The sequence below is a fragment of the Nesterenkonia sp. LB17 genome (assembly GCF_022565915.1).
Lineage (GTDB): Bacteria > Actinomycetota > Actinomycetes > Actinomycetales > Micrococcaceae > Nesterenkonia.
The window spans coordinates 57113-171110 of the sequence record NZ_JAJOYX010000001.1 but is presented as its reverse complement, the minus strand read 5'-3'; the positions used below and the strand labels follow the sequence as shown (position 1 = coordinate 171110).

General features: G+C 68.2%; 102 protein-coding genes, 2 pseudogenes and 3 riboswitches (2 of these 107 cut by a window edge). Of the genes and pseudogenes, 38 read left to right on the top strand and 66 right to left on the bottom strand.

The window, feature by feature from the left end; all coding sequences use genetic code 11:
- Window positions 1-686: the 5' portion of a histidinol-phosphate transaminase gene (gene hisC, locus LTH96_RS00765; RefSeq protein ID WP_241463710.1), read on the bottom strand. Its footprint begins 421 nt before the window's first position; the window shows 686 of its 1107 coding nt (coding positions 1-686); it begins with the start codon at window positions 684-686; the stop codon falls past the left edge of the window.
- A gap of 1 nt (window position 687) precedes the next feature.
- Between hisC and LTH96_RS00760 the strand changes: the two genes are divergently transcribed.
- Window positions 688-1077, top strand: a complete 390-nt coding sequence (locus LTH96_RS00760; protein ID WP_241463709.1) for a phage holin family protein — start codon at window positions 688-690, stop codon at window positions 1075-1077.
- On the opposite strand, the gene LTH96_RS00755 is transcribed toward LTH96_RS00760, so the two are convergent.
- Together LTH96_RS00755 and LTH96_RS00750 are read right to left on the bottom strand one after the other, a co-directional pair.
- A complete protein-coding gene (locus tag LTH96_RS00755; protein WP_241463708.1) occupies window positions 1033-2532 on the bottom strand; it encodes a hypothetical protein in 1500 nt (499 codons plus the stop codon). The genes LTH96_RS00760 and LTH96_RS00755 overlap by 45 nt on opposite strands.
- A gap of 6 nt (window positions 2533-2538) precedes the next feature.
- Complete coding sequence (locus tag LTH96_RS00750) at window positions 2539-3003, bottom strand: hypothetical protein (RefSeq protein WP_241463707.1); 465 nt, start codon at window positions 3001-3003, stop codon at window positions 2539-2541.
- Window positions 3004-3195: 192 nt separating this feature from the next.
- Between LTH96_RS00750 and purB the strand changes: the two genes are divergently transcribed.
- A complete protein-coding gene (gene purB, locus LTH96_RS00745; RefSeq protein ID WP_241463706.1) occupies window positions 3196-4650 on the top strand; it encodes an adenylosuccinate lyase in 1455 nt (484 codons plus the stop codon).
- A 146-nt stretch (window positions 4651-4796) separates the two neighbouring features.
- Window positions 4797-5207: a VOC family protein gene (locus LTH96_RS00740; RefSeq protein ID WP_241463705.1), complete on the top strand. Its 411-nt coding sequence runs from the start codon at window positions 4797-4799 to the stop codon at window positions 5205-5207.
- A 36-nt stretch (window positions 5208-5243) separates the two neighbouring features.
- On the opposite strand, the gene LTH96_RS00735 is transcribed toward LTH96_RS00740, so the two are convergent.
- The 6 genes from LTH96_RS00735 to idi are packed head-to-tail and all read right to left on the bottom strand — an operon-like array spanning window position 5244 to window position 9890.
- Window positions 5244-6110, bottom strand: a complete 867-nt coding sequence (locus LTH96_RS00735) for a prenyltransferase (protein WP_241463704.1) — start codon at window positions 6108-6110, stop codon at window positions 5244-5246.
- Window positions 6107-6457: a lycopene cyclase domain-containing protein gene (locus tag LTH96_RS00730; RefSeq protein ID WP_241463703.1), complete on the bottom strand. Its 351-nt coding sequence runs from the start codon at window positions 6455-6457 to the stop codon at window positions 6107-6109. Before LTH96_RS00730 ends, LTH96_RS00735 begins: the two co-directional genes overlap by 4 nt.
- Window positions 6458-6814 (bottom strand): lycopene cyclase domain-containing protein, encoded by a 357-nt coding sequence (locus LTH96_RS00725; RefSeq protein ID WP_241463702.1) that lies wholly within the window; start codon window positions 6812-6814, stop codon window positions 6458-6460.
- Window positions 6815-6820: 6 nt separating this feature from the next.
- Window positions 6821-8446, bottom strand: a complete 1626-nt coding sequence (gene crtI, locus LTH96_RS00720; protein ID WP_241463701.1) for a phytoene desaturase family protein — start codon at window positions 8444-8446, stop codon at window positions 6821-6823.
- Window positions 8446-9321 carry a squalene/phytoene synthase family protein gene (locus tag LTH96_RS00715; RefSeq protein ID WP_241463700.1) on the bottom strand — a complete coding sequence of 292 codons (876 nt, stop codon included), beginning with the start codon at window positions 9319-9321 and terminating at the stop codon, window positions 8446-8448. The genes crtI and LTH96_RS00715 overlap by 1 nt, the downstream gene beginning before the upstream one ends.
- Window positions 9318-9890 carry an isopentenyl-diphosphate Delta-isomerase gene (idi, locus tag LTH96_RS00710; RefSeq protein WP_241463699.1) on the bottom strand — a complete coding sequence of 191 codons (573 nt, stop codon included), beginning with the start codon at window positions 9888-9890 and terminating at the stop codon, window positions 9318-9320. The genes LTH96_RS00715 and idi overlap by 4 nt, the downstream gene beginning before the upstream one ends.
- Window positions 9891-10097: 207 nt before the next feature.
- Between idi and LTH96_RS00705 the strand changes: the two genes are divergently transcribed.
- The 5 genes from LTH96_RS00705 to LTH96_RS00685 all read left to right on the top strand — a co-directional run bounded on the left by LTH96_RS00705 (window position 10098) and on the right by LTH96_RS00685 (window position 15802).
- Window positions 10098-11573 carry an SDR family oxidoreductase gene (locus LTH96_RS00705; RefSeq protein ID WP_241463698.1) on the top strand — a complete coding sequence of 492 codons (1476 nt, stop codon included), beginning with the start codon at window positions 10098-10100 and terminating at the stop codon, window positions 11571-11573.
- Window positions 11574-11718: 145 nt separating this feature from the next.
- Entirely contained in the window at window positions 11719-12453 is a 735-nt protein-coding gene (locus LTH96_RS00700; RefSeq protein WP_370642674.1) for a fasciclin domain-containing protein, read from the top strand.
- Window positions 12454-12681: 228 nt separating this feature from the next.
- Complete coding sequence (locus tag LTH96_RS00695; RefSeq protein WP_241463696.1) at window positions 12682-13239, top strand: sigma-70 family RNA polymerase sigma factor; 558 nt, start codon at window positions 12682-12684, stop codon at window positions 13237-13239.
- Window positions 13236-14054, top strand: a complete 819-nt coding sequence (locus tag LTH96_RS00690; protein WP_241463695.1) for an anti-sigma factor — start codon at window positions 13236-13238, stop codon at window positions 14052-14054. The genes LTH96_RS00695 and LTH96_RS00690 overlap by 4 nt, the downstream gene beginning before the upstream one ends.
- A 62-nt stretch (window positions 14055-14116) precedes the next feature.
- A complete protein-coding gene (locus LTH96_RS00685; RefSeq protein WP_241463694.1) occupies window positions 14117-15802 on the top strand; it encodes a molybdopterin-dependent oxidoreductase in 1686 nt (561 codons plus the stop codon).
- Between the two features lie 6 nt (window positions 15803-15808).
- Here the strand turns inward: LTH96_RS00685 and LTH96_RS00680 are convergent, their stop codons facing one another.
- The 7 genes from LTH96_RS00680 to rlmN form a co-directional block, all read right to left on the bottom strand.
- A complete protein-coding gene (locus LTH96_RS00680; RefSeq protein WP_241463693.1) occupies window positions 15809-17005 on the bottom strand; it encodes a pyridoxal phosphate-dependent aminotransferase in 1197 nt (398 codons plus the stop codon).
- A complete protein-coding gene (locus tag LTH96_RS00675; RefSeq protein ID WP_241463692.1) occupies window positions 17002-18108 on the bottom strand; it encodes an ABC transporter ATP-binding protein in 1107 nt (368 codons plus the stop codon). Before LTH96_RS00675 ends, LTH96_RS00680 begins: the two co-directional genes overlap by 4 nt.
- Complete coding sequence (modB, locus tag LTH96_RS00670) at window positions 18093-18767, bottom strand: molybdate ABC transporter permease subunit (RefSeq protein ID WP_241463691.1); 675 nt, start codon at window positions 18765-18767, stop codon at window positions 18093-18095. Before modB ends, LTH96_RS00675 begins: the two co-directional genes overlap by 16 nt.
- Window positions 18768-18772: 5 nt before the next feature.
- A complete protein-coding gene (gene modA / locus LTH96_RS00665) occupies window positions 18773-19618 on the bottom strand; it encodes a molybdate ABC transporter substrate-binding protein (RefSeq protein ID WP_241463690.1) in 846 nt (281 codons plus the stop codon).
- Window positions 19608-20012, bottom strand: a complete 405-nt coding sequence (locus tag LTH96_RS00660; RefSeq protein WP_241463689.1) for a molybdopterin-binding protein — start codon at window positions 20010-20012, stop codon at window positions 19608-19610. Before LTH96_RS00660 ends, modA begins: the two co-directional genes overlap by 11 nt.
- A gap of 79 nt (window positions 20013-20091) precedes the next feature.
- A complete protein-coding gene (locus LTH96_RS00655; protein ID WP_241463688.1) occupies window positions 20092-22446 on the bottom strand; it encodes an excinuclease ABC subunit UvrA in 2355 nt (784 codons plus the stop codon).
- 20 nt (window positions 22447-22466) lie between these two features.
- Window positions 22467-23891, bottom strand: a complete 1425-nt coding sequence (rlmN, locus tag LTH96_RS00650) for a 23S rRNA (adenine(2503)-C(2))-methyltransferase RlmN (RefSeq protein WP_370644350.1) — start codon at window positions 23889-23891, stop codon at window positions 22467-22469.
- A 35-nt stretch (window positions 23892-23926) separates the two neighbouring features.
- Here rlmN and LTH96_RS00645 point away from each other — a divergent pair, with 35 nt between their 5' ends.
- Window positions 23927-24106 (top strand): hypothetical protein, encoded by a 180-nt coding sequence (locus LTH96_RS00645; protein ID WP_241463687.1) that lies wholly within the window; start codon window positions 23927-23929, stop codon window positions 24104-24106.
- 24 nt (window positions 24107-24130) lie between these two features.
- Here the strand turns inward: LTH96_RS00645 and LTH96_RS00640 are convergent, their stop codons facing one another.
- The 3 genes from LTH96_RS00640 to LTH96_RS00630 are packed head-to-tail and all read right to left on the bottom strand — an operon-like array spanning window position 24131 to window position 30376.
- A complete protein-coding gene (locus LTH96_RS00640) occupies window positions 24131-25702 on the bottom strand; it encodes an amidohydrolase (RefSeq protein WP_241463686.1) in 1572 nt (523 codons plus the stop codon).
- Window positions 25699-26709 (bottom strand): FMN-binding negative transcriptional regulator, encoded by a 1011-nt coding sequence (locus LTH96_RS00635; protein ID WP_241463685.1) that lies wholly within the window; start codon window positions 26707-26709, stop codon window positions 25699-25701. The genes LTH96_RS00640 and LTH96_RS00635 overlap by 4 nt, the downstream gene beginning before the upstream one ends.
- A gap of 37 nt (window positions 26710-26746) precedes the next feature.
- Complete coding sequence (locus LTH96_RS00630; protein ID WP_241463684.1) at window positions 26747-30376, bottom strand: bifunctional proline dehydrogenase/L-glutamate gamma-semialdehyde dehydrogenase; 3630 nt, start codon at window positions 30374-30376, stop codon at window positions 26747-26749.
- A gap of 149 nt (window positions 30377-30525) precedes the next feature.
- Between LTH96_RS00630 and LTH96_RS00625 the strand changes: the two genes are divergently transcribed.
- Window positions 30526-31953 (top strand): GntR family transcriptional regulator, encoded by a 1428-nt coding sequence (locus LTH96_RS00625; RefSeq protein WP_241463683.1) that lies wholly within the window; start codon window positions 30526-30528, stop codon window positions 31951-31953.
- Window positions 31954-32313: 360 nt separating this feature from the next.
- Here LTH96_RS00625 and LTH96_RS00620 read toward each other — a convergent pair whose 3' ends face one another.
- From LTH96_RS00620 to LTH96_RS00595, 6 genes are all read right to left on the bottom strand, one after another.
- Window positions 32314-33801: an HNH endonuclease signature motif containing protein gene (locus tag LTH96_RS00620; protein ID WP_241463682.1), complete on the bottom strand. Its 1488-nt coding sequence runs from the start codon at window positions 33799-33801 to the stop codon at window positions 32314-32316.
- Between the two features lie 98 nt (window positions 33802-33899).
- Window positions 33900-34211 (bottom strand): hypothetical protein, encoded by a 312-nt coding sequence (locus LTH96_RS00615; RefSeq protein ID WP_241463681.1) that lies wholly within the window; start codon window positions 34209-34211, stop codon window positions 33900-33902.
- Window positions 34212-34324: 113 nt separating this feature from the next.
- Window positions 34325-34861 carry a DUF1648 domain-containing protein gene (locus LTH96_RS00610; RefSeq protein WP_241463680.1) on the bottom strand — a complete coding sequence of 179 codons (537 nt, stop codon included), beginning with the start codon at window positions 34859-34861 and terminating at the stop codon, window positions 34325-34327.
- Window positions 34858-35727: a PhzF family phenazine biosynthesis protein gene (locus LTH96_RS00605; RefSeq protein ID WP_241463679.1), complete on the bottom strand. Its 870-nt coding sequence runs from the start codon at window positions 35725-35727 to the stop codon at window positions 34858-34860. Before LTH96_RS00605 ends, LTH96_RS00610 begins: the two co-directional genes overlap by 4 nt.
- A gap of 57 nt (window positions 35728-35784) precedes the next feature.
- The gene (locus LTH96_RS00600; protein ID WP_370644349.1) at window positions 35785-38109 is read right to left on the bottom strand and encodes a heavy metal translocating P-type ATPase; all 2325 of its coding nucleotides are present in this window, start codon (window positions 38107-38109) and stop codon (window positions 35785-35787) included.
- Window positions 38110-38114: 5 nt separating this feature from the next.
- Window positions 38115-38336, bottom strand: a complete 222-nt coding sequence (locus tag LTH96_RS00595) for a heavy-metal-associated domain-containing protein (RefSeq protein WP_241463678.1) — start codon at window positions 38334-38336, stop codon at window positions 38115-38117.
- A gap of 117 nt (window positions 38337-38453) precedes the next feature.
- On the opposite strand from LTH96_RS00595, the gene LTH96_RS00590 reads away from it, so the two are divergent.
- Together LTH96_RS00590 and LTH96_RS00585 are read left to right on the top strand one after the other, a co-directional pair.
- A complete protein-coding gene (locus LTH96_RS00590) occupies window positions 38454-38810 on the top strand; it encodes a metal-sensitive transcriptional regulator (RefSeq protein ID WP_370642679.1) in 357 nt (118 codons plus the stop codon).
- An 8-nt stretch (window positions 38811-38818) separates the two neighbouring features.
- The gene (locus tag LTH96_RS00585; RefSeq protein WP_241463677.1) at window positions 38819-39781 is read left to right on the top strand and encodes a DMT family transporter; all 963 of its coding nucleotides are present in this window, start codon (window positions 38819-38821) and stop codon (window positions 39779-39781) included.
- 4 nt (window positions 39782-39785) lie between these two features.
- Here the strand turns inward: LTH96_RS00585 and LTH96_RS00580 are convergent, their stop codons facing one another.
- A complete protein-coding gene (locus LTH96_RS00580) occupies window positions 39786-41333 on the bottom strand; it encodes a hypothetical protein (RefSeq protein WP_241463676.1) in 1548 nt (515 codons plus the stop codon).
- 167 nt (window positions 41334-41500) lie between these two features.
- On the opposite strand from LTH96_RS00580, the gene LTH96_RS00575 reads away from it, so the two are divergent.
- The 3 genes from LTH96_RS00575 to LTH96_RS00565 all read left to right on the top strand — a co-directional run bounded on the left by LTH96_RS00575 (window position 41501) and on the right by LTH96_RS00565 (window position 43810).
- Window positions 41501-42292 carry a methyltransferase domain-containing protein gene (locus LTH96_RS00575; protein ID WP_241463675.1) on the top strand — a complete coding sequence of 264 codons (792 nt, stop codon included), beginning with the start codon at window positions 41501-41503 and terminating at the stop codon, window positions 42290-42292.
- Window positions 42293-42323: 31 nt separating this feature from the next.
- Complete coding sequence (locus LTH96_RS13125; RefSeq protein WP_241463674.1) at window positions 42324-43361, top strand: CPBP family intramembrane glutamic endopeptidase; 1038 nt, start codon at window positions 42324-42326, stop codon at window positions 43359-43361.
- Window positions 43362-43480: 119 nt separating this feature from the next.
- The gene (locus LTH96_RS00565; RefSeq protein ID WP_241463673.1) at window positions 43481-43810 is read left to right on the top strand and encodes a winged helix-turn-helix domain-containing protein; all 330 of its coding nucleotides are present in this window, start codon (window positions 43481-43483) and stop codon (window positions 43808-43810) included.
- Here LTH96_RS00565 and LTH96_RS12875 read toward each other — a convergent pair.
- The 8 genes from LTH96_RS12875 to LTH96_RS00530 all read right to left on the bottom strand — a co-directional run bounded on the left by LTH96_RS12875 (window position 43792) and on the right by LTH96_RS00530 (window position 52798).
- Complete coding sequence (locus tag LTH96_RS12875; RefSeq protein WP_255727906.1) at window positions 43792-43923, bottom strand: hypothetical protein; 132 nt, start codon at window positions 43921-43923, stop codon at window positions 43792-43794. The genes LTH96_RS00565 and LTH96_RS12875 overlap by 19 nt on opposite strands.
- A gap of 120 nt (window positions 43924-44043) precedes the next feature.
- The gene (trmB, locus tag LTH96_RS00560; RefSeq protein WP_241463672.1) at window positions 44044-44988 is read right to left on the bottom strand and encodes a tRNA (guanosine(46)-N7)-methyltransferase TrmB; all 945 of its coding nucleotides are present in this window, start codon (window positions 44986-44988) and stop codon (window positions 44044-44046) included.
- A 2-nt stretch (window positions 44989-44990) separates the two neighbouring features.
- A complete protein-coding gene (locus tag LTH96_RS00555) occupies window positions 44991-46931 on the bottom strand; it encodes a penicillin-binding transpeptidase domain-containing protein (RefSeq protein ID WP_241463671.1) in 1941 nt (646 codons plus the stop codon).
- Window positions 46932-47002: 71 nt separating this feature from the next.
- Window positions 47003-47467: a heat shock protein transcriptional repressor HspR gene (locus tag LTH96_RS00550; protein ID WP_304653909.1), complete on the bottom strand. Its 465-nt coding sequence runs from the start codon at window positions 47465-47467 to the stop codon at window positions 47003-47005.
- Window positions 47468-47481: 14 nt separating this feature from the next.
- Window positions 47482-48477 carry a DnaJ C-terminal domain-containing protein gene (locus tag LTH96_RS00545; protein ID WP_241463670.1) on the bottom strand — a complete coding sequence of 332 codons (996 nt, stop codon included), beginning with the start codon at window positions 48475-48477 and terminating at the stop codon, window positions 47482-47484.
- A gap of 31 nt (window positions 48478-48508) precedes the next feature.
- Window positions 48509-49270, bottom strand: coding sequence for a nucleotide exchange factor GrpE (locus LTH96_RS00540; RefSeq protein WP_241463669.1), 762 nt, complete (start codon window positions 49268-49270; stop codon window positions 48509-48511).
- 13 nt (window positions 49271-49283) lie between these two features.
- Complete coding sequence (gene dnaK / locus LTH96_RS00535) at window positions 49284-51140, bottom strand: molecular chaperone DnaK (protein ID WP_241463668.1); 1857 nt, start codon at window positions 51138-51140, stop codon at window positions 49284-49286.
- A 179-nt stretch (window positions 51141-51319) separates the two neighbouring features.
- Window positions 51320-52798, bottom strand: coding sequence for an NAD-dependent succinate-semialdehyde dehydrogenase (locus tag LTH96_RS00530; RefSeq protein ID WP_241463667.1), 1479 nt, complete (start codon window positions 52796-52798; stop codon window positions 51320-51322).
- A gap of 238 nt (window positions 52799-53036) precedes the next feature.
- Here LTH96_RS00530 and LTH96_RS00525 point away from each other — a divergent pair, with 238 nt between their 5' ends.
- Complete coding sequence (locus tag LTH96_RS00525) at window positions 53037-54332, top strand: aspartate aminotransferase family protein (RefSeq protein WP_241463666.1); 1296 nt, start codon at window positions 53037-53039, stop codon at window positions 54330-54332.
- Window positions 54333-54362: 30 nt separating this feature from the next.
- On the opposite strand, the gene LTH96_RS00520 is transcribed toward LTH96_RS00525, so the two are convergent.
- Window positions 54363-55154 carry an SGNH/GDSL hydrolase family protein gene (locus tag LTH96_RS00520; RefSeq protein ID WP_241463665.1) on the bottom strand — a complete coding sequence of 264 codons (792 nt, stop codon included), beginning with the start codon at window positions 55152-55154 and terminating at the stop codon, window positions 54363-54365.
- 129 nt (window positions 55155-55283) lie between these two features.
- The gene (locus LTH96_RS00515; protein ID WP_241463664.1) at window positions 55284-56432 is read right to left on the bottom strand and encodes a glutathione S-transferase family protein; all 1149 of its coding nucleotides are present in this window, start codon (window positions 56430-56432) and stop codon (window positions 55284-55286) included.
- A gap of 38 nt (window positions 56433-56470) precedes the next feature.
- Between LTH96_RS00515 and LTH96_RS00510 the strand changes: the two genes are divergently transcribed.
- Window positions 56471-57280 carry an MBL fold metallo-hydrolase gene (locus tag LTH96_RS00510; protein WP_241463663.1) on the top strand — a complete coding sequence of 270 codons (810 nt, stop codon included), beginning with the start codon at window positions 56471-56473 and terminating at the stop codon, window positions 57278-57280.
- Between the two features lie 3 nt (window positions 57281-57283).
- Here the strand turns inward: LTH96_RS00510 and LTH96_RS00505 are convergent, their stop codons facing one another.
- Entirely contained in the window at window positions 57284-57691 is a 408-nt protein-coding gene (locus LTH96_RS00505; protein ID WP_241463662.1) for a hypothetical protein, read from the bottom strand.
- A 94-nt stretch (window positions 57692-57785) separates the two neighbouring features.
- Here LTH96_RS00505 and LTH96_RS00500 point away from each other — a divergent pair, with 94 nt between their 5' ends.
- Window positions 57786-58769, top strand: coding sequence for an SDR family oxidoreductase (locus LTH96_RS00500; RefSeq protein WP_241463661.1), 984 nt, complete (start codon window positions 57786-57788; stop codon window positions 58767-58769).
- A 76-nt stretch (window positions 58770-58845) separates the two neighbouring features.
- On the opposite strand, the gene LTH96_RS00495 is transcribed toward LTH96_RS00500, so the two are convergent.
- Entirely contained in the window at window positions 58846-60456 is a 1611-nt protein-coding gene (locus tag LTH96_RS00495) for a mechanosensitive ion channel domain-containing protein (RefSeq protein ID WP_241463660.1), read from the bottom strand.
- A gap of 188 nt (window positions 60457-60644) precedes the next feature.
- Here LTH96_RS00495 and hisD point away from each other — a divergent pair, with 188 nt between their 5' ends.
- The gene (gene hisD / locus LTH96_RS00490) at window positions 60645-61952 is read left to right on the top strand and encodes a histidinol dehydrogenase (RefSeq protein WP_241463659.1); all 1308 of its coding nucleotides are present in this window, start codon (window positions 60645-60647) and stop codon (window positions 61950-61952) included.
- Window positions 61953-62147: 195 nt separating this feature from the next.
- On the opposite strand, the gene LTH96_RS00485 is transcribed toward hisD, so the two are convergent.
- The 3 genes and pseudogenes from LTH96_RS00485 to LTH96_RS13115 all read right to left on the bottom strand — a co-directional run.
- Complete coding sequence (locus tag LTH96_RS00485) at window positions 62148-63521, bottom strand: SH3 domain-containing protein (protein WP_241463658.1); 1374 nt, start codon at window positions 63519-63521, stop codon at window positions 62148-62150.
- Between the two features lie 177 nt (window positions 63522-63698).
- Window positions 63699-64016, bottom strand: a pseudogene (locus tag LTH96_RS13120) (SH3 domain-containing protein); the annotation flags it as partial.
- A gap of 235 nt (window positions 64017-64251) precedes the next feature.
- Window positions 64252-65076: pseudogene (locus LTH96_RS13115) on the bottom strand (peptidoglycan DD-metalloendopeptidase family protein); the annotation flags it as partial.
- A gap of 1033 nt (window positions 65077-66109) precedes the next feature.
- Between LTH96_RS13115 and LTH96_RS00475 the strand changes: the two are divergent.
- The 3 genes from LTH96_RS00475 (at window position 66110) to LTH96_RS00465 (ending at window position 67619) form a co-directional block, all read left to right on the top strand.
- Window positions 66110-66589: a hypothetical protein gene (locus tag LTH96_RS00475; RefSeq protein WP_241463656.1), complete on the top strand. Its 480-nt coding sequence runs from the start codon at window positions 66110-66112 to the stop codon at window positions 66587-66589.
- Between the two features lie 207 nt (window positions 66590-66796).
- Window positions 66797-67192 carry an RNA-binding S4 domain-containing protein gene (locus LTH96_RS00470; RefSeq protein WP_241463655.1) on the top strand — a complete coding sequence of 132 codons (396 nt, stop codon included), beginning with the start codon at window positions 66797-66799 and terminating at the stop codon, window positions 67190-67192.
- Window positions 67193-67247: 55 nt separating this feature from the next.
- Window positions 67248-67619: a non-heme iron oxygenase ferredoxin subunit gene (locus LTH96_RS00465; RefSeq protein ID WP_241463654.1), complete on the top strand. Its 372-nt coding sequence runs from the start codon at window positions 67248-67250 to the stop codon at window positions 67617-67619.
- Window positions 67620-67990: 371 nt separating this feature from the next.
- On the opposite strand, the gene LTH96_RS00460 is transcribed toward LTH96_RS00465, so the two are convergent.
- From LTH96_RS00460 to LTH96_RS00450, 3 genes are read right to left on the bottom strand one after another with little or no spacing between them, the layout of a single operon-like run.
- Window positions 67991-68767 carry a hypothetical protein gene (locus LTH96_RS00460; protein ID WP_241463653.1) on the bottom strand — a complete coding sequence of 259 codons (777 nt, stop codon included), beginning with the start codon at window positions 68765-68767 and terminating at the stop codon, window positions 67991-67993.
- On the bottom strand, window positions 68764-69681 hold the full coding sequence (locus LTH96_RS00455; RefSeq protein WP_241463652.1) for an ATP-binding cassette domain-containing protein: 918 nt from the start codon (window positions 69679-69681) through the stop codon (window positions 68764-68766). The genes LTH96_RS00460 and LTH96_RS00455 overlap by 4 nt, the downstream gene beginning before the upstream one ends.
- A 34-nt stretch (window positions 69682-69715) precedes the next feature.
- Window positions 69716-70066: a GntR family transcriptional regulator gene (locus tag LTH96_RS00450; RefSeq protein ID WP_241463651.1), complete on the bottom strand. Its 351-nt coding sequence runs from the start codon at window positions 70064-70066 to the stop codon at window positions 69716-69718.
- A gap of 182 nt (window positions 70067-70248) precedes the next feature.
- Here LTH96_RS00450 and LTH96_RS00445 point away from each other — a divergent pair, with 182 nt between their 5' ends.
- Window positions 70249-71064, top strand: coding sequence for an HAD-IIA family hydrolase (locus tag LTH96_RS00445; protein ID WP_241463650.1), 816 nt, complete (start codon window positions 70249-70251; stop codon window positions 71062-71064).
- A gap of 66 nt (window positions 71065-71130) precedes the next feature.
- On the opposite strand, the gene LTH96_RS00440 is transcribed toward LTH96_RS00445, so the two are convergent.
- Window positions 71131-73818 (bottom strand): MMPL family transporter, encoded by a 2688-nt coding sequence (locus LTH96_RS00440; protein WP_241463649.1) that lies wholly within the window; start codon window positions 73816-73818, stop codon window positions 71131-71133.
- A gap of 72 nt (window positions 73819-73890) precedes the next feature.
- Window positions 73891-74535, bottom strand: coding sequence for a TetR/AcrR family transcriptional regulator (locus LTH96_RS00435; protein ID WP_241463648.1), 645 nt, complete (start codon window positions 74533-74535; stop codon window positions 73891-73893).
- Window positions 74536-74623: 88 nt separating this feature from the next.
- Here LTH96_RS00435 and LTH96_RS00430 point away from each other — a divergent pair, with 88 nt between their 5' ends.
- Window positions 74624-76231, top strand: coding sequence for an anthranilate synthase component I family protein (locus LTH96_RS00430; RefSeq protein WP_241463647.1), 1608 nt, complete (start codon window positions 74624-74626; stop codon window positions 76229-76231).
- A gap of 399 nt (window positions 76232-76630) precedes the next feature.
- On the opposite strand, the gene LTH96_RS00425 is transcribed toward LTH96_RS00430, so the two are convergent.
- The 3 genes from LTH96_RS00425 to cls form a co-directional block, all read right to left on the bottom strand.
- Window positions 76631-76963, bottom strand: coding sequence for a hypothetical protein (locus tag LTH96_RS00425; RefSeq protein WP_241463646.1), 333 nt, complete (start codon window positions 76961-76963; stop codon window positions 76631-76633).
- A gap of 337 nt (window positions 76964-77300) precedes the next feature.
- Window positions 77301-78005, bottom strand: coding sequence for a hypothetical protein (locus LTH96_RS00420; RefSeq protein ID WP_241463645.1), 705 nt, complete (start codon window positions 78003-78005; stop codon window positions 77301-77303).
- Between the two features lie 250 nt (window positions 78006-78255).
- The gene (gene cls, locus LTH96_RS00415) at window positions 78256-79746 is read right to left on the bottom strand and encodes a cardiolipin synthase (RefSeq protein WP_241463644.1); all 1491 of its coding nucleotides are present in this window, start codon (window positions 79744-79746) and stop codon (window positions 78256-78258) included.
- Window positions 79747-79835: 89 nt separating this feature from the next.
- Between cls and LTH96_RS00410 the strand changes: the two genes are divergently transcribed.
- Entirely contained in the window at window positions 79836-80792 is a 957-nt protein-coding gene (locus tag LTH96_RS00410; protein WP_241463643.1) for an aminodeoxychorismate lyase, read from the top strand.
- A gap of 45 nt (window positions 80793-80837) precedes the next feature.
- Here the strand turns inward: LTH96_RS00410 and LTH96_RS00405 are convergent, their stop codons facing one another.
- Complete coding sequence (locus LTH96_RS00405; protein WP_241463642.1) at window positions 80838-81668, bottom strand: carbon-nitrogen hydrolase family protein; 831 nt, start codon at window positions 81666-81668, stop codon at window positions 80838-80840.
- Window positions 81669-81671: 3 nt separating this feature from the next.
- Window positions 81672-81941 (bottom strand): DUF4235 domain-containing protein, encoded by a 270-nt coding sequence (locus tag LTH96_RS00400; RefSeq protein WP_241463641.1) that lies wholly within the window; start codon window positions 81939-81941, stop codon window positions 81672-81674.
- Window positions 81942-81998: 57 nt separating this feature from the next.
- Window positions 81999-82145: riboswitch (TPP riboswitch) on the top strand.
- A gap of 71 nt (window positions 82146-82216) precedes the next feature.
- Between LTH96_RS00400 and LTH96_RS00395 the strand changes: the two genes are divergently transcribed.
- Both LTH96_RS00395 and LTH96_RS00390 read left to right on the top strand, forming a co-directional pair.
- On the top strand, window positions 82217-82882 hold the full coding sequence (locus LTH96_RS00395) for an ECF transporter S component (RefSeq protein ID WP_241463640.1): 666 nt from the start codon (window positions 82217-82219) through the stop codon (window positions 82880-82882).
- Window positions 82875-85364, top strand: a complete 2490-nt coding sequence (locus LTH96_RS00390) for an ATP-binding cassette domain-containing protein (protein WP_241463639.1) — start codon at window positions 82875-82877, stop codon at window positions 85362-85364. Before LTH96_RS00395 ends, LTH96_RS00390 begins: the two co-directional genes overlap by 8 nt.
- A gap of 12 nt (window positions 85365-85376) precedes the next feature.
- Here the strand turns inward: LTH96_RS00390 and mnhG are convergent, their stop codons facing one another.
- Genes mnhG through LTH96_RS00360 form a run of 6 tightly spaced genes read right to left on the bottom strand, consistent with a single transcriptional unit; the run spans window position 85377 to window position 92537 of the window.
- A complete protein-coding gene (gene mnhG, locus LTH96_RS00385) occupies window positions 85377-85763 on the bottom strand; it encodes a monovalent cation/H(+) antiporter subunit G (protein ID WP_241463638.1) in 387 nt (128 codons plus the stop codon).
- On the bottom strand, window positions 85756-86349 hold the full coding sequence (locus tag LTH96_RS00380) for a monovalent cation/H+ antiporter complex subunit F (RefSeq protein WP_241463637.1): 594 nt from the start codon (window positions 86347-86349) through the stop codon (window positions 85756-85758). The genes mnhG and LTH96_RS00380 overlap by 8 nt, the downstream gene beginning before the upstream one ends.
- Entirely contained in the window at window positions 86349-87071 is a 723-nt protein-coding gene (locus tag LTH96_RS00375) for a Na+/H+ antiporter subunit E (RefSeq protein WP_241463636.1), read from the bottom strand. Before LTH96_RS00375 ends, LTH96_RS00380 begins: the two co-directional genes overlap by 1 nt.
- Complete coding sequence (locus LTH96_RS00370) at window positions 87071-88801, bottom strand: Na+/H+ antiporter subunit D (protein ID WP_241463635.1); 1731 nt, start codon at window positions 88799-88801, stop codon at window positions 87071-87073. Before LTH96_RS00370 ends, LTH96_RS00375 begins: the two co-directional genes overlap by 1 nt.
- The gene (locus LTH96_RS00365; protein WP_370644347.1) at window positions 88801-89469 is read right to left on the bottom strand and encodes a Na(+)/H(+) antiporter subunit C; all 669 of its coding nucleotides are present in this window, start codon (window positions 89467-89469) and stop codon (window positions 88801-88803) included. The genes LTH96_RS00370 and LTH96_RS00365 overlap by 1 nt, the downstream gene beginning before the upstream one ends.
- On the bottom strand, window positions 89466-92537 hold the full coding sequence (locus tag LTH96_RS00360) for a Na+/H+ antiporter subunit A (protein ID WP_370644376.1): 3072 nt from the start codon (window positions 92535-92537) through the stop codon (window positions 89466-89468). The genes LTH96_RS00365 and LTH96_RS00360 overlap by 4 nt, the downstream gene beginning before the upstream one ends.
- A 116-nt stretch (window positions 92538-92653) precedes the next feature.
- Here LTH96_RS00360 and LTH96_RS00355 point away from each other — a divergent pair, with 116 nt between their 5' ends.
- Window positions 92654-94027, top strand: a complete 1374-nt coding sequence (locus LTH96_RS00355; RefSeq protein WP_241463633.1) for an MFS transporter — start codon at window positions 92654-92656, stop codon at window positions 94025-94027.
- A 45-nt stretch (window positions 94028-94072) separates the two neighbouring features.
- Here the strand turns inward: LTH96_RS00355 and dcd are convergent, their stop codons facing one another.
- A complete protein-coding gene (gene dcd, locus LTH96_RS00350; protein ID WP_241463632.1) occupies window positions 94073-94651 on the bottom strand; it encodes a dCTP deaminase in 579 nt (192 codons plus the stop codon).
- A 90-nt stretch (window positions 94652-94741) separates the two neighbouring features.
- Between dcd and LTH96_RS00345 the strand changes: the two genes are divergently transcribed.
- The 7 genes from LTH96_RS00345 to LTH96_RS00315 all read left to right on the top strand — a co-directional run bounded on the left by LTH96_RS00345 (window position 94742) and on the right by LTH96_RS00315 (window position 102284).
- Window positions 94742-95209, top strand: coding sequence for an SseB family protein (locus LTH96_RS00345; RefSeq protein ID WP_241463631.1), 468 nt, complete (start codon window positions 94742-94744; stop codon window positions 95207-95209).
- 90 nt (window positions 95210-95299) lie between these two features.
- Entirely contained in the window at window positions 95300-96262 is a 963-nt protein-coding gene (locus tag LTH96_RS00340) for an AEC family transporter (RefSeq protein ID WP_241463630.1), read from the top strand.
- Window positions 96263-96366: 104 nt separating this feature from the next.
- Window positions 96367-97440, top strand: coding sequence for a hypothetical protein (locus LTH96_RS00335; RefSeq protein WP_241463629.1), 1074 nt, complete (start codon window positions 96367-96369; stop codon window positions 97438-97440).
- Window positions 97441-97463: 23 nt separating this feature from the next.
- Window positions 97464-100031 (top strand): HAD-IC family P-type ATPase, encoded by a 2568-nt coding sequence (locus LTH96_RS00330; protein ID WP_241463628.1) that lies wholly within the window; start codon window positions 97464-97466, stop codon window positions 100029-100031.
- A 46-nt stretch (window positions 100032-100077) separates the two neighbouring features.
- Entirely contained in the window at window positions 100078-100500 is a 423-nt protein-coding gene (panD, locus tag LTH96_RS00325) for an aspartate 1-decarboxylase (protein ID WP_241463627.1), read from the top strand.
- Between the two features lie 200 nt (window positions 100501-100700).
- Window positions 100701-101231, top strand: a complete 531-nt coding sequence (locus LTH96_RS00320; protein WP_241463626.1) for a hypothetical protein — start codon at window positions 100701-100703, stop codon at window positions 101229-101231.
- A gap of 87 nt (window positions 101232-101318) precedes the next feature.
- A complete protein-coding gene (locus tag LTH96_RS00315) occupies window positions 101319-102284 on the top strand; it encodes a hypothetical protein (RefSeq protein WP_241463625.1) in 966 nt (321 codons plus the stop codon).
- Here LTH96_RS00315 and LTH96_RS00310 read toward each other — a convergent pair.
- The 6 genes from LTH96_RS00310 to LTH96_RS00285 all read right to left on the bottom strand — a co-directional run bounded on the left by LTH96_RS00310 (window position 102218) and on the right by LTH96_RS00285 (window position 108408).
- Window positions 102218-103633 carry an LLM class flavin-dependent oxidoreductase gene (locus tag LTH96_RS00310; RefSeq protein ID WP_241463624.1) on the bottom strand — a complete coding sequence of 472 codons (1416 nt, stop codon included), beginning with the start codon at window positions 103631-103633 and terminating at the stop codon, window positions 102218-102220. The genes LTH96_RS00315 and LTH96_RS00310 overlap by 67 nt on opposite strands.
- Window positions 103630-104850, bottom strand: a complete 1221-nt coding sequence (locus LTH96_RS00305) for an acyl-CoA dehydrogenase family protein (protein WP_241463623.1) — start codon at window positions 104848-104850, stop codon at window positions 103630-103632. The genes LTH96_RS00310 and LTH96_RS00305 overlap by 4 nt, the downstream gene beginning before the upstream one ends.
- Complete coding sequence (locus tag LTH96_RS00300) at window positions 104847-105749, bottom strand: MetQ/NlpA family ABC transporter substrate-binding protein (protein ID WP_241463622.1); 903 nt, start codon at window positions 105747-105749, stop codon at window positions 104847-104849. Before LTH96_RS00300 ends, LTH96_RS00305 begins: the two co-directional genes overlap by 4 nt.
- Complete coding sequence (locus tag LTH96_RS00295) at window positions 105746-106618, bottom strand: MetQ/NlpA family ABC transporter substrate-binding protein (protein ID WP_241463621.1); 873 nt, start codon at window positions 106616-106618, stop codon at window positions 105746-105748. Before LTH96_RS00295 ends, LTH96_RS00300 begins: the two co-directional genes overlap by 4 nt.
- Window positions 106619-106825: 207 nt before the next feature.
- Entirely contained in the window at window positions 106826-107494 is a 669-nt protein-coding gene (locus LTH96_RS00290; RefSeq protein WP_241463620.1) for a methionine ABC transporter permease, read from the bottom strand.
- Window positions 107494-108408 carry a methionine ABC transporter ATP-binding protein gene (locus LTH96_RS00285; RefSeq protein ID WP_241463619.1) on the bottom strand — a complete coding sequence of 305 codons (915 nt, stop codon included), beginning with the start codon at window positions 108406-108408 and terminating at the stop codon, window positions 107494-107496. The genes LTH96_RS00290 and LTH96_RS00285 overlap by 1 nt, the downstream gene beginning before the upstream one ends.
- A gap of 7 nt (window positions 108409-108415) precedes the next feature.
- Window positions 108416-108515: riboswitch (SAM riboswitch) on the bottom strand.
- A 121-nt stretch (window positions 108516-108636) separates the two neighbouring features.
- A riboswitch (SAM riboswitch) is annotated at window positions 108637-108749 on the top strand.
- A gap of 9 nt (window positions 108750-108758) precedes the next feature.
- Here LTH96_RS00285 and LTH96_RS00280 point away from each other — a divergent pair.
- From LTH96_RS00280 to LTH96_RS00270, 3 genes are all read left to right on the top strand, one after another.
- Window positions 108759-109646, top strand: coding sequence for an ABC transporter ATP-binding protein (locus LTH96_RS00280; RefSeq protein WP_241463618.1), 888 nt, complete (start codon window positions 108759-108761; stop codon window positions 109644-109646).
- 223 nt (window positions 109647-109869) lie between these two features.
- A complete protein-coding gene (locus LTH96_RS00275) occupies window positions 109870-110949 on the top strand; it encodes an aliphatic sulfonate ABC transporter substrate-binding protein (protein WP_241463617.1) in 1080 nt (359 codons plus the stop codon).
- Complete coding sequence (locus LTH96_RS00270) at window positions 110946-111782, top strand: ABC transporter permease (protein ID WP_241463616.1); 837 nt, start codon at window positions 110946-110948, stop codon at window positions 111780-111782. The genes LTH96_RS00275 and LTH96_RS00270 overlap by 4 nt, the downstream gene beginning before the upstream one ends.
- Before the next feature lie 124 nt (window positions 111783-111906).
- Here the strand turns inward: LTH96_RS00270 and LTH96_RS00265 are convergent, their stop codons facing one another.
- On the bottom strand, window positions 111907-113310 hold the full coding sequence (locus LTH96_RS00265) for an LLM class flavin-dependent oxidoreductase (RefSeq protein ID WP_241463615.1): 1404 nt from the start codon (window positions 113308-113310) through the stop codon (window positions 111907-111909).
- A 128-nt stretch (window positions 113311-113438) separates the two neighbouring features.
- Window positions 113439-113998 carry the 3' portion of an acyl-CoA dehydrogenase family protein gene (locus tag LTH96_RS00260; RefSeq protein ID WP_241463614.1) on the bottom strand. It continues 730 nt past the right edge of the window, so only the last 560 of its 1290 coding nucleotides appear in the window; its start codon lies beyond the right edge, outside the window; the stop codon is at window positions 113439-113441.

Below are 113998 nucleotides of genomic sequence, written 5' to 3'. Positions count from 1 at the left end.
GTCCGCAGCACCACCACATTGGGGTGGCTGCGGTACAGGGCGAGCGCGTCCACCGGGTCCTCGGTGCGGACGAACTCCTGGTAGGCCTCGTCGATCACGACGACGACGTCGCTGGGCACCTTGGCCAGGAAGGCTTCGACCTCGCTGTGCCGCAGGGCGGGGCCGGTGGGATTGTTCGGGGTGCACAGCAGGAGCACCTTGGTCTGCTCGGTGATCGCGGCGAGCATCGCCTCGAGGTCGTGGCGACCGTCTGCTGCCACTGGAACGGTGACGTCCTTGGCGCCGGCGGTGCGCACCACGATCGGGTAGGCCTCGAAGGAGCGCCACGCGTAGATGACCTCATCCTGGCTGCCGTCGCTGTTGGAGCCGGCGAAGGCGTTGATGATCTGGGTCAGCGCACCCAGGCTGCCGGTGCCGGCGACGATGTCTTCCACCGGGACGTCCAGGAGCTTCGCGAGCCCGGCGCGCAGGCTCTCGGCATTGGGGTGCGGGTAGCGGTGCAGCGTGTCCACTGCGGCCATCGCGTGAGCCACCGCGGGGACCGGCCCCAGCGGGTTCTCGTTGGAGGAGAGCTTGTACGGCGTGAGTCCTTCGGCCGCCCGTGGCGGCTTGCCTGCGGCATAGGCAGGCAGAAGGCTGACGCTTTCCCTTGGGGTGATCGACCCGGCGCGTGAGAACATAGTCATCGTGAGAATCCTACTGGCAATTATTTTGAATGCCCTGGCCCTCGCCGCGGCGGCCTTCCTCATTCCCGGAATCTACGTGGACGGCGCCGAACAGGGCACCGGGGCGACCATCCTCGCGTTCCTCTTCGTGGGAGCCGTCTTCGGTCTGGTCAACGTGGTCATCAAGCCGATCATCTCGCTGCTGTCGCTGCCGATCACCTGCCTGACGCTGGGGCTCTTCGCCGTGGTCATCAATGCGGGAATGCTGGTGCTCACCGCCTGGCTGACCTCCTGGACCCCGGTGCACTTCGTGGTGGAGGACTTCTTCTGGAGCGCGGTGTTCGGCTCCATCGTGGTGGCCCTGGTCTCAGCGCTGCTCAACCGCTTCATCCTGCGCCCGCTCGAGGCCTGAGCCGGAGGGAAGCTCCTCCATGCGTCCCGCCAGCTCCGCGATGGCCTCCTCGAGCTTCTCCACTCCCTCAGAGTCCCATTCGGTGGAATAGACCGTGGCCTCGTGGGCTCCGCGCAGCGATTCGTCGAGCTCCGCGAGCTGGGCACGCTGCCCCTCATCCAGATGATCCGTCGCCTGACCCTCGAGGATCCGGATGGCGTCGATGTTGTGCGCGTAGCCGTGGCTGGCGCCGAAGACTCCCCCGGGCTCGGCCTTCGGAGCCTGATGCTCGTAGGTGATCTCCACCCGATCCGCCGAGAGCTCGCTCGGCCCGCCGAGCAGCCGCGGGACCGGGTCATTGGCGTCCTGGAAACTGGTGGTCCTGACTCCTGGGAGCGCCGGACCCTCACGGCCGGGAGCGGCCACGGTGGCGACCTGGGAGATCCGGTACTTGCGTCCCAGCGTGCCGCCGGCAGCGATGTTCAGTGCATGCAGCCCACCCAGGGAGTACCCGGTGATGATCAGCTCGTCCCCGGGCCGGGCCCCGGAGTCCTGCAGCGCCTGATCGATGACCCCCTGCAGGTGCGCCGACTCGTTGGTCCCCGCGTCCAGGAGACTGTTGAGCCCGCGCCCCGCACTCAGATCCAGCTGGCCCTGCGCCAGACCGTCCAGGTCCATGTCTTCCAGCCCCGCGGGGAGTTCCAGCCCTGGGATATGGATGACATGCCGGGTGCTCGCACCCGGCTGGGGCCGTGAGGAGATGCTGAAGTCTCCGAGCGTCGCGACCTCGGACTGGCCCTGGAGGTGATCGCTGAGCAGGTCCACCTCGGTCGCGGCGAGCGGACGGGTCTTCCGCTTCAGCGTCTGGGTGCTCTCGCGGGAGATCCGACGGGCCTTCTCCAGCAGCGACTGGGCCACCAGTCCGGACGCCTCCTTGGAAGACCGCAGCACCGGGTGCTTCCTGGCCAGCAGGTTCAGCACCAGCTGGGACCCCTGGCCAAGGCTCACCACGGCGGTGCGACCCCAGGCGTCGGCGAGCGCCTTGTCCCCCTGTGGGTCCATCAGGTGTGGGTGGATCTGCGGATACTGTGCAAGATGCCTCGCGGTGCCCATCGAGCGCGCCAGCAGCGCCTCGGTGTCCCGATAGCGATCGTGCGCGCTGCGCACGGCGCGCGCGGTCTCCCCCATGGCCCAGGCCCCCACCGAGGTCTCGGCCAGGCTGATTCCCAGCTGCGCCCCCAGCATCGGGATCCGCCAATGCAGCGCGAGCCCGGCCACCGAGCCGATGATCTCGGCCGTGATGCCGCCCAGTGCGCGGCGCTGCTCTTCAGCGACGGCGTCGGCGCGGGTCAGCCCCTGGGCCGCGATCTGCAGACTCTCCAGCACCAGATTCAGCTCGGTGGGCCCCCCGTGGGCCTGCACGGAATACCTCCGCGGGGCGGGTTCGCCGTAGTGATCCTCGGCGATGACGAACACCGCAGCTCACCCCTGCGCAGCCGCCAGGCGGGCCAGCGGAAGGCCGCCGTGGGACTCCACGAACCGAAGGAAACCTTCGGCGCTCTCCGAGGCGCCCCGGGCGCCGTGCACCAGCGCCTGGGTCGCGAGCTCGGTGCCGGCCGCCGGGACGGCAGCGAGTGCGGCATCCACGGCCGCGGCCAGCAGCCGCGCCCGCTGGGCCTGCTCGCGCAGATCTGTCGCGATGATCCTGGCGCTCGCGGACATCTCGAAGAGCCGGGACTGCCGTCTCCGGCATTCTCCGACATGGTGGAAGGTCACGGCGGTGAAGGCCTGACCGGCTGGAGAGTGCCAGTGGATCCCGTCTCGCCCGGCGATGATCGCCTGCACACACTCCTCGGAGCGTTCGGCCACGGCGTCCAGCCGCATCGCCGCCTGCTCATAGTGCTCCGCCGCCTCGTCGAACTGCTGGGCGGCCCGGGAGAAGACCATGCTTGCTCACATCCTTGTTCTGCATGGGCTGGCAGAGGAGTGCCGGCGCCGGCCCTGCTGAGACCCTGTTGACACTTCCCAATCTAGGCACCCGCACCCGCGGGTGATCCTCCGTCACGGGACCCGTGGAGCACCCTGCCGCGCGGCGTCGTCGTCGCCGGTGCTGGGGAAAACTCATGAAAGAATCAGGCCATGGCCCACTCCACTGATGTCACCGCTGCGCCCACCGTCTCTCCGACCCGCGTCCGGCTCGCTGATGCGCAGCCGCAGATCGCCCTGGGCGCCCTGGACGGCCGGTATCGCAGCGCGGTGGCGCCGCTGGTGGATCACCTCTCCGAGGCGGCGCTGAACCGGCACCGGATCCATGTGGAGGTCGAATGGTTCATCCACCTCTGCTCCGAACAGGTGCTCTCCGGGCTCCCCACCCTCACGGCGGAGCAGGTCAACGGGCTGCGCGGCATCGTCACCGAGTTCGGACCTGAGCAGCTCTCCGAGCTCGGCGCCATCGAGGCGCAGACCCACCACGATGTGAAGGCCGTGGAGTACTTCATCGCCCGTCGGCTCGAGGGGCTGGGGCTCAGCGAGCTCACCCCGCTGGTGCACTTCGCCTGCACCAGCGAGGACATCAACAACCTCTCCTACGCTCTGGGGATCCGCGACGCCGTGGCCGAGGTCTGGCTCCCTGCCGCCCGCACGACCCTGGACGGGCTGGCTGAGCTGGCTCAGGACGCCGCCGAGGTGCCGATGCTCTCGCGCACCCACGGACAGCCGGCCACCCCGACCACGCTGGGCAAGGAGATCGCGGTCTTCGTTCATCGGCTGCGTCGCCAGCTGCGCCGGATCGAGTCCCAGGAGTTCCTGGGCAAGATCAACGGCGCCACCGGCACCTACGCCGCGCACCTCGCCGCCGCCCCCGAGGCCGACTGGCCCGCTCTGGCGCAGCGGTTCGTGGAGAAGCTGGGCCTCACCTTCAACCCGCTGACCACCCAGATCGAGTCCCACGACTATCAGGCCGAGCTCTACGCGGACATGGCCCGGTTCAACCGGATCCTGCACGGGCTCTGCGTGGATGTGTGGAGCTACATCTCCATCGGGTTCTTCCGGCAGATCCCGGTCGCCGGCGCCACCGGCTCCTCCACCATGCCGCACAAGGTCAACCCGATCCGCTTCGAGAACGCCGAGGCCAACCTGGAGATCTCCAACGCGCTGCTCGACGCGCTGGGCTCCACGCTGGTGGAGTCCCGCTGGCAGCGCGATCTCACCGACTCCTCCGGCCAGCGCAACATCGGCACCGCGATGGGCCATTCGGTGCTGGCACTGAGCAATATGAGCAAGGGACTCAAGCAGCTCGACGTCGCCGCGGAGGTGATCGCGGCAGATCTCGACGCGAACTGGGAGGTCCTCGGCGAGGCCATCCAGACCGTGATGCGCGCCGAGGCCATCGCCGGCGTAGCCGACATGCAGAACCCGTACGAGCGGCTCAAGGAGCTCACCCGCGGTCGTCGGGTGGACGCCGAGAAGCTCAAGGAGTTCGTCACCGGACTCGGCCTGAGCAAGGACGCCGAAGCCCGGCTCGCCCAGCTGACCCCCGGCGCCTACACCGGCCTGGCCGCCCAGCTGGCGGTGGAGTTCGCGCCCCGCGGCTGAACACGCTGCGGCTGAGCACGCTGCGCCGAGCCCCCGCGGGGTCTCGGCGCGGGGGCTCGGCGCGGGGGGCCTGCAGGTCTTCCCCTGTGCTCGCTGTCAGGTGAGAATGACGACGTTCACCTGACTCTGATCACGGAAGGTTCGCCATGACCATCGGCCTGACCCCCTACCTGCAGTTCTCCGGGACTGCCCGCCACGCGCTGGAGTTCTACCACTCGGTCTTCGGCGGAGACCTGGAGATGATGACCTACGCCCAGGGCATGGGCACCGAGGATGAGTCCAAGGACCTGATCATGCACGGGTCGCTGTTCATCGAGCGCGGGGTCCACCTGATGGCCGCCGATGCGCCTCCGGGCATGCCCAGCGTGCTGGGCACGGTGTCGCTGAGCAACAGCGCCCCTGACGACGCCGAGCACACGACGCTCGAGAAGTGGTGGGAGAAGCTCTCCGAGGGCGCGGAGATCAACGAACCGATGGCGAAGTCCCCCTGGGGCGACACCTTCGGGATGCTCACCGACAGGTTCGGGGTCCCCTGGATGGTCAATGCGTCGCGCTGAGCAGCCGCACCACGCGCAGCCTCACCACGAGCAGCCTCACCAGAACCAGATCAGCATCATCGTCGCCAGGAATCCGCAGCCGTAGTTCAGCCAGATGAACTTCCGCCAGGCGGAGTTCACCGCGGCGGAGGTCTCATCGGGGACGTTGAACCAGGGCAGCGAGATCGCCATGTAGGGGATCACGAGCAGCGCGGCCAGCGGGGTGGGCCATTGCCCGAGGAGAAGCAGCACCCCGGCGCCGGCCCAGAGCAGCACCGCCATCCGCACGGTGGACCGCGCGCCGATCGCGGTGGCCACCGAGGAGATGCCGGCTTCGCGGTCGGGCACCACGTCCTGGACGGCGCCGAACGCGTGGGCTGCCATGCCCCAGAGGAAGAACGCGCCCAGGATGATCAGCTCAGTGGGCCCCGGGGTGAAGCCGACCCGGTCATGGGCGAGCGCGAATCCGACCACGGCGGGGCTGGCGAAGTGGGTGCTGGAGGTCAGCGAGTCCAGGAACGGCCGCTCCTTGAACCGCAGCCCCTTGACCGAGTAGGCGGCGACGGCGAAGAGGCTCACCAGCATCGCCGCCCAGGTCAGGGGCCCACCGCCGAGCATCAGCAGCAGCGCCGGCGGCACGGTGCTCAACGCAGAGATCCACAGCACGGTCGGGTGCAGCTCCGGGTCCAGCAGCGCGCCCTCGATGCCGCCCTTGCGTGGATTGCGCAGATCCGATTCATAGTCGAAGACGTCGTTGATTCCATACATCGCCACGTTGTAGGGGATCAGGAAGAACAGCGCGCCGAGCACCAGCACCCAGTCGATCTCCCGCGCCGCGAAGAGATAGGCGGCGGCGAAGGGGAACGCGGTGTTGATCCAGCTGAAGGGGCGCGAGGACAGCAGCAGCTGACGGATCAGGCTCATCCGCGCGACTCGTTCGTGCCGCGTCCCGGGTCGGCTTCAACGCTGCCCCCGGCGCGCGTCGGCTTCCGCTGGCGCAGCAGGTGCCAGGCGGCAGGGAGCAGAAGCACCGCGGCCAGCGAATAGCTGAAGTCCTCCAGCGGCGCCAGTCCCAGGTAGAGGCCCATCAGATGTTCGTGGCCGTAGCGTACGATGTCCAGTCCGATGATCACATTGTCGAAGACCGCGGTCAGGCCCAGCAGCAGCGCGGTGGTCAGCGCCGCTGCACCCCAATGGATGGTGCGGCGCAGCAGCACCGCGGCGAGCACCGCCGGGACCATGAAGGCCAGACTCAGCCAGAGATACGCCATCTAGGAACCCCCTCCGCTGCGCGCACGGAGTCGGCTCTGCTCGGCCCGGTGGCCGAGGAACCTGGCCGCACCGGTGTAGATGATCATGGTGCACAGACTCAGGAACATCAGGAACACCGGCTCCTCCAGCGGCATCTCAGGCCCGAGCACGACCCCGGTGAGATAGCGGCTCTGACCCATCAGGAAGATCCCCAGCCCGATGCCGGCGAAGTCCCAGAGCAGGAAGAAGACGACGCCGAGAAGGGTCACCACCGCGGCCACGCGCGGGTCCGCGAAGAAGAAGAGCCGGAAGCGCCGATCGATGAGCAGCATGCAGAAGGTGGCCAGCAGCAGCCCGGCCAGGTACAGGAAGGACACGCGTGATCAGCCTGCCGCACCTGCACGCGCAGGACGCAGCGAATCGGGACTCAGCGGTCCGGCGCTGTAGTCGCGGCGCAGGTGCTTGAGCACCAGCTCCGCGCTGATCAGACACATCGGCACGCCGATTCCCGGCGCCACGGTGCCCCCGGCGTAGTAGAGCCCGCTCACCTTGGGCGAGACGTTCTGCGGGCGGAACATCGCGGACTGCCGCAGCGTGTGCGCCTGGCCCAGCACCGAGCCGCGCCAGGAGTTGTAGTCCGCCGCGAAGTCCGCGGGGCCGACGGTCTCACGCAGCACGATCCGGTCCTCGAAGTCCTCGATCCCGGCCCAGCCGCCGATCTGCTCGATGGCCGCCTGCGCGATCTGCTCCACGGCCGGGTCCCCGGCGCCGTCGCGGCCGCCTGCGCCCAGGGAGACGTCAGCCGGGACCGGGATCAGCACGAAGAGGTTCTCGTGATCCTCCGGCGCCAGTCCCGGTTCGCTCGCGCTGGCCCGGCAGACGTAGGAGGAGGCTGGCGTCGGGATGGAGGGGCTCGCTCCGAAGATGGACTCGAAGTTCGCGGTCCAGTCCCGGGTGAAGAACAGCGAATGGTGGGCGAGCTCTGGGAGCTTCCCGCGCACCCCGAGCATCACCAGCACCGCACCGGGGCCGGAAGTGACCTTGTCCCACCAGGCCTCGGGGTAGCTGCGGTCCTGGGCAGAGAGCAGGGCGGTCTCGGTGTGGTGCAGATCCGCCGCGGAGACCACGTGATCGGCGCGCTCGGTGTGCACCGTGCCCTGCTCGTCGCGCCAGCGGACGCCGGTGGCGGTGCGGCGCGGGCCGGTCCGGAACCTGGAACCAGGTGCGGATTCGGTGAGGATCTCGAGGACCTCTGCGCCGGTGGTGATCTCGGCCCCAGCTCCTTCTGCGAGGCGCCGGAAGCTCGCGATGACCTCCCAGAATCCGCCGAGCGGGTACCGCACGCCGTCGTCGAGGTCCAGGGCGCTCATCAGGTGGTACATGGCGGGCGCGTCCTGCGGCCGGGTGCCCAGGAATACCGCCGGGTAGCCGAGGATCTGGCGCAGCACCGGATGCTTGAACCGACGCTGCACGAAGCGCTCCAACGAGGTCAGCAGCAGCCGCGCGAGCTCCGGGGCGCACTTGAGCACCTCGGGGACTGCCAGGTTGTCCAGCCGCTTGAAGGGGTTGTAGAGGAAGCGCCGCTCGGCGATCTCGGTGGTGCGCTTGGCCGACGCGATGTACTTGTCCAGCGCCGGCCCGCTGCCTGGTTCGAGCTCCTCGAAGAGCGCCCGGACCCGCTCCGCACCCTTGGGCAGGTCCACCGGAGCCGACGGCGGCCGGCCGGGTTCGGGCTCGGAGTAGACCCGGTAGGCGGGGTCCAGGTCCACCAGCGTGAGCTGCTCCGCCGACGTCGTGCCCATCAGGTTGTAGAAGTGCTCGAAGACCGAGGGCATCAGGTACCAGGAGGGGCCGGTGTCGAACTGGAAGCCGTCCTCGGCCAGCATCCCGGCCCGACCGCCGGTGCGGGTGCCCTTCTCCAGGACCAGGACGTCATGGCCTTCACGGGCCAGCAGCGCGGCGCTGGCGAGTCCGGCGACTCCGGCGCCGATCACAATGGTGCGAGGCATCAGTGGGTCTCCAGTCGTGTGGTCAGGGCGGACCGGGCGGCCAGCCCTGCTTTGCAGGCATTCGAGACCCGGACCCTTGAATGGTAGAGCTCCTCCACCGGTGTCACCGCGATCTTCTCGAGCAGCGCCTCGAACAGTGCACAGGCGCTGCGCACCGCGGTGCGCGCATCGCGCGGGAGCAGCGGCATCGCGGCCCGGGCCTCGGCGAGCTGGCCTCGGATCGTGTCCACCCACGCCTGGCGCTGGGCCTCGGTGAGACCCGCGCCGCCGTCCAGGTAGTCGCGCCCGAGCTCCGCAGTGTCTTCGGCGAGGTCGCGCAGAAAGTTGATGTTCTGGAACGCCGCCCCCAGCGCACGCGCCCCGTTGATGAGGATCTCGCGCTCGGCGGGCGTGCGCTGGACTTCGCGCAGGAACACCTGCAGACACATCAGCCCGATCACCTCGGCGGAGCCGTAGACATAGCTCGCGTGCTCGGCGGCGCCATAGGAGGCCGGTTCCAGATCCGCGCGCATCGAGTCGAAGAAGGGATCGATCAGGTCCAGCCCGATCTGCGCCTCGATGGCGGTGCGGGCGAAGGCGTGCACCACCAGATCGGTGCTGTACCCGCGGGCCAGAGCGCGTCGGGTCTCCTCGGCATAGTGCTCCAACGCCTCGGCCTTCTGCGCCGAATCCAGTCCGGCCGCGCTGGCGGCACCGTCGACCACCTCATCGGCGACCCGGACCAGGGCGTAGATGCTGCGCACGTGGCTGCGGTGACGCGGACCCAGAAGCCGGGTGGCCAGCCCGAATGAGGTGGAGTAGGAGGAGATCACCCGGTCCGCGGCGGCACGCGCGGTGGAGGTGAAGTGTTCTGCCGGATCAGCGGGGGCGCTCACGCGGTGGCACCTCGGCCGGGCTGCTTGAACGAGGCAAGATGTTCCAGGGCGGCGAGCTGCTCGACCATCCAGGGGCTGAACGCGAAGGGCGCATCGGCCACGGCGCGCTTCACGGCGTCCAGCTCGCAGAACTGCCACTCACTGACCTCGTCATCCACCGGCGCCAGCTCCGAGGTCAGCACCGCGGTGAAGACCGGGCAGATCTCGTTCTCGACGACGCCGCTGGCGTCCACCGCGCGATACCTGAACTCCGGCAGCGCGGCACGGATCTCGGTCAGCTCCGCACCGAGCTCCTCGTGGGCCCGCCGGCGCACGGCGTCGGTGAGCTCCTCCTCCAGGCCGGGGTGTCCGCAGAAGCTGTTGGTCCACACACCGGGCCAGGTGGTCTTGGACAGCGCCCGACGGGTGAGCAGCAGCTGGCCCGCGGCGTCGAAGAGATAGCAGGAGAACCCGAGATGCAACGGGGTGTCAGCGGTGTGCACCGTGGCCTTGGGGGCGGAGCCCACGGGCGCTCCGGCCTCCGAAAGGAGAACAACGTGTTCCTCTGTCGAGGACGAGCCTGAAGTCATGGATCGAGCATAACTACAGAAGCCGCCCGCGTGCGGGACACGTCACAGTCGCCGCGCGGATAAGACGTGACCATGACCAGAAGCTGACTCGGTATGACTTACTCAGAGTCCGCGCAGATGACGGTGTTAGATTGACCGCAACGTGCCGCGGCACGGCCTTGCACGCTGTTGAAGCCGCGGAGATCTTCGAGCGAGGACGTGGGCCAGATGGCAACAGCAGCGGTGACCGGAGCGACTGGATATATCGGAGGGCGGCTGGTGCCCCAGCTGCTCCGCGCAGGACACAAGGTGCGGGTGCTCACGCGCCGGGCAGAGGCGCTGCGCGATGTCCCCTGGCGTGACGAGGTCACCGTCGTAGAAGGGGACCTCACCGACCCCGAGGCCGCCCGAGACCTCTGCGAGGGTGCTGACACCGCCTACTACCTGGTCCATTCGATGACCTCTGACCGCAGCTTCGAAGAGCTCGACGAGCGGTGCGCCGAGGTCCTGGGGACCGCGGCGAAGGAAGCGGGCGTCGACCATATCGTCTACCTCGCCGGCCTCCACCCCGACACCAGCGCAGGTGAGCTCAGCGCGCACCTGCGCTCCCGAGTCCACGTGGGCGAGGTGCTGGAGTCCAGCGGCGTCCCCACGCTGACCCTGCAGGCCGGACTGGTGATCGGCTCCGGCTCCGCCAGCTTCGAGATGATCCGCCACCTCACCGACGTGCTGCCGGTCATGCCCGCCCCGAAATGGGTGCTGAACCAGATCCAGCCCATCGCGGTGCGCGATGCGCTGCACTACCTGACCCGCGCCATGGACATCGAGCTGAGCTCCAGCGTCCGCGCCGACATCGGCGGGCCCGATGTGCACACCTACGCGCAGCTGATGAAGATCTACGCCCGCACCGCCGGGCTCAACGAGCCCCACGTGATCGCGCTGCCGGTGCTCACCCCCTGGCTCGCCGCCCAGTGGGTCAATCTGGTCACCCCGATTCCGCGCACCCTGGCGATCCCGCTGGTGGAATCGCTCCAGCACGACTGCGTGGTCAAGGACCAGATCATCAATGACATCATCGAACCCCCCGAAGGGGGACTCACCGACTACGAGACCTCGGTGCGGCTCGCCCTGGACAAGATCTCCGCCGACCGGGTGGAGACCACCTGGGCCGCCGCCCATCCGCTGGACGTGCCCTCGGAGTCACTGCCCTCGGACCCGGAATGGACCGGACGCTCGGTGCTGGTCGATGAGCGCGAGCGGCTCTCCACCGCCTCCCCCGAAGCGGTCTTCGCCGTCATCGAAGGCATCGGCGGGGAGACCGGCTACTTCTCGCTCTCCCGCGCCTGGGCGCTGCGCGGACTGGCCGACAAGCTGGTCGGCGGCGTCGGGATGGGACGGGGACGGCGCAGCCGCGGCGAGCTCGCGCTGGGCGACACCCTGGACTGGTGGCGGGTCGAGGAGCTTCAGCGCGGTCGGCTGCTGCGCCTTCGTGCCGAGATGAAGGTGCCCGGCCAGGCGTGGCTGGAATTCACGGTGGAGCCGGAGGGGACCGGCTCCCGCTACCGGCAGCGCGCGATCTTCTTCCCCCGCGGCCTCGCCGGACGCGCCTACTGGCTCGGGGTCACCCCGTTCCACGCCATCATCTTCAAGAAGATGGCGGCCCGGATCCTCGCCGATGCCGAGCAGGCGAGCGCCAACGACTGACCCGGTCCGGGTGGGGCTGGAAATGTTTTTCAGATTTTCACCATCCGATCCTGCTCTGGTTCCGAACTCTGCGTACATGGCCTGGTCGACACCACGATCAGTGGCTGTGAATCAGACCAACGTGCGACCAACAGGAGATTCAGTCATGAAGACCGAGATGCGCAAAACCACTTCCCTGCTCGGAATCGGCATGGTGGCCCTGCTGGGCCTCAGCGCCTGCGGCGACAACGCCGAGGAGCCGGCGGCAGAGACCGACCAGGAGATGACCGAGGAGACCGAGGGCACCGAGACCGAGGCCACCGACGAAGAGACCGAGTCCATGGACGAGGAAGAGTCGATGGATGACGAAGAGTCCATGGACGAATCAGATCCCGCGGCGAACCTGGTCGGCGCCTCCTGTGAGGCCTACGCCGAGGAAGTCCCCGAGGGTGACGGCTCCGTCGGCGGCATGGCACAGGATCCAGTGGCCACCGCAGCCTCGAACAACCCGATGCTGACCACGCTGACCGCGGCAGTCTCCGGCGAGCTGAACCCCGATGTCGACCTGGTCGACACGCTCAACGGTGACGAGTTCACCGTGATCGCCCCCACCGATGACGCCTTCGGCGAGATCCCCGAGGAAGACCTCAACGCAGTGGTCGAGGACGCTGACATGCTGACCGAGGTGCTGACCTACCACGTCATCCCCGGCCAGATGTCTCCCGATGAGATCGCCGGTGAGCACGAGACCGTCAACGGCGCGACCGTGACCATCGAGGGCGAGGGCGACGACCTCACCTTCGACGACGCCGGCCTCGTCTGTGGCGGCGTGATGACCTCCAACGCCACCGTCTACATGGTCGACGCCGTCCTGATGCCGGCAGCAGCCGAGGAGGAGTGATCCTCGGCGGGAACGGTCACCGCTGACCCTTCCGCGCAGTTGAAGAACGACCAAGGCGGCGCTCGGCACCCACCCATCTGTTGGGGTGCGGGGCGCCGCCTTCGTCGGTTCCCGTCGCATATCGGCAGGAGTCGGTCGGTGCAGGAATCACCCCTCGGGGTGTGGCATCCTGTTGGAATGCACGAGACGGGAAGTACCGGGTCAGCCGCGGGGCGCGCGCAGCTTCCCGTGCGTGCTCCCGCAGACCCGTGCGGCACCCTGCTGCTGAAGATCCAGCAGGGCGATGAGCTGGCCTTCGAGCAGCTCTACCGCGAACAGAGCTCGATCCTGCTGGCCACCGCGCTGCGGGTGCTGCGGAACAGATCACTGGCGGAGGAGGTTCTCCAAGAGATCTTCACCGAGGTCTGGGTCAACTGCCACAGCTACCGCGTCCAGGCTGGAAGCGGACGCGCCTGGCTGACCACCATGTGTCGGCGCCGAGCGATCGACCGGGTCAGAGCGGTGCAGGCCCAGCAGAACAGAGACTTCACCCAGGGGGTGAAGGAGGCTCATGCACATGAGCCCGACGTCCAGGACTCAGTCCTCACTCAGGTGGAGGCGGCCCGCGCGCAGACAGCGCTGCAGACGCTTCCCGAAGAGCAGGCCACCGCCATCGCGATGGCCTACTACCAGGAACTTTCCCATTCCGAGATCGCACAGCGACTCGATGTCCCCCTCGGGACAGTGAAATCTAGAATACGAGACGGCATGCGAAGACTCAGGGCTCAGCTAGGAGGTGCCGGATGAACGCCGATCGCGAATACCTGGCAGCCGGCCTTGCCCTCGGGACCCTGGCCGACGCCGAGATGATCGAGGCCCTCGACCTCGAAGCCGCTGATCCCGACTTCGCCGAAGAGGTCCAGTCCTTCTGCGAGACGCTGGGGCTGCTGGCCGGGTCCGACGATGCCGTCGCCCCCAGCGCCGAGACCGAGGCGGCGATCCTCAGCATCCCCCGGCTGCACCAGCAGGCTGCGCCGGAGCGGACTGCACCTGAGCACGCTGCGGAACCTGTTGCACCCACCGCGGCTGGGGCCTCGGCCCCCGTCACCAGCCCAGGCGCAGGCGCAGGCCCAGGCCCAGAAAAGACTCGACGTCCGACCACCATGCTCTTCGCCCTCGCGGCCTCCACGCTGCTGCTGCTCTCCGCGGTGCTTGCCGGCGCGCTGATCAACCAGCAGCACGACACCACCCAGATCCAGGAGTCGCTGACCGTCGCCGAGGCTGAGCGCGAGCGCACCCAGCGGCTGCTCAGCGCCTCGGACCTGGCATTCACCGAGGCCGAGGCGACCGGCGGCGGGCGCGTCACGCTGGCCTACTCGGTCTCCGAGCAGATGCTGCATCTGACCCCGCACGACATGCCCGAGCTCCCCGCGGATCAGACCATGCAGCTATGGCTGATCGACGAGGAGGGCCCGCACAGCGCCGGCCTGATGACCGGCACCAGCACCGAGCTGCTGACCGACCTCGCGATGGATGAGGACATGATCTTCGGAGTCACCGTGGAGCCCGCGGGCGGCTCTGAAGAGCCGACCAGCGATCCGGTGGTGCTCGCGGACCTCTGACCCAGGTCCTGCAGAGATCACCGTCCACCCATCCAACCGCGGCTCGGCTCCGAACTGAAGATATGACTGAGACAGTGCACGAGACCCCCGGAACCGCCGGCCGCGGATCCTCCCGGCCGGCGAGACGACGGCGCCGTCTGATCCCCCATCTGATCGCCGGCGTCCTCGCAGCCGCGATCTTCCTCGGCGTGGCAGATCTGGTCTCCCAGCTCTTCGGACCCGCCTCCTCGCCGCTGGTCTCGCTGGGCTCCACGATCATCACGCTCTCCCCCAGCTGGCTGCAGGACTTTGCGATCTCCTACTTCGGCAGCAACAACAAGTTGGTGCTCTACCTGAGCATGGGCGTCGTCGGGATGATCCTGGCGGCCTTGATCGGGGCCCTGGCCCGACGCAGTCTGCGCCTGGCCGTGGGCCTGTTCTCCGCCGTCGCGGTGCTCCTGCTGATCGTGGTGCTGCTGCGCCCGGAGAGCTCCCCGCTCGATGCGCTGCCCACGCTGGTCGGCGCCGGACTCGGGATCCTCAGCCTGCTGCTGCTCAGCGGCGCCGCCACCGGGCTCACCCGGGCCGCCGAGGCTGCTCAGGCGGATCGGGCCGGATCGGCTCCGCTCGACCGGCCGGCAGATCCCCGGGGCGCCGCTGCCACCCGCCCCAGCACCGAGGACGAGCGCGCCCATTCACGGCGTCGCTTCCTGGGCCTGGCCGCCGCCGGCACCGCCATCGCCGCGGGCTCGATCACCTTCGGACGCTCCGTCAACGCGCTCGGTCGCGAGGCCGGGTCGGCGGCGGCGCGGCTGGTCCTCCCCTCCCCCGCGGTGCGCGCTGCCGCTATCCCCGCCGGCGCCAGCGTCGGCGTGGACGGGGTGCCGGCGTTCATCACCCCGAACAACGACTTCTACCGGATCGACACCGCGCTGGTGGTGCCGGAGCTCGCCCCGCAGGACTGGACGCTGCGGATCCATGGCCTGGTCGAGGAGGAGGTCACCATCGACATGGACGAGCTGCTCGACCTGCCGCTGCAGGAGCACCACATCACGCTGGCCTGCGTCTCGAACCCGGTCGGCGGAGATCTGCTCGGCAACGCCACCTGGCTGGGCTACCCGATCCGCGAGCTGCTCGCCCGGGCCCGCCCGCTGAGCGAGGCTGACATGGTGCTCTCCCGCTCGATCGACGGCTGGACGGCGTCGACCCCGCTGGAGGTGCTCACCGACGAGGACCGCGCCTGCCTGCTCGCGGTGGGCATGAACGGCGAGCCGCTGCCGGCACAGCACGGCTACCCGGCTCGAATGGTCGTCCCGGGCCTCTACGGCTATGTCTCGGCGACCAAGTGGGTCACCGAGCTGGAGGTCACCCGCTTCGACGCCGAGACCGCCTACTGGACCGACCGCGGCTGGGACGCCGAGGGACCGATACTGGTCGCCTCACGCATCGATGTGCCTCGGCCGCTGGCCCGGGTGGCCAGCGGGGAGGAGCTCGTCGTCGCCGGCAGCGCCTGGGCCCAGCATGAGGGCATCGAAGCCGTCGAGGTCCGCCTGGACGACGGCGACTGGGAGGCCGTGGAGCTGGGCGACGAGGTCAGCATCGACACCTGGCGGCAGTGGCGACATGCCTTCGCCGACGTCGACTCCGGCCGGCACTCGGTGACCGTGCGCGCGATCAACGCCGCCGGGGAGACCCAGACAGATGAGCGGCGCGACCCGATCCCGAACGCCGCGACCGGGCAGCACCGGATCGAGTTCAGCGTGGAGTGATCCTGGTCAGACTGATCCGGTCTGCTCCGCCTGCTCCTCCTGGAACGCCAGTATCCGGCGCAGCCCCTCTGCCACAGCCTGCTCCCCGGGGGCCAGGCTGAGCCGGACCCAGTGATGCCCTGCCACCGGATCGAAGTCGGTGCCCGGCACTACGGCGACGCCGGCGCCTTCCAGCAGCGCCGCGCAGTAGGTCGGGGAGTCCCCGAACCGCTCGAGCTGCTCACCCAGATGGGCGTAGACGTAGAAGGCGCCGTCTGCCGGCGCGACCTCACCCCAGCCGAGCTGCGGAATGAGTCCCAGCACCCGCTCGCGTGCCGCTGCGTAGCCGCTGACCTGGGATGCGGCGAAGTCCAGCGATTCGGGGGTGAAGGCCTGCACGGCTGCGAGCTGGGTGGCGTGCGGCGGACACAGCGCCACGTTTCCGGCGAGTCTGGAGACCGGGTCCACCAGATGTTCGGGCAGCACCATCCAACCGAGCCTCCAGCCGGGCATCCCCCAGTACTTGGAGAACGAGGAGATCACCACGGCCTCCTCCCCCATCTCGGTGGCGCTCACGGTCTCGGCGCCGTAGCTGATGCCGTGGTAGATCTCGTCGCTGATGAGCTGGACCCCATGGTCGGCGCACCAGTCGGAGAGCTCGCTCAGCTGCTCACGTTCGATCATGGTGCCCGTCGGGTTCGCCGGGGACGCGAGGATCAGACCGGCCAGGCTGTTGCCGGCGTCGAGCTGTTCCTTGAGCTGGGCGACGGTCGGCTGGAAGCGCTCCTGCGGCCCGCAGTCCAGATCCACCACTTTGATGCCGAGCGCGCTGAGGATGTTGCGGTAGGCGGGATACCCCGGCCGGGCCAGCGCGACCCGGTCACCCGGGTCGAAGGCCGCCAGGAAGCTCAGCATGAAGGCCCCCGAGGAGCCGGTGGTGATCGCGATCCGCGCCGGCGGCACGGTGACCCCGTACCAGCGGGCATAGTGATCTGCGATCGCCGCGCGCAGCGGGGCGATCCCCATCGCGGCGGTGTAGTTCAGCACGGTGTTGCCGGCGTGGATCTCCGCGGCCGCCTGGTTGACCGCCGGCGGGGCGCCGGAGCCGGGCTCCCCCGCAGTCAGCGAGACGACATCCCGACCGGCGGCGCGCATCGCATCGATCCGGGCCAGGATGCTCATCACCTCGAATCCGGGCACCTGTGATCTCTGCGAGGGCATCATCGCTCCAGCCTATCGACTCGCTCCGTGTGAACAGTTCGGATCGTGTGGCAATGCTCGATCGGCACCTCGACGCTCACCCGCGCACCCGGCCGCATCGCGCTGCGTGAGCCAGATCCCAGCGCATAGGCGGTGATCACCGGGTCGGTCTGCAGACGGATCTGGTGCAGGGATCCGCGCTCCCTGATCTCGGCCACCTGCGCGGTGAAGCGGTTCGGGGCCTTCGCCGATGCGGGTGCCTCCGCGGTGAGGGAGATGTTCTCCGCGCGAACGCATACCGCCGCAGACTGCCCCACCTCGAGCCCCTCCGGGTTGCGGGTGACCAGCACCAGCTCTCCCGCCCGGACTTCGATGTTCTCGCCGCTGCGTCGGGTGATCTCCCCGCGAATGATGTTCTCCACACCCACTGCCCGAGCGGCTGAGGTCGTGCTCGGACGGTTGAAGACCTCCTCGACGGAGCCGATCTGTTGGACCCCGCCGTCGGCGAGGCTGAGCACTCGATCCGCCAGCGCCCAGGCCTCGGAGCGGTCATGGGTGACCAGCAGCGCAGGGGTGCCGGTGGCGAGGAGGATCTCGCGCAGCTCTCCGCGCAGCTGGTCGCGGGTGGGGGCGTCCAGCGCGCTGAAAGGCTCATCGAGGAGCAGCAGCTTCGGAGCGGACGCCAGCGCGCGGGCCAGAGCCACGCGCTGCGCCTCCCCGCCGGAGAGGCTCGTGGTGTCCCGGTCGAGGAGATGACCGGCTCGCGCGTTCTGCAGAGCCGTTCGGACCCGCTCCTCGCGCAGCGATCGTGGCATCTTCGGGATCCCATAGGCGACGTTCGCGGCGACGGAGAGGTGCGGGAACAGCGCATGGTCCTGGAACAGGTAGCCGATCCCGCGTCGTCGGACGGGAACTGCGCGTCGTTCCCCCTGCCAGACCTCTCCCCCCAGGGCGACCCGTGAGCCGGCTCCGGGGTGGGCGAGTCCGGCGATGCAGCGCAGGAGCGTCGTCTTGCCGGCCCCGGAAGGTCCGAACACCCCGGTGATCGGTGCGCACGCGTCCAGCGGGAGGGTCAGGTCCACATCGAGGACCTGGTGACGTATCCGCACGTTCAGATCCTCGGCCATATGGTCCTCCCCCTGCTGTTGAGCCCATAGGTCAGCCCGAGGACGACGACGGAGAACAGCAGCAGCCACAGGCTCGTGGTGGCCGCGGTGTCGTAGTCGAAGGCCTGGACGCTGTCATAGATGGAGATCGCGATGGTCCGGGTCTCACCGGGGATGTTGCCGCCGACCATGAGCACCACGCCGAACTCGCCGATGGTGTGTGCGAACGTGAGCACCGCGGCGGTCGTGATCCCGGTGCGTGAGAGCGGCAGGACCACGCGCAGGATCGTCGAGGACCAGGAGCGCCCCAGGACGGTGGAGGCCTCGAGCAGCCGTCGATCCACGCCCACGAAGGCGGCCACCATCGGCTGCACGGCGAAGGGCAGGCTGTAGATCACCGAGGCGATGAGCAGCCCGTTGAAGGAGAACGCCAGCGGAGATCCGGTCAGCTCCACCCACCACCGCCCGATCGGCGACCGGTTCCCCAGCGCGACCAGCACGTAGAAGCCCAGGACCGTGGGGGGCAGCACCAGCGGCAGCGCCACCACCGCTTCGATGACCGCGGTCCAACGCTGCCTCGAATACGCCAGCCACGCCGCCAGCGGCACCGCCAGGACGAGCAGGATCAGCGTCGTCAGCGTGGCGAGACGGATGCTCAGCTCAACAGCTGCCCAGTCCATCCTGCTCAGTCCTCGCCCGAGGGCGGGTAGAACCCATAGTCGGCAAGGATCGCCTGACCCTCCTCGGAACCGATGAAGGCCACGAAGTCTTCATCCTGCACAGTCGCATCATCGAGCAGCATCCCGCCCTGGCGCAGCGTGGGGAACGAGTCCAGCGGCACCTCGACATGGCTGCCCGCGCCGGTCATCGGTGGCGAGAGCGCCAATGACAGGGCGACGATGCCGGCATCGGCGTTGCCGCTCAGCACGAATTCCGCCGCCTGAGCGATGTTCTCCCCGAGCACGAGCTTGCTCTGCAGCTCCTCGGTGGCACCTGCTGTCTGAATCGCGGCCTGGGCGGCCTCGCCGTAGGGGGCGTGCTCCGGATTCGCGATGGCCACGGTGCGCACCTCCTCAGCGACGAGCCCGTCGATTCCAGCCTCGACATCCGCGGGGGAATCCTGCGGCGCCCAGACGACCAGGCGGCCCACGGCGTAGTCGAAGACTGAGTCCGGGTCGCCGAATCCGTCCTCGGCGAGATCCTGCGCCAGCTCGATGTCTGCAGAGAGGTAGACGTCGAACGGAGCTCCGTTGCGGATCTGCGCCGCAAAGTTCCCGGAGGAGCCATAGGTCACTGCCACCTCGACCTCTGGATGATCGACAGCGAACTCATCGATCACCTCGTCGAGGGCGTACTTGAGATCGGCTGCGGCCGCGACCTGCACCCGCACGTCGGCAGCGCCCTGATCGGTCTCCGGCCCTGAGCTGCCTGACCCGGGCGTCGCGCAGCCCGTGACCGCGAGCATCAGGCCCACCCCTGCGCCGACGCGCAGGCGACGCGGCCTTCTGCCGCTCGGGCTTCTACCGCTCATCGATGATCTCCCCCAGTTCGACCACCGCGTTGGTGGCCTTGACCACGACGGTGGCGGGAACGCCTGGGGCCAGGCGCATCTCCTCGGCGGCATCGCGGGTCATCAGGGAGGTCAGCCTGAATGCGCCTGCGGCGACCTCGACCTGTGCCATCACCCCGTCGGTCTTCACCTCGGTGACGATGCCCTCGAGCCGGTTCCTCGCGGACACGCGCGACCCGTCAGAGCCGGGCTCGGAACGAGACCGCGCGTAGGCCGCCACGGACTCGCCGCTGACGGCGGTCCGTCCGGCTGCGTCAGGTGCTCCACTCAGGGTCCCTGCGCTGATCAGCCGGCGCACGGTGTCGGAGCTGACTCCCAGAAGGCGGGCGACCTGTGAAACTCGCAGCTGCGTCATGGTGACGAGTATATGGGTGTATCAGCGGCCAGATCGGACAGTCCTCACAGCAGCTGCAAAATCCTAACCTGACTCGGGCTCACCCGGTCACGTAACGCCCCAGGTGTTCAGCGGTGAGCGTCTCAGCCTCATGGATCAGCTGCGCCGGGGTGCCGGTGAAGACCACCCGCCCGCCGTCGGTGCCGGCGCCGGGACCCAGATCGATGATCCAGTCGGCATGGGCCATCACCGCCTGGTGGTGTTCGATCACCACCACAGAGGTGCCGGAGTCCACGAGCCGATCGAGCAGGCCCAGCAGGTTCTCCACATCGGCCAGGTGCAGCCCGGTGGTGGGCTCGTCCAGGACGTAGACCCCGCCGGGGTCGGACATCTTCGTGGCCAGCTTGATCCGCTGCCGCTCGCCTCCGGAGAGGGTGTTCAGCGGCTGCCCCAGCCGCAGGTAGCCGAGTCCGACGTCGGAGAGTCGGGTGAGGATCTTGGTGGCGGCGGGCAGCCGGGCTGCTCCGCCGGAGAAGAACTCTTGCGCCTGATCCACCGAGAGGTTGAGCACCTGGCTGATGTTCAGGTCGCCCAGCGTGTAGGCAAGCACCTCGCGGCGGAAGCGGCGGCCCTCGCAGTCCTCGCACGGACTCGCCACGGTCTCCATCACGCCCAGCTCGGTATAGATGACCCCCGCGCCGCCGCAGGTGGGGCAGGCTCCTTCGGAGTTCGCACTGAACAGTGCGGGCTTGACCCCGTTGGCCTTGGCGAAGGCCTTGCGGATGGGCTCCAGGAGCCCCGTGTAGGTGGCGGGGTTCGAGCGGCTGGAGCCCTTGATCCCGGCCTGGTCGATGAAGGCCACCCCCTCGCGTCCGGCGAGGCTGCCTTCGATCAGCGTGGACTTCCCCGATCCGGCCACCCCGGTGATCACGGTGAGCACTCCGGTGGGGATGTCCACGTCGACGTCGCGCAGGTTGTTGGTCCGCGCACCCCGGATCTCCAGCGCTCCGCTGGAATCACGGACCTGGTCCTTGACCTGCGCCCGGTAGCCGAGGTGCCGGCCGGTCAGCGTCGCGCTGCCGCGCAGCGCCGCAACGGTGCCCTCGAAGCAGAGCTCACCGCCGGCCTCCCCTGCCCGAGGGCCCAGGTCCACCACATGATCGGCGATCTCGATGGTCTCGGGCTTGTGCTCGACCACCAACACGGTGTTGCCCTTGTCGCGCAGCCGCAGCAGCATCGTGTTCATCCGGGCGATGTCATGCGGGTGCAGCCCGATGGTGGGCTCGTCGAAGACATAGGTGATGTCGGTCAGCGCCGAGCCGAGGTGGCGGATCATCTTCACCCGCTGCGCCTCGCCGCCGGAGAGCGTGCCGGCGGGGCGATCCAGGCTCAGGTAGCCCAGCCCGATGTCGATGAAGTGTTCCACGGTCTCCAGCAGCGAGGCGCGCAGCGGCGCGACGGCGGGCGCCTCCAGTGCGCGCAGCCACTCGGCGAGGTCGCTGAGCTGCATCGCGCAGACCTCGGCGATGTTGCGGCCCCTGACCGTCACCGAGCGGGTGAGCGCGCTCAACCTGGTCCCGTCACATTCGGGGCAGGTGACGAAGGTGACCGCGCGGTCCACGAAGGCCCGGATATGGGGCTGCATCGCGTCGCGGTCCTTGGCGAGCATGGACTTGCGCACCTGCGGCACCAGGCCCTGGTAGGTCATGTTGATCCCGCCGATGCTGACCTTCTCGGGCTCGCGGTGCAGCAGGTCGTGACGTTCCTGCTCGGTGTAGTCCCGCACCGGCTTGTCCGGATCGAAGAAGCCGGACTCGGAGTAGTACCGCACCGACCATCCGCCGGCCTTGTACCCGGGCACGGTGATGGCGCCCTCGTTCAGCGACCTGGTGTCATCGATGAGCTGGGCGACGTCGATGTCGTTGATCTGGCCGCGGCCGTCACAGCGCGGGCACATGCCGCCGGTGACGCTGAATTCGCGGCGCTCCTTGGTGGTCTCTCCGCCGCGTTCGAAGCTGACCGCGCCGGCCCCGCTGATGCTTGCCACGTTGAAGGAGAAGGCCTGCGGGGAGCCGATGTGCGGCTCCCCGATTCGGCTGAAGAGGATCCGCAGCAGTGTGTTGACATCGGTCACGGTGCCCACCGTGGAGCGGATGTTCGCGCCGAGGCGCTCCTGGTTGACCACGATCGCCGCGGTCAGGCCCTGCAGGTCCTCGACATCTGGCCGGTTCAGGCTGGGCATGAACCCCTGCAGGAAGGCGCTGTAGGTCTCGTTGATCATCCGTTGAGACTCCGCGGCGATGGTCCCGAAGACCAGTGAGGACTTCCCCGAGCCGGAGACCCCGGTGAAGACCGTGAGCGCCCGCTTCGGGATCTGCAGACTGAAGCCCTTGAGGTTGTTCTCCCGCGCACCGATCACCTCGATGACGTCGTGGCGGCGTGCGGACTCGTTCATGGGCAGACAGTCCTTAGGTGTCAGTCCTCAGCGGCGGCGAGCTGGCCGCAGGCGCCGTCGATCTCCTTGCCGCGGGTGTCGCGCAGCGTGGTGGGCACCCCGAGTGACTCGAGCCGGTTCACGAAGGCTCGCATCACGTCGGGCTCCGAGGAGGTCCAGATCGATCCCGGGGTGGGGTTCAGCGGGATCGGGTTCACGTGCACCCAGCCGCGGCCGCGGGCGTTGAGCTTCTCGGCCAGCAGCTCGGCGCGCCACTGGTGATCGTTCATGTCCTTGATCAGTGCGTACTCGATGGACACCCGCCGGCCGGTGGTCTTGTAGTAGTGGTACGCCGCGTCGATGGCCTCATCGGCCTTCCAGCGCGAGTTCACCGGGATGAGCTCGTCGCGCAGCTCGTCGTCGGGGGCGTGCAGGCTCAGCGCGAAGGTGATCGGCAGGTTCTCATCGGCGAGCTTGCGGATCGCCGGGACCAGTCCCACGGTGGAGATGGTGATCCCGCGGGCGCTCATCCCGAGGCCCTCCGGCGCGGGATCCACCATCCGGCGCACGGCGTTCATCACCCGCTTGTAGTTCGCCAGCGGCTCGCCCATCCCCATGAAGACGATGTTGGAGACCCGCTGCGGGCCCACGCCTGGGGACGACGACGCGCCCTTGCCCGCGGCTGCCGATTCCTCGGACTCCGCGAAGTCGGTCTCCTCGCCCAGGGCCGCATGGTCGGCTTCGTCGGCGATCTCGGCGGCGTTCGGCGCGTCGAGCTCTCCGGCGGCGATGGCCCGGTTGGCCTGGACGATCTGGTCCACGATCTCAGCCGAAGACATGTTGCGGGTCAGTCCGTTCTGGCCGGTGGCGCAGAAGGGGCAGTTCATCCCACAGCCGCACTGCGAGGAGATGCACAGCGTGATCCGGCTGCGGTAGCGCATCAGCACCGACTCGATCATGGCGCCGTCGAAGAGCCGCCAGAGGAACTTGATCGTGGCGCCGTCGTCGGTCTTGAGCCGGCGGACCTCGGTGAGCAGCGGGGGCAGGAACTCCTCGACCAGCTGTTCGCGGGTCTCGGCGGGCAGATCGGTCATCTGCTCCGGGTCCGAGGTGTAGTGCCGGAAGTAGTGCACCGAGAGCTGCTTGGCGCGGAAGCCGGAGATGCCCAGCTCCTTGGCCCGGGCGATCCGCTCGTCCAGGGTCATGTCCGCCAGGTGCTTGGGCGGCTGCTTGACCTTGGGCTGCGCGAACTGGAGCTTCGGTCGACCCTCGGCGTCCATAGGCTGCTTCCAGCCCTCTGCCTTGGGCCGGATCTGCGGACGCGTGGCATCTGCGGGCGGAGCCGATGTGGAGCTTCTCGGCGGACCGCCGGCTGCGGTTTTCGGCGCCCCGGAGGCACTGCGGGCCGGCCCCTGCTTGGGCGCGGAGCTGGACGGTTCGGGGCGCGAGTTCTTCGAAGATGACATCGCACTGATTGTCCCATGGGCGGCGTGGAACCGGTATGCCCGGTGCTGACACTGCCCTCAGGCGGGCGGAGCTCAGCTGGCGCGACCAGGTTTCCAGCAGCCATGAAGGAGCCCTGCTTGCGCCTGAGTCCGATCTCCCGGTCGGGATGATCACCATCGTGCTCTACGGCGGCTGCCTGGCGGCGCTGCTGGCGCACCAGGCCCGGAGAGACTGACGCGCTTCGCTCACTCCGAGCCGCTCAGCTGATCCCGTCGTAGGTCAGCCGACCGCCGAGCAGCGTCGCGGAGACGCCCATCTCACGCAGACCGACGGCTTGAGGATCAGCGAGAGGATCGGTCTCCACGAGCACCAGATCCGCCGCGTCTCCCTCGCTGACCTGGTGACTTCCCTTTGCGGTGCCCCCGCGGGTGGCTGCCGCGAGCGCGGTGGCCGGGTCCAGGCGCTGCTCCGGATGCCACGCGTCCCGGCCGTCGCGGCTTCGACTCACCGCCGCGGCGATGGCCACCCACGGGTCCAGCGGGGCGACCGGCGCATCGGAGCCCAGCCGCAGCGGCACCCCGGCGCGGGTGAGCGCGTCCAGCGGGAAGGCCCGATCGGTGCGCCCGGCCCAATATGCATCGGCCACGTCACGGTCATCCATCGCATGTTCGGGCTGCACGCTGGCGGTGAGTCCGAGCCGGGCGAAGCGCGGGATGTCCTCCCAGCGCAGCAGCTGGGCATGTTCGATCACTCCCGGCATGGCCAGCGCCTCGAACGCGTCGAGCACGGCGCTGTTCGCCCGGTCCCCGATCGCGTGGATCGCCGCGGCGATCCCCCCGTCGCGGGCCTGACGCATCACATCCTGCAGCTCATCCATCGGCACCGTCTGCATCCCGCAGCTGTGCGGATGCATCAGGTCCACCTCCGGATAGGGGTCCCAGCACCAGGCGGTGCGGGTGTTCAGCGAACCGTCGGAGATCACCTTCAGCGGCCCCATGGTCACCAGTCCGCGCTCATCGAGCGCATCGCCGGTGGAGATCCCCGCCAGCAGCGCCGACTGCAGCCGGTCGGGCCAGACGGACACCTCCACGCGCAACGAATCCACTCCGGCCGCGGTGCGCAGCGGCCACTGGGAGATGTTGTCGGCATTCTCGAACTCGACGATCCCCACCACCCCACGCTTCGCCGCCGCCTGAGCGGTCTGCCGGTAGATCTCGGGGGTCAGCGCGGCGGGGTCCTGGAGCTGGTCCATCACGGCGAAGGAGTCCGCCTCGCGCAGCAGCCCGCTGGCGTCCGTGGAGACTCCCAGTCGAGTCTGCAGCGCGGTGTTGAGCCACATGCAGTGCAAATCGCCGCTGATCAGGCCCACCGGCACCGAACCGGTCGCCTCGTCCAGGCTGCTCAGCGAGGGAAGGTCGGGCCAGAGCCCATCCCGGAACCCGTACCCGACGACGCCAGAGCCCGCCTGTTCCGAACCTTCCACCGCGAGCGCCGGGTCGGAGCTGAGCGCCCCGCGCACCAGCTGCAGCACCTCTGCCGCGCTGGTGGTCGCGGCGAGGTCGAGGCGCCGCCGCGCGATCACCCACTGGGTGAAGTGCACGTGGTGGTCCCACAGCCCAGGGATCAGGAAGCGGCCGTCGGCGTCCAGGGAGTCGGCGCCTGCAGCTCCTCCCCGCCGGGCCCCCGGCCCGGCGGGGGCCAGGGATGCCACCCGCCCATCCACCAGGTGCACATCGTGCAGGACCGGGCCCGAGGTCAGCGCGCCATCCCCACCGGGGAGCCGGACGTTGCGCAGGATCAGCGAGTCAGAACGCCGTGACGTTGGATTCATCGGGCATCTCCCTTCACAGCGGTCTCCCGCAGTGCCGCCTCATTCAGTGCCGCCTCATTCACCCGGGACATCCGATCTGCCAGCGCCGGGTCCGCATAGGGGCCGGTGCCGCGCAGCTCATCGATGATGTTGCGCACTGATTCCATGGACTTGTCCTGGCTCATCTTCTCCTTGGCCTCGATGCGGGTGACGCGCAGCCGGAACCCGACGGTCCCGCGCACGATCCGCTGGGCGTATTCGCTGTTCTCCTCCGTGGCGTCGAGCAGGTGCGGGTCCGGGAGCGGGCGCTCGAAGTGCTCCACGAGGCGGTGCAGCACGGAGAGGTTCTCGGTCTCGGAGAGGACCTCGGGCACGCCATAGAGGTGCGCCGCGGCGAAGTTCCAGGTGGGCACATTCGGGCGGCTGCCGTACCAGCTCGGTGAGATGTAGCCGTGCGGCCCTTGGATGATCGCGAGCAGCTCGCTCGGCTCGGTCCCGCCAGCACCACCCAGCCCGAGCTTGGCCTCATCGGGCCGACCGACATGGCTGAGCAGGACGAGCCCGCCGTCGTCGTCGGCCTGGGCCTCGAGGATCACCGGGTAGTGCGAGGCGACGAGGCCCGCCGGGGTGTGTGCCACGAAGGTGCACCAGGGGTGCGCAGTGATCAGGTCCTTGATGGCCTCGAGGTCCTCGAGGGCGTAATCCGGGTTGTGACGCATCCCCCCAGGATAGGGAGCTGCCTCGGCCGCACCAAGTGGAAGGACTCCCTTCACGCACACCAGCGCGCTCACCGCCCTGGAGCCGATGACCAGCGCGGAGACCCTTGACAGGACGGCAGGGCCGCCCGCGGTGCAGGGCTGGACGTGTTCACTGAGCCCGAGCCGCCGACGCTGCGCGCCAGCCGGGCGTTCCTGCCGCTGCTCGGTCAGGCCGCGCAGTCTCAGCGCACGCAGTCTCAGCGCGCGCAGTCTCAGGCCGTGCAGACCGAGGATCCGGACTGCCGCCGAAGAACTGTCGGCGGCGTACACCTTGCGAATCCGCCTCGGCGAGTGACCTGGTCAAGCCTCAGACCACCGGCCGCTTGAGCTCCTGCGCCAATCGGTGGAAGTCCCGCGCGGGGTTTCCGAAGCGGTGCAGGGTCATCGAGACCGCCTGCTCCTTGAGCCAATAGCGCAGCTCCACCCGGCCGGAGGCGGTGACCTCATCGGCGATCAGCGCCACCTCAGGGCGCTCCGCGAGCCGCGTGCGCAGCTCGGAGTCCACGGCGCCGAGCACACGCACCCGCACCCCGACTCCGCGGTCATGCACACCGGCGGCAAGCGCCGTGGAGAACTGACCCGTGGTCTCCTGGGTCACCGTCAGCTTCAGCGTCCTGCGCCCCAGCTCCAGCGCCTTCGCAGTCGCGGGCGGCAGCTTGGGGTACGCCGAGATGCTCACCTCTGCCCCGGCGCGCTGGGCTGCGACCAGCGCGCGCAGCAGCTGAACCGCGGTGGCGTCCACGCCCACGCGCAGCAGCACGTCCTCACCGAGGTACCGGAAGATGTTCGCCTCGCTCTCCAGCCCGGTGCGGTCAGCGGGCTGACCGAACTCGGCCTCCCACCAGCGCTGATCATCGGCGGCGGCCGCTGCGAGCCAGGAGCGATCAGCCCCGGAGACGATCCCGGAGCTGACGGCTGAGTCCATGAGCCTCCCCACACTCTCCTCGACCACAGCCCTGGCGGAGCCTCCGGCAGGAGCCGCGGCACCCACCATGTCATCTTCCCAGCGACCGAAGAGCATGACATAGTTGGGGCCGCCGGCCTTGGAGCCCAGCCCCACCGAGGACTGCTTCCAGCCGCCGAACGACTGGCGCTGGACGATCGCTCCGGTGATGCCCCGGTTGACATAGGCGTTGCCGACTTGAACCCTGTCCAGCCAGGTGCTCACCTCCGCGGGCTCCAGCGAGTGGATGCCACCGGTGAGCCCGAAGTCGACCTGGTTCTGCGCGGCGATGGCCTCGTCCAGGTCAGTGGCCTCCATCAGCCCCAGCACCGGTCCGAACACCTCGGTGAGGTGGAAGAAGGATCCGGGCTTCACGCCGTCCTTGATTCCCGGGGACCACAGCAGGCCGGTGTCATCGAGCTGCCTGGGCTCCAGGAGCCAGGACTCACCGGGCTCAAGGGTCGTGAGCGCGCGGCGCAGCTTCTCGCTGGGCTCCTCGGTCAGCGGGCCGACGGTGGCGGCAAGGCTGCTCGGCCAGTCCACGACCATCGATGAGGCGGCGTCCACCAGCTGGCGGCGGAACCGCTCCGAGTCATAGACGCTGCCCACCAGGATGCCCAGCGAGGCGGCGGAGCACTTCTGCCCGGCGTGGCCGAAGGCCGAGGTGACCAGGTCCGCCACTGCCAGGTCGCGGTCCGCCGAGGGGGTGACGATCAAGGCGTTCTTGCCGGAGGTCTCGGCATTGATCGCCAGCGCGGGCTTCCAGGAGCGGAACATCGCGGCGGTCTCGGAGGCGCCGGTGAGGATCACCCGGTCGATTCCGTCGTGGGAGACCAGGCGCTTGCCGTCCGCGCCCTCGAAGGGATAGACCCCGTGCAGCACCTCGCGCGGAACGCCCGCATCCCAGAGCGCATCCAGGATCGCCATCGAACAGTGCGGAGTGTGGTTCGAGGGCTTGTGGATCACCGCGGCACCGGCGGCCAGCGCGGCGAAGGTGCCGCCTGCCGGGATGGCGAGCGGAAAGTTCCACGGCGGGGTGATCAGCACCAGGCGGTCCGGGATGAACCGGGCATGCTCGACCTGCTCGATCTCCAGGGCACTGTGCGCGTAGTAGCGGGCGAAGTCGATCGCCTCGGAGATCTCCGGATCCGTCTGGGCCACGGATTTGCCCACTTCAGCCGCGGCGATCGAGACCAGATGTCCACGACGCGCAGCCAGGATGTCTGCGGCCCGGTAGAGGATGCGGGCCCGTTCGACGGCGGGGCGCGCCGCCCACGGCTCGGCCGCCGCGCGCGCCTGGGCCACCAGCTCGTCGATGCGCTCGCCGCTGATCTTCTCCGGCAGCGACTGACCCTCCAGCCAGCCTGGCTGTGACGCGCGGGCAACGGCGTCCGCGGCCCAGCGCTGGTTCGCCGGCAGCGCGGGATCGGTATCGGGCTCGTTCACGAAGGGCGGGAGGGCGGCGGCGTCGTCGCTCTTCAGCTCGCCCGCGCTCGACAGCGCTTCAGCACCCTGCCGCTCTTCGAGACTGCGATCCTGGGTGTGCTGCGGGCCGGGCGCGGTGTGGCCGTGCTTGCTGAGGATCTCTTCCAGCAGCGCCAACGAGTCACGGAAGCGCTGGGCCTCGCGCTCGAAGACCTCGCTGCCGCGGCCGGAGCCGTCCACCTCCAGCTCGAAGATGCCTGACATGAAGTTCTCGCTGGCAGCGTTCTCCTCGAGCCGGCGGACCAGGTAGGAGATGGCCACGTCGAACTCGGCGGGGCGCACTGCCGGGACGTAGAGCAGCAGCTGGCCGACGTCGGCGCTGACCGCCTCGGCCTGCTCGGTGGCCATGCCCTGGAGCATCTCGAATTCCATCTGCCCGGTGACACCGCGCTCGGCGCCGAGCAGGTGGGCGAAAGCGATGTCGAAGAGGTTGTGTCCGGCCACTCCGATCCGCACCCCTGCCATGTTCTCCTCGGTCAGCAGCCAGTGCAGGACGAGCTTGTAGTTCGCGTCCGTGGCCTCCTTGGACTCACAGGTGACCTGGGGCCAGCCGGCGATTTCGCCGTGGACCTTCTCCACAGCCAGGTTCGCGCCCTTGACCAGGCGGATCTTGATCCCTGCTCCGCCTGCCGCGACCCGGGCGTTGGCAAACTGAGCAAGCTCCTGGGTCGCGCCGAGCGCATCCGGGAGGTAGGCCTGCAGCACGATGCCACCCTCGTAGTGCTTCAGCTCGGGGCGCGAGAGCAGGGTCTTGAACACCGCGATGGTCAGGTTGAGGTCGCGGTACTCCTCCATGTCCAGGTTGATGAACTTGGATCCCGCGGGGGCCTTGGCCGCCTCCTGGTACATCGGGATGAGCCGGGCGACCACATAGTCCACGGTCTGCTCGAAGCCCCACATGGAGATCTGCGAGGCGATGGAGGAGACCTTGATGGAGACGTAGTCGACGTCATCGCGGCGCAACAGGTCGACGGTGTCCTGCAGGTGCTTGTCCGCCTCAGCCTCTCCGAGCACCGCCTCGCCGAGGAGGTTGATGTTCAGCCGATGCCCGTCCTGCTTGATCGAAGCCACGGCCTTGCCGAAGGGCTTGTCTCGGGCATCGACGACCATGTGACCGACCATGGATCGCATCCGCGCGCGGGCCGCGGGGACGACGACGTCGGGCAGCGTCTTGGCCAGCGCGCTGCCGGCGCGGATCTGCGCCCGGTCCAGCGAGGAGAGCGTGTCTGGGGCGAGTCCGCCCAGCTCAGCGAGCGCGGAGGCGGCGGCCCTGGTGTCCTCGGTGCGGATGACCCGGTCCACGAATCCCACCGTGAAGTCCAGGCCGTTGGGGTGGGAGAGCACAGCGGAGAGTCGCTGGGCGGACTTGTCCGCGGCGGCGTGGTTCTTGCTCTGCTTGCTGGGCTTGCTGGAACCCGTCTCACCGGGGCCGCGCTGCAGCCAGCGGGTGACCTTGGAGACTGCGGCCTCGGAAAGGTCGGTGAGCTCGGCGGTGTTCTGAGTGGACATCGGGGCCTCATTTCACGCAAGGATGCGGGTTCAGCTGTCGGAGTGCTCGGTCTACTGACTTCCAGTGTGTGTCGTCACACACTCGGGAAGCACCCCATGACGGGTTTTCTCCGTATCTTTTGAGTCATAAATGGTGGAGACTGGCAAGCATGCAGACCACCGGTCGGGGCCGCCCGCGGATCCAGGACACGGCTGATGACATCGTGGCCAGCGTGCTCGCGACGGCCGGGGCGAGGGTGAGCACACCGGACTTCTCCACCCGGCGCATCGCCGAGCTCACCGGACTGAGCCAGACGCTGGTCAGCCGCGCCTGCCGGAGGATCCGGCGGGCCCGCGCAGGCGGGGCCGGTGGGGGCACCGATGGCGACTGCGGGGACGAACGGCTCGGCGGGGCTCCGGATCCGGCGGTCGGCGACCTGGTCGTGACGGAGCTGCAGGTGAGGTTCCCGCGAATCATCTTGCGCTTCGCCCCTCAGGCGAGAACCGCCATCCGGCAGCAGACCGTCGCGGAACGTCGGTCCACTGCCCTGATGGCCTCATTGCACGCTTCGGAGGCCGCGCGCTGGCGGGTCCGGGATGCCGGCGCGGCTCACCCCGCAGAGGTCGCCGTTCACGACCCAGACCAGCTGAGCGCCTGCTGGGACGCCAATGCCCCCGATTGGGATCAGTTCCTCGACCGCACAGCTGCACTGCTCAGCCTCTGTGCGCCGACCGCCGACGCGATTCCCGGTGACCTGCTGGATCTCCTGGCCCGACGTGCCGGACGAGGACTGCACGGCACAGAGTGGCAGCGAGGGGCCCAGCAAAACGAATTTTCTTCTGACTCAGATTCCGAATTGGGCGCCGAAGATGCCGCGCTGCCCACCGACCCGGAGCGGTCGCCGCGGAACCGCTGGTTCTCCCAGGTGGAGCTCTCGGTGACTGAACAGATCGCCATCGCACTGCGCCGGGAGATCACCAATTCGGGCTTCCTCGCGGGCGACCGCCTCTCTCCTGACGTGCTCGGCAGTCAACTCGGACTCGGCCGCAGCGCCGTCCGCGCGGCGATGAGCCGACTGGTCGATGATGGGCTGTTGGACTTCCATCAGGGAAGCTTCAGGGTTCCCGCAGTGACCGGGGCGGACGTCGTCGACCTGTACGCAGCCCGACTGCACCTCGGGATGGTCCTGCTCAGGGCCTGCGCGGTGCAGCCCCGGCACCGGATGCTGCCGGTCCGACTGGCGCTGGGGGCGGTGGAGGCGGCGGCGATTCAGGGCACCCGGTTCGATGTCGGTCTGACGGATCTGCAATTTCAGCAGGAGCTGGCGGAGGCGTCCGGGTTGAGCCAGTCCGCGCGGGGGTTCCACGCACTGACCCTGCGGGTGCGGATGTTCATCGCCGTGCTGCGCCTGGACTACAGCCCCGCGGTGGAGCGCATCGTCAGCGATGACCGGCGCATCCTGACCGCGGTGCTGGCCGGAGACGCCGAAGCTGCAGTGCGGGCCTGGCGGTTGAAGCTCGACAATGCCGTACGGCACATGTCTGCGCTGGCTCCGGAGTCCTTCGACGCTGAGCTGTGGTCACGGCTGAGCCGGTAGCCGCTCAGCCGGCGAGTCGGTGCACCGGCGCCTTGGGGATCATCAGCGGCGCCGGCCCCTGGGTCCTCGATCACGCGCAAGTCGACACCGAAGACGCGGTGCCTTCGGCGGCGATGCGGCCGTCCTACATCGCGACGATATGCGAGGCGCAGCGCCGCACCTGGTTGATGTTTTCCAGCACCTGCCGCTCCTCCTACCCGGAGGTCAGGCCGGAGGCGGAATGTCGGTATTCGTCGGTCATGGGATCCTTCGTGGCGACGGACCCCACACCGGGGCATCGGACAGGGCCGCAGACCGGAAACCTGGGCAGGATCTTCGCGCTGGCAACACTCCCCCAGGGGTGCTGTCATCAGGGCCGGCCTACGGGCTCGCCGGGGGTGGACGGTCGGCGGGAACGTCCAGGAAACCTGCGGTCTTGAGCCGATGATGTTTGCGACACAGCGCCCACAGGTTGGCCGCCGTGGTCTGGCCGTGGGGCCATGGGATCTGATGATCGATGTCGCAGTGCTCAGCTGCAACCATGCATCCCGGCGCTTGGCAGGTGCCATCGCGGAACTCGATGGCCCGACGAAGGAGCTTGGGCACGAATCGGCTCTCATAGACCCGGATCAGGGGCTCGAACGCCGCCACGTGTGGAGCGGACGCGACATCCGGTGGAGCGGGCGCGGCGTCGGATGGAGCGGACCGGACGGCTGGGACCGGCGCCGGCACCGGGGTCCAGGTGATCTGATGTTCTTCGCTGAGGATGATCCGCCGGATCATCTCTGCCGGATAGGCGTGCCGCCGATTTCGGCTCAGCGCGGGCTGCCCAGCACCCCGAGGCGTGCCCGTGGCCCAGCCCGAACCCGACAGCAAGGTCTCGGGCTCGATCAGAATTCCGACGTGGGCGTTGATGGGTGTGCCGGACTCACTCTGACCGGCGAGCAGCCAGTGCGAGACGAGATCTGCCTCCCGCTGGGCCTGGGTCCTGGGATCCCCCGCTTCTCGGTTCGTCGGAGCTGCGGCGCGCTCTGAGGAACCGTCACCGGCCACCCCGACAGGGTCCTCGGCGGGTCCCAGCTTCGGTGCCTCCCACCCGGCGTCCGACCCAGCATCAGGTCCGCCACCCGGGAGGCCGAGCCAGTCGAATCCACCCGGAGCGCCAGCAGCGCTGGTCATACCCCCGGCGCCGACCCTCCCCACCACCGGCCGTTCGACACAGGGATCGTAGGGGACGTCCTGCCTCGGGCTCCGGGCAACATCCACCAACCGGTTCTTGATGGCCTCAGCGGTGAGAGTGGGCAGCATCGCGTGAAGGATGCTGACTCCATCCTCCAGATGCTCCAGCCATACCCGGCGTTCGGCATGGCTGCGGCGACACCGCTGCACATGCTGGTCAGGCTCCATTCGAGCCACAAAACGGTTCAACCAGGCGTTCAGCCGCGCCGGCCGATGGGTCAGTGCATAGGTCGCGGCCTCGGCGTCGAGGCGTTCCCGGTGCAACGGAGCGACGAGGCGTTCAGCCGCTGAGATCACACGGACCAGAGAACGGACGGGAACATCTCCGGCACGCACCGCGCCCCACACTCGCGGCAGGTGGTGCCGGGCGAAACAGGCCTGTTGGTACTGGGTGTACACGTGCCCCTCGCTGGCCCCCAGGGCCTCTGCCGCATTCATGATGGCCGCCGATTCGGCGGTCGCATGACCGCGAGCGCTGCGCATGAGCTCGGGCTCGATCACCGCGGTGTCACGCAGGAAGGACTCCACGTAGTCCACAAGCAGGCGCAGCTGCTCCGCCTGACCTCGATTCAGCTGCCGCTGGGACTCCCGCAGCGGCTCTGCATTCGGATCAGTGAGTGCAACCTGCATGATTCGAATATATCTTCTAATAGGGTGAGATTCAATAGTTCAGTTCATGCCAGTTTGGTTTTGTTTGAAGGGATGTCGAGGGGTCAGCGAGACCCGTCTCAGGGACGCACCATCGGGATGTCCGTGATGGCGGAAGCGCCAGGATCCCGCTTCTCAGTTCCGTCGCAGCGGAACCCATTGCGGCGGTAGAACGCCATGGCACGAGGGTTCTGCTTGGCCACCCAGAGACTGACCGGCCCTGCCATCGCGAAGCCGATGATCTCGCCGTCGGACTCTGCGACCCGGATGCTCCACTCGGCCCGCTGCTCGGAGAGGATCCGTGCCCACATCTCGCGGCGCTGACGAGAATGCCCTTCGGTGAAGAACTCGGCGGGGAGCAGGTCCGTGTAAGTCTCTTGCCAGGTGGTCACGTGCGCCGCCGCGATGTGATTCGCATCCTCGCGCCGCGGCCGCCGGATCAGCGCGGCCGCCGGATCAGCGCAGCCGCCGGATCAGCGCGGTCGAGGACCCTGGCGCCGTCGACTCAGTCATCAGCCCAGCCCTCCGGAGCTCGGTAGCGCCGGCTCCTGAACATCATCAGGGTGACCCCCACGAGCACCGCGGCGTAGACCAGGATCGCCACGGTCAGCGTGGGATCACCCGAACCGTCGGCCGCGCGCACCAGCCCGGCGGTGATCCAGGCGAGCAGCAGGTAGGTGGCGCCGAAGATCAGCTCGAGATCCGAACTCATCCGCCGGTTCAGCTCCGGCCGGCGCTCCGGCGTGGTCCAGTACGCTTCGGCGCTGGTCGAGGGCAGCGAAAGCAGCTCGGGGCTCACGCGGCTGATCAGCACTCGGCAGCCGAGGACCACCGCGAACACCACCGCCCCTGTGACTGCCGCGGCGCTGAGAACCCAGGTCTTGGACGCCCAGCGTGTAGGTGTCCCATCGAAGCCGAGATGCGCGGGCAGCGGATCTGGTCCGTCGAGCGCGATCCAGGCGAGCACCCCCGTATAGACCAGCAGGCCGACGATCAGCGCGAGCCTGCCCGGAATGAGCGTCGCGCCGCGAGCCTGGATCACACCGATGGGCCGAGCTCCCCCACCTCGATGGTTCCGCTGACCGCGACATCGGTCCGGCCGCCGACCCAGAGCGACTCGCCCTCGCCCTCGATGTGCACCCGGCCGCGACGCTGCAGCACCGTGCCCTGGCTGGCCACGTAGGGCGGAGACATCTTGCCCGAGTACTCCAGCCACTGCGCCACCGAGGCGTTCAGGCTTCCGGTGACCGGATCCTCGCGCAGCGCGCCGGTGTCGTCTGGGAAGAAGGCGCGCAGCTCGAGAGCGGTGTCCGCACCCTCGGGCTGCCGGGCGACCACACCGAGGAAGCGGTACTCCGGATCGGTGATCCTGCCCAGATCCGGGGTCACGCCCAGCACGGTCTCGGCGTTGTCCAGCAGCAGTGCGACCCACCCGGGACCGTTGTCCACCCAGGCCGCGTCCAGCACCTGATCAGGGGTGATGCCGAGCGCGTCGGTGAGCATCTCGCGGGCCGCCTTCGGGATCGGCCCCGACCGCACCAGGCCGGGTGCGCCGAAGGAGAGCGTGTGATCGCCGATCTGCACCGGAACCAGACCCACACCGCATTCCTGGACGACGACGCCGGCTGATCGCGGCTCGTGCCCGAGGTCCAGCCAGGCGCGCGCCGAGCCCAGCGTGGGGTGCCCGGCAAAGGGCAGCTCCTTGTCCAGGGCGAAGATCCGCACCCGGTAGTCCGCCTCCGGCGTGGTCGGCGGCAGCAGGAAGGTGCACTCGGAGAGATTGGTCCAGCGCGAGATGGTGCGCATCTGCTCGTCGCTGAGGCCCTCGGCCTCGGCGATCACCGCGACGGGATTGCCCATGAATGGTCCGTCGCCGAAGACGTCGACCTGGCGAAATGGCTTCAACATGGGCTCATCTTAGACAGGGTTCCGCGGCGCGGCACCCTGACGCCACGGAGATTCTGCTCAGACGCCCTTGAACCCGCGCAGCCGCAGGCTGTTGCCCACCACCGAGAGCGAGGAGAACACCATCGCGGCGCCGGCGAGCATCGGGTTGAGCAGGCCCAGCGCGGCCAGCGGAATGGCGGCGACGTTGTAGCCGAAGGCCCAGAACAGGTTGGACTTGATCACTCGAAGTGTCCGGCGCGAGAGCGCCAGAGCATCGACGACCGAGCGCAGGTCTCCGCGCATGACAGTGATCCCCGCGGCGTTGATCGCCACATCGGTGCCCGTGCCCATGGCGATGCCCAGATCCGCCTGGGCCAGCGCGGCCGCGTCGTTGACGCCGTCGCCGACCATGGCCACTGTCCGTCCCTGCTCCTGGAGCCGGATGATCGCGGCCACCTTGTCCTGCGGCAGCGCCTCGGCGATGACCTCATCGATGCCGACCTCGGCGGCCACCCGGTCTGCGGCGCCGGCGTTGTCACCGGTGAGCAGCACCGTAGAGAGTCCCATGGCAGAGAAGCGGGCCACGGCCTCGGCGGAGGTGTCCTTGACCGCATCCGAGACGATCAGAACCCCGGCGAAGCTGCCGTCGACTGCGACCAGGACCGGGGTCGATCCCTGCGACTCGGCCTGGGCGAGCAGCCCGGCGACCTCGGCCGGAAGCTCGATCCCCTGCTGGCGCAGCAGCTCGCGGCGGCCCACCGTCACCGTGCGCCCGGAGACCGTCCCGGAGACGCCGTACCCCTGGTGGTTCGTGAAATCGCTCGCCTCAGACAGCTTCCCGGAGGTCGAGCCGAGGGTCTCGCGCGCCGCATTGGTCACGGCGCGGGCGATCGGGTGCTCGGAGGCTGACTCCAGCGCGCCGGCGAGACGGAGCAGCTCGGCGTCGTCGTCAGCGGAATCCGGAGCGCTCCAGGCGCGTGCCGAGTGCATCGCGGCGAGCTTCATCGCCCCCGTGGTCACCGTGCCGGTCTTGTCCAGCACCACTGTGTCGATGCCGCGCGAGGCCTCGAGGACCTCGGGGCCGCGGATGAGGATCCCCAGCTGCGCGCCGCGGCCGGTGCCCACCAGCAGTGCGGTGGGTGTGGCCAGCCCGAGCGCGCAGGGGCAGGCGATGATCAGCACGGCCACGGCGGCGGTGAACGCGAACTCCGCAGAGGGGCCGAGGAACAGCCAGATCAGCAGGGTGACCAGCGCGATGACCAGCACGATGGGCACGAAGATCCCGGAGATCCGGTCTGCCAGCCGCTGGACCTGGGCCTTGCCCGACTGCGCCTCCTCAACCAGATGGGCCATCTGGGCCAGCTGGGTGTCGGAACCGACCCTCGAGGCACGGACGATCAGTCGTCCGGAGGAGTTCATCGTGGCCCCGGTGACGCTGTCACCCTGGGTGACCTCCACCGGCACCGATTCTCCGGTGAGCATCGACATGTCCACCGCGGACGCGCCGGTGACCACGGTGCCGTCGGTGGCGATCTTCTCCCCCGGGCGCACGATGAACTCGTCCCCGACGGCGAGTTCGCGCACCGGGATGAGCACCTCGGAGCCGTCGCGCAGCACCGAGACCTCCTTGGCTCCCATGTTGAGCAGCGAGCGCAGCGCCTGCCCGGCGCTGGACTTGGAGCGCTTCTCGAAGTACCTGCCCAGCAGCAGGAAGACGGTCACCGCAGCGGCGACCTCGTAGTAGATGCTGGCAGCGCCCATGTGGTGGGCGGCGTCGGAGAGCCAGGGCGGCTCGGCGAAGAACACGAACTCGTGCCGCAGCCGCGGGTCACCGGCAGCGCCGAAGATCATGGCGTAGAGCGACCAGAGCAGCGCCGCGAGCGTGCCCAGTGAGATGAGCGTGTCCATGGTGGCGGCGCCGGCGCGCGCATTCAGCGCCGCGGCGCGGTGGAAGGGCCACCCGGCCCAGAGCACCACCGGCAGGGTCAGTGCCAGCGAGACCCAGTTCCACCAGGGGAACTGCAGCGCCGGGATCATGGCGAGCAGCACCACGGGCACGGTGAGCACGGCGGAGATCAGCAGACGACGACGCAGCCCGACCAGCTCCCGTGCGGCCGGGCTCGCAGCGGAGGGCTCCTCGGTGAGCGGCGCCGGCTCCTGGGCGCTGTATCCGGTCTTCTCCACCGCCGCGATGAGCTCCGCGACGGTGGAGTCGCGGTCGACGGAGCTGCGGTCGGCGGCGTCGCGGTCTGCGAAATCCGCAATCTGGACAGCAGCCTTCTCGGTGGCGTAGTTTACGGTGGCCGTGACACCGTCGAGCTTGTTGAGCTTTCGTTCGACGCGCTGCGCGCAGGCGGCGCAGGTCATCCCGCCGATCTCGAGCTCGATGCGCCCGGTGCTCACCGAGCTCACAGCTGGCGCACGGCGTCGTAGCCGGCCTCGTCCACGGCGGCGAGGACGGTCTCGTCGGTGAGGACTGCGTCGTCGGTGACAGCTATCTCCAGGCGCCCCGTGTCCGCGCTGACCTCCAGGCCGGAGACGCCGGGGAGCTGCTCGACCTCTGCCCGGATGGCGCTCTCGCAATGTCCACAGGACATTCCAGTGACGCTGTAGCGGCGGGTGTCGGTCATGATGGGCTCCTCGGCAGACGAATGGTGGGGCAAGAACATTCTCAAATATACCCCCTCAGGGTATATTTGTGGAACACAGCTCATATAGTGGTGGCCTCGGCCACCTGAGGAGGATCCATGGACAGCGCAGCGCTCGACGACCCTGGCAACATCCCTGCCAATGCCCCTGCCGACACTGCGACCCAGGAGCAGCATCATGGCTATATGACGCAGAAGGACCGCTACCTGGGGCGACTGCGCCGGATCGAGGGGCAGGCCCGCGGGATCCACCGGATGGTGGAGCAGGACACCTACTGCATCGACATCCTCACCCAGATCAGCGCCACCACGGCGGCGCTGGAGAACGTGGCGATGGCGCTGCTGGAAGACCACCTCCGGCACTGCGTGGCCGACGCGGTCGCCGTCGGCGGGGATGAGGCCGAGGAGAAGATCCAGGAAGCCACGGCAGCCATCCGCCGCCTCGTGAAGTCCTGACCACTCATATGATGACTCCCGCACGCGGCGTAGCCCTGATGGTGGTGGGCACCCTCGCCATGGCCGCCTCTGCGGCGATGATCTCCGCGATCGACGGCGAGCCGCTGAGCGTCGCAGCCTGGCGCTGCCTGCTCGCGGTGCCGATGCTGCTGCCGCTGGCGGCCTGGGAGCTGCTGCGCCGCAGGGGAAGGGCCAAGCTCTCGCGCCGCACACTGGTCGGAGCGCTGATCGCCGGGGTCGCGCTGGGCGTGGACTACAGCTTCTACAACACCTCGATCAACATGATCGGGCCCGGCATCGCAACCGTGCTGATCAATGTGCAGGTCGTGATCCTGCCGCTGATCGCGTGGGCCATGGAGGGCGTGCGGCCGATGCGCCAGCTGGCGCTGATCATCCCGCTGATGCTCGCCGGGGTGGCGCTGACCGCCGGCGCACTGGATCTGGGGAACGTCCAGCTCGCGGGGGTGCTGGCCGGACTCGCGGCAGGCACCGGGTATGCGCTGTACCTGGCGATCATCCGGCGCACCGCGCCCAAAGAGTCTCGGCGCCACAAGTCCGCACCCTTCACGATCCTCAGCCTGGTCTGCCTCTCGGCAGGGGTCACCACCGCGCTGGCCGCCACCGGACTTGGTCGCCTGGAGGTGCCGGAGGGGCTGGGCGGATGGGGGGCGATGCTTGCGCTGGCCTTCGTGGGCCAGGTGCTCACCTACCTTTGCTTCAACGTCGCCATGACCGCGATCTCCGAGACCGCGTCCAGCACGCTGATGCTGCTCTCCGCGGTCTTCGCGGTGGCACTGGCCGCGGTGCTCTTCGCCGACATCCCCAGCGCCTGGCAGCTGATGGGCTGCGCGATGATCATCGGCGGAGCCTGGTGGACCGCAGCGGCGGCACGAAGAAGGGCCGGAGGCGTGGTGCCCCCGACCCTTCCTGTGGACTCAGCCGTGGAGAGCGGACTGAGTTCGCGACACTGAGGGATCAGTGATCATGATCGTCGTGCTCGTCATCGGCGGGCTGGTCTTCAGCGTGATCATGATCGGCGTGCTCGTCATCGGCATCCTCGCCTTCGGCGGGCTCACCATCGTCGTGCTCGTCGTCGGTGTGGCCATGCCCCTCGTGGGCCTCGTCCTCCCCGTGTTCACCCTCATGTTCCGCCGCCCCCTCGGCCGGCCGACCGTCGACCGCGGCGATCTCGTTCGGGGTGAAGTCCAGCTCGGCTGAGTTGATGATCTCCATCGAGCCGAGATCCACCATGTGCAGCGCCTGCGCGTCGGGCTCGGTGATGTAGGCGATGTCGCCCACCACGCGGATGGCCGGGCTCGGCTCCTGCCACTCCTCCGGCTCGGTCCACTCCTCCATGATCTCCAGATGGTCGGTGTGCTCCCCGGTCTCTGCATCGATCACGTGCAGCTGGCCGTCCTCGGCGAGGACGAGGGCTTCGCCCTCAGGTCCGCGGGCGAGGGATCGGAAGTTATAGGCGGCGTCGAGGTCGACCAGGGAGATCTCCTCATCTGCGGCGTCCACGAGTGCGACCTGGGTCATCGGCTCTTCGCCGTCCTCATCCGTGTTGTAGTCCCCTAGGAAGATCGAGGAGTCCTCGGCCGGGAAGAGGTTGCCGATGCGCGCATACTCTTCAGCGGCGGCGATCTTGGAGAACTCGGCGCCGTCGAAGACCATCATGCCGTCCTCGCAGCCCACCGCGATCATGCCCTCGGGGCCTGCCGCCTCGCCGTGCAGCCCGGGGCACTCCTCGCTGCGCGCGACCTCCTCGCCGTCGGCGTCCAGCACGCGCGCACCGTTGCTGCCATCTTCATCGCCCAGGGTCTCGAAGCGACCTCCGTCGGCGAAGACCGCGGCCACGCCGTGGTGCGCCTCCTGCGTCTCGGCCACCTCGGTCTCCAGCTCCGAGTCAGCCCCGAGGTCGAGGTCGGAGAGCTCAGCGAGCTCATAGCTGTGGATCTCGCCGCTGCCGTCGAAGAACAGCGTGCCGACACCGTCGTGGGAGACCACGTGCCCAGGAGCGGGACCATCCACGGTCACATCGCTGAGGTGCGGATCGGTGGTGAAGTAGTCATTGTGATCCCCATGCGGCTCGCCCCAGGTGCCGCCGTCGATCAGCCGGAAGGTCTCACCCTCGCTGAGGAAGAAGTGCCGACCATCGCCGGCAGGGTTGACTCGGAGAAAGCCTTCGGCCTGGTGCTCGCTGAGCACCTCCAGACTCGCGCCGTCGAGCACCGAGACCCCGCCGTCGTGGGTGATCGCCAGGCGTGGGCTGGGGCCGCCGGCGGCAAGGGTCTCCCGGTCGGAGGGCTCGACGACGGCAGCTTCAGCAGCCGCCTCGTCCTCGCCGTCGGAGGTGTCGTCGGCGGTGTCGTCGGCGACATCGGAGGCCGCGGTCGGCTCAGCGGATGCGGCGGTCTCCCCCTCAGCGGCTTCGCCATCCCCGGACGCACCGTCGGCGCAGGAGACCAGTGCCAGGGCGGAGATCATGAAGACGGAGGGCAGAGTGAGGTGTCTGGTGATCATGCGAATCATTCTTGTTTAGAGCCAGCTTAATTGCAACTCGTTCGCATTACCGTCCGCCGGGGTCACGCCGCCTCCCGGCTACACCACCCTCCGCGGCCAACGCGATCCGGTGTCGGATTGTGTCGACTCCCGCGCGGCGCGCCAGCACCCCGATTTAGACTCGGACCATGCCCAGTACCCAGTGGAACCCGGGTGCGTATCTGACCTACGCCTCCGAACGAACCCAGCCCTTCATCGACCTGCTCCAGCGTGTGCGAGCCCCCCAGGCAGACCGAATCGTGGACCTCGGATGCGGGCCCGGCAACGGGATGCCGGTGCTGCGCGGGATGTGGCCCAAGGCATGGATCACCGGAATCGACTCCTCGGAGGAGATGCTTCAGCGAGCCGGCGAGGCGACCGATGACGATCGGATCTCCTATACCCGCGCGGACATCAGGGATCTGGACCTTGAACGACAAGCGGATCTGATCGTCTCCAATGCCGCGCTGCAGTGGATCCCCGAGCACCGCGAGCTGCTGCCCTCCATCATGGACAATGTGGCCGCCGGCGGCGCGCTGGCGGTCCAGGTTCCGGGCAACTTCAACGCCCCGAGCCACCAGCTGCTCGCCCAGTTCGCCGCGAAGAGCCCCTATGCCGCGCACATCGACCCGGAGTCGCTGCTCAAGCCCACCTCGGAGCTGAGTGAGTACATGCTCGACGTCTCCCTGCCCGGATGGGAGGTCGAGGCCTGGGAGACCCGGTACCACCACGTGCTGCAGGGTGAGGACCCGGTGTTCGACTGGATCTCTGCGGCGGCGGCGCGTCCGGTGCTCGAGGCTCTCCCCGCAGATGTGCGCGAGGAGTTCATCACGGAGTACAAGGCCGCGCTGCGCGAGGCCTACCCGGCGACCAGGATCGGCACGATCCTGCCGTTCCGGCGGCTGTTCTTCATCGCCCGGCGCAGCACCGGGCGCGGCTGAGCATTCCAGGCTGAGCCGGTAGGGTTCTCGCGTGACTGTTCCTGCCTCCGCCCTGACCACGACGCCGCGCACTCCCCTCGTCATCCTGAGCACCTTCGTGCTGGTGGCGCTGACGCTCGGCTGGCTGATCGCCCTGCCCATGGTGCTGATGAGCCCGGAGGAGCGCAACAGCGCACCGCTCGGTGTGTACTACAACCTCTTCATGCTCACCCCGGCGCTGGCCGCGGTGACCGCCTATGTGCTGGAGCGCCGTCAGCCGCTCGGCGTGCTCTACGGCCATCATGGGGATGTGGCCCCCGGGGAGAATGCGGTCTCTGTGGAGACTGCGCAGCCCGCCCGGGTGTTAAGACCACAGAGCGTGACCGACGCGCTGGGAATCACCCCGCTGCGCCCGGTGCGCCGGCTCCTGAGCTGGTCCGTGCTGGGACTGCTGCTCTTCTTCGCCTTCAGCTTCGCGGCGCTGCCGCTGGGCGGCGCGCTCGGGGTCTACCCCTTCGACCCCTCGATGCCGATCTTCGTGCAGGACCTGAGCTCGCGGCTCGGCCAGGACGCCACCGAGTTCATCGCCACCGGCATGCTGGTGGAGGTCGGGGTGATCTTCTCCGCCGCGGTGCTGGGCGTGTTCCTCCACGCCGGGATCGAGATGGGCTGGCGCGGCTACCTCTTCCCCCGGCTGCAGCTGCGCTGGGGCCCTCGCGCCGCCGTCGTGCTCACCGGGGTGATCTCCGGGCTCTGGTACGCCCCGCTGCTGGCGGCTGGGTTCTTCTATGACCAGACCCCGGTGTTCCAGGCGCTGGCGCTGATGCTCGGCTACGCGATCATCATCGGCGGGGTGCTCGCCTGGCTGCGGATGCAGTCCGGCTCGATCTGGCCCGCCGCGTTCGCGCAGTCGATGATCTCGGCCGCGGCGATCCTGCACTTCTGGTTCGCCAGCGCAGGCGAGATGGTGGACCTGCGTCAGGCCACGCTGCAGGGGCTCTCCGGCTGGATCCTGCCGGGGCTGCTGCTGCTGGGGCTGCTGATCTTCGCCCGCCGCGCCTTTCCGCAGAATTCACAGGAGCGTCGCTGAGGAGTCCCGGACACATCAGCGTCACACCGCCGACAACGCGGAGAAACGCCCTCCCTCTAGCCTGGGGTCCAGGCAGCCCAGCAGCTGCCTGGACGCAGGCCTCACGGGGAGGAGCGGCGATGATGGTTCCGGCCGAGCAGCCGGTGGCGGGAGGCTCTGCGCTGCGTCTGCACACCCGATCCGGGGAGATGAAGGTCAGCGGCGACACTCTGCACCTGCCGCATCCGGACGCGGCTCCGGTCCAGCTAGCACCGGGTCCGCTGGCACTGCTCCGCGCGCTGATGAAGGCCCAAGGTGCCGTGCTCTCCAGGGAACACCTGCTGGCGGTGCTGCCGCACTGCGGCTCAGAGCACGCCCTTGAGATGTGGGTCTCGCGGCTGCGCCAATCACTGCCTGACCCGTCGATGGTCAAGACCGTGGTCAAGCGCGGCTACCGGCTGGTGGTCTGACCCACGAGAGCGTCTCCGCCGGTCTCCGGATCACAGCCGCCGCCCCACCCACCGGTGGCGAAGTCGCAGCGCTGCACGCCGTCGAGCACCACGCTGCTCACCGTGCTGCTCACCGCGGGGGCGGCATGTTTCTCCCGCAGCGCGTGCGTGACTCCTCCTGGGTCCAGGCAGGGTGGCAGGCAGAACGCCGTGGTGTGACTGGGCGCGAGCGTCTTCGGTGTTCCGGGCTGGCGCTATGGCTCCCGGATGAAGGTCAGGTCAAAGATCCTGCGGCCGACGGCCAGCGCTTTGGTCTCGAAGTCGGTCTGGACGCGCCCATCGAACCGGGGAGCCCAGCCGCCGTCGTCGTCCCGGGCCTGGTGAAGCTCCAGCGGCGCCGGCTCCTTGCCCATCGAGATGGCGTCCAGATCATGGAGGCGGACCTCGGTCAGCGGCGAGTCATCCCCCGCCCGCTCCCCCGCATGGAGGTTCCTGAACTGGGAGGAGGCGCCGATCAGCGAGCGCATCTGCACGGCGTAGCCGGACCAGTCGGTGGCCAGGCGCCAGACTCCGCCGGCAGGCAGGACTCTGGCGACCCTCTCGATGAACCCCGCATCGACGAGCCGACGCTTGTTGTGCTTCTTCTTGTGCCAGGGGTCGGGGAAGAAGATCCAGACCTCGGCGACCTGACCGGGGGCGAAGAGCTGATCCAGGACCTCGGGCGCATTGGCCACGGCGACCCGGACGTTGCTCAGCCCCTCGCGGCGGATCCTGCTGACCAGCTGGGCGGCGCCGGGCTTGTAGACCTCGATGGCCAGGAAGTCCTTCTCCGGACTGGCGGCGGCGGCATGGGCCACCGCCTCCCCGGAGCCCGAACCGATCTCTACGATGATCGGGGCGGTGCGGCCGAACTCGGCCGCCCAGCCGACGCGGAAGCCCTCGGCCACGGAGGTGTCGCGCTCTCCGTGCGGGATGTCCAGCAGCTCCTCCCCCAGCGCCGCGTCCCAGGTCCGCTGGTAGCTGGGCTTGAGCCGGTTGCTGCGCCGGACGAAGGAGAGCGGTCGGCGCATGGGCAGCGGAGGTCGGGAGTCCCCGGGATCGGTGTGCTCGGGATCGGCGTGCTCGGGATTGGTGTTCCCGGGGTCAGAATTCTTGGGGTCAGAGGTGTCAGGCTGGGAGATGTCGGGCTGGGAAGTCACCGCTACAGGATAGCGGAGGCCCCCTCCAGGAACTCCTGCAGCAGCGGTCCGTTGGTGGATCCGCCGAACTCCCCCTCCTCGAGGAAGATCGCCACGGCGAGGTCTCCCTGCATCGCGATGACCCAGGTGTGGGAGTAGGAGTCATCGCCGTCCCCTGCCTCCGCGGTGCCGGTCTTGGCGTAGATCCGCTCGCCCGGGACGTCCACGAGCGACTCCAGCGAGCCGAAGTTCACGGTGTCGGTCATCAGCGTGCGCAGGTCCTCGGCCTCGGCTTCTGTGATCCCGCTCTCCGGGGTCTCCGACTCCTCCGGCACGACCAGGTGGGGATGGACGGTCCTGCCGGTGGCGATCGAGGCGGTCACGGTGGCCATGCCCAAGGTGGAGGACTCCACCACGCCCTGGCCGAAGAGATTGGAGGCATGGAGGTTGAGCTCGGAGTCCTGCGGCACCGATCCCATCCGTGCGGGCACGCCCAGGTGCGTCTCCTCGACGATGCCGAGGTCGAGCGCGGCCTGGTGGACCTCCGCAGAGGTCACATCGTCGTAGGCGTCGGCGAAGACGGTGTTGCAGGAGACTGCCACCGCGTCACGGAAGGGGATGTCTCCGAGGTACTCGGAGGGGAACCCGGTGTAGTTGCCGAAGGACTGCCCGTGCACGGTGGTCTGGTTCGAGCAGCTCACGTCGGTGTCGGGGGTGAGTCCGTCGCGCAGCATGGCGAGCGAGGAGACCACCTTGAAGGTGGAGCCGGGCGCGTAGGTGGATTGGGTGGCGATCTCCACCTGGCCGCCGTCCGGGTCGTGGCTGGCGGCGGCCAGGACGCCGCCGTCGGAGGGTCGGATGGCGACGATCGCCCCAGAGGCGTCCTGATCTTCGACGATCTCCTGGGCGAGGTTCTGCAGCCGCGGCACCATGGTGGTCTCCACGTCTCCGCCGTCGGCGGGGGCCACCGAGTACAGGGGCTCGCCGTCCTTCTGGATCGCCATCCCCGGAGCTCCGCGCAGGGTCTGCTCGTAGGAGGCCTGGATGCCGGAGGTGCCGATGGTGTCGCCGACGCTCAGGCTCGGGTCTGCCTCCAGGGACTCGGCGGTCACCGGTCCCACCCGGCCCAGCAGCAGCGGGGCGAAGTCCCGGGAGTCCGCCAAGGACATCTGGTCATAGATGCCTGAGGCGCCGGGGATCGCTTCGACGTCGGTGGCGGTCACGTCGTCTTCGGATCGGCGCAGCGTGATGGCCTCCACGAAGGCCAGGTCTCCGCCGCCGAGCACGCTCTCGACGTAGGGGTCCACCGGGATCTCGACCAGCTCGGCGAGCGCCTCGGCGGAGGAGCGCAGCGTATCTTGATCGGCGGGCTCGCCGTCCTGGGCGAGCTGGGCCTTGTCGATGCCCAGCCGGACGACGTCGCGGTTGTAGACCATGGCCCGTCCGTCGTCGTCCATGATCCGGCCACGGTCGGCGGGGGTGGTGGCCAGGCTGATCGACTCGGTGCCGGCATAGTCGGGCATGATGATCTCTGGCGTGGCTTCCACTGCCCAGACCTCGGTCTCCTGGTCGTAGACCAGTTCGGCGGTGGTCTCATAGGTCCAGGCCTCGCCCTCGATGCCGAGCTCCTCCAGTTCCCAGCTGTGCTGAAGCGGGACTGTGGCGGTGACCGGGCGGGGTGAATCCTCCGGCGGCTCATCGAGCACGACCTCGCCGGTGCTCACCTCAGGGGTGAGCTCCTCGAAGGGCGCGTGGAGATTCTCCACGGCCGCCGTCATGGTCTCGGGGTCTCCGGATTCAAAGCTCAGCGCGGAGAAGTCACCGCTGGAGATCGCGGAGGCCAGCGCATCGGCGGCCTCTTCCACGGTCTCGGACGGGTCGGCGCTGCAGCCGGTGAGCACCATCACGGCCGCGACCCCCACCGCGCTCGGAATGATCAGCCGGGAGCGAGAGGAGACAGACATGACCTGATTATTGCGGCACCGTGGGCGCGTCTCGGGCAGGACTCGCGGGGTGCGCACAAAGGGTCTCCAGGTCAGCGACGACGAGGGCCGGGCTCCCAGAGGACCAGCGCCTGGGTGTTGGCCCTGGCGCGGCGTCCACGGGCGACGGTGACGACGTCGCCGTGCGGACCCACGGCGAAGAATCGCGGCTTGGTGGAGTGCCGCTGCGATTCGCGCAGCTCGTGGCGCAGCGCGTCCACCGTCTCTTCGAGCACCTCCACCCGGTTCTGCAGATCGAGGATCCTGCGGATGCCCTCCAGCGAGACCCCATCCTGGGAGAACTGCTGGATCTGGCGGAGCTGCTCGATGTTGTAGGGAGAGTATCTGCGATGTCGCCCGCCCTGGCGCCGCGGGGTGACCAGACCGATCCGGTCATACTGGCGCAGCGTCTGCGGGTGCATGTCGGCAAGCTCGGCGGCCACGGAGATGACGAACATCGGCGCGTGCCGGTGTTCGGGCTCGAGCATCCGCGAGTCCAGAATCCGGGGGTCACGCATCCGGGGGTCCACCATCACAGCACCGCCTTCGCCTCGAGGCCTTTCCGGGGATCGAGCCCCTTGGTGGCTTCCGCATAGGCCTTCACGGCCTCGACCGCCTCGGCGGAGAGGTCCTTGGGAACCTCCACCTGAACCGTGACCAGCATGTCGCCGGCGACCTCGCGGCCCTTCTCCTTCCGGCGCACGCCGTGGCCCTTGAGCCGGAGCACGCGCCCGGAGGTCACTCCGGCAGGGATCTTGATGTTGACCTTCTCGCCGTGGACCGTCGGAACCTGCACCGCGGTGCCCAGCGCCGCCTCGTCGAAGGCCACGGGCAGGTGGATGCGGATGTCGTCGCCCTCGCGCTCGAAGAACCTGTGGCCGGAGACGGCGACCTCGACCAGGAGGTCACCGGCGCCGCCGGAGCCGCGCTGACCCTTGCCCTTCACGCGTACCTTCTGGCCGGTCCGGATCCCCGCGGGGATCCGGACGTCGATGACGCCGCCATCGGGCTCGCGCAGACCCACGGTGGTGCCACGGATGGCCCCACCGAAGGAGATGGTGGTCCGCGCGGTGCGGTCGGCGCCCGTCGCAGGGGCTCCGCCTCCGCCGAAGCGGCCGGAGCCGCCGAACCCGCCGGGTCCCCCGAAGAGGTCCGAGAGGTCGGGGCCGCTGGCGCCGCCGCGGCCGGAGCCGCCGCGCGCACCGCCGGCGCCTCCGTTGAAGAGGTTGCCGAAGAGATCTTCGAAGCCGCCTCCCCCACCGGGGCCCGGGCCGCCCGAGAACCGGGCGCCCGAGCCCATGGCGCGGACGGCGTCGTACTGTTCGCGCTGCTCTTTGTCAGCCAGCACGGAGTGAGCCTCAGCGACGTCCTTGAACTTCTGCTCGGCAGCATCATCACCGGGGTTCTTGTCGGGATGATGCTTCCGGGCGAGCTTTCGGTACGCCTTCTTGACGTCCTCCTCGGAGGCATCGCGGGAGACGCCGAGGATTGCGTAGAAATCTTTATCGATCCAGTCCTGTGAGGCCATGGCGCCTCCCTCCTTTCTGCTGCTTAGAGATTCAGCTCTGCTCGGGCCCGGAAGAGACCATCACCTGGGCCGCCCGGAGCAGGCGGTTCCCGTGGCGATAGCCGGCGCGCAGCACGATGGCCACGTGGTCGGCGGGGATCTCTTCATGGGGCTGAGCCATGATGGCCTCGTGCTGGTTGGGATCGAATGCTTCACCGATCTCTCCCAACACCTCCAGACCCTGGCTCTGCAGCACCGACTCCAGCCGGGTGGCGATGTGCGCGAAGGGGCCATCCTGGAGATCTCCAGCCTGGCGGGCCGAAGAGATGTCGTCCAGGACCGGCATCAGCTCGGTGATGAGCTGACCCTTGGTCCGGTCGCGCTCGGTCGCCCGATCGCGCTCCACCCGTCGGCGGTAGTTGATGTACTCGGCCTGAAGCCGCTGCAGGTCAGCCTGCAGCTCGGCCTCGCGCACGCCGTCCTCGGCAGGAGCATCCTCGCGGATGCTGTCCTCGGCCAGGAGCGCCTCCGGGTCCATCGCCATGGCGGCGTCAGCGATCGTCTCCTCCTCCGTGCCACGGAGGAACTCATCAGCCGCCTGGATCCGCTCTTCGGGCTCGGTCTCGACGCCCCCGGTGATGCCGTCCTCAGCGGAGGCCTGAGTGAGCTCGGGCTCCTCGGCCACACGAGGGTCGGCATCCTCCACGGGGAGGTCCTGCAGAATCTTCTCGGCCTGGGCCAGCGGGTCCTGCACGGGATCCTGCTCGTCGGGCTCTTCGCCGCTGGGAACCTCAGGGTTCTTGTGATCTGCCATGTGTCAGACCCCCTTACTTCTTCTCGGCTTCGTCCTCTTCGTCGACGACCTCTGCGTCGACGATGTCCTCATCCTCGTCCTGCGCGGGCTCGCCGGTGCCATTGGCAGCGGCGTCCGGGGCCTGCGCGTAGAGCGCCTCGCCGATCTTGACCTGGGAGGCCTGCAGCTTCTCGAACGCGGCGTTGACCTCGTCGGCGTTGTCCTCGCCCTCGAGCGCCTTCTTGAGCTCGTCGACGTCGGCCTGGACCTCGGTCTTGACCTCCTCGGGCAGCTTGTCGCCGTTGTCCTTGAGCAGCTTGTCCACGGAGTAGGCGGTGGACTCGGCGGCGTTGCGCTTCTCAGCGGCCTCGCGACGGACCTTGTCCTCCTCAGCGTGAGCCTCGGCGTCGGCGACCATGCGATCGATGTCTTCCTTCTCCAGCGAGGTGCCGCCGGTGATGGTCATCGACTGCTCGGTGCCGGTGCCCTTGTCCTTTGCGGAGACGTGGACGATGCCGTTGGCGTCGATGTCGAAGGTGACCTCAACCTGGGGCACGCCGCGGGGCGCCGGCGCGATGCCGGTCAGCTCGAAGGTGCCCAGTGCCTTGTTGTCCCGGGTGAACTCGCGCTCTCCCTGGAAGACCTGGACCGCCACGGAGGGCTGGTTGTCCTCGGCGGTGGAGAAGACCTCGGAGCGCTTCGACGGGATGGCCGTGTTGCGCTCGATCAGCTTGGTCATCACTCCGCCCTTGGTCTCGATGCCCAGGGACAGCGGGGTGACGTCGATGAGCAGCACGTCCTTGCGCTCACCGGCGAGCACGCCTGCCTGCAGGGCTGCGCCGACGGCGACGACCTCGTCCGGGTTGACGCCCTTGTTGGCGTCCTTGCCGGCGAGCTGCTTGACCAGGTCGGCGACTGCGGGCATGCGGGTGGAGCCGCCGACGAGGATCACGTGGTCGATCTCTGCGATCTTGACCCCGGCCTCCTTGATGACGTCGTTGAACGGCTTCTTGGTGCGGTCCAGCAGGTCCGAGGTCATGTCGACGAACTTCGCCCGAGACAGGGTCTCGTTGACGTGCACCGGGACGCCGTCGTTCTGGGTGGCGTAGGGGATGTTGATGTTGGCGCTGGAGGTGGAGGAGAGCTCCTTCTTGGCGCGCTCGGCCTCTTCCTTCAGACGCGGCACGGCGATCTTGTCCTTGGAGAGGTCGACTCCCTCCTTGGCCTTGACCTGCGCGACGAGCCAGTCCATGATCCGCTGGTCCCAGTCGTCGCCGCCGAGGCGGTTGTCACCGGAGGTGGAGCGGACCTGGATGGTGGAGAAGTCATCCTCATCCTTGCCGACCTCGAGCAGGGAGACGTCGAAGGTGCCGCCGCCCAGGTCGAAGACCAGGATGAGCTCGTCTTCCTTGCCCTTGTCCAGGCCGTAGGCGAGTGCCGCGGCGGTGGGCTCGTTGACGATGCGGGAGACCTTCAGACCGGCGATCTCTCCGGCCTCCTTGGTGGCCTGGCGCTCGGCGTCGTTGAAGTACGCCGGCACGGTGATGACGGCTTCGGCCACGTCCTCGCCCAGGTAGGACTCGGCGTCGTGCTTGAGCTTCATCAGGGTGCGGGCGGAGATCTCCTGCGCGGTGTACTTCTTGCCGTCGATCTCGGTGGACCAGTCGGTGCCCATGTGGCGCTTGACCGATGCGATGGTGCGGTCGGGGTTGGACACGGCCTGGCGGCGTGCCACCTCGCCGACGAGGACCTCGCCGGACTTGGAGAATCCGACGACCGAGGGGGTGGTGCGCGCACCCTCGGCGTTGGCGATGACGGTGGGCTCGCCACCTTCGAGAACTGTGACGACCGAGTTGGTGGTTCCGAGGTCGATACCTACTGAGCGGGACATGCGATCTCCTTTCGAGAGCGGTGTTGAGTGAACTGCACTCAAGTCTTGTCCTCGCTCGACGTGGTGTCAAACTGACTTGAGTGCAGGTGACTCAACTTTCTACTCCCGGTCCAACCACAGCCTCACAGATTCCATTCCCGCGTGAGTTCTGCGCCGCCGCAGAGGCAGCCACAAGGTGCTCACATGGCGATGCCGATGTACTTGGTCTCGAGGAACTCCTCGATGCCGGTGTCGCCGCCCTCACGACCGAGTCCCGACTCCTTGATCCCGCCGAACGGGGCCGCGGGGTTCGAGACCGCACCCTGGTTCAGCCCCACCATGCCGGACTCCACGGCCTCGGCGACGCGGATGCCGCGGCGCAGGCTCTCCGTGTAGACGTAGTTGACCAGTCCGTATTCGGTGGAGTTGATCCACTCGACCACCTCGTCCTCGGTATCGAAGGGGGTCAGCGGAGCGACGGGTCCGAAGATCTCCTCATGACGCATCCGCGCTCCGGCGGGCACGTCGGTGAGCACCGTGGGCGGGTAGAAGTAGCCCTCGCGATCCACCGGGGTGCCCCCGATGAGGACCTTGGCGCCGCCGTCGACCGCGTCGGTGACCAGCTCATCGACCTTGTCCAGCTGCTTGGCGTCGACCAGCGGCCCGACGCGCACACCGTCCTCCACGCCCCGGCCCAGGGGCAGCTTCTCCATCTCTGCGGAGAGCTTCTGCGCGAACTCATCGATGACGGAGCGGTGGACGAAGATCCGGTTCGCGGCGGTGCAGGCCTCGCCGGTGTTGCGCATCTTGGCCAGCAGCGCACCGGCCACGGCCGCGTCGAGGTCAGCGTCCTCGAAGACCACGAAACCTGCGTTTCCGCCGAGCTCCATGGAAGTGCGCAGCACCCGCTCGGAGGCCTGCTCCAGCAGCTTGCGCCCGACTCCGGTGGAGCCGGTGAAGGAGAGCTTGCGCGCGATGCCGGAGCGGATCAGCGGCTCCATCACCTTGCCCGAGGTGGAGGTCACCAGGACATTGACGGCACCTGCGGGAAGGCCTGCCTCGTGCAGGATGTCGGCGAGCGCGAGCATCGACAGCGGGGTGAGCTCGGCAGGCTTGATCACCGAGGTGCAGCCGGCGGCGATGGCCGGACCGAGCTTGCGGGTCCCCATGGCGAGCGGGAAGTTCCAGGGGGTGATCAGGATCGCGGGGCCCACCGGCTGCTTGGTCACCAGGAAGCGGGCGCCGCCGGCGGGGGCGGTCTGGTAGCTGCCGCTGATCCGGGTGGCCTCCTCGGCGAAGTGCCGGAAGAACTCGGCGGCGTAGGCGACCTCGCCGTAGGAGTCGCTCAGCGGCTTGCCCATCTCCAGGGTCATCAGCAGGGCGAGATCATCCTTGCGCTCGTGCATCAGCTCGAACGCGCGCATCAGGATGTTCGCGCGCTCCCGGGGCGGCATCGCGGCGAGTCCGGGCTGCGCGGCCTCGGCGGCCTTCAGCGCGTTCCAGCCGTCCTGCGCGGAGGCGTCGGCCACGGTGCAGAGCAGCCTGCCGGTGGAGGGATCGTTGACATCCAGGGTGGCCCCGCCTTCGGCGTCCACCCATTCGCCGCCGATGTAGAGGCGCTTGGGAGCGGCCTCGATCAGGCTGGATTCGCGTTCTGCGGTGATGGTCTGCTCTGCCATGTGTCCTCCTTGAGAGGGTGCGATGGGCGTGACGTGGGCCTTCGCAGGCCAGCCTACGCCGCCGGCGGCACGCGGTCATGCGTTCTGGCTGTACACCGCTGCCATGTGTCGCACCGGGCGGACCACCGGTCCCGCGCCACGGCGCGCCACGGCCTGCGACGTCATATCTGGCAATGCGCCTCGATGACCGTTAGCCTGAGCTGCAAGAAGATTGTCAACAATCCGAAAGGTGTTCTCGATGGCGACGCTGTCTCCCCAGTTGAAGCAGGCGACTCCCGTGGTGGCGACCCGGGGTGAGGGCGTGTGGCTCTACGACGAGGCGGGCCAGCCGCATCTGGACTTCACCGCCGGCATCGGGGTCACCAGCACCGGGCACTGCCATCCGCATGTGGTCGCTGCCGCGCAGGCGCAGGTGGGGAGCCTGATCCACGGCCAATACACCACGATCATGCACCAGCCGCTGTTGACTCTCACCGAGCGGCTCTCCGAGGTGCTCCCGGAAGGTCTGGACTCGGTCTTCTTCTCCAACTCGGGATCCGAGGCGGCTGAGGCGGCGCTGCGTCTGGCGCGCCAGGCCACCGGACGGCCGAACATCGTGGTGTTCCAGGGCGGCTTCCACGGACGCACCGTGGCGGCGGCCTCGATGACCACCTCCGGCACGAAGTTCCGGGCAGGGTTCAGCCCGTTGATGTCCGGCGTCGTCGTCGCGCCGTTCCCCAATCCCAGCCACTACCGCAAGTACGGCTGGGACCAGGAGCAGGCCACTGACTTCGCGCTCGATGAGCTGGACCTGCTGCTTCAGACACAGTCCAACCCGGCAGACACCGCGGCGTTCCTGGTCGAGCCGGTGCTGGGTGAGGGCGGCTATGTGCCGGGCAATGAGCGGTTCTTCGCGGGACTTCGCGAACGTGCCGATCGGCACGGAATCCTGGTGATCATCGACGAGGTGCAGACCGGCTTCGGGCGCACCGGGCGGTTCTGGGGGCACGACCACTTCGCGGCGGAGGGCTCGCCGCGACTGCCGGACATCATGATGTTCGCCAAGGGCATCGCCTCGGGGTTTCCGATCTCCGGGATCGCGGCCTCGGCGGAGCTGATGAGCAAGGCATGGCCGGGCTCCCAGGGCGGGACCTATGGCGCGAACGCAGTGGCCTGCGCGGCGGCTGTGGCCACGCTGGAGGTCATCGCACAGGAGGGCCTGGTGGAGAACAGCGCGGCGCGCGGCGAGCAGCTGCGCGCGGGCCTGCGCGAGATCGCCGCCGAGGCGAACGCCCGGGCCGCAGCGGAGCGCATCGCCGAGGTGCGTGGACTGGGCCTGATGGTGGGCAATGAGTTCCGCGATGCGCACGGCGCCCCGGACCCTGCCACCGCGACGGCGGTGCAGCAGGAGGCCGCCCGTCGTGGGCTGCTGCTGCTGATCTGCGGATCCTGGGGCGAGGTGGTCCGCTTCATCCCGGCGCTGGTGGTCTCGGAATCCGAGGTGGACCAGGCGCTGACGCTGTGGTCGGAGGCCGTGGCCGCCGTCGTCACCTGAGACTCAGGCGCGACGGAGGCGGCCCTCCGGCTACCAGACCCGGGAGGTCAGCTGCGGGTACTTCGGTGACATGTCGTCTCCCGAGGAGGTGCGCGTGACGCGTCGCCTGAGCCAGGGGTAGAGATAGTCCTTGGTCCAGGTCAGCTCGCTGATGACGCGTTGAGGCAGTGAACCGAGAGGCGAGTCGTCGACCTCGGGATCCTCGATCTCGTCCTTCTCGCCGAGGACCTTGAGCACCTCCTTGGCCATCATCATGTGCCCGGCGATGCCCAGGTGCATCCGGTCCTCGTCCCAGTAGCGCCAGTCCTGGAACTGCCGCATGTGCCAGAAGTCGACCAGGTCCAGATCGAGGTCTGCGGCGATCTTGCGCACGTGCTCGTTGTAGATGGCGGTCCGGCCGCGGGTGGCCTTGAACAGAGGTGCCTGGCCGGAGTCGAACCCGGTGAACAGCACCACGCGGGCGCCGCTGGAGATGAGCTTCTCCACACCCCAGCGGTAGCGCTCCATGAGTGCGTCGATGTTGACCGTGGGGCGCAGGATATCATTGCCGCCGGCGTAGACGGTCACCAGGGTGGGGCCCAGACCGATCGCGGGGTCCAGCTGCTCGTCGAGGACCTGCTGGAGCTTCTTGCCGCGCACCGCGAGGTTCGCGTAGCCCCAGGAGGAGTCGTTGGAGATCAGCTGGCCGGCGACCCGGTCGGCCCAGCCGCGCACCCCGTTGGGGCTGGACGGATCGATGTCCGCCACACCCTCGCTGAACGAGTCCCCCAGGGCGACGAAGCGTTTCTGAAATGGACCGTCGAGTTGATCTGATGCGGACATTGAGCCCTCCCGTTCGCATGCGGCTGGCGTACTCTCTGCAGCAACCCTACCGGTGGGCTGGCCAGGACTGAACCTGGCGGGGTCGACGCCACCAGGTGGGACGACGACCTCCAGATGGGCGTCAACCGATCAGCGGTAGAGCGGGTTGGCCCCGCCTGGCTGCTCCGAGGCGGCCACCGGACCCGGAGCCGTACCGGTGCCGAAGGGTGAACCGCCGAGGGCCTCGCGACCGTGCTCGCCCAGCCAGTTCCCCAGGTCCGGTCCGACCGGGACGATCTGGGTCGGGTTGAGGTCCTCGTGGACCTCGTAGTAGTGCCGCTTGATCTGGTCGAAGTCCACCGTGTCCCCGAAGCCCGGAGTCTGGAACAGGTCTCGGGCGTAGGCCCAGAGGTTCGGCATCTCGGTGAGCTTGTTCCGGTTGCACTTGAAGTGCCCGTGATACACCGGGTCGAAGCGGACCAGTGTGGTGAACAGTCGCACATCGGCCTCGGTGATGTGCTCGCCCATCAGATAGCGGCGTTCGGACAGGTGGGACTCGAGCCAGTCCAGTGCGGTGAAGAGCCGATCGTAGGCGTCCTGGTAGGCGCTCTGTGAGCCGGCGAAGCCTGCGCGGTAGACGCCGTTGTTGACCTCGGTGAAGATCCGCTTGATCATCGGCAGCATCTCGTCGAGCTTGTCCTCCGGGAGCAGGTCCGGGGCGCCGGTGCGGTGGTGCTCTCGCCACTGCGTGGAGAGGTCGAAGGTCAGCTGCGGATAGTTGTTGGTGACCACCCCTCCGGTGGGGACATCGACCAGCGCCGGGACGGTGATCCCGCGCGGGTAGTCGGGGAAGCGGGCGAAGTAGTTCTCCTGCAGCCGCTCGGTGCCGAGCACCGGGTCCACCCCGCCCTCGTCGAGGTCGAAGGTCCAGGAGCGCGCGTCATGGGTGGGTCCGGGGGCGCCCAGCGAGATCGCGTCCTCCAGGCCCAGCAGCCGGCGGATGATGATGGAGCGGTGGGCCCAGGGGCAGGCGCGGGCGGCCACGAGCCGGTAGCGGCCCGGTTCGACCGGCCAGGCCTGTCCGCCCTCGGTGAGTCCTGCCAGGCGCGGATCTCCGATGGAGGATGACTCTTCCTGCGGCGCTGACTGGGCGGCCTGCGGATCGGCGACGACACGATCCTCGATGTAGTTGGTGTCGCGGGTGAACTCTCCCCCGGTCACATACGCACCCTTGGTGGAGTGCTCGGTGCCTGCCGTCTTCTGCGGCTCGTGCTGGTGGGATTCGCTGTTCTGGGCCATGGGCTCAGCCTACGCGTCGGCATCGGTAGGCTGAGATCATGTCTCAGGCCAGCCCGGTGCAGCGGATCACCTGCGAGAACCCCTCCCCGATGACGCTGCAGGGGACCAACACCTATGTCCTGGGCGCCGATCTGGCGCAACAGGTGGTGATCATCGATCCCGGGCCGGCCGGTCACCCGGAGCATCTGGCGCAGGTGCGCGCCGTCGTCGGCCCTCGCCGGGTCGCACAGATCCTGGTCACACACCGTCATGCTGACCACACCGGGGCTGCCGCGAGCTTCAGCGAAGCCTTCGCGGCGCCGGTGCGCGGCCACAGCCGGGAGCAGTGCATCGGGCTTCCCGACCAGCCAGCCGCGGCGCTGACCGACGGCGAGATCATCGAGCTGGGCGGTCTGCGGCTGAGCGTGCTGCACACCCCGGGGCACACCTCGGATTCGGTCTGCTTCTGGCTGCATGGAGACGCCGATCGCCATGAACAGGCGATGTTCACCGGAGACACCATTCTGGGTGAGGGCACGACGATGCTCGATCACCCCGACGGGACGCTCACCGACTATCTGCAGAGTCTGAGAAGGCTCAGCGAGCACGCCCGGGCCAGGCTGCTTCCGGCTCATGGTCCGGCTCAGCCCAGTGTGGCCGAGGCGGCTCGGCGCTATCTGGCCCACCGGATCGAGCGCCTGGAGCAGGTCCGTGAGCTGCTGCGCACCGCCGAGAATGACGGAACCTCGCTGGATGCGGCGACCCTGGGAAAGCTGATCTACGGTGAACGCGCCGGGCTTCCGGCCGGGATCACGACCAAGATCGCGGCGGCTCAGCTGCAGCATCTGCAACACCTGGGCGAACGCTGAACGCTAGAACGGCCGCGTCATGTGGTCCGCCTCGGTCCAGCGGATCGACTCCACCGTGATGCCCTCGGCATTGAGATGATCCAGCAGCGCCGAAGCCGCGGAGTTCAACCGGTCGAAGGCGTCGTTCCCGGTGCCGGTCGCCGCCCCTGCGGCGTAGAAGCTCAGCTTCAGCCCGCGGCGGCCCCGCTGGTCGTGGAACTCTCTCTTGGCGACAGAGAGCTGGCCGTCGGTGACTCCCACCAGGGGGCCCTCCTCGACGTCGGCACGGAAGGGGTCCATGAACCCGGTGAGCTCCTCCACCGCGTCGTCCACAGCTATCAGGTCCTCGGCAATGACCTCGGCATGGAGCACCGCCCACTCTTCGACCGCCAAGGGACGCCGCCCCCATGCGGCCCGTTTCTTCCAGCGCAATGATCCTCCTGTTGTGTTCCTGCGGAGGCCAGACGGAGCACGCCGCGTGCAATGCTGACCGCTCCGCACATCTCTGCACTCTAGGATAGCGAGCATGAGCAACCATACGGCCGTCATCACCGGTTCCACCGCCGGCCTCGGCGCAGCGTTCGCGCGCCAGCTGGCTGCACAGGGCTACAACCTCGTCCTGGTCGCCCGCGACGGGAAGCGCCTGCGGATGCAGGCCGAGTCCATGTCCTCCCAATACGGGGTGAGGACCTCGGTCATCGTCGCGGACCTGGTGACCGACGACGGCGTGGCGGCGGTCCAGGAGCGGCTCGCCGACCGAACGAATCCGGTGCACCTGCTGGTGAACAACGCCGGGCACGGGCTGGCCACAGACTTCATCGACTCGGACCTCGACGACGAGCGCAAGCTGCTGCGCCTGCATGTACAGACCACCATGGAGCTCTCCCACACTGCGGCCAACGCGATGGTGCGTCGCCGCGGCGGGCGGATCATCAATGTGGCCTCGACGGCCGGATACATCTCCACCGGGACCTACTCCGCGGCGAAGTCCTGGGTGATCAACTTCTCCAAGGGGCTGCATTCGCAGCTGCGCTCGCGCGGGGTGACCGTGACCGCTCTCGTGCCCGGCCTGGTGCGCACCGAGTTCCACCAGCGTTCTGGGATCAAGATCAAGTCCGTCAAGCGCTGGATGTGGCTGGACGCCGACGACGTCGTCCGCCAGGCGCTGACTGCCAATGCCCAGGGCGCCTCGACCTGCGTGCCGGCGCGCAGCTACCAGATGCTCACCGCCGGACTGCGCTTCATGCCCGACTCGGTGGTGCAGTGGGCCGTGGACAAGCGCACCGGGTCTCCTGAAAACGGTGAGGACTCAGAGGGCGAGACCGCAGGGGCGAGCGACTCCCGCGCTGCGAATCGCGACTCCTCGGTGAGTGCGGAGTACGGGACCGGTGACGGCACCGCGGAGCCGACCACCGACGCGATCAAGACCGTCAACGCCTATAAGTCGGCGAAGGCCAAGAGCTCCGCCAAGGGCAGCGCCAACCGAGAGTCCCAGCCGCCGAAGGAGTGAGCAGGACCGACCTGCGGTCGGAGCCTCAACCCGGCGGCGTCCTCAGCGCTGACGGGAGCTCAGCGCGATCGGGAGCTCAGCGCGATGAACCAGGCCGAGGCGGCGCCTCGCCCGGACGCCGTGTCGCCGCAGCACCGAAGGCCTCCTCCTCCGCATCCTCGACCTCCTCGTTCGCCGACACCTTCCGCGTCCCCGAAACGTCCCGTTCCTGCGGCGCATCAGTCTTCAGCGGGGTGACCGCCGGCGTGGGCGCGGCATCCTCGGGATAGGCGGTGCCGTCGGCGTCGAGCTCATGGCCGTCCTGGCGCTCTTCCTGCCGTTCAAGCCGCTCGCGGTAGGCCTCGGCTCCGGGGCCGGAGAACTCTCGGTTACGCTGCACGGCGGCGATCGAGCCGGTGAAGACCGAAGCCCCCTCCCCCGCCTGGGTCACCGGCTGAGAATCTGCGCCGGGATCGACGACGCCGACCTGCCCGGTGCGCACCGGCGCGGGAGCCTTCGCCAGCGCCTCCTCATTGGTCAGCAGCATCCGCTGGGTGAACACCGCATAGGGGTGCTCGGCGCGCAGGTAGTTCACCAGATCCTCACGGATCAGGCAGCGCAGGTCCCAGAGCTCCCCGGAGTTCCGCGCGGAGACCACGACCCTTGCCTTGATCATGCCGCCCACGGCGTCGGTGACCTGCAGCGAGTAGTCCCTGCCGTCCCAGAGGTCGGCAGAATCGAGCAGCCGCTTCAGCCGGGCCCGCAGCGGATCCATCGGGACGCGCCAGTCGACGTCGAGCTCCACGGTGCCCAGGATGTCGGTGCCCACCCGGGTCCAGTTCTCGAAGGGGGTGGCCACGAAGTAGCTGGAGGGATAGATGAACCTGCGCTCGTCCCAGGACTTGATGACCACGGCGGTGAGCGTGATGTCCTCCACTGTGCCGAAGTTGCCCTCGACCACGACGACGTCTCCTGCGCGGATCGAATCGGTGAAGGCCAGCTGGATGCCGGCGAAGACGTTGGTGAGCACCGACTGCATCGCCAGGCCGACCACCACCGAGGCCACGCCGGCGGAGGCGAGCAGGCCGGCGCCGAGTGCGCGCACCTGCGGGATCATCAACAGGATCGCCGCCACCGCCACGGTGATGATGACCGCGGTGAGGATCCGCCGGATCAGGGAGACCTGGGTGGCCAGACGGCGGCCGCGCCGGTCCTCCACATCCAGCTCCCCCTCGGAGTGACCGATGTATTTCGAATAGATCATCGCCTCGGCGATCCGTACGATCCGCAGCGCCCACCAGGCGATCCCGATCACCACGGCGACCAGCAGCACGAAGGAGACCGGCAGGAACCACTCGGCGGCGCGCAGCGTGATGTTCAGCGTGAACCAGGTTCCGATCAGCACCAGGGTGACGAACAGCGGGGTCCTGGTCCGGTTCACCGCATGCTTGACCCCATCGTTGTGCCGGAAGATCTGCTTCAGCAGCATCGAGGACATCACGGTGACCACCAGGGCGATCACCACCGCGATGATCAGGCCGGTGATGATGCCGAAGAACGGGCCCTGTTCGGCAATCAGGGTTTCGAGTCCCTCAGGGACGCTCTCCTCGACGATGTCACCGACCCCTTCGGTGGGCGCCGTCTCCTCGGGAGCGAGATCGGCGGTCTGCGGCACAGCGGGCGCCAGGAAGCTCGACGAGAAATCCATCCGGGAAAAGACCATGGCCAGCATCATGCCACGCCGTTCTGGACGGGCACTGAAGCACCGCGGGGCGTCCGGTGTGTGGGCTCTCACGTCACGAAGTGGGCGCAAGGCTGCCGCAATGGAGACAATAGAGGGGTGTTCACCCTCGATCCAGCGGGCGAGCACCCGATCGCCTCACCCCTAGGAGACCCATGCTGACCCTCAAGGATCTGCGCGGCAGCGCGATCGACGCCGCCTCCGTGCTTCCGCGCGCCTCCCAGGACATCTCGACCACCATCGAGGCCGTGGCCCCGATCCTGGAGAATGTGCGGCTGAAAGGTGTCTCCGCACTGCTGGACTACTCAGAGAAGTTCGACGGCGTCCGGCCGCCCTCGCTGCGGGTTCCGGCGGAGAAGCTCCGCGAGGCCGCCGAGGAGCTTCAGCCTGAGGTTCGTGCGGCGCTCGAGGAGCTGATCCTCCGAGCCAGGCAGGTGCACGAGGCCCAGCTGCCGGAGGCCTCGGAGGTCTCTCCCGGCCCCGGCGCCCGGGTGATCAACCGCTGGGCCCCGATCCGACGGGTGGGCCTGTATGTGCCCGGCGGTCAGGCGGTCTACCCCTCCTCAGTGGTGATGAACGTCGTTCCGGCGCAGGTGGCCGGGGTGCGATCGCTGGCGATCGCGTCACCCCCGCAGGCGGACTTCGGGGGCCTTCCCCACCCGACTGTCCTCGGTGCGGCGCACCTGCTCGGGATCGAAGAGGTCTACGCGGTCGGCGGCGCCCAGGCCGTGGCGATGTTCGCCTATGGGGCCCGGGACGAGCAGGGCCAGCAGGCCTGCCCTCCGGTCTCGCTGATCACCGGACCCGGGAACATCTTCGTGGCCACGGCCAAGCGCGCGGTCCAGGGGGTGGTGGGCATCGATTCAGAGGCCGGCCCCACCGAGATCATGGTGCTCGCCGATGAGACCGCGCCGGCGGATCTGATCGCGGCGGATCTGATCTCCCAGGCGGAGCATGATGCGCTGGCCGCCGCGGTGCTGGTGACGCCCTCGATGCCCCTCGCCGAGGCTGTGGGAGCCCAGGTCGAGCTGCAGGCGCGCAGCACCCGGCACGCGGATCGGGTCAAGCAGGCGCTCAGCGGCACCCAGTCTGCGGTGCTCGTGGTCGACACGATGGAGCAGGGCGTGGAGATCGCCAACGCATACGGCGCGGAGCACCTCGAGGTGATGACCAGCGATGATGCCGGAATCGTGGAGCAGATCCACAATGCCGGAGCGGTGTTCGTCGGCGCCCACACCCCGGTGTCACTTGGTGACTACTGCGCCGGATCGAACCATGTGCTTCCCACCGGAGGCGCCTCGGCGTACTCCTCCGGGTTGAACGTCTCCAGCTTCCTGCGCTCCCAGCAGGTCATCCAGTACGACCGGGAGGGGCTGCGCGCGGTGGCGGGTCACGTCTCGGCATTGGCCCAGGCCGAAGGGCTGCCGGCCCACGGCGACGCCGTCCAGGCCCGGTTCCGCTGACCCGCTGACCCGCCGCCGGCAGCCTTACCCACGACGACGACGGACGCGACTCTCCCGCGAATGAGGGAGTCGAGCCCGCCGTCGTCGTCCTGATGCGTCATGGTCCTCAACACGGCAGCTCGGGGAGCGGCACCACTGGTGGTGCCACTCCCCGAGCTGCCGTGTTGAGTTCTCTACCAGCTCTGAGCGGAAGGCTCAGGCCTGGGAGATGTAGCTGGTGTTGACCCAGCCGGTGTAGCTGTCCCCGCCGACCTTGTGCTGGACCTTGAGCCAGGACCCCTCGCGCTGAAGCTGCTTGAGCTCCGTGCCGCGCGGGACCTGCACGAGCTTGTCGCTGGATGTGGAGGCCTCTTCGCGCAGCGGCACGCTGTAGCTCGCAGTCCAGGTCCCTGCGGCCGAGACCGAGGAGACGGTCTTCGCGCTGGGGTGGACCTTGTAATAGTCGTCCCCGTAGCCGCCCGGGTCACCCTTGAGGCCCAGCTGGGAGGTGCAGTGCGGCCAAGCGTTCCATCCCTGCTTCTTCCAGAGCATGTAGGCCCGCTTGATCTGCTCCTCCTTGCTGGCCTGGTGCGGGAAGCCTGTGCCGCCGACTGCCTTCCAGGACTGCACACCGAACTGGACTCCGCCGTAGTAGCCGTTGCCGCTGTCGATCTTCCAGTCCCCCGTGGACTCACACTGGGCCAGCTTGTCCCAGACCGAGCTGTAGGGTCCATGCTTGCTCTTGGCGTGCATGGTGGAGCTCAAGCCGGCAGAGGTTCCCCCGGTGGAGCCCGTGTTCGAGCTGCCTGATGTGCCCGAGCTGCTCGTGCCGGTCGTGGTGGGAGCCGTGCTCGAGAGGAAGTCAGTCGACATCCACCCGGTGTCCCCGTTGACCTTGATCTCCTGCCAGCCGGTGGTCTTCTTCTCCAGCAGCTCGACCTTGGTCCCGGTCGGCACGGAGTACATCACGCTGTTGTTGACGCTGGGGCCCATCCGGACGTTGACTCTGCCCGTGGTGTAGGAGATGCCGACGACTTTGCTGGTGCTGTTCGTGGAGTTGGCCCGAGGGGCCTGCGTCGTGGAGCCCGTGGAGCCCTGCGAACCTGAACTCGTGGCGGAGCCTGTCCTGCCAGCGTTGAGGAAGTCCTCGTGCGCCCACACCGTCGTGCCGATGTAGGTGAATCGCACCCAGTCGCCGGAGCGTCCGGTGATCTCGATCTGCTCGCCGGGGAGCAGCGTGACCACTACGCGGTTGGTCGTGCCGGGGCCGCTGCGTGCGTTCAGGTAGACCCCGCTCTTGACGTGGTACGTCCCGCTCGCCGAAGTGGTCGAGGTGGACGAGCCCGTGCTAGAGGTGGAGCCGGTGTTCGAGGTGGAGCCGGTACCGGATGAGGTCCCGGTGCTGGGGCTGCTCGGGGTCGACGCTGAGACCTCGGTCAGGTAGCCCGAGTGGACCCAGAGGGTGCGGGAGCCGTCCTGGTAGCTGACCCACTCACCATTCTTGCCGGTGATCGAGATCCTCGTCCCCGCGGGGAGAACCTTCGCGCTGGAGCTGGTGGCGCTGGCGCCGGTCCGAGCGTTGAGGCTCACACCGCTCTTGACCATGTAGCTGCCGCTCGCAGTCACGGGCGTTGAGCTGGAGGACTCTGGGCCGCCGGAGATGGTTTCGGAGCCTGACCCGGAGCCGGTATGGACATCGACCTTGTCCACGTAATTCTGGAACACCCAGAGGTTGCGCGAACCATCCTTGAACCGAAGCCAGGAGCCCTTCTTTCCATTGACCGTCACCGTGGTGCCCGGCGCGAGAGTCTTCGCGATCGCGTTCGAGGTGCCCGGCGCGACGCGCACGTTCAGCGGCCCCCCGGACTTGACCGTGTAGCTGCCGCTGGCCGACGCGACGCCCGAGACGGTAGGACTTGCCGGAGCAGGCGCGGTGACCTTGTCCACGTAATTCTGGAACACCCAGAGGTTGCGCGAACCATCCTTGAACCGAAGCCAGGAGCCCTTCTTTCCATTGACCGTCACCGTGGTGCCCGGCGCGAGAGTCTTCGCGATCGCGTTCGAGGTGCCCGGCGCGACGCGCACGTTCAGCGGCCCCCCGGACTTGACCGTGTAGCTGCCGCTGGCCGACGCGACGCCCGAGACGGTAGGACTTGCCGGAGCAGGCGCGGTGACCCGCGATCGCGTTCGAGGTGCCCGGCGCGACGCGCACGTTCAGCGGCCCCCCGGACTTGACCGTGTAGCTGCCGCTGGCCGACGCGACGCCCGAGACGGTAGGACTTGCCGGAGCAGGCGCGGTGACCCTCGTCAGAAAGTCACTGTGCGACCAGACGGACTGACCGTTTCGGCTGAACTTCATCCAGCCGCCGTGGGTTGCGGTGACGGTCACCGTGGTGCCCGAGGTGAGCCCCTGGAGAACCGCGTAGTTGGTACCGGGACCGCTGCGGCCATTCAGCGCCGCGGTGGTCCGGTACTGGGTGGGCGTGATCGAGGTGCCCTGGGGGACGTTGGCCACAGGCACAGTGCCGCCTCCGGCCGGGCGGGAGGGCGTCAGTGAAGAGTGCGCCACCCAGCCGATACGACCGTTTGCGTTCACCCGCACCATGCCGTTGCTGGTGTCACCCGGGGCTGCGGTCAGCGTGGCGCCCGCTCCGAGCTGCATGATGACGGAACCGGTGCTGCTCGCGGTGGCGCGCAGCGGAGTTGAGTTCACGGTCCAGTAGTTGCAGGCAGAAGGGTTGGTGATGTTCATCACGAATGAGGCGGAGGCGCGCAGGTCGACACCACGCTGTGCGAGCCAGGTCGTCGGATTGTGCGAGGTGCCGTGCATCCAGGCACCCTCCCAGATCTCCAGGTGCAGGTGAGGCCCGGTGGATGCACCCGAGCTTCCCACCCGCGAGATGGTCTGGCCCGCCTGCACCGTCTGCCCGACGCGGACATGGGTGTGCGCATCCCACATGTGGAGGTAGGCGCTGTGGAAGGTCCTGCCGTTGATCTGGTGCTGCACGACGACGAAGCCGGTGTTGTACCGGTTGCCGCTGAAGGCGCGCACCACGGTGCCTGCGGCCACGGAGTAGATCGGGCTGCCGTCGGCGGCACCGAGGTCCTGTCCCAAGTGGGCGGTGGAGGCACCCTGGGTCGGCATACAGCGCGAGCCGTACGGGGAGGTGTAGGTATAGGAGCGCTGGGCCAGCGGGAACCGGAACTGGGTGGCGTTCTGCGAGGCAGAGACGTCCACACTGCTCAGTCCGGAGAGATTCGTCGCTGGGGCTTCCACCCCCGCGGTGGGCAGCGCGGCCACATTCATAGGCGCGGTGTCCGCGGCGGCGGCATTCGCGGTCAGTGGCATGGTCAGGCCTACGGCCAGGGTGCCGACAACGGCAGATGAGAGTTTCTTCGGCACAGGTGCTTCCTCACTAGTCGTTCAGAACAGAACGGCTCCATGAACGCCCCGCCAGGCACGAAGGTCGACGACTGGGACCCTCGCGCTCATCGGCTGGGAGACCGTCGAGCCCCCTTGCGGGGTGAGTGAGGACCAGCACGCGAAACACGTGCATGCGGAGTATTCATAAGCAGATATGGCGACTGGGGAAGCAGCGAACCGTACTAAGAGATGGGAAACCTACGCGTACAGCAAGCCGAGTCGGGACAACTGTAACCCATGATTAGTTGTCCGCCGCAAGAGTTTTTAAAAAAGCTTCAAGTTCAACTTTAACCACGCCGTGATCATGGAAACGAACAGAACACGACGCGTTGATGAACACGGTGGAGGACGCAAGAGCAGCGTTCGAGTCGACGTCCAGGCGTCCGCGAGCGCCTGGGAATGATTGGAGGGCAGCGCAGCTGGCGAACATCACTACCGCAGGATGCTCGCGTGGCGCTGCACTGCCCTCGCTGGAAAAGTATCCCATTCCAGGAGAGCAGGAACGAGCCAACGCCCGGCGCGGCACGCCATTGTGATGCGTTCGTGACTCACGCCGCGCAGCGCGTGCCACACTGGACCCATGACGCCGCCTCCAGCTTCGAAATCCGCCCCCGTGCAGCGCGCCCAGATGGCCCGCACCAGAGTGCGAGGGATGCTGATACTCGCTTCCATGACGCCGTTCGCACTGTTGGGATGCGCAGCCGAGGAGGAGCCGAGCTCTCCGACGCAGCCGAGCTCGGAGTCGGCACCCCCCGTGGAGGAGTCCGAGGAGCCGCAGCAGACGCCGACCCCGGAACCGGAGGAGCAGCCCGACACCTCACCGGACGACGGCAATTCTGGCGAGATTCCCCAGGGCGAAGGACCGGGAGGCGACCTTCCCGATCCCGATGAGATCGACATCGAAAGAACTGAGGAACTAGGTGCTTATTTCTCTGAAGAAGAGGCTTGCATGTTCATCGGTTCAATGATGGAAGGACTGCAAACTGACATGAATGAAGGGGTTGAAGATCAAGAGGTTCTTGATGAGATCTATTCTGCGGTCGAGCAGAACTATATTCTCGTCCCAGTAGAACTGCGCGAGCCGCTTGAAAACATTCTTGTTCTGGTCGACACCGATGTTGAATCACTCGACGAAGAAGCGGTCCTGGTCGCGGCGGAACCGGTGGACGGATGGCTGACCGTTGAATTCTGTGAAGGCGAATATCACAACCAGACTTCAGGCGGCGACGCCTGAGCCCCAAGAGTTCCAGGCAGCTCACAGGTCACGACCATCGACTGCCCAAGAAGCCTCTCTACTGTAGGAAGTGCCTCTTGAAGGTGCGAGTGATTCAGCAGACCCCGCGTATCGGAATAGTGTTCCCTCACACTCCGGACGCGGGGTCTGCGCATTCGCTGGGACATCTCCGCCGCAGGCGAGACAGCGGTTCTCTAGACTGATTCCATGACAGAGACCGCCCCCACCGGCCCCACCGGCCCGGTCCGCATCGACGCATGGCTCTGGTCGGTCCGGCTCTTCAAGACCCGGTCCGCGGCCACGACCGCCTGCCGCGCCGGGCACGTCACGATCGATGGCAACCCGGCGAAGGCCTCGCTGCGCGTCACTCCCGGCACCCGGATCCACATCCGCCGTCCAGGGCACGAGCTCATCCTCGACGTCGTCCACACCCTGTCGAAGCGAGTCGGCCCCCCGGTGGCCCAGAAGGCCTACCGCGACCACTCGCCTGAGCGGATCAGGCCCCGCGACGTGGGCCTGCCGGTGCGCGAGCGCGGCTCGGGGCGCCCGACGAAACGGGAACGTCGGAAGCTCGAGGAGCTCCGCGGCCAGCTCCCGGGCTGATCGGCTTCTGAAAGAATGCAGGCTGCACATACTCACCGCTAGAGAGGCACTACAGATGTCCGCCACCGACGCACTCCCCCCGATCGACCTCGGCCCCGCAAGCCAATACCCAGAAGGTGAGGTCTTCCGAGTCTCAGCAGAGGACTCAGGGTGGAACGACGACATCGCGGTGGTCCACGCCGAGGATGGCGACTTCTACGCCCTGGACGACACCTGCTCCCACGAGGCAGTGTCTCTCTCCGATGGCTATGTCGAGGAAGACACTCTGGAGTGCCCCATGCACGCCTCAGCCTTCTGCCTGCGCACCGGCGTCCCGGAGACGCTGCCAGCGCTGCGCCCGGTGAAGACGCATCAGGTCACGATCGACGGAGATCGACTGGTGCTGCATCCCGGCACACCGCGCCCGAGCGAGGACTCAGCCGCCTGACCGGAGCAGCTGTGAGGCGTCGCAGACTAAGACTCAGGAAGCTCCCAGGAACTGCACGGGGAAACGCCAAGAATGTCGCCTAGAGTCATTATTACCTCATCAAGGTGCGAGTGATTCAGAGCCCCGAGTCAGCCATTTAAAGCGTCCCCTCACGCTGGCCGACTCGGGGCTCTTCTCATGGCCAAGACTGGGGCCACGATTTCCAGTGACTTACCAGCAAACCGCAAGTGCCCGCCCAAGGAGACGTCCTAGGGTAGGACTACCTCATCAAGGTGCGAGTGATTCGGGAGCCCCGGATCGGCCGATACAGCGTCCCCCTCACGCTGGCCGATCTGGGGCTCCCTTCTTCATACCTTGGAGAGGTCCGCCGCTCATGCAGTGGGTACGGCCCGGCGGATCACCAGATAGTTCACCGCAGTCAGGACCAGCGTGAGCAGCAGCACCCATCCGGCGAAGGAGTACGAGCTCTGCACGGCCAGCCAGTCCCCGACATGGGGCCACCACTGGTTCTGCGCGACGACCATGATGGTGACGGCCAGCAGGGCCACGAGACCCAGCGCGATGATCCAGAGCATCGCCAGGCTGACCCGGCGGTAGAGGATCGACCAGAAGAACCCGAACATCATCGCCCACAGGCACACCGCTCCCGCCAGGATCCCGGCCCCCAGGACCCCTGCGTTCTGCGTGACCGCTGGGATGTCGAAGGTGTAGCTCTCGGCCCAGAATCCACCGGTGGCCCGCTCGAGCAGGATGGCGATCGAGAAGAGTGCGCCGAAGCCGGCCGAGACTGTCGCGAAGGCCAAGAAGGCCCCCAGCACGAAGACCCGCCTGCTGTAGCTCAGCGCCATGGAGAAGGGGAACGTGTGAGATGCCGAATAGGCCGCGATGAACGCCAGGCACCAGATGGTGGCCTGCGAGGCGCCGGTGTTGATCGTCGGCCCATCGCCGGAGACATGACGCAGCCAGAGACCGATGCCGATCGCCACGGCCCATGACAGCAGGAACACGCTCAGCGGCACCCAGATCATCTGCGATGGCACGGTGAACTGCAGCTTGAAGGCGGACGGGACGCGGGCGAAGCTCGAACGTGGGGCTTCCTGTTCCCGTGCCGCCGGAACCGCCATTGAGTGAACTGCGACGTTGCTCATCGGGCCACCTCCTGGGATGGATCCATCGTGGTCTGTTTCAACGTGTCTTCGCGTGCGGTGAGCCGCACGATGAGCTGCTGGAGCGAGACTGGGACGACCTCCACGTCGCGCTCCTGAAGCGCCCTGCGTTCAGCCTCATCGAGCGCCCCGAGCACCGTGGTCCGCACGATCCGGCCCATGGCCTCGTGCTGCAGGACCTCGCGGGTGCCGGCGATCTCGGCCACGGCATCTGCACGTCCCACCAGGGTGACGGCACGATCACACAGCTGTTCCACCGGCTCCTGCAGCAGGATGCTTCCCTGGTCGATGACCACCACATTCTCAATCAGGTGTGCGATCTCATCGATCAGGTGCGAAGAGATCACGATGGTTCGCGGGTGCGCAGCGTAGTCCTCGAGCAGCCGGTCGTAGAACAGCTGCCGGGCCACCGCGTCGAGTCCCATGTACGGCTCGTCGAAGAAGGTCACCTCGGCGCGCGAGGCGATCCCGATGATCACGCCCACGGCGGAGCGCTGGCCGCGGGACATCTTCTTGATCCGGGTCTTCTCCGGGACGCGGAACTCGCGGGCAAGCTGGGCCGCCAGTTCCGCGTCCCAGCGAGGGAACGCCTGGGCCGCGGCGTTGAAGGCGTGCTTGGCGAGCGCGTCGTCGACGTAGCGCTGCTCTTCACGGACGAAGCAGATCTTCGGGAGCACCTGCTCGTTCTCATGGGGGCGCATGCCTAGGATCTTCACCTCGCCCGCGGTGGGCCAGTCCTGGGCTGTCGCGATGGACATCAGCGTGGTCTTGCCGGCACCGTTGCGGCCCAGAAGCCCGTGGATGGCGTCCTTTTCAAGTCTCAGCGAAATGTCCTGCAGCGCCGTGGCGCTGCGGTATCGACGCGAGACCCGGATCAGTTCTATGGCGGCGTCCATGACCGCCTCCTTCCTTCAGCGCCCGGGGCGCTGTTCACGCTCTGGAGCGGAGCATCTCGATGATGGTGTCCACCGAGAGCCCGACGGTGCGGGCCTCGGTGATGATCGGATCGAGGTAGTGGGTCGCGAACTGCTGCCGGCGCTGCGCGATGAGGATCTCCCGGGCGCCCGGGGCCACGAACATGCCGAGGCCGCGACGCTTGAGCAGGATCCCGCGATCCACCAGCAGGTTCAGACCCTTGGCTGCGGTGGCGGGATTGATCCGATGGAAGGACGCGAGCTCGTTGGTCGAGGGGGCGCGCTCACCTTCTGCCAGGGATCCGTCCAGGACGGAGGCCTCCAGCTGCTCAGCGATCTGCACGAACAGTGCGCGACCCTCTTCCACGGACCCATCCACCCTTCATCGAGAAACAGCTCCAGCATACCGAGTCCACTACCTCTATGGTTAATTACTCTACTAATGAACCATAGAGGTCGTGCTGGGTCAAGGTTCGACGCCTCCCCGCGTGTGGGAGGCCCCAGGGTCACCTCTGGCAGGGCACCAGCTTCAGGACATAGGATCAGCACATGAACGGTGAGAACATCGAATGTTGGCTGACCGATATGGACGGGGTGCTCGTCCGCGAGCAGGAGGCGCTGCCCGGCGCCGCAGAGCTGCTGGAACAGTGGCGGCGCCAGGACCTCCCCTATCTTGTGCTGACGAACAACTCGATCTTCACCGCCCGCGATCTCAGCGCTCGGCTGCGCAACTCCGGACTGGTGGTGCCCGAGGAGCGGATCTGGACCTCCGCCCTGGCCACCGCGACCTTCCTGGCGAACCAGATCGACCCGGAGTCCAACGCGCAGGGCAGCTGCTACGTCATAGGCGAAGCCGGGCTCACCACCGCGATCCACGCCGCAGGGTTCATCATGACCGAGACCAATCCGGACTATGTGGTCGTCGGTGAGACGCGGAACTATAGCTTCGAGGCCATCACGAAGGCCCTCCGGCTGATCAACAACGGCGCCCGGTTCATCCTCACCAACCCCGACGCCACCGGCCCGAGCCCCGAGGGCGTGCTGCCCGCCACGGGCGCCATCGCCTCACTGATCACCAAGGCCACCGGTCGCAAGCCCTATGTGGTCGGCAAGCCGAATCCGATGATGTTCCGGTCGGCGCTGAACCACCTCGGGGCGCACTCCATGGAGACCGCCATGATCGGGGACCGGATGGACACCGACATCGTGGCCGGCATGGAGGCCGGAATGCACACGATCCTGGTGATGACCGGACTCTCCAGCCGCGCCAGCATCGCCGACTTCCCGTTCCGCCCGAATCGGATCATCGACGGCGTCTATGAGCTGCTCGACGATCCGGTAGATCGGGACGACGACACCCAGTAGGACTCAGACGCAGAGACGCCCGGCACCTTCGCAGAGGTGCCGGGCGTTCTTGCGTGTGCAGAGCGGTCAGCGCGGGTGCGCCGGCTCCTGCTCGCGAGCCAGCGGTTCGATCCCGTCCGAGGGGTCGGAAGCATCGGGCAGGACCTCGCGCTCCAGCTGAGCGCCCTCGACGTCGACGTCAGGGATGAGGCGATCCATCCACTTCGGCAGCCACCAGGCGGCGGGACCTGCCAGGTGCAGCAGGGCGGGCACCAGCAGCAGTCGCACCACGAAGGCGTCCAGCAGCACGCCCACGGAGAGCCCCAGGCCCATGGAGGCCACCATCGGATCGTCGGTGAAGATGAATCCTGCGAAGACCGAGGACATGATCAGCGCCGCGGCGGTGACCACGGAGCGCCCGGCATGCAGTCCCTGGCGCACGGCGAGCCGCGGCGCAGAGCCGTGGGCGTAGGCCTCGCGCATGCCCGAGGCGGTGAAGAGCTGATAGTCCATGGCCAGTCCGAAGAGGATGCCGACCATCAGCACCGGCAGGAAGGTCACGATCGGCCCGGGTTCGGTGACTCCGACGATGTCGGCGAACCAGCCCCACTGGAACACTGCCACGACGATGCCCACGGCGGCGGCGAAGGACCCGACGAACCCGAGGGTGGCGATCACCGGGAGCAGGATCGAGCGGAACACCATGATCATCAGCAGCAGCGAGAGCCCGATGACCAGCGCCAGGTAGAGCGGCAGCGCATCGGCGATCACATCTGACATGTCGATCTGGGCGGCCGTCATGCCCGCCACGGAGAGCTCGACATCGGCGGCGTCCGTGCCGGCCAGCGGAGCGCCGTCGCGGAACTCATGCACCAGAGCCTCGGTGGACTCGGCAGCCGGTCCCTCCTCGGGGATGATCTGGAAGACCCCGAGCGTGTTGTCCTCGCTGAGTGCGGCGGGGACCGCTGCCGCGATGTTCTCGTTCTCCAGCAGCGAGGTGCCGATCTCGATCTGGTAGTCCTGCGCCTGGGTGTCATCCAGCCCGGAGGGCAGGTCGGCGAGGACCAGGAGCGGCCCGTTGACACCCTGGCCGAAGGCCTCCTCGGTCGCGGAGTACGCCTGGTAGGAGGCCGAGTCCTCGGCATTGGAGCTGGCATCGGGAAGGCCGAGGCGCAGGTCGAAGGTCGGGATGGAGAGCACGCCGAGGCCGATCAGCGCAGCGGCGGCGATGCCGATCGCCTTGCCGTGGCCCATCTGGGTGGTGATCTCCTTGGTGCGCCGCTCGCCGATGTGGCGTCGTTCCCGGCGGGCAAGGATCCTGCGGTCCACCAGGGAGAGCATGGCCGGGGTCATGGTGACCGCCATGAGCACCGCGATGGCCACACAGGCGGCTGCGACGCTGCCCATCAGGGCCAGGAACGGCAGGCCGGTGACGTTGAGCGCCAGCAGCGCGATCACCACGGTGGCACCCGCGAAGACCACGGCGTTGCCAGCGGTCCCGGTGGCCAGGGCGATCGACTTATGGACGGCCATGCCGTCCTTCAGCTGCCGGCGGTGCCGGTGGATGATGAACAACGAGTAGTCGATGCCCACGGCCAGGCCCAGCATGAGTCCCAGGATCGGGGTCATCGACATCATCTCGACGACGCCGGAGAGCGCCATCGCGCCGGCGACGCCGACTCCGACGCCGATCAGGGCGTTGAGCAGCGGCAGCCCTGCGCCGATGAGCGTGCCGAGCATGATCAGCAGCACGGCGGCGGCGATCATCAGGCCGATCAGCTCGGCAACCGAGAAGAGGTGGGGAAGCTCGAAGTCGAGGTCTCCGCCGGGCAGTGCTTCGACTCCGTCGATCTCCGCGTCGGTGATGGCCGCCGAGACGGTGGCCAGGTCTTCGGTGCCGATGCTCTCCATCGGCTCGGTGAAGTTGAGCATCAGCACGGCGACGTCGCCGTCGTCGGAGACGACCTGGGCGCCGGAGGAGAGCTCCAGAAGCGCCTCGCCGCGCTCCAGCTCGGCGGCCGCCTCGGTGAGCTCATCTTCGCCGGCGTTGAGCTCCTCCTCCCCGGCGTTGAGCTCCTCTTCCCCGGCCTCGAGCTCCTCTTCCCCGGCATCGAGCTCCTGCTCTGCGGCTTCCAGCTCGGCCCGGTTGGCATCGATCTCGGCCTGCTGAGCCTCGAACTGAGGCCGCGCGGCCTCATAGATGCCCTGCTCCTGGGCGCCGGCGATGGCCTCGTCGAGCTGCTCCTGACCTTCGTCGAGCTGGGCGAATCCGGACTCGATCTCCCCACGGCCCGCTTCGATCTCCTCACGACCGGCTTCGATCTCCTCACGACCGGTCTCGATGTCCTCGCGATTCGTCTCGATCTCCTCGCGGCCGGACTCCAGCTCAGCTTCACCGGCGGAGATCTCGCTGCGCGCGTCGGCGATCTGATCCTCGGTGGCGAAGGGGTCGGTGACGCTGCTGACGATGTCGTCAGCCTCGAGCTCCTCGATGAACTCGGCGACCTGCTGCTCCTGCTCGCCGGTGAACGGCTCGCCGTCGTCGGTGCGGATGATCGCCGAGGCGTTGCCGCCGCCGGAGTCTGGCATCTCCTCGGCCAGGCGATCGGCGACCGCGGTGGTCTCCAGGTCAGGAAGGGTGATCTGATCCGTCAGCTGTCCGCCGAAGGCGAGGAAGGAGCTGACGGCGAGGGCGAGCACGGCGAACCAGGCTGCGACGACGGTCTTGGCTCGGCGCGCAGAGAGCAGGCCGAGGCGGTAAAGGAGCTTTGCCATGACACGATCATAAACGGAACGCCGCGTCTCGAAATTCACCGAGAGGATTGTGAAGGACGACTGTGGTGAAACTCACCGCGGCGGGTTGTGGGTCTGGTTCGTCTCGGGTCGCAGGAGCCCGGTCACCACGACGTCGACGAGGCTCTCCGCCCAGGTCAGGCTCGGTGCGGAGCCGATGAGCATCCGGAAGATCAGCGGGTCGCCGATCGCCGAGGCGGCCGCTGAGATGTCGACTCCGGCGCGAAGCTCGCCCGCCCGCTCGGCTTCACGCAGTCGTTCCGCCAGCTGTCCGTGATCCCACATGCTCGCCTGCTGGAGCAGCCGCTCGGTCCCGGGATCACACTGGAGTCCTGCCACCACGAGACTGCGCGCCATCCCGACGTGGGTGTCGCGGAAGGCCTCTACGATCATGCCGCGGATCCAGGTCAGGCAGTCCGCACGCAGATCACCGGTGGACGGCATGGGCACCAGCTCGATCTCGGCGTCTCCGGTGAGCATCACCTCCAGCACCACTGCAGCCTTGGACTTCCACCATCGATAGATGGTCTGCTTGCTCACCCCGGCCTCGGAGGCGATGGCCTCCACCGTCAGCTCCTCATATGAGCTCACGCGGAGCAGCCGGATCGTGGCGTCGAGCACCGCCTGGTGGGAGGCTTCGCTGCGCGGACGTCCCCGTCGCGGTTCTGCGGTCTCGGCCCGCTGCGCCTCAGATGCCATGGGCGACATCGTAGCGCGCCGAGACGATTCCCGGCCTGTGCCATCCTTGACCCATGACCATTGCACCCGGGACTCCCCGAGGGCTGCGTTGACCAGCCGCCCCATGGACCTGCCGGGTCTCTCCGCGGGCCACCTGCCAGGTCTCGACGAGGTGGCGGGCGACGCGCTCGAGGACCTCGCACCGCAGCTGTTCGCCGCTCTGTGTGAGCAGCTGCCCGGGGTTCCCGCTGCGCTGCTGGACAGCAGCGATCACGCCAGGACCGATCAGCCCGCGCGCAGCGCCCACAGCATCCTGGCCTTCTCCTTCGGGGACCATGCGGCGCTGGTCAGCCACCATCAGGGCCAGACCAGCGTCACCACGCCCAAGGGGACCATCGAGCGCCGCCAGCCGTTCTTCAGCTGGTTGGCGGAGAACTGGACCGGGTCCGCAGAGCAGCCGGACGAGGGTCGCGAGCCTGCCGAGTCTGACCGACCTGGACAGCCTGACGGACCGGACGCGACCCGCCATGATCTCCCGCGGTTCGCGCTCGGCTGGGTGGGATGGCTGGGCTATGAGCTCAAGCGGGAGGTCGGCGCTGAAGACCCGGCGGAGAAGGCCCTGGAGCCGGCAGACCGTCCGGCCCAGGAGGCCAGCCTGTTCCGCGCCACCCATGCCGTGGTCATCCACCATGCCCAGGGGCAGCTGGAGCTTCAGTGCTGGGACGCAGCGGCGGAGTCTGCTTGGAAGGAGCAGGTGTTCGAGACGTTGCAGGGCCTGGCGCTGAGGGACGGCTCTGGCGACGGAGGCTGCGTTGAAGGAGGCTCCGACGCCGCACTGCTCCGCGAGATCGCGGTCCGTGACTCTCGCCGGGACTATCTCGCCGCGATCGCGCGGGCGAAGCGGGAGATCACCGAGGGCAACAGCTATGAGATCTGCCTGACCACGGCGGTCACCGGGACGCTGGCACCGGGCCGCGCACGCGGCGTCGAGCTCTTCGCCGCCCTGCGCACCCGCAACCGAGCCCCCTTCACCCAGTTCCTGAGCATCGGTGAGACCGAGATCCTCTCCACCTCGCCCGAACGCTTTCTCAGCATCAGCGCGAGCGGCACGGCGCGCTCGGAGCCCATCAAGGGCACCAGACCCCGCGGGGTGACCGCCGCGCAGGACCGCGCCATGATCGAGGATCTGCGCACCCACCCCAAGGATCGGGCGGAGAACGTGATGATCGCGGACCTGGTCCGCAATGACCTCTCCATCCACGCGATCCCGGGAAGCCTGCGCACCGAGCGGCTCTGCGCGGTGGAGACCTACCCCAGCGTGCACCAGCTGGTCTCCACGATCAGCGCCCGCATCCCGGATGCGGTGCCGCGGGCCCGGGTCGTCGCTGACGCATTCCCCCCGGGGTCGATGACCGGGGCGCCGAAGATCTCCACCATGGACATCCTGCAGCGGCTGGAGACCGGTCCGCGCGGGCCCTATTCCGGGGTGGCGGGGTATTTCAGCACGAACGGCGCTGCGGACCTGGCAGTGCTCATCCGCACCGCGGTGCTCAGCGGCGAGGGTGAGTCACGCCGCTTCCACCTGGGGCTGGGCGGAGCGATCACCGCTGATTCCGACCCTGCCGAGGAATGGGAGGAGATCCGCACCAAGTCACGCGGGGTGCTGGAGGCCCTGGGCGCCCGGTTCCCGGAATCTGAGACCGCGACCTCGGACTAGACGATATATAGCAGCTCCTTGGTCGGCGAGGGGTTGCGGGCCGGGCCCCCACTCACAGAGATTCATGGGGCACCGGACGAAGTCCTCGCGGCCGGAATCCGGTGCGAGGTTCCTGCCCCGTCGAAGCTCCAGCGACCAGCCGCAGACCGGGTCAAGACCGACGCCAAAGCCGCGGCGCACCTGCCCCGACTGCTCCCCGCCTCCGGCGGGATCTCGCTGCCCCCGGCGGTCTCGAAGATGCCGCGTCCATGCTGCCCGCAGTGAGGTCCTCGTCCGGCACGGGAGTTGCACCAGCCGAAGAGTTCGCCTGCGACCGGGGAATCCTCGAAGTTCAGGGTTGTCAGTCCGCTCGGGGGCGGCGGGCATCCACGAGAGTGGATCGCGGGTGAGCGGTCCCTGCTACCGGCGTGTCACCAGGACGTCGAAGAAGACCGTCCCATCAGAGCCCTTCCTGAAGGATCCGGAGCAGGAGACCGGCTCGCCGTGACCGGTCCGCTTGCCATAGGCCTTGTTGTACTCCCAGAGGAGCTGGCCATCGTCGGAGAAGAGGGCGGCGTCGATCGAGCGAATGAACAGCTTCTCACCCGTGGCAACTCCCGCCTCGTCGAAGACGAAGGCGACAGCTCCGCGGGGCTTCACCTGTAGCATGTCGTAGCCGCCCTCGCCGTCGGGGCACCCGACGGTGATGAGGGGGAAGTCCGGTTTCACTGGCGCGGCCTGTGCGGCCGTCACGCTTCCTGCGAAGATCCCCGCCGCTAAGAATGTAGCTAGAACGCCTCGACGCACCATCGCCCATCACTCCTTCGTAAGCCACGGACGTGCCACCCGTGCGATGGGCAACGTCCTTCCATGACGCCGGATCCACCGGTGATAACGCTTCAATGCTGGCACCCCGGGGTGGCCACGTCTAGGGCGACCGTCCAGATCCGACCTCGGATCGAGCACAGATCAAAGTGCGGGTCGGGATCGCGCCAGCGGCGCGGGCAACGGCGCATCAGTTTGAACACTGGACCCGGGCCCTGCGCACGATGCGTGCCGTCTTGTGGCGGTCGGCCGCGGCTGAGTAGAACTAGTCGGTGCGCTGGTGGTCGAAGGTCGCGAGCTTCCCTGCCTGGCGCTCCACAATTGCGTCGAAGGTCTCGGCGTCCATGTTCGCGGCGCTGACCATCAGCAGGTGCCTGCCGTAGTCGACGCTTGCCGAGAAGCCGAGGACCTCCACCATGGATTCCCCGTCGTGGACCTTCATGTTCAGCTCCAGACCGCGGAAGTCGTGGGCCTCAAAGGCCTCGACGTCCACCGAATCGGTCTCACCGCGCAGCGGTTCGGCGGTGCAGGCTTCGATGACCCGGTCCCAGATGACAGCCGATTCCGGCGGGTCCTCGAGACCGAGCATCCAGACGTAGAGGCTCTCGGTGCGATCGGCGAGCTCATGCTTGTATTCCTGGACCACGCCGAGCTCCGGGCGCTCCCCGATGAGATCCGCATTGATCCGGTCCATCGCCGAGGCGCACTCGCCCTCGCCGAAGCTCTCGGTATAGACCTCTGCGGCCGCTCCGAGCTGGTCCTTGAAGAAGTTCAGTCCGGTCAGCGTGGAGTGGCTGTCTGGGGCGAAGGGCAGCTCGGACTCGGTGACCAGCACCTGGGAGATCTCTCGCTCGGTGAGCAGCTCGTCTGCGTCAGACGCAGCTGACTCTTCGGTTCCGGTCTCATCCTCAGCGGGATCCTCGTCGGCGCTGCCATCAGGCTCCCCAGCCTCCGACGGGAGGGAGCTCATGGATGCGACATCCTGCGCCGAGCTCGCATCTTCGGCGTCTGGGGAGCAGCCGGTGGCAGTCACGGCGAGCGCTCCAGCCGCAGACAGCGCAAGGAGACCCCTGGCCCGAGTCGCGCAGGGCACGGCTCGGTGAGCCGTCGAACGCAATCCGATCATGGTTCCTCAGGTCTCGTCGGCGCAGGGTGAGAGGGGCCGAATTGTGCGCTCCGGCACCCTGGGCAGTGAGTATATCCGCTCATCGGAAAGGGCTCTACTGCAGAGCCGAGGTCAGTCGGAACGTGTTGTCCAGGTATCGGACGTGCCACGGCCGGCGGGCCCACTCCTGAAGATCGAGCTCGGTGGAGAGCAGCAGGTACCGGGTGAAGACCTCTTCGATCTCGGCCACCTTGCCCGCGTCGACGATCATCAGCGTGACCTCCAGGTTCAGCGAGAAGGAGCGCATGTCCATGTTCGAGGAGCCGAGCACCGCGACGTGGTCATCGATGATCATGAACTTCGCGTGCAGCACATCGGGGTCCGGGTAGCGGAAGATCCGCACCCCGGCCTCGAGCAGGATCTGATAGTAGGACTGCTGGGCGTGCTGGATGGTGAACTGATCGGCCTTCTTGGAGACCAGGACCAGGACCTCGACATCGCGGTGCGCGGCATTGGTCAGCGCGTAGAGCAGCGAATCGTCGGGGACCAGATACGGCGTGGAGATGATGATCCGATGGGTGGCCTGGTAGATCAGGTCGTTGAAGAGTCGGAGGTTGTTCTCGTCCGGGAATCCCGGGCCGGAGGGGACGACCTGGACCAGCGAACCGCCCGAGGCGGCCTCATCGGCCTCGAGGTCCACCAGCAGCTTCTCGCCGAGGTTCTCGTTGGTCTCGGCATACCAGTCCGAGGCGAAGACGATGTCGAGCCCGGTCACGGCCGGACCGGTGAGCACGACGTTGAGCTCGACCCAGCGCCGACCCATCCGCACCGCCGCGGGGCGCTGGTAGTGCGGCTCGATCAGGTTCGTGGAGCCGGTCAGTGCGGTGATGCCGTCGATCACGACGATCTTGCGGTGGTTGCGCAGGTCGAAGCGGGAGAAGCGACGGCGCAGCGGGCGGATCGGCAGCACCCGGTACCATTCGATCTTCGAGCTGCGGAGCCTGCGCTTGAGCCGTCGGTAGCCGCTGACCCGGGCGGTGCCGAGGTGGTCGTAGAGGAAACGCACCTTGACCCCGCGCTCGGCCGCGCGCTCCATGGCGTCGAGGACCGGGCCGGTGTACTCGGGGTCATCGCCGACGATGTAGAAGAGCACGTGGACGTACTCCCGCGCCTCATCGATCTGATCGACCAGCCAGGTGAAGGACGCCTTATAGTCCGTGATCAGGGTGAGCTGGTTCCCCTCCTGGATGGGGAACGCGCCGAGGTTGCGGTTGAGCACCACGGTGGCGCTGAGCTGCTCGTGCTCGCGCAGCTGGTCGGAGAGCTGCATCTGGCTGGTGGCCTCCAGCAGCGCCGCGTTCATCCGCTGCTGACGCTCCTGCCGCCGAGCCGAGAGCTTGCTGCGACCCAGGAGCAGGAAGAGCGGAAGCCCGATAGCGGGGATGAAGAAGATCGCGAGCAGCCAGGCCATCGCAGTGTTGGGACGGCGGTTCGACGGGATGATGCCGATCACAGCCACCCGTACGCCGATCTCGAACACGAGGATGCTCAGGAAGATCCCCTGCGGCAGGGAGTCAAGTCCCAGCCCGCTAAATGGCCACAGCAACGCATCCCTCCCAATCCTTCCAAGACAGCCTACTGGGTCCGCTCACGTCAATCGCCCCCGGCAGGTCGCGCAGGAGCTAGGCTGTAGCCATGGCTGAGCACTTTCGTGATGACTCTGTGGCCGCCGTCGCCGTACGCATCGACGCCGAACACCCCACCGGTGCGGTCTTTGACCCGCACCAGCCCCAGCTGCGAATCACCGATCTCGGTGCCATTCGCGGGGACGGGATATTCGAGACGATGCACGCCATCAACGGGACGCCGCGGAAGCTCGACGCGCACCTCGCCCGGCTGCGACGCTCCGCCGGCATCCTCGACATCGGCATCCCTCCGAGAGACTCCTGGGAGGCCGCCGTCGGGCTGGGCCTCGAGGAGTACCGCGCGCGGGGCGGAGTGCCTGAGGAGCTCGCGATCAAGCTCGTGGCCACCCGCGGGGTGGAGAACGAGCCCGCCTCCGAGGATCCGGCCTTCGCCGGCACCTACTGGCTCATGCTGACCCCGGTGGCGGAGAGCATGCGGACCAACCGCGGAAAGCCGCTCGGCGTGACGCTGCTCGACCGCGGCTATGACTCCACCGCCGCCGAGCGGGCGCCCTGGCTGCTGCTCGGGGCGAAGACGCTGAGCTACGCGGTGAACATGGCGGCGCTGCGCCACGCCGACGCCGGCGGCTTCGACGACGTCATCTTCATCACCTCCGACGGCCAGGTCCTCGAGGGGCCCACCTCCACGGTGCTGATCGCCGAGGCGGGCGCCGCAGGCGAGCCCCCGACGCTGATCACCCCGGTGCTGGAGACCGGCATCCTGCCCGGCACCACGCAGGGCGCGATCTTCACCGCTGCAGAGCGGGCGGGATGGAAGCTCGGCTATGGGCCGCTCACCCCGGAGGATCTCTACGCGGCAGACCACGTGTGGCTGCTGTCCTCGGTGCGGCTCGCCGCTCCGGTGAACCGGATCGATGAGCACGAGCTCGCCGTGGACCCCGAACTCACCGCGCAGCTGAACAGCTTCCTGGACCAGGACCTCCCGGTCAATCACCCGGTGGACTGAGCGCGTCCACAGCCCGCCGGCACAGCCGGTGCTGAAGAACGCCCGTCAGCTCTGCAGCTGGCGGGCGTTCTTCAGCACCGGGACCATCTTTCGGGTCTGGCTGACCACTTCCGGGTCCACCTCTGCGACCAGCAGCTCGGGTGCGCCGCCGGCCTCGCTGAGCGGGACGCCCAGCGGGGAGACGATCATCGAATGACCGATTCCGGTGGGCGCTCCCTGGACCGCGTCCACCCCCGCGGCGGCGGGGTCGGCCTGACCGCAGGCGAGGATGTACTGCGTGGAGTCCAGCGCCCTGGCCTGTGCGAGCAGCCGCCACTGCTCCAGCTTGCCCTCCCCTGCTCCCCATGAGGCCGGCACCAGGGTCACCTGCGCCCCGGAGCGGGCATGGTCGGTGAAGAGGTTCGGGAAGCGGATGTCATAACAGGTTGCCAGGCCGAAGGTGACCCCGTCGAGCACGAACTGCGCGGGGCTGCGGCCGGGCTGGACGCCGTCGGACTCCTTGAAGCCGAAGGCGTCATAGAGATGGATCTTGTCGTAGGCGACATCGATCTCTTCGCCGGAAACGGCCGGCCCCACGGCAATGAGCGTGTTGACCACCCGCGGTCGACCCTCGCCGCTGGGAACCCCGGGGGTGAACATCCCGGCGACGATCACGATCTGGAGTTCGCGCGCCAGGGCGCGGACCGCCTCGGCCCAGGGGCCGGTGACCGGTTCGGCCACGGGTGGCAGCGGGTGCCCGAAGGCTCGCTGGGTCGCCTCGGGGAACACGACGACGCGGGCGCCGGCCTGCGCGGCGCGTGCGGCATATTCGCGGATCAGTTCGAGGTTGGCTTCAGGATCCGGGCCGGTGGTGATCTGAGCGGCAGCGATGCGCATCGATCAGACCTCCGCGCGATCTCCGACCTTGCTGCGGAGCTTCTTCACCGTAGAGCTTGCGCCCCGCTGGGAGAGCACCTGCACGGTCGCAGAGACGGCCGCGGAACCGATGGAGAAGGCGAGGGCTCGCTTGAGCGTCATCTCGTCGTTGCCCACGCGCGGGGCGTCGTCGCCGGTGGCCTTCTTCCACACGAAGTCGAAGATTCGGGTGGCGACGAAGCCGCCTGCCAGTGAGATGCCAAGGGCCATGCCCTTGTCCAGAAGCTTGTCCACAATGTTCTCCTCAGGGGGTGGGTCGATGTCCTGGTGTTACTCTAGTGCACGTCATTTGAGACACGACAGGGGAGCGCCCCTCGACGGAAGAACGCGGCTGAAAAGCCATGATTCCGCCGGCAGGGCGCTGAGAGTGGGCTGAAGGCCCAGACCCTCGCACCTGATCAGGTTAGGACCTGCGAAGGAAGTCGAGAATCTTCACTCGGATGCTCGAGCTCCGGCTCGAGCTCTCCTCCTGCGTGCTTCTGGTCCGCCCTCATCCAGGGAGAAGCATCATGAGCAGCAGCAAACGCCCGGCCACCTCCGGTCGCGGCACAGGCGCACACTCCCCCGCCCGATCATGGCGCTGGTCGGTCTCCGACATCGTGGTCGCCTCGGTGCTCGCGGTCGCCTCCGGAGTCATCTTCTGGGGCTGGAACCTCAGCTACCACCTGATCGGGAACCTCTTCGTCTTCTACCCGCCGGTGGAGACCCTGGTGCATGGGATGTGGCTCTTCCCCGCCGTCCTCGGGGCCCTGGTGATCCGCAAGCCCGGCGCCGCGATCTACTGCGAGATGGTCGCCGCGGCGGTCTCCGCCCTGCTGGGCTCCCAGTGGGGACTCACCGTGCTCTCCTCCGGGTTCATGCAGGGCCTCGGTGCCGAGCTGATCTTCCTGGCGGTGGCCTATCGCCGCTTCTCCCTGGAGTTCGCGATGGCAGCCGGCGCCGCCTCCGGGCTCACCGGCGGAATCACCTATCACTGGATCGTCCCGATGTACGCCTACGCCCCCACCGAGACCATCATCCACATCACCTGCTTCGCGCTCTCCGGGGCGATCATCGCCGGGGTGCTCCCCTGGCTCGCCACCCGTGGACTGGCGGCGGCCTCGGTGCTGGGGCCGCTGAACTCTCGGCGAGCGCACCGGGAGCCACGGCTGAGCCTCGGGCGAGCACATGGGTGAACGGGTCGACGCCGGGGCTGGTGATCTCGCCGGCACCCCGGTCCCTGAGCCCGGCTCCGCGACCCGGGCGCACCCTGCGCGCGGGGTCGCCGTCACCGCGCAGCGATGGTCCTGGACCCATGCCGAACGCGAGCGTGCTGCTGTGGCGGGCCTTGACCTGCAGATCTCTCCGGGAGAGAAGGTGCTCCTCGCGGGGCCCTCGGGGGCGGGGAAGTCCACCCTGCTGCACGCGCTGGCCGCGGTGCTGCATGATGACGAGGCCGAGGTCCACGGCCGGCTGCTGCTCGACGGCGTCGACCCTGAGCAGGCCCGCGGCCGGGCCGGCCTGATGCAGCAGGACCCGGAGTCCCAGGTGGTGCTCTCGCGGATCGGCGACGACGTGGCCTTCTCCGCCGAGAACCTCGCCGTGCCGCGGGAGCAGATCTGGCAGCGGGTCCGGGCCGCACTGACCGATGTCGGACTGCACAGCTTCGACCTGGATCATCCCAGCGCGAAGCTCTCCGGAGGACAGAAGCAGCGGCTGGCCCTGGCCGGGATCCTCGCGATGCGCCCCGGCCTGCTGCTGCTCGATGAACCCACCGCAAACCTGGACCCCGAGGGCGTCCGGCAGGTACGTGACGCGGTGCTCGCCGCCGCCGAGGCCACCGGCGCCACGGTCATCCTGGTGGAGCATCGTCTCGAGGTCTGGGCGGAGCACATGGACACCCTGCTGGTGCTCGAGACCGGCGGCGGGATCCGCAGGAGCAGTCCCGCCGCAGAGATCTTCACCGATGCTGCGCTTCGCGAGGAGCTGGCCGGCATGGGGCTCTGGGTTCCCGGACGGGATCCGCTGCAGGATCTGCCGGTGTGGAGGGGTGGGACTGAGCGGCAGGACTGGACTGAGCGGCTGGGCGGGACTGGGCGGAAGCAGGCCGAACCGCTGCTGCTGGCCGAGGGCCTCGCCGTCGGACGCCACTCCCCCAAACCCGGCTGGCGGCGCGCGCAGCCGGCGCCGCCGACCGTGAAGGATCTCGATCTGGTGATCCGTCGAGGTCAGACCCTGGGCATCACCGGCGCCAACGGCGCGGGGAAGTCCACGCTGCTGCTGACCCTGGCGGGGCTGCTGCCCGCCCATGCCGGCAGCGTCTCGGCGACTGCGGAGCTCAAGGGCGCTGGCGCGCTGCTGGCGGAGGACCCGCACAAGTGGCGCTCCGCTGACCTGGTCGCCCGGATCGGGGTGGTCTTCCAAGAGCCGGAGCACCAGTTCGTGCGCAGCACCGTCCGCGAGGAGCTCGCCCTGGGCGCGCAGCAGGCCGAGGTCCCCGGCACGACGGACCCATTGTTCGACGAGCAGCAGATCGACGACCGGGTCGCCCGGCTGCTGGAGCGTCTCGGACTCACGGAGCTGGCCGAGGCCAACCCGTTCACGCTCTCGGGCGGGGAGAAGCGCCGGCTCTCGGTGGGCACTGTGCTCTCGGCGGGACCTGAGGTGCTGATGCTCGATGAGCCCACCTTCGGCCAGGATGCCCGCACCTTCGCGGAGCTCATCTCGCTGCTGCGCGAGCATGTGGATTCCGGCGGAACGGTGCTGGCGGTCACCCACGATGCCGCCTTCCTGCGCGGACTTCACGCGAGTGAGCACCAGGTCCGGCGAGAAGAACCGGTCACCCCGGACGAGCAGCGGGGCGGGGAGCGGTCAGACCCCCCGGGTGGGGAGCTCTTCGGGCCTGAGCGGTCGCTGTCCTGGCTGGGCCGGCGCAATGCGCTGGCCAAGCTCATCGCGGTCTTCCTGATCACGGCGGCGCTGGTGATGACCATCGACGCGGTGAGCTCCGGCGTCGTGATCCTCGCCAGCCTCGCGCTGCTGCCGCTGGCCGGGATCAGACCGGGCGGCTTCCTGCGACGCGTCTGGCCCTTCGCCGCGGGCGCGGTGGTGGCCGCCTGGGGCACGGCGATCGCCGCCGAAGAGTCCGGTCGTGTGCTCGCTGACCTGGGGTTCACCACGATCAGCGAGGGATCGATCACGCTGGGGCTCGCGCTGGGCGCCCGTGCGTTCGCGATCGTGCTGCCTTCGGTGATCGTCTTCTCCACCACGGATCCGACGGATCTGGCGGACTCCCTGGCGCAGCAGCTGCGGCTGCCCGCGCGCTTCGTGCTCAGTGCGCTGGCGGCGATGCGGCTGCTCGGTCTGCTGGCGGAGCATTGGAGAACGATCGGGCACGCCCGCCGAGCCCGCGGCGTGGGTGCGCACGGCGGGCTCACGGCACGGATGCGCGGCACGGCCTCGCAGGCCTTCGGTCTGCTGGTCCAGGCCATCCGGATGGCCACCAGGCTCGCGGTGACCATGGAGTCGCGCGGGTTCGGCGCGGGACCGCGCAGCTGGGCGCGCCCGGCGCGGTTCAGCGCGGCGGATCTGCCGGTGATCCTGGGCGGCGCCGGAATCGGGGCGCTGGCGGTGACCGCGGCGGTCCTCGCCGGAGCCTGGAACTTCGTCTGGACCTGAGCGGGTCCATGCTCAGCCGCGGGAGGGAGGGATGTCCCGGCTGATCCGCTCGACCGCGCTGGCGAGCTCGTCATGGGTGAGCAGATCCCGGCGCATGTGCTTGGTGCGGTAGCCGGAGCGGCCCACCACGTGCGCGCTGACCGGCGCGGTGAGCAGCTGCAGGCCCCAGGCGAGCAGCACGATGGCGACCCATTCCCAGGACCGCCAGCTGATCGCCGCGGCCAGCAGCAGCGCGAGCAGCCCCAGCACCTGTGGCTTGGTCGCTGCGTGCATCCGCGAGTGCAGATCGGGCAGCCGGACCAGGCCGACGCCGGCGGCCAGGGACATCAGCCCGCCGATCACCAGCAGCACCGAGGCCACCGCATCGAGGATCAGGTCCGCGTCGAGAGACTCAAGCATCACGATCCTCCTGCTTCGATGGCTTCTGTGCGGGCGGGCGAGCAGCGGTGTCAGCACTCGGGGCTTCCTCCGCGTCGGCGCTGGCGTCGTCGTCTGCGGGGGCGTCGTCGTGGCGGCGCGGGGTGAACCCGGAGCGGGTCAGGGCGGAGAACCAGGAGGTGGACTCGTCCTCGCCCTCCTCCACCTCGATCCCGGGCATCCTGGGGGTGCTCACCGGGTCGTGCGGGGCCTCCGGCTCGCTCTCCGCAGCGGCACCGGGGATGGCCGGGGCCAGCGGGGGCGCAGGGTATGGGTCCTGCTCGGAGGATTCGCTGGCCACCTCTTCGGGAGAGCGCACGACCACATAGCGTGCGATGGCCACCGCGCCGAGGAAGCCGATCACGGCCGTGATCACGACGAACATGATGAAGTCCTGGTGGTCGTTGACCACCATGTCCACGATCATCATCGAGGCCACGATGATGAGCATCACGTCGAGGCTGATCACCCGGTCCAGCACGGAGGGGCCCTTATAGATGCGGTAGACGCTGCCGATGGCGCCGATGGCGAGCAGCACCTGGGTGATGTGCACGGCGATGTCCAGCATCAGTGCTCCACCTCCTCGATCGTGGTCCGCTCAGGAGAATCGGCGCCGGCATCGATGTCGGTACGCTCGGGGGTGCGTCCCGCGGCACGTTCGGCGTCCCGCTCGGCCTCGCTGGGACCGTCGCCGCGATGGATGAACGGGGCCTCCCGCTCGGTCTTGGAGAAGCCCGACATCCTGCCCAGGCGCTTCTCCGCCTTGACCACGGCCACGTCCGAGCGATTCCCGCAGGTCAGGATGAGCAGCGCCTCGGTCTTCAGCGCGTCCTGGCGGATCTTCTCGGCATCCTCATCGGAATTGATGTCGAGAGTGTGCAGGTAGAGGGTCGCCGTCGTGCGGTCGACGTCGAGGACCAGGGAGCCCGGCACCAGCGCAAGCGCATGCCCGGTCAGGGTGACGATCAGGTCGTCATGGCTGCGCAGCTGGATCGAGATGATCGAGTTCTTCACCCTCGGTCCGACGACGACGGCGATCCAGGAGACCTGGAACGAGGCGGCGACCATCTTCACCAGGAAGCGACCGGTGAAGACCAGTCCCCACCAGGGGTTCAGCCGTCCGCTGCCGCGCAGCGGCGGCAGGTAGAACACCCGCACGATGATCGTGGCATAGACCGCCCCGATGATGAACGTGCCGATCGTGAAGTCCTGCCAGATCGCCATCCAGAAGAAGCCGAGGAACGCGATCAGCGGCAGCTCCAGCTTCAGCGGAGTCTTGGGTCTCTTCATCACTGATCATCCCCGTCGGTGATCTCCGGGACGACGTCGGCCGCTTCGTCATCGGGCTGCAGGGAGGTCTCCACCGGAGCATGCTCGGCCGCGCCGCCGTCGTCGAGCTCATAGTCGATCAGGAAGGTGGCGGCGAACTCCTCGAGCTCGTCGCGCACACCCTCGGTCCGGTCGGGGCCGAAGACGGCCTCCAGGTAGGGGGTGCGCTCATACATATCCTGCGCGGCGGCCCGGGAGAAGTCCATCAGCGGGCCGGCGAAGACGCTGAACGCCAGCGACATCGCCACCAGCGCCGCGGTCGGGGCGACCATCGACATCGGCAGGTAGCGCTTGTTCGCCGCGCGGGAGTGCGCCAGCGTCTTGGACATCAGCTGGCGCTCGGGAGTCTCATCGGCGTCCTCAGGCTTGCGCCAGAAGCCGCGGGTCCAGATCCTGGCCACCGCCATCAGGGTGAGCAGGGAGGTCACCACCGAGGCGATCACCAGCGTCCAGGTGATCCAGGTGTTCTCCGCGATGCCGCCCTGCATCATGCCCAGCTTGCCGACGAATCCGGAGAACGGTGGAATCCCGGCGAGGTTCATCGCCGGGATGAAGAACAGCAGTCCCAGCACCGGGGAGATCTTCGCCAGCCCGCCCAGGCGCAGCACGTTGGAGGTCCCGGACCGGCGTTCGATCAGTCCGGTGACCAGGAACAGCGTGGTCTGGATGGTGATGTGGTGGGCCACGTAGTAGATGGTGGCGGCCATGCCGATGATCGAGCTCAGCGCGAGCCCGAAGACCAGATAGCCGATATGGCTGATCAAGGTGAAGGAGAGCATGCGCTTGATGTCCGCCTGCGCCAGCGCACCGAGGATTCCCACGATCATGGTCAGCGCCGCGACGATCATCAGCGCGGTGTTGATCCGCTCCCCCGGGAAGAGCAGCGTCTCGGTGCGGATCATCGCGTAGATGCCGACCTTGGTGAGCAGCCCGGCGAACACCGCGGTGACCGGGGCCGGCGCCGTGGGGTAGGAGTCGGGCAGCCAGAAGGCCAGCGGGAACACCGCGGCCTTGATCCCGAAGGCCACCAGCAGCATCACGTGCAGGGTCAGCTGGGTGCTGGGATCAAGGTCCGCCAGGCGCAGCGCGAGATCGGCCAGGTTCACCGTGCCGGTGGCGGCGTAGATCATCCCGATCGTGATCAGGAACAGCATCGAGGAGACGATCGAGACCACCACGTAGGTGACGCCCGCACGGATCCGGGATTCACCGCCGCCCAGGGTCAGCAGCACATAGGAGGCGGTCAGGAAGATCTCGAAGCCCACGTAGAGGTTGAACAGGTCACCGGCGAGGAACGCGTTGGATACGCCGGCCACCAGGATCAGGTAGGTGGGGTAGAAGATCGAGACCGGACCGGAGTCGTCCTTCTCCTCGGCGGCGCCCTGGCCCACCGCGTAGAGCAGCACGCACAGGGTGATGATCGAGGAGACCACCAGCATCAGCGCCGCGAACCGGTCGATCACCATCACGATGCCGAAGGGCGCCGGCCAGCCGGCCAGGTGGATGGCGTGGGCGCCGCCGTTCCAGACGTGGCTCAGCATCGTGACCTCGAGGATCACGGTGAGCACGAGCGCGCCGATGGTGATCGCCCGTTGGGCGGACTTGTTGCGGTAGAAGGCGAAGGCGAAGCCCGCGCCGAAGAACGGGATCAGCACGGCCAGCGGGGTGAAGTTGAGGAACTCGGTGTTCATCAGCGCTGACCTCCTTCGGTCGGGTCTGGATCCTCAGCCGGATCGGTGTCAGGTTCCGCCGTCGGCTCGACGTCGGGATCTGCCGGGACCTGCCGAGGCGGCCCGTCGGCGCGTCCGGCTCCGATGGTGACGTCGAGCTGGTCTGCGTGCATCGCTCCGGACGCGGGCGCCTCATCTGCGGCATCCGTCCCAGCCACCTCATCCACCCCGCGGCGCGGGTTCAGCAGCTGGCGCCCCGAGGAGTCGGTGTCATCGGCGAACTCGGTGGTCTCGGTGGCCAGCTCAGCGTCTTCCTCGGTGTCATGGACGTTGGCGTAGGAGGCGATGCGGCGGTCCTCCTCGTCGTCGGCGAGCTCGTCCTGCCGGGCGAGCACCCAGGACCGGTAGATCAGCGCCAGCATGAAGCTGACCAGTGCGAAGGCGATCACGATCGCGGTGAGCAGCAGCGCCTGCGGCAGCGGGTCGAGATACTCCTCGGCGGAGATGTCGGGATCATAGATCGGGGCGAGTCCGGCGCGGCCGGCGGTGTGCAGCAGCAGCAGGTTCACCCCGTTGGAGATCAGGATGATCCCGAGCAGCACCCGGGTCAGTGAGCGCTCCAGGAGCAGGTAGATGCCGATGGCGAAGAGCGCGCCCATGAGCACCAGCAGGGTCAGGTTGACGGTCATCGGGCCACCCCCGCAGAGGTCTCACCGTGGATGCCGTGCGCGGTGGTGGTGGCGCGCTGGCCCTCACGTTCGCTGCGCACATCGATCTCCGAGCCGAGGCTGCGCAGGATGTCCACGATCAGGCCGATGACCACCAGGTAGACCCCGACGTCGAAGAGGATCGCCGAGACGAAGTGGTGCTCGCCCAAGATCGGGAGGGTGAGGTAGAAGTCGAAGGACTGGAAGGCCTGCCCGCCCGCGATCAGCGGGGTGATGCCCGTGAAGCAGGCGATGGCCAGGCCCCAGCCCATCATGGCGCCGGCGGAGAACGGGATCGCGGCTTCGAGCTCGTAGCGGCCGCCGGCCAGGTAGCGCAGCACGAAGGCGAGTCCCGCCAGCAGGCCGCCGGCGAAGCCGCCGCCTGGCAGGTTGTGTCCGGCCAGCAGCAGGTAGAGCGAGATCATGATGATGCCGTGGAACATCAGCCGGGTGATGACCTCGAAGACGATGCTGCGGTGCTCCGGCGCCACCGTGCGGCCCGCCACCAGCCAGGCCTCACGGGCCACGGTGGCGAAGGAGCGGGCGACCTTGATCTCGCGGACCTGGCGCGGGGAGAGCGCCTTGTCCGAGAGCACCCGTCCGACGGTGCCGCTGGGGACCTCATGGAGCTCCCGGCGCTGCACGTCACGGCGTTTCACGAAGATCAGCGAGGCGACGCCGGTGGCCGCGGCGGCGAGCACGGTGATCTCACCGAAGGTGTCCCAGACGCGGATGTCCACGAGTGTGACGTTGACGATGTTGGCGCCCTGACCGACCTCATAGGCCATCCAGGGGTATTCCACGGACACCGGATCGGCGGTGCGGGCGTTCATGGACATCGCCGCGACGGCCATCATGACCACGCCGAAGCCGATGCCCAGCGCCGCGCGGCCGAACTTGAACCGGGTGGGGGTCTGGGTCCAGATGCCCGCCGGCAGGCTTCGCAGCGCGAGCACGAAGACCACCAGCACGATGGACTCCACCAGCAGCAGGGTCAGCGCGAGGTCCGGGGCGCCCTGCAGCGCGAAGATCCCGGCGATCCCCCAGCCGCAGAGCGAGACCATCAGCACCGCCATGAAGCGCTTGGGAGCCCAGATAGCGCCGGAGGCTCCGCCGAGGATGATCAGCGCGAGCACCACCTGCAGCGGCTGCTCGGCGATGATGAAGTCGTCCACCATCCAGCGATCTGAGACCCCGGCGCCTCCGGGGCCGCCGAAGATCACCACGCTGAGCGGCACCAGCGTCGCCACGGCGAGGATGATGAACAGGTACCAGCCCAGCGCACCGCGCTGGGTGCGGGCGGTGACCCAGGAGGAGAGCATGTCGACCCCGCGCACCGTGGCTCGGTAGCCGCGCTCGGCGTCGAACACCGGAGGCACCTTCGTCTGGACGCGGGCGAAAGGCTCGCGGAGGCGGAAGAGCGCGTAGCCCAGCACCCAGGTCAGCGCGGAGAGTCCCAGCACCGGGGTCAGTCCGTGCCAGAGCGCGAGATAGGTCGGTTCGACCGCGGGGTCCACCGGCGCGAACAGGGTGGCCCAGGGTTCGACCAGCGCCTGCACCGGCTGTGGGAACAGCGCCAGGCCCACGGTCGCCGCGGCGAGGATCATCGGAGCTGCGAGGAAGACCCGCGGCACCGGGCCCTTGAAGACGATGGGCGCCGCCGCAGCGCCGGAGGCTTCGCGCTTGGTGGCGAAGGCTCCCCAGAGGAACCGGGCCGAGTAGGCAACGGTCAGCGCGGAGCCCAGCACGACGCCGACCAGCACCAGCCAGCCCCAGGTCAGCGCCGAGCCCCCGTCGGTGGCTTCGGCGTAGCTGAAGAACGACTCGAAGACGACCTCCTTGGCCACGAAGCCGAAGAGCGGCGGCAGGCCTGCCATGGAGGCGGTGGCGATCAGCGCGACGATGAACAATGGGCGCTGGGTCCGGGCCAGCCCGGAGAGCCTGCGCAGATCGCGGGTGCCGGACTGGTGGTCGATGATCCCGACCACCATGAACAGCGCCGCCTTGAACAACCCGTGGGCCAGCAGCATGGCGAGTCCGGCCAGCGCCGCGTCCTCGGTGCCCAGCCCGTTGATCATGATCAGGAAGCCCAGCTGGGAGACCGTGCCGTAGGCGAGCACCAGCTTGATGTCGGTCTGGCGCAGCGCCCGCCAGGCGCCGACCAGCATGGTGAGCAGCCCGAGCCCGAGCACCAGCGGCAGCCAGAAGGTGGTCTCGTGGAAGCCCGGGGCGAACCGGGCCACCAGGTAGACGCCGGCCTTGACCATCGCGGCGGCATGCAGATAGGCCGAGACCGGAGTCGGCGCCGCCATCGCTGCGGGGAGCCAGAAGTGGAACGGGACCAGCGCGGACTTCGAGAGCGCGCCGAGCAGGACCAGCGCCACCGCGATGTCCACCGCGGTCGCCGTCGCGGGGTCAGAGACCAGCTCCGGGGCGGCGGCGAGGATCTCGGAGAGCCGGTAGCTGCCGGTGAGCTGACCCAGCCAGAGCAGACCCACCAGCATCGCCAGTCCGCCGAAGGTGGTCACCAGCAGCGCCTGGATCGCTGAGCGGCGGGCATAGATCCGGTGTGCCGAGAAGCCGATCAGCAGGAAGGACAGGATCGTGGTGAGCTCCCAGAACACGAAGAGCATGACCAGGTCATCGGCGAGCACCAGACCCAGCATCGAGGCGGCGAAGGCGAAGAGCTCCGCGGCGAAGGGGCCCGCCGCACGCTCGGAGGACGCGAAGTAGCGGGCGCAGTAGAGCATCACCAGGGCCCCGACGCCGAGGATCAGCACCGACATGGCCAGCGCCAGGGCGTCGATGCGGAACGCCAGCTCCACGCCGAACTGCGGGATCCACTCGATCACCTCGGCCGGAGGAGCGTTGGGCTCGCCGATGCCGGCGGCCTGATCGGCCTCGAGCACCGCGGGCACATAGCTCAGGATCGCGACCATGGCCACAGCCAGGACTGCGGCGAGGAAGAAGAAGGTGCGGCGGCCGAACCGGTGGTACAGGAAGGGGGTCAGGATGCTGAGCGCGAACAGCACAGCCAGCATCCCAATGATCATGTACCCCGCTCCTCTCCAGTCATCAGCCTCACACGCCTCACTGCGAGTTCCTGGATCCAGGTTCTGCGGCGGCAATCCTCTCAATGTTAACAAACCAGGGTTACTATGCCGCAATGACCAGCATCGAGCCCGTCGCGGCCTCCTCCCTCGCTCCGCTGAAGAAGCGGCTGATCGCGGTCTGGAGCCTGTGGAGCTGGGGCAATGCCACTGTGAGCGCGGTGATGGTGACCTTCGTCTTCGGCACCTACATCGCCGACGCGGTCGGGCCGGGCGGGCAGGGCACGCAGTATCTGACCACCGCGAACACCATCGCCGGGCTGGTCATCGCGCTCACCGCCCCGGTCATCGGGCAGCGGGCGGACAACGGCGGCCGACGACGACGCTGGCTCGCCGTCAACACCCTGATCGTCATCGCGCTGGTCGCGGCATGCTTCTTCGTGAAGCCCGACCAGGCCTACCTGGTCCTGGGCGTGACCCTCATGGCCACGATGACGCTCTTCGACGAGTTCGCGAACCTCAACTACAACTCCATGATCACCGACATCGCTGACTCGCCACGGATGGGCCGAGTCTCAGGCATCGGCTGGGGCTCGGGCTACCTCGGCGGGATCGTGATCCTCGCCATCGTCTACTTCGGTCTGGTCGCCGGCGAGCCGCCGCACCTGTTCGGACTGGGAGAGGATGAGATGGTCAACGTCCGGGCAGTGGCGCTGGTGGCTGCCGCCTGGTTCCTGATCTTCTCGCTGCCGCTGCTGCTGACGCCGCTCAAGACCGCCGACCAGGAGGTCATTCAGGAACGGGTCAGCATCCTGGAGTCCTACCGCAGGCTCGTCGGGCTGGTCATCGGACTCTGGCGTGAGGACCGGAACACCTTCTGGTTCCTGGTCTCCTCCGCGATCTATCGTGATGGGCTCTCCGCGGTGTTCACCTACGGCGCGATCCTCGGTGTCACGGTCTTCGGGTTCACCACCTCCGACATCCTGCTCTTCGGCATCGCCGGCAATGTGGCCGCGGCGCTGGGGGCGTTCATCGGCGGCTGGTTCGACGACCGGGTCGGTCCGCGCCGAGTGATCGCCACCTGTGTGACCGCGCTGATCATCACCGCCGCAATCCTGTACTTCCTCGACGTGGAGCGCAGCTTCGGCGGCTTCGTGGTCACCCCGACGGGCGCCTTCTGGGTCTTCGGGCTGATGCTCTGCGTGTTCGTGGGCCCGGCGCAGTCCTCTTCCCGGGCGTTCCTGGCCCGGCTGGCACCGCCGAGCCGGGCCGGTGAGCTCTTCGGGCTCTACGCGACGGCGGGGCGCAGCGTGTCCTTCCTGACTCCGGGGCTGATCGCGCTGCTGCTGTGGAGCGCGGGCGGCAGCGACAAGGCGATCATCATCGGCGTGGTGGTGATCCTGAGCATCGGGCTTCTCACCCTGACCCTGGTGCACAACCCCACCGGTCCGGCGAAGATGCGCGAGCATCGGGTGCTGAACCGCAGCTGATGGCTGAGGCGGGGCGGAGTGGCCCCGAGCTGACCCGGCCTCGGGCTACCTGATGATCGTGCGGTGGAAGTTCGCGTGGCTGCGCGAGGCCGTGGGTCCGCGCTGGCCCTGATAGCGGGACTGATGCGCCCCGGTGCCGTAGCCGTGCTCGGCCGGAGAGCTCAGCCGGAAGAAGCAGAGCTGACCGATCTTCGACCCGGGCCACAGCTTGATCGGCAGCGTGGCCATGTTGGAGAGCTCCAGGGTGACCTGCCCGGAGAACCCGGGGTCGATGAACCCCGCGGTGGAGTGGGTCAGCAGTCCCAGCCGGCCCAGTGAGCTCTTGCCCTCCAGCCGGGCCGCGACGTCGTCGGGCAGGGTGACCGACTCATAGGTGGCGCCGAGCACGAACTCCCCGGGATGCAGGATGAAGGGCTCCTCGGGATCCACCTCCACCAGCCGGGTCAGATCCGGCTGGTCCGCCGCCGGGTCGATGTGGGCGTATTTGTGGTTGTCGAAGAGCCGGAACATGCGCTCCAGGCGCACATCCACGCTTGAGGGTTGGATCATCGAGGTGTCCAGCGGGTCCAGCCTGATCCGCTCGGCGTCGATCTCGGCTCGGATGTCTCGGTCAGATAGCAGCACTCGCCCAAAGTACCTCAGCACAGCACTTGCCGGAGACGAGCCGGGCCCGTTCGCATTGCATTCTGCGCGAGTCCGTGATCGCGTAGAGACATGACCGAGACTCCCAATACCCAGCCAGAGCAGACTCCCGCCACCGACGCAGCCGCCGAGCAGGTCGGCCCCGCCGCCACGCTCGAGCAGGTCCTGATCGAGGGCAAGGACGGCACCGCGCAGGCCGGCGAGATCATCCGGACCTTCCTGACCAGCAGCGTCTTCTTCCTCAGCCCCGAGGAGGTCAACGACGAGACCGGTTCGGTGAATCCGCTGACGCTGCAGGACAACGAGGGCAACCCGTTGATCGCGCTGTTCAGCACCAGCGGGAACATTCCCGATGACTACAAGGAGCACGCTCCGCATGCCGTGGAGGCCCCCGGGGTCGCCATCGTGCAGTCGATCACCGGCGCCGGCATCATGATCGACGCCGGCCAGGAGCATGGCTTCCAGATCTCCGCCGAGGGCGTGGAGCGGATCCGCACCGACTTCATCAGCCCTGCCGAGGACGCCGAAGCCCAGCAATGAGCTGACCTCCGCTGAGCGGCAGCGCTCGCACCGCCCCCGCCGGGGCTAGAGTGTTGAGCTGAATCTGCTGCAGGAGCCGGGAGGAGTGTCGTGGGCGCGGTCCTCTCCGGCTTCACCATCATCTGGCTGATCATCGCGGTCGGCTGGAGCATCGGCAGGTTCGGGGTGCTCGGCCCCGATGCGCGCGTGGTGATGAGCCGCGTCGCGTTCTTCGTGGCCTCCCCCTGCCTGCTCTTCGTCACCATCTCCGAATCCTCGCTGCGCGAGGTGCTCGGGCCGCAGTTCGCCATCGCGACCATCGGTGCTCTGATGACCCTGGTCGCGTTCATCCTGCTCGGCCGACTCCTGCTGCTCAAGGGCCGCGCCGGGTCTGATCTGATGATCGGCGGAATGAGCGGGTCGCTGGTCAACGGCGCCAACCTCGGCTTCCCGATCGCGGCCTATGTGCTCGGCGACGTCGCGCTCGCCGCGCCGATCATCATGTTCCAGCTGGCGATCTACACCCCGATCTACGTCACCGCACTGGACCTGCTGACCCGCGACGCGGGCACGACGCCGAAGGTCCGGCCCCGCCCCCGCATCGCGGTGCTGCGCAGCCTGGGGCAGTCGGCGGTGAACCCGATGATCATCGGCGCCGCTCTCGGCCTGCTCTTCTCCTGGCAGGGACTGAGCTTCCCCACCCCTGTGCAGGAGGCGATCGAGCTCCTCGCCGGCGCCTCGATCCCGCTGATGCTGCTGGCCTTCGGCCTCTCCCTGGTCGGCAGCCGGCCGCTGAGCAGGGCCTCCGCCCGGCGTCGTGACGTGTTCCTCGCCGCCGGCCTGAAGCTGATCCTGCACCCGGTGCTCGCCTGGCTGCTCGCGTCCTTCGTCTTCGGACTCGATGCGCATCAGGTGCTCGTCGCGGTGGTCATGGCGGCCCTGCCGACCGCGCAGAACGTGCTGGTCACTGCCGTGCGCTATCAGGCCGGGGAGGTCATCGCCCGCGACACGGTCCTGTTGACCACCATCGCGGCGATCCCCACCGTGGTGCTGGTCGCCGTGCTGCTGGGCTGATCAGCGCAGACCCGACCGATCACCGAACCGGCGACCGGGGCGGCCCCTGCGGGGCGGCAGCCGAGCGACGGGCGGAGGGTCAGGGCATTGCTACGCTGAACCCTATGTCGCAGGCCCCCCACTCCCCTCCGCCGCCCCCACCCGGGGCGCCCGGGCGCACCCGCTCCCGCCGCGGACTGCTGGTGGCGTGGGCGGCCGCGCTGGTCCTGGCGCTGGCGGCCGGCGGCGTCGCCATCTGGCAGGTCAGCGAGAGGATCTACACCCCGGGTCACACCGCGCAGGAGTACTGGGACTCGATCACCCGAGGCAGCGGATCCGAGGCGCTGGGATTCTTCGACCCCGCCGCGCTGGACGCGGCGGAGGGCGCCCCGATGGACAGCCTGCTGCTGGACGGAGACGCGCTTGCACGCAGCGCCGCAGGCATCGAGAACACCAGGTTCGAGGAAGACCCCGGGCAGCGGGGACGCGCGATGATGCAGTTCGACATCGAGGGTGAGAGCTTCGAGACCCAGCTGCCCATGGAATCCCAGCAGAACACGCTGGCCTTCTTCCCGGACTGGGAGCTCACGGCGGCGTCGATGAGCCAGCTGCAGATCGATGTGCCCGGCGCCGCGGCCGGCGGCATCGCGCAGATCACCGTGAACGGTGAGCCGGTGAACCTCGAAGACGACTCCGCGACGCTGCGGACCTATGTCCCGGCCGTGGTGGAGATCGCGGTGGACAGCGAATGGCTGGTCGGCGCCTCTCGCTACGTGGTGGTCCAGGACGCCGGGGAGGGGGACGACGACGGCCAGGCCCACCAGATCACGCTGGAGCTCCAGGCCTCCGAGGCCGCCCAGGACCTGCTCCAGGAAGAGGTCGGGGCCTATCTGGACGGCTGTGCCGATCAGCAGGTGCTGATGCCCGCCGGATGCCCCATGGGCATCAACACCCCCAACCAGGTGGTCACCGAGTCCATCAGCTGGCGGATGCCTGAGCCCGAGGGCCTCACGCTCGACTTCGCCGAGGAGGGCTGGGAGACCCCCGGTGCCGACATGTCGGCCACGGTCACCTTCGACTCGCGGCACTTCCACGATGGGGCGAGCCTTGAAGAGAGCCACCAGGTCGACTTCGCGCTCAGCATCGAGGTCGGTGCCAGCGGCGAGGAGCTGATCGTCGCGGTCTCCGGCTCCGATTGATCCGAACTGTAGACTCTGGCCCTGTGGCTGCCCAGAGGACTGCGATCCGCGACACCGCGGAGACAAGGTCTGCCGTGGACCCCAAGACGCTCGAAACCGCTGGTCTGAGCTCGGTGCAGGTGCTGGAGCGAAACCGGCTGGGACTGGCGAACGTCCAGCCGCGAACCACCTCGCGCTCGATCACCGACATTCTGCGCACCCACCTGATGACGCTGTTCAATCTCATCATCGGGCTCTGTGCACTGGCCATCATCCTGCTGGGACGCTGGCTGGACCTGCTCTTCGCGGTCGCAGCGGTGGCCAACGTCTTCATCGGGCTCTTCCAGGAGTACAGCGCCAAGCGCAAGCTTGATGCCATCGCGCTGCTGCACCAGGACGATGTGCGGGTGCTGCGGGACGGGATGCTCCTGCAGATCCACCGCGAACAGATCGTGCTCGACGACGTCGTCGAGCTGCGCCGCGGCGACGAGATCCCCGCCGACGGCGCGGTGCTCAGCGCCGAGGGGCTCGACGTGGACGAATCGATGCTCACCGGGGAGTCCGATGCCGTGGCCAAGCGCCGCGACGACCGGATCCTCTCCGGGACCGCCGTGGTGGCGGGATCCGGAAGATTCCGGGTGACTGCCGTGGGGGAACGGGCCCATGCGGTGAGGCTGGCCACCGAGGCGAAGCGATATCAGAAGATCAACTCGGAGCTGCGCCGCGCGATGGAGAAGATCGCCTTCTGGCTCTCCATGGTGCTGCTGCCCATCGTGGCGGTGGTGCTCAACGGCCAGATGCAGGCCTTCGGCGGCTGGAACACCGCCTGGGAGTCGGGCCAGTGGCGGGACGCGCTGGTCACCTCGGTGTCCTCGGTCACCGCGATGATCCCCCAGGGGCTGGCCCTGATGACGACCATCGCCTTCGCCGTGGCCGCCGTGAAGCTCTCCCGGGAGAACGTGCTGCTCCAGGAGCAGCCGGCCGTGGAGATCCTGGCCCGGGTGGATGTGGTCTGTCTGGACAAGACCGGCACGCTCACCGACGGCACCATCGCCTTCCACCGGGCCACCGCGCTGAGTCCGCGCGGGCTTCCCGCCCCGGCCCGCCGCGACCCGGGGTCCACCGCGCTGGAGGGGACCGCCGAGTGGGAGCAGGTGCTGGCCTTCTTCGGCGCCGATGAGGGCGCGAACGCCACCGCGGCGGCGCTGCGCGCACCCTACACGGCCCTGCCTCGGCACCGGGTGGCCAGTCAGGTCCAGTTCTCCTCGGCCAGGCGTTTCTCCGCCGTGAGCTTCGCCGCGGACGCCGGCGGTCTCGCCGGGCACTGGGTGCTGGGCGCCCCGGAGATCCTCCGCGGGGACTCCACCGACCCGCAGGTGCGCACGGAGCAGCTGCTGAACCGCACCGAGGAGCTCTCCAGCCGGGGACTGCGCACGATGCTGCTCGCCCACGCGCCCTTGGACGGCCCGATCATCGACGGCGACACCGGGCCGCTCGGCCGGGGGCAGCGACTGCCGCAGGGAATGGTCCCGGTGGCGCTGCTGACCTTCAAGGAGAACGTCCGTCCCGAGGCCCATGCCACGCTTCAGTATTTCCGTGAGCAGAACATCGCGCTGAAGGTGATCTCCGGCGACTCCCCCAAGACGGCCGCCGCGGTGGCCCGCGAGGTGGGCATGGTCATCGAAGGCGACGCCGTGGACGCCTCCGCGCTGCCAGAAGACCCCGTGGCGCTGCGCGAGACGTTGGAACACCATTCGGTGTTCGGCCGGGTCTCCCCCGAGCAGAAGCGCACCATGGTGGAGGCGCTGAAGTCTGCCGGACACGTCGTGGCGATGACCGGCGACGGAGTCAACGACGCCCTGGCCATGAAGAAGGCTGACCTGGGGATCGCCATGGGCGACGGCGCACCGGCCACCAAGGCGGTCTCTCGGATGGTGCTGCTCGACGGTCGCTTCGACCGGCTCCCCTCGGTGCTGGAACAGGGCCGCAAGGTCATCGCCAACACCGAGCGGGTGGCGCACCTGTTCCTGTCCAAGACCGCCTATGCGATCCTGCTCGGGCTGATCTACGGGCTGCTCTTCTGGGAGTTCCCGTTCCTTCCCCGTCAGTTCTCGACCGTGGACTTCCTCATGATCGGATTCCCGGCGTTCTTCCTCGCCCTGATGCCCAATCCGCGGCTCTACCGACCGGGGTTCCTCCGCCGCTCGATGCTCTTCTCCATCCCGACGGCGATCGCGATCGTGCTCGCAGTGGTCACGGTCAGCGCCTTCGGCCGTTACCTCGAAGCGCCCTCCGCGGCGATCCAGACCGCCACGACGCTGTGCCTGACCGCGGTGGGCCTCTGGGTGCTCAATGTGGCGCTGCGCCCGCTGACGTGGCCGCGGGTGGCCCTGATCGGGACCATGTACCTGCTCCTCGCCGCGGTGCTCCTGCTCCCCATATCTGTGCAGTACCACCTCTTCGTGATGCCCTCGACCGAGCTGCTGGTGGCGGCGATCGTCTCCAGCATCCTGGGCTGCGGGCTCGTCGAGGTCGGGAGCCGGGCCGTCACGGCGCTGACCACACGGCGGCCCGCGCCCGGGAATACCGGGCTCGGCTCGGACGCTGGATAATGGACCACGTCATGAGCACCCTTCCTTCGTCGAAAGCGAGCCGAGCATGCTGAGGACCGTCATGGGCGGCAAGATCCACCGCGCCACCGTGACCCACGCGGACCTGCACTACGTGGGGTCCATCACCGTGGACGCCGATCTGCTCGACGCGGCAGGGATCGTCGAGGGCGAGAAGGTCCAGGTGGTCGACATCACCAACGGTGCACGCCTGGAGACCTACACCATCGCTGGTCCGCGCGGATCGAGTGTCATCGGGATCAACGGCGCCGCCGCCCACCTGGTGGATCCAGGGGACCTGATCATCCTGATCAGCTACGTGATGCTGGACGCGCTCGAGCTCGCCTCCCACGAGCCGCAGGTGGTCCATGTGGACGGTGAGAACCGGATCGTGGCGCTCGGCCACGACCCGGCCGAGCCGGTGCCGGGCGCGACGGACCAGCTGGACCCGCGCACCGCGACGCTCGGCTGAGCCGCCGATCCGAGGCTCCGGTCTGAGCTCGAACAGGCGACCCCTGCGGCGCGAACCAGGGATGGAGCCGGGTGCTGAATCAGGGTGGAATCAGGGTCCATCAGGGGTCATGACCGTGACATCGGCGTGCAAAGCAGACTAAGTTCTAAAGGGACTCGTAAGACACGAGAGACTCATCCACCGTCAGAACGGAGTTGACCATGCGACTGTTCACACTGGGCGCCGGCGTAGCCATCGGCTACATCATCGGCAGCAAGCGCGGCAAGGCAGAATTCGAGCGGAGCCTCAACGCCGTGAAGAAGAACGCCGCGGAGACCTGGAAGGACCCCAAGGTCCAGGAGACCGTGACCAAGGCCGGAGAGACTGCCAAGCAGTACGTCTCCACCGTGGCCGACTCGGTCAAGAAGCACGCCAACGACGCCGCCACTCCGGTGGCCGACGTGGCGATCGACGCCGCCGCGCGCGCCGAAGACACCGTGAAGAAGGCCGGCAGCAGCGCCGAGAAGCTGGTCGATCAGGCCGCCGAGAAGGTCGAGAAGCAGGCCGACGCGGCGGATGAGAAGGCCCGCCAGTCCTCCGGCGGCACCGGCTCGTCCGACTCGTCCTCGAGCAGCAACACCGACTCGTCCTCGAGCAGCAACACCGACTCGTCCTCGAGCAGCAACACCGACTCGTCCTCGAGCAGCAACACCGACTCGTCCACCAAGCCCTCCGGGAGCAACGGACGCTGACTTCAGGCACTGACAAGCAGTGACGGCCGTGGGTGCTCGCCTCTGAGAATGGGGGCGGTCCCACGGCCAACCTATATCCTGAGACCTATGCCGACTGAGACATCCGCCGCCCGACTGATCGTCGAGACCCTCGGCACCCGAACACTGAACGAACACCCCGAGGCCCCGCGCCATGACCAGCTTCTGCGCCGAGCCCTGCGGCGCAGGCGGGTGACGCTGAAGCCTGTGGGCGAGCACAGCCAGGTCTTCGTCTTCGGCGGCGTGGTCGTCGGCGGGATGGACTCGGTGGTGACGACACTGGTGAGCGCCCACGCGCGCCGGATCACTGCGGATCCGCAGCTCCTGCGTCGGCACCTGCAGCTCCAAGAGGTGCCGCTGCCAGCGGAGCAGAACGATGCCGATCAGACTCACACAGATCAGGCTGACGCTGATCCGGACTCGGGTGACCAGCGCACAGGCGACCAGGGCGCCGCTGATCCTGGCACGACCGTCGTGCGCCCAGCGCCTTCCGCGATCCGCGCCTTCGTCGTCGGCGAGCGGGTCTGCGCCTCCCTGCTGCGACTGCCCGCCACGGTCCTCGGCGACGGCAGCTCAACATTGAGCCAGCTGATGCAGGCCGATGCCCAGGCGCGCAGTCGGCACGCGCTGCTCGCCGGCACCGCGGTGCCCGTCCCTGCCGACGGCTCGACCCCCGCTGCGCAGGACCAGCTGCGCAGCCGGGGCCTTGATCCCGACGACGTGCCCGCACGAGGTGTCCCCGTGCAGCTGCAGGACTCGCTGGAGATCTCGGCGGGCGGGCTGACCATCGATGTGACCACGGTGCTGCCCGATGCTCTGCACGAGCTTGCGGTGGAGGCGGTCATGGCGGTGCCGGGACTCTTCGCGGCCGCGGTCGATCTGCAGGTTCCGGACCTCGAGTCGGCCGAGGGCGCCGTCGTCCTGGCGGTGCTGCCGGATGCCGATATCAGCCGCGCCCACCTGCCCGCCTACGGAGAGCCGAGAGACGTCGCCGGCGCGATCGCCGACGAGATCCTGCTGCGCGCCTCACGCTGAGAAGCCCGGCGCGCGGGATGATCCGCGCGCAGGTGCGGCCCATCTTCGAACAGCGCCTCGCGCAGCGTCACCGGGGTCTCGGGGCGCTGGGGCAGCAGACCTCGTCGGCGCAGCTCCGGAGTCACGAAGGTCTCGAAGCGTTCAAAGTCCGCGGGCCGCACTGCGGCCGAGATGTTGAACCCATCCACCCCGGAGAGCTCCTTGAACCGGACCAGCTCATCGACGACCTGCACCGGGTCTCCCACGATCAGCGGCCCGCGCCCACCGATGGAGATGAACTCCGCGACATCTCGCACCGTCCAGTGCTTGGACGGGTCCTTGGTGAACATCGCCAGCGCCGACTGATTGGCCTCGGTCTGCACATCGGCGACGACGTCGTCCTCGCGCAGATCCGAGAGATCCACCCCGGTCCACCCGCCGAAGAGCGTCAGTGCCGAGGCGGTGTCCACATACTCGCGGTATTCGGCGAGCCGCGCCTGTGCCAGCTCCTCGGTCTCGGCCACGATGATCGTGGCCATGGCGAAGAACCGCACGGATTCGGGATCACGCCCGGCCTCCAACAGTGCCCTGCCGGTCTCGGAGACCTGAACAGCCAGCCGCTGCGGGGACGAGCTGACCACGAAGATCGCCTCGCCATGGTCCACCGCGAACTTCTGTCCCCGCGCGGAGGACCCCGCCTGGAAGAGCAGCGGGGTGCGCTGCGGTCCTGGGTGGGTGAGCATCTCCCCGGGCACGGTGAACCACTCTCCCTGGTGGTCGATCGGGTGGACCTTCTCCGGATCCACGAAGACCCCGGTGGACTTGTCCGCGAGGACCGCGCCGTCTTCGAAGGAGTGCTCGAAGAGCTTGTACATCACTTCGAGGTACTCGTCTGCGCGGTCGTAGCGCTCGTCATGCGGGATCTGTGTGGCAAGTCCGAGATTGCGCGCCGCGGAGTCCTGATAGCTGGTGACGATGTTCCACGCGATCCTGCCCCGAGTGAGGTGATCCAGGGTGGCGAAGCGCCGAGCGAGGGCGTACGGAGCCTCATAGGTCACCGAGGCGGTCAGCCCGAATCCCAGGTGTGTGGTGGCCGCGGCGAGCGCCGGCACGATGACCTGCGGGTCCAGCAGCGGGAACTGCACTCCACCGCGGGCAGCTGCCTCGGCGGTGCCGCCGTAGACGTCATAGACCCCGGGGATGTCAGCCAGGAACAAGGATGAGAAGCCTGCCCGCTCCACGGTGCGGGCCAGCTCGGTCCAGTACTCGAGCGTGTCGAACTCTGCGATCCGCGACTCTGGGTGGCGCCACAGGCCCGGCGACTGATGCACCGGGACCAGCATGTCGAAGGCGTTGAAATGGATGGTCATGGTTTCTCCTTGGCCTCGCCGATCGCGTTGAGCCCCTGGGGCAGGGTGCCGTTGATCTCATGGTCGCCCAGTGAGCGGGCGCGAAAGACGACCGGGTTGTGGGTGGCGATGGTCTGCGCATTGCGCCAATGCCTGTCCAGCGCCTTGGTGCGCAGCGTGGCGGAGGCGCCCACGGTCTGGAACAGCTCCGAGGTCACCGCCAGGACCAGCTCCGGCACACTGATCTGGGCCTTCTCCACGGCGATCTCCGCATCATGGATCTGAACCGGTGGTTCGCCATGGAACTCGGGGCCGCCGGTGCCGGCCTGCAGGCCCGCTGCCAGTGCCCGGTCCAGGGTGCGGGCCGCCTGCAGCACGGCGGCCTCGGCCACGAAGGCCTTAGAGGACATCTTCCCGACCACCTGCTGGATCAGCGGATCCTGGCTGAAGGCCTGCCCGGCGGTGGAGGTGTTGAAGGTGCGGGTGCGCCGGGCCAGTGTGGACGTGGCATCTGCCAGGGCCGCCTTGGCGATTCCTGCTTGGACGGCGAGCAGGTAGAGCTGGAAGAACGCCGCCTCGTGGACGGATTCGTGATCGCCCGGGCTGCGTCCGAGCACCGCGAGGTCCTCCACCGCCACGGAGTCCAGCCGCGTGGTGCCGGTGCCGGTGAGCTTCTGCCCGAAGCCGTCCCAGTCATCGAGCAGGGTCACCCCGGCGGCGTCTGTGGGCACCACAGCGAAGCGTCGCCCCTCCCCTTCCTGGGCCTGAGAAGCTGAGACGCGGGTGTAGGTCGAGAAGATCGTGCCGGTGGAGTAGCACTTCTCGCCCGTGAGCAGCGCCGCGCCATGCTCGTCGCGGTCCAATCGGGTGTTCAGGCTGCCCAACGCGTTGCCGCCCTTCTCCGTGGAGGCATTGCCCACCGTGCCGCCCTTGAGCACCCGGGCGTACCAGAGCTCGCGCACCGGCGCAGGTTGGAAGCGCAGCGACTCGACGAACCCGAAATGCCCGCGGTAGAGGTGGGCGATGTTGGAATCTGCCTCGGCGAGCGCGATCACCTCGGCGATGAGCCCCTCGATGCTGAGCTCCTCGCCGCCGAACTCGGTCGGCACGCGCAGCGCGCCGAAGCCGACGTCGTCGAGCCAGCCGACCTGCTCGAAGGGCAGGATCCGCTCCAGCTCACGCTGTACGGCGCCTTCTCGGATGCGGGTCAGGAGCTCTTCAGGGATGGTGCGGCTCATGCGTCGTTCACCTGTTTCCATGCGGCGTCGATGTCTCGGTCGAAGGCGGGGTTGAGCAGACCGTCGAGGTACTCGCCGTACCACTCACGCACCTCCGCGGAGTGGTAGGCGGCCTTGAGCGCCTCGAAGCGCTCGGGCTGTTCCTCGCGGAAGCCCGGGCGCGCGCAGACCGCGAGCGCGAAGGGCAGCGCCTCCTCGGCTGATTCCATGATCAGCACCTCGTCGGGGAGCACATCGATCTCGGCCAGCAGCCGGGCGAAGCCGAAGACGGCGTCGACATCCGCGTAGATCTGCCCCACCGACTGCTGGTCCACCTCGATGAACTGCAGGTCCTTGGGGTTGGCGGTGATGTCCCGGACGCTCAGCGCGGCGACAGGCTTGGACTCATCGATCTCGATCAGACCTCCGCGGGCGAGCAGCCGGATCCCGCGCCCGTTGTTCGCGGTGTCCACCGGCAGCGCGATCTGGGCGCCGTCCGGGAGCTCCTCCAGCGAGTCGTGCTGCGCGGAGTAGATCCCCGAGGGCTGCTCGAACATGAAGAAGATCGGCTCGATGTCGAGGTCGTTGTCCGCGTTGAACTGGCGCAGATAGCTGATGTTCTGGAAGAAGTTGACGTCGTATTCGCCGTTGCTCACCGCGTGGTTGGGTTGGATGATGTCGGTGACGTAGGTGGCGTTGAACTCCCAGCCATCGGCCTCCAGGATGCGCTGGGCGATGCGGGTCGGCTCCTGGAAGGGGGCGTTCTCGGTGACCACCAGGCGCAGGCTGCGGTCGGCGCCGGCCCCGCCGGCGAGGCCGCATCCCGAGGTGAGGCTCCCGACGCCGAGCAGAGCGGCCATGCCCAGTGAACCGCTCAATACTCGACGCCGGGAGAGCGTGGGGGCGCTGGATGTGCTCATGCGCTGAAGTCCGCCCAGATCTCTTCGGCGTTGTCGATAGTGATGAAGTCCTCGAAGTCGATGACCCCGCCCTGGTACTCCTCGAACCACTGTTCGACCTCTTCGGACTGGAAGGCGTCCTGAAGCGCCTGGGCCTGTTCATCGGTGACCCCGTCCGGTCCGACGGCGACCACGCAGGTGAACGGGGTGCGCACCTCTTCGCGTCCGTCCTCGATGCTGAGCGTGGTCTCCTCGAGGTCCAGGTCGGCCTCGGCGATCAGCCGGACGAAGGCGAAGCCGGCGTCGACGTCGGGCAGCACCTGCGCAGCTGACTGCTGGTCGGTCTCCACGAACTTGAAGTCCCGGGGGTTCTCCGTGATGTCGTTCTGGGTCAGTTCGATGATCGAGACGGACTCGTCGATCTCGATCAGGCCCTCATCGGCGAGCAGCTGCAGCGCCCGGCCGTTGTTCGAGGGATCCACCGGCAGGTTGATCTCGGCCCCGTCGGGCAGCTCCTCGAGGGAGTCGTATTCCAGTGAGAACAGCCCGGCGGGGGCGTAGTACACCGAGAACAGCGGCTCGACCTGCGTGTCGTTGGACTGGTTGAAGTTGTTCAGATAGGCCAGGTGCTGGAAGTAGTTGCCCTCGAACTCGCCCTGGTTGACCACCTGGTTGGGCTGGACGATATCGGTCATATAGGTGATGTCCAGCTCGTAGCCCTGCTCCGCGAGCAGCTCGGCGGCGATCTCGGCGGGCTCCTGGAAGGGCGCGGATTCGGTGACCACGATGCTGATGGTGGAATCATCCTCCACCAGCCCGCAGCCGGTCAGGCTCAGGGCTGCGGCGGAGAGGACTGCGCCGGTGAGGATCGCGGGGCGTAGAGCGTTCATGGGTTTGGGCTGCTTTCTATGGCTGGGCGACATGTGCCCAGAGGGTGTGCGGGAATGACCAGGGCGCGACGTCGGACGCCAGCCCTGGCAGCGGAGCGAGGTGATGCGGGGTGGTGTTGCCGTTCCGCGGATGCGCGGGTCAGGCGAAGATCCTGCTCAGACGGTGATCTCGGTCAGGCGAGGATCTCGGTCATGCGGTGATCGCGGTCAGGCGGTGACGCGCCGGTCCGAGGCCCGGGCGAGCCGGGTGCCGGCGAACTGCACCAGAGTCACCAGCAGCACCATCAGTACGATGGCGGCGATCATGGTGGGGGTCTCATAGCGGTAGTAGCCGTAGCGGATCGCCAGGTCACCGATGCCCCCGCCGCCGACCAGCCCTGACATCGCCGAATAGGAGATGAAGCTGACCGTGGTGATGGTGATGGAGCCGATCAGTCCGGGCTTGGCGTCGACGAGCAGCACGTTGCGGATGATCTGCCCGCGCGTGGCGCCCATCGCCCGGGACGCCTCCACCGCACCGGAGCCCAGCTGGGTGATGTTCTGCTCCACCAGACGGGCGAAGTAGGGGATGGCGTTGATCGTCAGCGGGACGATCACCGCGGCGGTGCCCACCGAGGTGCCGACCACGAACCGGGTGAACGGGATGATGGCGATGAGCAGGATCAGGAACGGGAAGGACCGGATCATGTTCACCACCCCGGAGACGATCGCATGAGACCGTGGCCGCGGCGCCAGTCCGTCGGGAGCGTGGACGAAGAGCCAGATCCCCAGCGGGGTGCCCAGCAGGACCGCCACCGGGATGGCGACCCCGATCATCGCGAAGGTCTCCAGCATGGCCTGGTTGATCTCGGGAAGCCGCTCGATGACGAGGTCCATCAGCGCACACCCCCTGCCGAGCCGGCCAGGGCGGCGTGCTCTGACCGGCGCGTCTGACCCTGATCCTGAGACTCCGCGTGCTGCGGGGAGCGTCGCGTGGACTGACCCGACTTCTGCTCGCCGGACTCCGACCCATGCGCGGCCGGGCCGCTGCGGTCCAGCCGTATCCCATCGCTGAGCAGGTACTTTCCGATCGAGGTCCGCGGATTGAACCCTTCTCGGCGGAGCTCGCTCGCCGGGAACTCCTCGACGACCCGCCCATCCTCCATCACCGCGACGTTGTCGGCGAGAGCCTTGATGACTTCCATCTCGTGGGTCACGATCACCACGGTGATGCCGAATTCACGGTTCACATCCGCGAGGTACTGCAGCACGGTGGCAGTGGTGAAGGGGTCCAGCGCAGAGGTCGGCTCATCGCAGAGCAGCACCTCAGGCTTGGTCGCCAGTGCCCGAGCGATCGCCACGCGCTGCTTCTGACCACCCGAGAGCTGAGCCGGATACACGGAGGCCTTGTCGGTGATGTCCACGATCTCCAGCGCCTCGGCCGCCCGCCGCAGACGTTCACGGCGGTCCTTGACCCCGGCGAACTTCAGCGACAGCTCGACGTTCTGGGCGACGCTGAGGTTGTTGACCAGGTTGAATCCCTGGAAGATCATGCCGATCTGGTGCCGGGCCCGGCGCAGCGCCGCATCGTCCAAGCCGGTCAGCTCGGTGCCGGCGACGCTGACCTGGCCCGAGGTGGGGCGCTCGAGCAGATTGATGTTGCGCAGCAGCGTGGACTTGCCGGCGCCGGAGAACCCGATGATGCCTTGGATGCTGCCGCGCGGCACCTCGAGGCTGACGTCATCGACCGCGGTCAGCGGCTCGTGGCCGCGGGCGGCAAAGGTCGTCGAGACATGGGACAGGGAAATCAAGGGGCATACTCCATCGGTCCTGGCGTTAGCACCCGGCGGAGGCCGTGAAGCCCTCCGGGTTGCTGCGACGTCTTCGAGCCAGATCTCTCGGTCGCTCTGGATGGTTGAGTGCCTTCACTGTAATGGTGAACGTGGGCAGAAAGTCAAGTCGCGATATGTGTTGCGTTTTGTCTCATTTGCTGAACGCGACATTGATCGGATTCCCCGCCTGGGCGTAGTCTGATCCGCGTACCATCCCGAGCGGCCGAGAGATCTGGCTCGTCGACGCCGCAGCAACCCAGGGAGGGGCACCTTTGCAAGGGTGTCTTTTCGCCGGGTGCTACCGCCAGGATCGATGGGAGTATCCTCTGATGATTTCGCCTGCCTCCACCCTGACCGACTACACCGCAACAACCGCTGCCGGCCCTGCCGTGCCCTCAGACGCCACCTCCGTGGCTGCCGCCAAGCCTGACAGCCGGCAGCAGTACACGTCACTCGATGTCCAGCTCTCCGGCGTCGGCCGCGCCTTCGGATCGCGCACCGTGCTGCGCGACGTCAGCCTGCAGATCGCTCCCGGTGAGGTGCTCGCGATCCTGGGTTCCTCCGGCTGCGGCAAGTCCACGCTGCTGCGCGCCGTCGGTGGTCTCGACACCGGCAGCACCGGCGAGATCCTGATCAACGGTTCCCCGGTGCAGCGCTACGACGAGCGCACCGCGGTCGGATTCCAGGAGCCGCGCCTGCTGCCCTGGCGCTCGATCCACAAGAACGTCAGCCTGGGGCTGCCGCGCAGCCTGTCCAAGGCCGAGGGGCGTGAACGCGTGGACGAGCTCCTGGAGCTGGTCGGTCTGCACGACCGCGCGTCGTTGCGACCCCGGGAGATCTCCGGAGGCATGGCGCAGCGCGCGTCGCTGGCCCGGGCACTGGCTCGCCGCCCCGGCGTGCTGCTGCTCGACGAGCCCTTCGGCGCCCTGGACGCGCTCACCCGGCTGAAGATGCAGGACCTGCTGCTGGATCTGCATGCGCAGACCGGCACCACGGTGCTGCTCGTCACCCACGACGTGGATGAGGCGCTGCAGCTGGCAGACCGCGTGCTGCTCCTCGGGCAGGACCCGGCGGACCCCGATCCCGCCGAAGGTGCCACGATCGCCCGACTGCTGAGCGTGCCCGGGCGACGTCCGCGAGATCGCGCCTCCGCGGAGCTTGCCGCTCTGCGCGGGGAGCTCTTCTCCGGCCTCGGCGTCGACTCGCACAGCCACTGACTCGTCCCGGCAGCTGATCCGGCCGACTCCGCTCGTCCTGACCTGACCAGCGGGGCTCCGCCGACGCGGTCCCCGCACTGCCGGATCACCACCTCCGGGGCCCATTCACTGCCTGACCCCACATGCCGAACATGCCAGGAGCCTTCTGCCGCTCCTGCCTGACACGCACGACCATGAACCTCGAACACGATGTCCATCCTTGAAGAACCGAAAGGCCCTCCCCATGCCCAGCACCTCCGCTTCCCGCTCCCCGCGCTCCCGCCGCACCTCCGTCAAAGCTGTCTCCGCAGCCGCCGCCGTCGCGCTGCTCGCCACCGCCTGCGGCGGTGATGGCGGCGAGGACGAGCAGCTGGAGACGCTGAACATCGACTTCGCCACGTACAACCCGCTGAGCCTGATCATCCTGGAGAACGGCTGGCTGGAGGAAGAGCTCGAAGAGCTCGACGTCGACGTGCAGTGGGTGCAGTCCCAGGGCTCGAACCGCGCGAACGAGAACCTGCGCGCGGGCAACATCCACGTGGGCTCCACCGCCGGCTCCGCCGCGCTGCTGAACCGCGCCGTCGGCGCCGACACCCACACGATCATGATCGAGAACCAGCCCGAGTGGTCCGCTCTGGTCACCCAGGAAGGCTCCGACATCGAATCCGTGGAGGATCTCGAGGGAGCTTCCATCGCCGCCACCCTGGCCACCGACCCCTACTTCTTCATGGCGCGCGCGCTGCAGGAGGCCGGGCTGAGCGTGGACGACGTCGAGGTCCAGGCGCTGCAGCACGCCGACGGCCGCCAGGCGCTGGAGAACGGCGACGTCGACGCCTGGGCCGGACTGGATCCGATCATGGCCGGCGCCGAGGCCGAGGGCGCGGAGCTGCTCTACCGCAACGTGGACTTCAACACCTACTCGGTCATCAACGCCACCGGGGACTTCGTGGAGAACCACCCCGATGTGGCCCAGATCGTGGTCAACGTCTACGAGCAGGCCCGCGAATGGGCCAACGAGAACCCCGAGGGAACGGCGGAGATCCTCGCCGAGTACGCCGGGATCGAGCCGGAGATCGCCGAGGCGGTCATCACCGAGCGCACCAACTTCGAGGTGGACCCGGTGCCCGGCGATGACGTCTACGCCGCCATGGAGGCCGCCGGACCGTTCTTCGTGGAGAACGGCGACGTCGACAGCCAGGACGCGGTGGATGAGGCGCTCGAGTCCCTCTTCTACACCGAGTTCGCCGAGAACCGCGAGGCCACCGACGCCGAGGGCACCGAGAACGCCGCAGACGAGGCTGACATCGAGGAGGTCGAAGAGTGACAGACACCGCACTCAGCTCCACGGCGGCACAGCCCGCCGATGGGGCCGCGCGCTCCCCTGAGCGGCGCACCCGGCGCGGGCTGCCCGGCGGCGGGCTGTTGATCGGCGCCGTCGTCCCTGTGCTGCTGCTGACACTGTGGTGGGTGGTCACCGAGGTCACCGGCACCTTCACCGCGGTCCAGCTGCCTCCCCCGCAGGCGGTCCTCACCGCTGGGATCGGGCTCTTCGAGTCCGGCGACCTCTTCGAGCACATGGGAATCTCGCTGCAGCGCGTGCTGATCGGCTTCGCCATCGGCGCCGGGCTCGGCCTGGCGCTGGGTTCGCTGCTCGGGCTGTCCGGACTCGCGGACAAGCTGCTGAACCCCACGGTGGGAGCCTTCCGCGCCGTGCCGTCGCTGGCCTGGGTGCCGCTGCTGCTGCTCTGGGTGGGGATCGGCGAGGACTCCAAGGTCATCCTGATCGCCATCGGCGCGTTCTTCCCGGTGTTCACCGCGATCCACTCCGCGCTGCGGCATGTGGACGCGCAGCTGGTCGAAGCCGGCCGCGCCTTCGGGTTCCACGGCCTCCGGCTGCTGGGCACCGTCCAGCTGCCCGCCGTGGTGCCCAGCGTCTTCTCCGGACTCCGGCTCGGCCTGGCGCAGGCCTGGCTCTTCCTGGTGGCCGCAGAGCTGCTCGCGGCCGCCGAGGGACTGGGCTTCCTGCTCACCGAGTCGCAGAACAACGGTCGCACCGATCGGCTGCTGCTGGCGATCGTGCTGCTGGCGCTGCTGGGCAAGCTCACCGACACCCTGCTCGGGGTGCTCGAGCGCAAGGCGCTCAAGACCTGGGCCTAGCCGCTCCCCCAGTTCGGGGTTCTGCCGGGGCTTCCGCATCACGCCGGCCAGATCATCGGCCAGGTGTCATGCGGAGGCCCCGGTCCTCTGTGTTGCGGGACGCTGAGTTTTCCTGCCGGCGGGATCAGCTCCTGCGGCGGAGCTGGAACTGCGCCCCGTGGTGCTCCGCGGGCAGGTGGTCGCCGGCGCCGAAGAGCTTGTTGCGCAATGTGCCCGGGGCGTACTCGGTCTTGTAGCGGCCGAGCTTCTGCAGCTCGGGCACCACGTGTTCGACCACGTCCACGAAGGTGCCAGGGGTGATGTGATAGGCCAGGTTGAAGCCGTCCACATCGGTCTCCTCCTGCCATTCGATCAGCTGCTGCGCCGCCGTCGGGCCGCCACCGATGATGACCGGGCCGAAGCCGCCGACACCGACCCATTCGGCCAGCTGCCGGACGGTCCAGACCTCATCCTCCCGACCGGAGGCCTTCTGGAAGGTCTCCACGGTGGACTGGATGGCGTTGGACTTCACGTCGCCGATGGGCTGGTCGAGATCGAACTGGCTCAGGTCGATGCCCATCCAGCCCGACATCAGCACCAGTCCGCCCTCGGCGTCGATGTACTGGGCCAGGTCGTCGTACTTGGCCTGCGCGGCGGCGTCGTCCGGTCCGGTGACGATGGTCTGCATCGCGAAGATCCGCACCGAGTAGGGGTCCCGTCCCGCCTCGGCCACCGACTGGCGGATCTTGGCCACCGAGGCCTTGGCGAGCTCCTTGGTGGGCGGATTGATGAACACCGCCTCGGCGTGCTTGCCGGCGAAGGCCCGGCCGCGGGCGGAGGCCCCGGCCTGGTAGATCACCGGGGTGCGCTGCGGGGAGGGCTCCACCACGCCGATCCCGGGGGTCTTGAAGAACTCGCCGTGGTGCTCGATCCGGTGCACCTTCGCCGGATCGGTGAATACCCCGGAGGCCTTGTCGGCGAGGACGGCGTCGTCCTCCCAGGATCCTTCGAGCAGCTTGTAGACGACGTCGAGGTACTCATCGGCATGGTCGTAGCGGCGATCGTGCTCCATCTGATCGTCCTGGCCCATGTTCTGCGCGGCCGAGGGCAGGTACCCGGTGACCACGTTCCAGCCCACCCGGCCGCCGGTGAGGTGGTCCAGGGTGCCCAGCCGTCGGGAGAACGGGTAGGGGTGCTCGTAGGCGGTGCCGGCGGTGATGCCGAAGCCCAGGTTCTTGGTGACCGCGGCCATCGCCGAGACCAGCAGGAACGGGTCCTGCAGCGGGATCTGCGCCCCGGAGCGCAGCGCGGCCTCCGGATTCGAGCCGAAGACGTCATAGGGGCCCAGCACATCGGCGATGAACAGTCCGTCGAAGAGGCCTCGCTCGAGGATCTGCGCGACCTCGGTCCAGTACCCGAGCGTGTTGTATTCCCGTGCGCGGTCCTCCGGGTGCCGCCACAGTCCCGGGGACTGGTGCACCACGCAGTTCATGTCGAAGGCGTTGAACAGGATCTCGCGCTTGCCGGACTCGGTGGTCGGGTAGGTCATGTGCAGCTCTCCTTGAGGTTCGACTCAGTGGTTGGCATCGATGTCTGCGCGTCGAGGCTGCGCATAAGGTGCAGCATCGGAGCTCGGTCGGGTGGGGCCGGTTCTCAGGCGTTCTTCGCGGCGTTCTTCTACGCGCCGATCGGGGTCGCTGGCGGGCTGGCCACCGCAGACTGACTCGCGGTGTCCGGCTCGCCGACGCTCCACAGCCGGACCGGCTCGGTGCCGTTGACCCGGTGGTCCCCGGCGATCCGGGCCTTATAGACCCAGGGGTTGTGGCTGGTGACAGTGCGCGCGTTGCGCCAGTGCCGGTCCAGGCTGCGGGACTGGCTCACCCCGGAGGCACCGAGGACGTCGAAGATCCGGGTGACCGCCTCCAGCACGGGGCGGTGCAGCGCCACCTGCGCGCGGCCAGTGGCGAGCTCCACGGCGTTGGCTGCCTCGATCTGGGCATCCTGGGTGCTGCTTCGTGCGGCGAAGGCGGCATCGAGGCTGGCGGCGGTGGCGAGGACCTGCGCACGCGCCAGCGCCGCCACGGCATCCACCTCTCCGACGGCCTGGAGCAGCTGCGGATCGGTGCGTGGGGTGCGGGTGTTGGCGTGGGAGAAGGTCCTCGAGCGCTCATGCAGCAGCGTTGCGGCGTCCCGTGCCGCGGCCTCGACGACGCCGGCGAGCACGATCAGCAGGAAGT

Bases quoted from the DNA above. Each gene is read 5' to 3' on its own strand.
- LTH96_RS00585 (WP_241463677.1), top strand. From the start codon at position 38,819: ATGATGACTCCCGCACGCGGCGTAGCCCTGATGGTGGTGGGCACCCTC.
- LTH96_RS00690 (WP_241463695.1), top strand. From the start codon at position 13,236: ATGAACGCCGATCGCGAATACCTGGCAGCCGGCCTTGCCCTCGGGACC.
- LTH96_RS00565 (WP_241463673.1), top strand. From the start codon at position 43,481: ATGATGGTTCCGGCCGAGCAGCCGGTGGCGGGAGGCTCTGCGCTGCGT.
- hisD (WP_241463659.1), top strand. From the start codon at position 60,645: ATGCTGACCCTCAAGGATCTGCGCGGCAGCGCGATCGACGCCGCCTCC.
- LTH96_RS00365 (WP_370644347.1), bottom strand. From the start codon at position 89,469: ATGACCGTCAACCTGACCCTGCTGGTGCTCATGGGCGCGCTCTTCGCC.
- LTH96_RS00595 (WP_241463678.1), bottom strand. From the start codon at position 38,336: ATGACCGACACCCGCCGCTACAGCGTCACTGGAATGTCCTGTGGACAT.
- LTH96_RS00295 (WP_241463621.1), bottom strand. From the start codon at position 106,618: ATGAACGCTCTACGCCCCGCGATCCTCACCGGCGCAGTCCTCTCCGCC.
- modA (WP_241463690.1), bottom strand. From the start codon at position 19,618: ATGAGCGGTAGAAGCCCGAGCGGCAGAAGGCCGCGTCGCCTGCGCGTC.
- LTH96_RS00455 (WP_241463652.1), bottom strand. From the start codon at position 69,681: ATGGACGCCGCCATAGAACTGATCCGGGTCTCGCGTCGATACCGCAGC.
- LTH96_RS00275 (WP_241463617.1), top strand. From the start codon at position 109,870: ATGCCCAGCACCTCCGCTTCCCGCTCCCCGCGCTCCCGCCGCACCTCC.
- LTH96_RS00470 (WP_241463655.1), top strand. From the start codon at position 66,797: ATGACAGAGACCGCCCCCACCGGCCCCACCGGCCCGGTCCGCATCGAC.
- LTH96_RS00605 (WP_241463679.1), bottom strand. From the start codon at position 35,727: ATGTTGAAGCCATTTCGCCAGGTCGACGTCTTCGGCGACGGACCATTC.
- idi (WP_241463699.1), bottom strand. From the start codon at position 9,890: ATGACTTCAGGCTCGTCCTCGACAGAGGAACACGTTGTTCTCCTTTCG.
- LTH96_RS00620 (WP_241463682.1), bottom strand. From the start codon at position 33,801: ATGCAGGTTGCACTCACTGATCCGAATGCAGAGCCGCTGCGGGAGTCC.
- LTH96_RS00300 (WP_241463622.1), bottom strand. From the start codon at position 105,749: ATGAGCACATCCAGCGCCCCCACGCTCTCCCGGCGTCGAGTATTGAGC.
- LTH96_RS00445 (WP_241463650.1), top strand. From the start codon at position 70,249: ATGAACGGTGAGAACATCGAATGTTGGCTGACCGATATGGACGGGGTG.
- LTH96_RS00315 (WP_241463625.1), top strand. From the start codon at position 101,319: ATGCCGACTGAGACATCCGCCGCCCGACTGATCGTCGAGACCCTCGGC.
- LTH96_RS00345 (WP_241463631.1), top strand. From the start codon at position 94,742: ATGACCGAGACTCCCAATACCCAGCCAGAGCAGACTCCCGCCACCGAC.
- LTH96_RS00420 (WP_241463645.1), bottom strand. From the start codon at position 78,005: ATGAGCTCCCTCCCGTCGGAGGCTGGGGAGCCTGATGGCAGCGCCGAC.
- LTH96_RS00730 (WP_241463703.1), bottom strand. From the start codon at position 6,457: ATGGCGTATCTCTGGCTGAGTCTGGCCTTCATGGTCCCGGCGGTGCTC.
- LTH96_RS00735 (WP_241463704.1), bottom strand. From the start codon at position 6,110: ATGAGCCTGATCCGTCAGCTGCTGCTGTCCTCGCGCCCCTTCAGCTGG.
- LTH96_RS00740 (WP_241463705.1), top strand. From the start codon at position 4,797: ATGACCATCGGCCTGACCCCCTACCTGCAGTTCTCCGGGACTGCCCGC.
- LTH96_RS00525 (WP_241463666.1), top strand. From the start codon at position 53,037: ATGGCGACGCTGTCTCCCCAGTTGAAGCAGGCGACTCCCGTGGTGGCG.
- panD (WP_241463627.1), top strand. From the start codon at position 100,078: ATGCTGAGGACCGTCATGGGCGGCAAGATCCACCGCGCCACCGTGACC.
- LTH96_RS00265 (WP_241463615.1), bottom strand. From the start codon at position 113,310: ATGACCTACCCGACCACCGAGTCCGGCAAGCGCGAGATCCTGTTCAAC.
- LTH96_RS00640 (WP_241463686.1), bottom strand. From the start codon at position 25,702: ATGAATCCAACGTCACGGCGTTCTGACTCGCTGATCCTGCGCAACGTC.
- LTH96_RS00555 (WP_241463671.1), bottom strand. From the start codon at position 46,931: ATGTCTGTCTCCTCTCGCTCCCGGCTGATCATTCCGAGCGCGGTGGGG.
- LTH96_RS00375 (WP_241463636.1), bottom strand. From the start codon at position 87,071: ATGAAGAGACCCAAGACTCCGCTGAAGCTGGAGCTGCCGCTGATCGCG.
- LTH96_RS00625 (WP_241463683.1), top strand. From the start codon at position 30,526: ATGCAGACCACCGGTCGGGGCCGCCCGCGGATCCAGGACACGGCTGAT.
- LTH96_RS00550 (WP_304653909.1), bottom strand. From the start codon at position 47,467: ATGCGTGACCCCCGGATTCTGGACTCGCGGATGCTCGAGCCCGAACAC.
- dnaK (WP_241463668.1), bottom strand. From the start codon at position 51,140: ATGTCCCGCTCAGTAGGTATCGACCTCGGAACCACCAACTCGGTCGTC.
- LTH96_RS00520 (WP_241463665.1), bottom strand. From the start codon at position 55,154: ATGTCCGCATCAGATCAACTCGACGGTCCATTTCAGAAACGCTTCGTC.
- LTH96_RS00530 (WP_241463667.1), bottom strand. From the start codon at position 52,798: ATGGCAGAGCAGACCATCACCGCAGAACGCGAATCCAGCCTGATCGAG.
- crtI (WP_241463701.1), bottom strand. From the start codon at position 8,446: ATGCCTCGCACCATTGTGATCGGCGCCGGAGTCGCCGGACTCGCCAGC.
- LTH96_RS00280 (WP_241463618.1), top strand. From the start codon at position 108,759: ATGATTTCGCCTGCCTCCACCCTGACCGACTACACCGCAACAACCGCT.
- LTH96_RS00750 (WP_241463707.1), bottom strand. From the start codon at position 3,003: ATGGTCTTCTCCCGGGCCGCCCAGCAGTTCGACGAGGCGGCGGAGCAC.
- LTH96_RS00305 (WP_241463623.1), bottom strand. From the start codon at position 104,850: ATGAGCCGCACCATCCCTGAAGAGCTCCTGACCCGCATCCGAGAAGGC.
- LTH96_RS00390 (WP_241463639.1), top strand. From the start codon at position 82,875: ATGGGTGAACGGGTCGACGCCGGGGCTGGTGATCTCGCCGGCACCCCG.
- LTH96_RS00405 (WP_241463642.1), bottom strand. From the start codon at position 81,668: ATGCGCATCGCTGCCGCTCAGATCACCACCGGCCCGGATCCTGAAGCC.
- LTH96_RS00410 (WP_241463643.1), top strand. From the start codon at position 79,836: ATGGCTGAGCACTTTCGTGATGACTCTGTGGCCGCCGTCGCCGTACGC.
- LTH96_RS00705 (WP_241463698.1), top strand. From the start codon at position 10,098: ATGGCAACAGCAGCGGTGACCGGAGCGACTGGATATATCGGAGGGCGG.
- rlmN (WP_370644350.1), bottom strand. From the start codon at position 23,891: ATGTCATCTTCGAAGAACTCGCGCCCCGAACCGTCCAGCTCCGCGCCC.
- LTH96_RS00510 (WP_241463663.1), top strand. From the start codon at position 56,471: ATGTCTCAGGCCAGCCCGGTGCAGCGGATCACCTGCGAGAACCCCTCC.
- LTH96_RS00545 (WP_241463670.1), bottom strand. From the start codon at position 48,477: ATGGCCTCACAGGACTGGATCGATAAAGATTTCTACGCAATCCTCGGC.
- LTH96_RS00380 (WP_241463637.1), bottom strand. From the start codon at position 86,349: ATGCTGGACATCGCCGTGCACATCACCCAGGTGCTGCTCGCCATCGGC.
- LTH96_RS00440 (WP_241463649.1), bottom strand. From the start codon at position 73,818: ATGGCAAAGCTCCTTTACCGCCTCGGCCTGCTCTCTGCGCGCCGAGCC.
- LTH96_RS00680 (WP_241463693.1), bottom strand. From the start codon at position 17,005: ATGATGCCCTCGCAGAGATCACAGGTGCCCGGATTCGAGGTGATGAGC.
- LTH96_RS00575 (WP_241463675.1), top strand. From the start codon at position 41,501: ATGCCCAGTACCCAGTGGAACCCGGGTGCGTATCTGACCTACGCCTCC.
- LTH96_RS00465 (WP_241463654.1), top strand. From the start codon at position 67,248: ATGTCCGCCACCGACGCACTCCCCCCGATCGACCTCGGCCCCGCAAGC.
- purB (WP_241463706.1), top strand. From the start codon at position 3,196: ATGGCCCACTCCACTGATGTCACCGCTGCGCCCACCGTCTCTCCGACC.
- LTH96_RS00370 (WP_241463635.1), bottom strand. From the start codon at position 88,801: ATGAACACCGAGTTCCTCAACTTCACCCCGCTGGCCGTGCTGATCCCG.
- LTH96_RS00660 (WP_241463689.1), bottom strand. From the start codon at position 20,012: ATGACGCAGCTGCGAGTTTCACAGGTCGCCCGCCTTCTGGGAGTCAGC.
- LTH96_RS00630 (WP_241463684.1), bottom strand. From the start codon at position 30,376: ATGTCCACTCAGAACACCGCCGAGCTCACCGACCTTTCCGAGGCCGCA.
- LTH96_RS00590 (WP_370642679.1), top strand. From the start codon at position 38,454: ATGGACAGCGCAGCGCTCGACGACCCTGGCAACATCCCTGCCAATGCC.
- LTH96_RS00580 (WP_241463676.1), bottom strand. From the start codon at position 41,333: ATGATCACCAGACACCTCACTCTGCCCTCCGTCTTCATGATCTCCGCC.
- LTH96_RS00540 (WP_241463669.1), bottom strand. From the start codon at position 49,270: ATGGCAGATCACAAGAACCCTGAGGTTCCCAGCGGCGAAGAGCCCGAC.
- LTH96_RS00675 (WP_241463692.1), bottom strand. From the start codon at position 18,108: ATGGCCGAGGATCTGAACGTGCGGATACGTCACCAGGTCCTCGATGTG.
- LTH96_RS00395 (WP_241463640.1), top strand. From the start codon at position 82,217: ATGAGCAGCAGCAAACGCCCGGCCACCTCCGGTCGCGGCACAGGCGCA.
- LTH96_RS00515 (WP_241463664.1), bottom strand. From the start codon at position 56,432: ATGGCCCAGAACAGCGAATCCCACCAGCACGAGCCGCAGAAGACGGCA.
- LTH96_RS00495 (WP_241463660.1), bottom strand. From the start codon at position 60,456: ATGGATTTCTCGTCGAGCTTCCTGGCGCCCGCTGTGCCGCAGACCGCC.
- LTH96_RS00290 (WP_241463620.1), bottom strand. From the start codon at position 107,494: ATGGACCTCGTCATCGAGCGGCTTCCCGAGATCAACCAGGCCATGCTG.
- LTH96_RS00355 (WP_241463633.1), top strand. From the start codon at position 92,654: ATGACCAGCATCGAGCCCGTCGCGGCCTCCTCCCTCGCTCCGCTGAAG.
- LTH96_RS00320 (WP_241463626.1), top strand. From the start codon at position 100,701: ATGCGACTGTTCACACTGGGCGCCGGCGTAGCCATCGGCTACATCATC.
- LTH96_RS00685 (WP_241463694.1), top strand. From the start codon at position 14,117: ATGACTGAGACAGTGCACGAGACCCCCGGAACCGCCGGCCGCGGATCC.
- LTH96_RS00645 (WP_241463687.1), top strand. From the start codon at position 23,927: ATGCCCGGTGCTGACACTGCCCTCAGGCGGGCGGAGCTCAGCTGGCGC.
- mnhG (WP_241463638.1), bottom strand. From the start codon at position 85,763: ATGCTTGAGTCTCTCGACGCGGACCTGATCCTCGATGCGGTGGCCTCG.
- LTH96_RS00310 (WP_241463624.1), bottom strand. From the start codon at position 103,633: ATGACCATCCATTTCAACGCCTTCGACATGCTGGTCCCGGTGCATCAG.
- LTH96_RS00700 (WP_370642674.1), top strand. From the start codon at position 11,719: ATGAAGACCGAGATGCGCAAAACCACTTCCCTGCTCGGAATCGGCATG.
- modB (WP_241463691.1), bottom strand. From the start codon at position 18,767: ATGGACTGGGCAGCTGTTGAGCTGAGCATCCGTCTCGCCACGCTGACG.
- LTH96_RS00655 (WP_241463688.1), bottom strand. From the start codon at position 22,446: ATGAACGAGTCCGCACGCCGCCACGACGTCATCGAGGTGATCGGTGCG.
- LTH96_RS00335 (WP_241463629.1), top strand. From the start codon at position 96,367: ATGTCGCAGGCCCCCCACTCCCCTCCGCCGCCCCCACCCGGGGCGCCC.
- LTH96_RS00500 (WP_241463661.1), top strand. From the start codon at position 57,786: ATGAGCAACCATACGGCCGTCATCACCGGTTCCACCGCCGGCCTCGGC.
- LTH96_RS00460 (WP_241463653.1), bottom strand. From the start codon at position 68,767: ATGAGCAACGTCGCAGTTCACTCAATGGCGGTTCCGGCGGCACGGGAA.
- LTH96_RS00435 (WP_241463648.1), bottom strand. From the start codon at position 74,535: ATGGCATCTGAGGCGCAGCGGGCCGAGACCGCAGAACCGCGACGGGGA.